The 101289-nt window shown below is 37.9% G+C and carries 99 protein-coding genes; 55 read left to right on the forward strand and 44 right to left on the reverse strand.

What is annotated here, in order from left to right; all coding sequences use genetic code 11:
* The first annotated feature begins 502 nt into the window (after nt 1-502).
* Nucleotides 503-1480: an elongation factor P--(R)-beta-lysine ligase gene (gene epmA / locus AC27H3_RS14235; RefSeq protein ID WP_487107190.1), complete on the forward strand. Its 978-nt coding sequence runs from the start codon at nt 503-505 to the stop codon at nt 1478-1480.
* A 29-nt stretch (nt 1481-1509) separates the two neighbouring features.
* Here epmA and glnG read toward each other — a convergent pair whose 3' ends face one another.
* From glnG to glnA, 4 genes are all read right to left on the reverse strand, one after another.
* On the reverse strand, nt 1510-2916 hold the full coding sequence (glnG, locus tag AC27H3_RS14240; protein ID WP_487107192.1) for a nitrogen regulation protein NR(I): 1407 nt from the start codon (nt 2914-2916) through the stop codon (nt 1510-1512).
* A complete protein-coding gene (glnL, locus tag AC27H3_RS14245) occupies nt 2916-4001 on the reverse strand; it encodes a nitrogen regulation protein NR(II) (protein ID WP_487107194.1) in 1086 nt (361 codons plus the stop codon). The genes glnG and glnL overlap by 1 nt, the downstream gene beginning before the upstream one ends.
* A gap of 76 nt (nt 4002-4077) precedes the next feature.
* A complete protein-coding gene (locus AC27H3_RS14250; RefSeq protein ID WP_487107196.1) occupies nt 4078-4605 on the reverse strand; it encodes a DUF4124 domain-containing protein in 528 nt (175 codons plus the stop codon).
* Between the two features lie 123 nt (nt 4606-4728).
* On the reverse strand, nt 4729-6135 hold the full coding sequence (glnA, locus tag AC27H3_RS14255) for a glutamate--ammonia ligase (protein WP_487107198.1): 1407 nt from the start codon (nt 6133-6135) through the stop codon (nt 4729-4731).
* A gap of 343 nt (nt 6136-6478) precedes the next feature.
* Between glnA and typA the strand changes: the two genes are divergently transcribed.
* From typA to dtd, 6 genes are all read left to right on the forward strand, one after another.
* On the forward strand, nt 6479-8296 hold the full coding sequence (typA, locus tag AC27H3_RS14260; RefSeq protein WP_487107199.1) for a translational GTPase TypA: 1818 nt from the start codon (nt 6479-6481) through the stop codon (nt 8294-8296).
* A 319-nt stretch (nt 8297-8615) separates the two neighbouring features.
* A complete protein-coding gene (locus AC27H3_RS14265; RefSeq protein WP_487107201.1) occupies nt 8616-8798 on the forward strand; it encodes a hypothetical protein in 183 nt (60 codons plus the stop codon).
* Between the two features lie 90 nt (nt 8799-8888).
* Nucleotides 8889-9053, forward strand: coding sequence for a hypothetical protein (locus tag AC27H3_RS14270; RefSeq protein ID WP_487107203.1), 165 nt, complete (start codon nt 8889-8891; stop codon nt 9051-9053).
* 361 nt (nt 9054-9414) lie between these two features.
* Nucleotides 9415-10293, forward strand: a complete 879-nt coding sequence (locus tag AC27H3_RS14275; protein ID WP_487107205.1) for a virulence factor BrkB family protein — start codon at nt 9415-9417, stop codon at nt 10291-10293.
* Between the two features lie 53 nt (nt 10294-10346).
* Nucleotides 10347-11321 carry a prolyl aminopeptidase gene (pip, locus tag AC27H3_RS14280; RefSeq protein ID WP_487107207.1) on the forward strand — a complete coding sequence of 325 codons (975 nt, stop codon included), beginning with the start codon at nt 10347-10349 and terminating at the stop codon, nt 11319-11321.
* Nucleotides 11322-11759, forward strand: coding sequence for a D-aminoacyl-tRNA deacylase (dtd, locus tag AC27H3_RS14285; protein WP_487107209.1), 438 nt, complete (start codon nt 11322-11324; stop codon nt 11757-11759). It begins immediately after the preceding gene.
* Between the two features lie 4 nt (nt 11760-11763).
* Here the strand turns inward: dtd and AC27H3_RS14290 are convergent, their stop codons facing one another.
* The gene (locus tag AC27H3_RS14290) at nt 11764-12534 is read right to left on the reverse strand and encodes a spermidine synthase (protein WP_487107211.1); all 771 of its coding nucleotides are present in this window, start codon (nt 12532-12534) and stop codon (nt 11764-11766) included.
* A 54-nt stretch (nt 12535-12588) separates the two neighbouring features.
* Here AC27H3_RS14290 and AC27H3_RS14295 point away from each other — a divergent pair, with 54 nt between their 5' ends.
* From AC27H3_RS14295 to AC27H3_RS14310, 4 genes are all read left to right on the forward strand, one after another.
* A complete protein-coding gene (locus AC27H3_RS14295; RefSeq protein ID WP_487107212.1) occupies nt 12589-13485 on the forward strand; it encodes a bifunctional GNAT family N-acetyltransferase/hotdog fold thioesterase in 897 nt (298 codons plus the stop codon).
* Nucleotides 13486-13578: 93 nt separating this feature from the next.
* Nucleotides 13579-14073, forward strand: coding sequence for a nuclear transport factor 2 family protein (locus tag AC27H3_RS14300; RefSeq protein WP_487107214.1), 495 nt, complete (start codon nt 13579-13581; stop codon nt 14071-14073).
* 50 nt (nt 14074-14123) lie between these two features.
* The gene (locus tag AC27H3_RS14305; RefSeq protein WP_487107216.1) at nt 14124-14981 is read left to right on the forward strand and encodes a Rossmann-fold NAD(P)-binding domain-containing protein; all 858 of its coding nucleotides are present in this window, start codon (nt 14124-14126) and stop codon (nt 14979-14981) included.
* 77 nt (nt 14982-15058) lie between these two features.
* Nucleotides 15059-15382 carry a hypothetical protein gene (locus tag AC27H3_RS14310; RefSeq protein ID WP_487107218.1) on the forward strand — a complete coding sequence of 108 codons (324 nt, stop codon included), beginning with the start codon at nt 15059-15061 and terminating at the stop codon, nt 15380-15382.
* A gap of 136 nt (nt 15383-15518) precedes the next feature.
* Here AC27H3_RS14310 and AC27H3_RS14315 read toward each other — a convergent pair whose 3' ends face one another.
* The 6 genes from AC27H3_RS14315 to hutC form a co-directional block, all read right to left on the reverse strand.
* Entirely contained in the window at nt 15519-16457 is a 939-nt protein-coding gene (locus tag AC27H3_RS14315; protein WP_085306187.1) for an SPFH domain-containing protein, read from the reverse strand.
* Complete coding sequence (locus AC27H3_RS14320; protein ID WP_487107220.1) at nt 16454-17374, reverse strand: SPFH domain-containing protein; 921 nt, start codon at nt 17372-17374, stop codon at nt 16454-16456. The genes AC27H3_RS14315 and AC27H3_RS14320 overlap by 4 nt, the downstream gene beginning before the upstream one ends.
* Before the next feature lie 66 nt (nt 17375-17440).
* On the reverse strand, nt 17441-17893 hold the full coding sequence (locus AC27H3_RS14325; RefSeq protein WP_487107222.1) for an NfeD family protein: 453 nt from the start codon (nt 17891-17893) through the stop codon (nt 17441-17443).
* A gap of 268 nt (nt 17894-18161) precedes the next feature.
* On the reverse strand, nt 18162-20174 hold the full coding sequence (gene hutU / locus AC27H3_RS14330; RefSeq protein WP_487107224.1) for a urocanate hydratase: 2013 nt from the start codon (nt 20172-20174) through the stop codon (nt 18162-18164).
* An 18-nt stretch (nt 20175-20192) separates the two neighbouring features.
* Complete coding sequence (gene hutH, locus AC27H3_RS14335) at nt 20193-21710, reverse strand: histidine ammonia-lyase (RefSeq protein ID WP_487107226.1); 1518 nt, start codon at nt 21708-21710, stop codon at nt 20193-20195.
* A gap of 15 nt (nt 21711-21725) precedes the next feature.
* A complete protein-coding gene (gene hutC / locus AC27H3_RS14340) occupies nt 21726-22436 on the reverse strand; it encodes a histidine utilization transcriptional repressor HutC (protein WP_487107228.1) in 711 nt (236 codons plus the stop codon).
* Between the two features lie 212 nt (nt 22437-22648).
* Between hutC and hutI the strand changes: the two genes are divergently transcribed.
* Nucleotides 22649-23884, forward strand: a complete 1236-nt coding sequence (gene hutI, locus AC27H3_RS14345; protein WP_487107230.1) for an imidazolonepropionase — start codon at nt 22649-22651, stop codon at nt 23882-23884.
* A gap of 95 nt (nt 23885-23979) precedes the next feature.
* Nucleotides 23980-26067, forward strand: a complete 2088-nt coding sequence (locus AC27H3_RS14350) for an EAL domain-containing protein (RefSeq protein ID WP_487107232.1) — start codon at nt 23980-23982, stop codon at nt 26065-26067.
* A 27-nt stretch (nt 26068-26094) separates the two neighbouring features.
* Here AC27H3_RS14350 and rraA read toward each other — a convergent pair whose 3' ends face one another.
* Nucleotides 26095-26580: a ribonuclease E activity regulator RraA gene (rraA, locus tag AC27H3_RS14355; protein ID WP_085306179.1), complete on the reverse strand. Its 486-nt coding sequence runs from the start codon at nt 26578-26580 to the stop codon at nt 26095-26097.
* A gap of 169 nt (nt 26581-26749) precedes the next feature.
* Here rraA and AC27H3_RS14360 point away from each other — a divergent pair, with 169 nt between their 5' ends.
* The gene (locus tag AC27H3_RS14360) at nt 26750-28750 is read left to right on the forward strand and encodes a putative bifunctional diguanylate cyclase/phosphodiesterase (protein WP_487107234.1); all 2001 of its coding nucleotides are present in this window, start codon (nt 26750-26752) and stop codon (nt 28748-28750) included.
* A 77-nt stretch (nt 28751-28827) separates the two neighbouring features.
* Here the strand turns inward: AC27H3_RS14360 and AC27H3_RS14365 are convergent, their stop codons facing one another.
* The 5 genes from AC27H3_RS14365 to priA all read right to left on the reverse strand — a co-directional run bounded on the left by AC27H3_RS14365 (nt 28828) and on the right by priA (nt 34591).
* Nucleotides 28828-29214, reverse strand: a complete 387-nt coding sequence (locus AC27H3_RS14365; RefSeq protein ID WP_487107236.1) for a gamma-butyrobetaine hydroxylase-like domain-containing protein — start codon at nt 29212-29214, stop codon at nt 28828-28830.
* 26 nt (nt 29215-29240) lie between these two features.
* Entirely contained in the window at nt 29241-30569 is a 1329-nt protein-coding gene (gene hslU / locus AC27H3_RS14370) for an ATP-dependent protease ATPase subunit HslU (protein ID WP_487107238.1), read from the reverse strand.
* 23 nt (nt 30570-30592) lie between these two features.
* On the reverse strand, nt 30593-31111 hold the full coding sequence (hslV, locus tag AC27H3_RS14375) for an ATP-dependent protease subunit HslV (RefSeq protein WP_085306175.1): 519 nt from the start codon (nt 31109-31111) through the stop codon (nt 30593-30595).
* Between the two features lie 200 nt (nt 31112-31311).
* Nucleotides 31312-31872, reverse strand: coding sequence for an SPOR domain-containing protein (locus tag AC27H3_RS14380; RefSeq protein WP_487107240.1), 561 nt, complete (start codon nt 31870-31872; stop codon nt 31312-31314).
* Nucleotides 31873-32362: 490 nt separating this feature from the next.
* Nucleotides 32363-34591 (reverse strand): primosomal protein N', encoded by a 2229-nt coding sequence (gene priA, locus AC27H3_RS14385; protein ID WP_487107242.1) that lies wholly within the window; start codon nt 34589-34591, stop codon nt 32363-32365.
* Nucleotides 34592-34826: 235 nt separating this feature from the next.
* Here priA and rpmE point away from each other — a divergent pair, with 235 nt between their 5' ends.
* The 6 genes from rpmE to alr all read left to right on the forward strand — a co-directional run bounded on the left by rpmE (nt 34827) and on the right by alr (nt 40390).
* Complete coding sequence (gene rpmE, locus AC27H3_RS14390) at nt 34827-35039, forward strand: 50S ribosomal protein L31 (protein ID WP_077286181.1); 213 nt, start codon at nt 34827-34829, stop codon at nt 35037-35039.
* Nucleotides 35040-35296: 257 nt separating this feature from the next.
* Nucleotides 35297-35854 carry an RNA polymerase sigma factor gene (locus AC27H3_RS14395; RefSeq protein WP_487107243.1) on the forward strand — a complete coding sequence of 186 codons (558 nt, stop codon included), beginning with the start codon at nt 35297-35299 and terminating at the stop codon, nt 35852-35854.
* Between the two features lie 3 nt (nt 35855-35857).
* Nucleotides 35858-36379: a hypothetical protein gene (locus AC27H3_RS14400; protein ID WP_085306172.1), complete on the forward strand. Its 522-nt coding sequence runs from the start codon at nt 35858-35860 to the stop codon at nt 36377-36379.
* A gap of 30 nt (nt 36380-36409) precedes the next feature.
* Complete coding sequence (locus tag AC27H3_RS14405) at nt 36410-37351, forward strand: DUF4097 family beta strand repeat-containing protein (RefSeq protein ID WP_487107245.1); 942 nt, start codon at nt 36410-36412, stop codon at nt 37349-37351.
* 534 nt (nt 37352-37885) lie between these two features.
* Nucleotides 37886-39304 (forward strand): replicative DNA helicase, encoded by a 1419-nt coding sequence (gene dnaB / locus AC27H3_RS14410; protein WP_085306170.1) that lies wholly within the window; start codon nt 37886-37888, stop codon nt 39302-39304.
* Nucleotides 39305-39310: 6 nt separating this feature from the next.
* Complete coding sequence (gene alr / locus AC27H3_RS14415; protein ID WP_487107247.1) at nt 39311-40390, forward strand: alanine racemase; 1080 nt, start codon at nt 39311-39313, stop codon at nt 40388-40390.
* 87 nt (nt 40391-40477) lie between these two features.
* On the opposite strand, the gene AC27H3_RS14420 is transcribed toward alr, so the two are convergent.
* From AC27H3_RS14420 to AC27H3_RS14450, 7 genes are all read right to left on the reverse strand, one after another.
* Complete coding sequence (locus tag AC27H3_RS14420; protein WP_487107248.1) at nt 40478-41125, reverse strand: DsbA family oxidoreductase; 648 nt, start codon at nt 41123-41125, stop codon at nt 40478-40480.
* A 190-nt stretch (nt 41126-41315) separates the two neighbouring features.
* Entirely contained in the window at nt 41316-41873 is a 558-nt protein-coding gene (locus AC27H3_RS14425) for a carboxymuconolactone decarboxylase family protein (RefSeq protein WP_085306167.1), read from the reverse strand.
* A 406-nt stretch (nt 41874-42279) separates the two neighbouring features.
* Complete coding sequence (locus AC27H3_RS14430) at nt 42280-42930, reverse strand: TetR/AcrR family transcriptional regulator (protein WP_487107250.1); 651 nt, start codon at nt 42928-42930, stop codon at nt 42280-42282.
* A gap of 146 nt (nt 42931-43076) precedes the next feature.
* Complete coding sequence (locus tag AC27H3_RS14435) at nt 43077-43499, reverse strand: secondary thiamine-phosphate synthase enzyme YjbQ (RefSeq protein WP_487107326.1); 423 nt, start codon at nt 43497-43499, stop codon at nt 43077-43079.
* A gap of 208 nt (nt 43500-43707) precedes the next feature.
* A complete protein-coding gene (locus tag AC27H3_RS14440) occupies nt 43708-44172 on the reverse strand; it encodes a chemotaxis protein CheX (RefSeq protein WP_085306165.1) in 465 nt (154 codons plus the stop codon).
* Nucleotides 44173-44716: 544 nt separating this feature from the next.
* Nucleotides 44717-45235 (reverse strand): DUF6436 domain-containing protein, encoded by a 519-nt coding sequence (locus AC27H3_RS14445; RefSeq protein WP_487107252.1) that lies wholly within the window; start codon nt 45233-45235, stop codon nt 44717-44719.
* Nucleotides 45219-46685: a methyl-accepting chemotaxis protein gene (locus AC27H3_RS14450; RefSeq protein ID WP_085306163.1), complete on the reverse strand. Its 1467-nt coding sequence runs from the start codon at nt 46683-46685 to the stop codon at nt 45219-45221. The genes AC27H3_RS14445 and AC27H3_RS14450 overlap by 17 nt, the downstream gene beginning before the upstream one ends.
* A gap of 317 nt (nt 46686-47002) precedes the next feature.
* Between AC27H3_RS14450 and AC27H3_RS14455 the strand changes: the two genes are divergently transcribed.
* The 10 genes from AC27H3_RS14455 to AC27H3_RS14500 all read left to right on the forward strand — a co-directional run bounded on the left by AC27H3_RS14455 (nt 47003) and on the right by AC27H3_RS14500 (nt 55056).
* Nucleotides 47003-47545: a hypothetical protein gene (locus tag AC27H3_RS14455; protein WP_487107254.1), complete on the forward strand. Its 543-nt coding sequence runs from the start codon at nt 47003-47005 to the stop codon at nt 47543-47545.
* 145 nt (nt 47546-47690) lie between these two features.
* Nucleotides 47691-48677: a tRNA dihydrouridine(20/20a) synthase DusA gene (gene dusA / locus AC27H3_RS14460; protein WP_487107256.1), complete on the forward strand. Its 987-nt coding sequence runs from the start codon at nt 47691-47693 to the stop codon at nt 48675-48677.
* A gap of 1018 nt (nt 48678-49695) precedes the next feature.
* Complete coding sequence (locus AC27H3_RS14465; protein WP_487107258.1) at nt 49696-50559, forward strand: sulfurtransferase; 864 nt, start codon at nt 49696-49698, stop codon at nt 50557-50559.
* 365 nt (nt 50560-50924) lie between these two features.
* Nucleotides 50925-51218, forward strand: coding sequence for a hypothetical protein (locus AC27H3_RS14470; protein WP_487107260.1), 294 nt, complete (start codon nt 50925-50927; stop codon nt 51216-51218).
* Between the two features lie 13 nt (nt 51219-51231).
* Nucleotides 51232-51894 (forward strand): phage shock protein PspA, encoded by a 663-nt coding sequence (gene pspA / locus AC27H3_RS14475; RefSeq protein WP_085306158.1) that lies wholly within the window; start codon nt 51232-51234, stop codon nt 51892-51894.
* Between the two features lie 109 nt (nt 51895-52003).
* Entirely contained in the window at nt 52004-52216 is a 213-nt protein-coding gene (locus tag AC27H3_RS14480) for a PspC domain-containing protein (RefSeq protein WP_273313268.1), read from the forward strand.
* Between the two features lie 29 nt (nt 52217-52245).
* Nucleotides 52246-52584 (forward strand): hypothetical protein, encoded by a 339-nt coding sequence (locus tag AC27H3_RS14485; protein ID WP_273313266.1) that lies wholly within the window; start codon nt 52246-52248, stop codon nt 52582-52584.
* Between the two features lie 238 nt (nt 52585-52822).
* Nucleotides 52823-53293 (forward strand): copper chaperone PCu(A)C, encoded by a 471-nt coding sequence (locus AC27H3_RS14490; protein WP_273313265.1) that lies wholly within the window; start codon nt 52823-52825, stop codon nt 53291-53293.
* 8 nt (nt 53294-53301) lie between these two features.
* Complete coding sequence (locus AC27H3_RS14495) at nt 53302-54294, forward strand: DUF2333 family protein (protein WP_487107263.1); 993 nt, start codon at nt 53302-53304, stop codon at nt 54292-54294.
* A 6-nt stretch (nt 54295-54300) separates the two neighbouring features.
* Nucleotides 54301-55056 (forward strand): TIGR04219 family outer membrane beta-barrel protein, encoded by a 756-nt coding sequence (locus AC27H3_RS14500; protein WP_487107265.1) that lies wholly within the window; start codon nt 54301-54303, stop codon nt 55054-55056.
* A 707-nt stretch (nt 55057-55763) separates the two neighbouring features.
* Here AC27H3_RS14500 and AC27H3_RS14505 read toward each other — a convergent pair.
* From AC27H3_RS14505 to hslR, 3 genes are all read right to left on the reverse strand, one after another.
* Complete coding sequence (locus AC27H3_RS14505; RefSeq protein ID WP_487107267.1) at nt 55764-60413, reverse strand: S8 family peptidase; 4650 nt, start codon at nt 60411-60413, stop codon at nt 55764-55766.
* 760 nt (nt 60414-61173) lie between these two features.
* The gene (hslO, locus tag AC27H3_RS14510) at nt 61174-62031 is read right to left on the reverse strand and encodes an Hsp33 family molecular chaperone HslO (RefSeq protein ID WP_085306204.1); all 858 of its coding nucleotides are present in this window, start codon (nt 62029-62031) and stop codon (nt 61174-61176) included.
* Between the two features lie 9 nt (nt 62032-62040).
* Entirely contained in the window at nt 62041-62454 is a 414-nt protein-coding gene (gene hslR / locus AC27H3_RS14515) for a ribosome-associated heat shock protein Hsp15 (RefSeq protein WP_273313950.1), read from the reverse strand.
* Nucleotides 62455-62656: 202 nt separating this feature from the next.
* Between hslR and gspC the strand changes: the two genes are divergently transcribed.
* From gspC to AC27H3_RS14585, 14 genes are all read left to right on the forward strand, one after another.
* Complete coding sequence (gspC, locus tag AC27H3_RS14520) at nt 62657-63610, forward strand: type II secretion system protein GspC (protein WP_273313952.1); 954 nt, start codon at nt 62657-62659, stop codon at nt 63608-63610.
* 17 nt (nt 63611-63627) lie between these two features.
* Nucleotides 63628-65715, forward strand: coding sequence for a type II secretion system secretin GspD (gene gspD, locus AC27H3_RS14525; protein WP_487107269.1), 2088 nt, complete (start codon nt 63628-63630; stop codon nt 65713-65715).
* A gap of 104 nt (nt 65716-65819) precedes the next feature.
* Nucleotides 65820-67304, forward strand: a complete 1485-nt coding sequence (gene gspE, locus AC27H3_RS14530; protein WP_487107328.1) for a type II secretion system ATPase GspE — start codon at nt 65820-65822, stop codon at nt 67302-67304.
* A gap of 77 nt (nt 67305-67381) precedes the next feature.
* Nucleotides 67382-68605: a type II secretion system inner membrane protein GspF gene (gene gspF / locus AC27H3_RS14535; RefSeq protein WP_487107271.1), complete on the forward strand. Its 1224-nt coding sequence runs from the start codon at nt 67382-67384 to the stop codon at nt 68603-68605.
* A 2-nt stretch (nt 68606-68607) separates the two neighbouring features.
* The gene (gene gspG, locus AC27H3_RS14540; protein WP_085306146.1) at nt 68608-69042 is read left to right on the forward strand and encodes a type II secretion system major pseudopilin GspG; all 435 of its coding nucleotides are present in this window, start codon (nt 68608-68610) and stop codon (nt 69040-69042) included.
* 38 nt (nt 69043-69080) lie between these two features.
* Nucleotides 69081-69704, forward strand: coding sequence for a type II secretion system minor pseudopilin GspH (gene gspH / locus AC27H3_RS14545; RefSeq protein WP_487107273.1), 624 nt, complete (start codon nt 69081-69083; stop codon nt 69702-69704).
* Complete coding sequence (gene gspI / locus AC27H3_RS14550; protein ID WP_487107275.1) at nt 69694-70080, forward strand: type II secretion system minor pseudopilin GspI; 387 nt, start codon at nt 69694-69696, stop codon at nt 70078-70080. The genes gspH and gspI overlap by 11 nt, the downstream gene beginning before the upstream one ends.
* On the forward strand, nt 70080-70760 hold the full coding sequence (gene gspJ, locus AC27H3_RS14555; RefSeq protein WP_273313962.1) for a type II secretion system minor pseudopilin GspJ: 681 nt from the start codon (nt 70080-70082) through the stop codon (nt 70758-70760). Before gspI ends, gspJ begins: the two co-directional genes overlap by 1 nt.
* The gene (gene gspK, locus AC27H3_RS14560) at nt 70753-71784 is read left to right on the forward strand and encodes a type II secretion system minor pseudopilin GspK (protein ID WP_487107277.1); all 1032 of its coding nucleotides are present in this window, start codon (nt 70753-70755) and stop codon (nt 71782-71784) included. The genes gspJ and gspK overlap by 8 nt, the downstream gene beginning before the upstream one ends.
* Entirely contained in the window at nt 71784-73016 is a 1233-nt protein-coding gene (gene gspL, locus AC27H3_RS14565) for a type II secretion system protein GspL (protein WP_487107279.1), read from the forward strand. Before gspK ends, gspL begins: the two co-directional genes overlap by 1 nt.
* A complete protein-coding gene (locus AC27H3_RS14570; protein WP_273313968.1) occupies nt 73013-73480 on the forward strand; it encodes a type II secretion system protein M in 468 nt (155 codons plus the stop codon). Before gspL ends, AC27H3_RS14570 begins: the two co-directional genes overlap by 4 nt.
* Nucleotides 73480-74223 (forward strand): type II secretion system protein N, encoded by a 744-nt coding sequence (locus tag AC27H3_RS14575; RefSeq protein WP_273313970.1) that lies wholly within the window; start codon nt 73480-73482, stop codon nt 74221-74223. Before AC27H3_RS14570 ends, AC27H3_RS14575 begins: the two co-directional genes overlap by 1 nt.
* A 449-nt stretch (nt 74224-74672) precedes the next feature.
* Nucleotides 74673-74879 (forward strand): CsbD family protein, encoded by a 207-nt coding sequence (locus AC27H3_RS14580; RefSeq protein WP_273313972.1) that lies wholly within the window; start codon nt 74673-74675, stop codon nt 74877-74879.
* Between the two features lie 252 nt (nt 74880-75131).
* Nucleotides 75132-76070, forward strand: a complete 939-nt coding sequence (locus AC27H3_RS14585; protein ID WP_487107281.1) for a YihY/virulence factor BrkB family protein — start codon at nt 75132-75134, stop codon at nt 76068-76070.
* A gap of 86 nt (nt 76071-76156) precedes the next feature.
* Here AC27H3_RS14585 and yrfG read toward each other — a convergent pair whose 3' ends face one another.
* Complete coding sequence (gene yrfG, locus AC27H3_RS14590) at nt 76157-76840, reverse strand: GMP/IMP nucleotidase (RefSeq protein WP_487107283.1); 684 nt, start codon at nt 76838-76840, stop codon at nt 76157-76159.
* A gap of 193 nt (nt 76841-77033) precedes the next feature.
* On the opposite strand from yrfG, the gene nudE reads away from it, so the two are divergent.
* The 3 genes from nudE to AC27H3_RS14605 all read left to right on the forward strand — a co-directional run bounded on the left by nudE (nt 77034) and on the right by AC27H3_RS14605 (nt 79119).
* The gene (gene nudE, locus AC27H3_RS14595) at nt 77034-77591 is read left to right on the forward strand and encodes an ADP compounds hydrolase NudE (RefSeq protein WP_085306136.1); all 558 of its coding nucleotides are present in this window, start codon (nt 77034-77036) and stop codon (nt 77589-77591) included.
* The gene (gene cysQ, locus AC27H3_RS14600) at nt 77588-78415 is read left to right on the forward strand and encodes a 3'(2'),5'-bisphosphate nucleotidase CysQ (protein WP_487107285.1); all 828 of its coding nucleotides are present in this window, start codon (nt 77588-77590) and stop codon (nt 78413-78415) included. The genes nudE and cysQ overlap by 4 nt, the downstream gene beginning before the upstream one ends.
* Before the next feature lie 119 nt (nt 78416-78534).
* A complete protein-coding gene (locus AC27H3_RS14605; protein WP_487107287.1) occupies nt 78535-79119 on the forward strand; it encodes a YceI family protein in 585 nt (194 codons plus the stop codon).
* Nucleotides 79120-79236: 117 nt separating this feature from the next.
* Here the strand turns inward: AC27H3_RS14605 and AC27H3_RS14610 are convergent, their stop codons facing one another.
* The gene (locus tag AC27H3_RS14610) at nt 79237-79482 is read right to left on the reverse strand and encodes a YheU family protein (protein ID WP_085306133.1); all 246 of its coding nucleotides are present in this window, start codon (nt 79480-79482) and stop codon (nt 79237-79239) included.
* Nucleotides 79479-80450, reverse strand: coding sequence for a hydrolase (locus AC27H3_RS14615; protein ID WP_487107289.1), 972 nt, complete (start codon nt 80448-80450; stop codon nt 79479-79481). Before AC27H3_RS14615 ends, AC27H3_RS14610 begins: the two co-directional genes overlap by 4 nt.
* Nucleotides 80451-80778: 328 nt before the next feature.
* Here AC27H3_RS14615 and AC27H3_RS14620 point away from each other — a divergent pair, with 328 nt between their 5' ends.
* Nucleotides 80779-81489 carry a PEP-CTERM sorting domain-containing protein gene (locus AC27H3_RS14620; protein ID WP_487107291.1) on the forward strand — a complete coding sequence of 237 codons (711 nt, stop codon included), beginning with the start codon at nt 80779-80781 and terminating at the stop codon, nt 81487-81489.
* A gap of 304 nt (nt 81490-81793) precedes the next feature.
* On the opposite strand, the gene AC27H3_RS14625 is transcribed toward AC27H3_RS14620, so the two are convergent.
* From AC27H3_RS14625 to AC27H3_RS14635, 3 genes are all read right to left on the reverse strand, one after another.
* The gene (locus tag AC27H3_RS14625) at nt 81794-81922 is read right to left on the reverse strand and encodes a DUF3149 domain-containing protein (protein WP_487107293.1); all 129 of its coding nucleotides are present in this window, start codon (nt 81920-81922) and stop codon (nt 81794-81796) included.
* A 350-nt stretch (nt 81923-82272) separates the two neighbouring features.
* Nucleotides 82273-83001, reverse strand: coding sequence for a tetratricopeptide repeat protein (locus AC27H3_RS14630; protein ID WP_273313670.1), 729 nt, complete (start codon nt 82999-83001; stop codon nt 82273-82275).
* 82 nt (nt 83002-83083) lie between these two features.
* The gene (locus AC27H3_RS14635) at nt 83084-84985 is read right to left on the reverse strand and encodes an ATP-binding cassette domain-containing protein (protein ID WP_487107295.1); all 1902 of its coding nucleotides are present in this window, start codon (nt 84983-84985) and stop codon (nt 83084-83086) included.
* Nucleotides 84986-85126: 141 nt separating this feature from the next.
* Between AC27H3_RS14635 and AC27H3_RS14640 the strand changes: the two genes are divergently transcribed.
* A complete protein-coding gene (locus tag AC27H3_RS14640) occupies nt 85127-85321 on the forward strand; it encodes a YheV family putative zinc ribbon protein (RefSeq protein WP_408607679.1) in 195 nt (64 codons plus the stop codon).
* 151 nt (nt 85322-85472) lie between these two features.
* On the opposite strand, the gene AC27H3_RS14645 is transcribed toward AC27H3_RS14640, so the two are convergent.
* The 5 genes from AC27H3_RS14645 to AC27H3_RS14665 form a co-directional block, all read right to left on the reverse strand.
* Entirely contained in the window at nt 85473-86099 is a 627-nt protein-coding gene (locus AC27H3_RS14645) for a methyltransferase family protein (protein ID WP_487107297.1), read from the reverse strand.
* 126 nt (nt 86100-86225) lie between these two features.
* Entirely contained in the window at nt 86226-86402 is a 177-nt protein-coding gene (locus AC27H3_RS14650) for a hypothetical protein (RefSeq protein WP_487107299.1), read from the reverse strand.
* 133 nt (nt 86403-86535) lie between these two features.
* On the reverse strand, nt 86536-86784 hold the full coding sequence (locus tag AC27H3_RS14655; protein ID WP_487107301.1) for a DUF1272 domain-containing protein: 249 nt from the start codon (nt 86782-86784) through the stop codon (nt 86536-86538).
* Nucleotides 86785-86905: 121 nt separating this feature from the next.
* Nucleotides 86906-87127 carry a SlyX family protein gene (locus tag AC27H3_RS14660; protein ID WP_487107303.1) on the reverse strand — a complete coding sequence of 74 codons (222 nt, stop codon included), beginning with the start codon at nt 87125-87127 and terminating at the stop codon, nt 86906-86908.
* Complete coding sequence (locus AC27H3_RS14665; RefSeq protein ID WP_487107304.1) at nt 87127-88122, reverse strand: WD40 repeat domain-containing protein; 996 nt, start codon at nt 88120-88122, stop codon at nt 87127-87129. The genes AC27H3_RS14660 and AC27H3_RS14665 overlap by 1 nt, the downstream gene beginning before the upstream one ends.
* 120 nt (nt 88123-88242) lie before the next feature.
* Here AC27H3_RS14665 and AC27H3_RS14670 point away from each other — a divergent pair, with 120 nt between their 5' ends.
* Complete coding sequence (locus tag AC27H3_RS14670; protein WP_487107306.1) at nt 88243-89001, forward strand: FKBP-type peptidyl-prolyl cis-trans isomerase; 759 nt, start codon at nt 88243-88245, stop codon at nt 88999-89001.
* A gap of 162 nt (nt 89002-89163) precedes the next feature.
* On the opposite strand, the gene AC27H3_RS14675 is transcribed toward AC27H3_RS14670, so the two are convergent.
* The gene (locus AC27H3_RS14675; protein WP_487107307.1) at nt 89164-89490 is read right to left on the reverse strand and encodes a carboxypeptidase-like regulatory domain-containing protein; all 327 of its coding nucleotides are present in this window, start codon (nt 89488-89490) and stop codon (nt 89164-89166) included.
* A complete protein-coding gene (locus tag AC27H3_RS14680; RefSeq protein ID WP_487107309.1) occupies nt 89487-90074 on the reverse strand; it encodes a hypothetical protein in 588 nt (195 codons plus the stop codon). The genes AC27H3_RS14675 and AC27H3_RS14680 overlap by 4 nt, the downstream gene beginning before the upstream one ends.
* 77 nt (nt 90075-90151) lie before the next feature.
* Between AC27H3_RS14680 and AC27H3_RS14685 the strand changes: the two genes are divergently transcribed.
* Nucleotides 90152-90487 (forward strand): hypothetical protein, encoded by a 336-nt coding sequence (locus AC27H3_RS14685; protein WP_487107310.1) that lies wholly within the window; start codon nt 90152-90154, stop codon nt 90485-90487.
* Between the two features lie 300 nt (nt 90488-90787).
* Here the strand turns inward: AC27H3_RS14685 and AC27H3_RS14690 are convergent, their stop codons facing one another.
* On the reverse strand, nt 90788-91393 hold the full coding sequence (locus AC27H3_RS14690) for a short chain dehydrogenase (protein WP_487107312.1): 606 nt from the start codon (nt 91391-91393) through the stop codon (nt 90788-90790).
* 165 nt (nt 91394-91558) lie between these two features.
* Between AC27H3_RS14690 and AC27H3_RS14695 the strand changes: the two genes are divergently transcribed.
* Nucleotides 91559-92443, forward strand: coding sequence for a LysR family transcriptional regulator (locus AC27H3_RS14695; protein WP_487107313.1), 885 nt, complete (start codon nt 91559-91561; stop codon nt 92441-92443).
* 146 nt (nt 92444-92589) lie between these two features.
* On the opposite strand, the gene AC27H3_RS14700 is transcribed toward AC27H3_RS14695, so the two are convergent.
* Nucleotides 92590-93621: a LacI family DNA-binding transcriptional regulator gene (locus tag AC27H3_RS14700; protein WP_487107315.1), complete on the reverse strand. Its 1032-nt coding sequence runs from the start codon at nt 93619-93621 to the stop codon at nt 92590-92592.
* 114 nt (nt 93622-93735) lie between these two features.
* Complete coding sequence (gtfA, locus tag AC27H3_RS14705; RefSeq protein ID WP_487107317.1) at nt 93736-95202, reverse strand: sucrose phosphorylase; 1467 nt, start codon at nt 95200-95202, stop codon at nt 93736-93738.
* A gap of 194 nt (nt 95203-95396) precedes the next feature.
* Here gtfA and AC27H3_RS14710 point away from each other — a divergent pair, with 194 nt between their 5' ends.
* The 3 genes from AC27H3_RS14710 to AC27H3_RS14720 all read left to right on the forward strand — a co-directional run bounded on the left by AC27H3_RS14710 (nt 95397) and on the right by AC27H3_RS14720 (nt 100263).
* Nucleotides 95397-96626, forward strand: coding sequence for an MFS transporter (locus tag AC27H3_RS14710; protein WP_487107319.1), 1230 nt, complete (start codon nt 95397-95399; stop codon nt 96624-96626).
* Nucleotides 96627-96817: 191 nt separating this feature from the next.
* Complete coding sequence (locus tag AC27H3_RS14715) at nt 96818-99244, forward strand: TonB-dependent receptor domain-containing protein (protein WP_487107321.1); 2427 nt, start codon at nt 96818-96820, stop codon at nt 99242-99244.
* Nucleotides 99245-99315: 71 nt separating this feature from the next.
* Nucleotides 99316-100263 (forward strand): carbohydrate kinase family protein, encoded by a 948-nt coding sequence (locus tag AC27H3_RS14720; RefSeq protein WP_487107323.1) that lies wholly within the window; start codon nt 99316-99318, stop codon nt 100261-100263.
* 220 nt (nt 100264-100483) lie between these two features.
* On the opposite strand, the gene AC27H3_RS14725 is transcribed toward AC27H3_RS14720, so the two are convergent.
* A complete protein-coding gene (locus tag AC27H3_RS14725) occupies nt 100484-100840 on the reverse strand; it encodes a DUF4112 domain-containing protein (protein WP_487107324.1) in 357 nt (118 codons plus the stop codon).
* Between the last annotated feature and the right edge of the window lie 449 nt (nt 100841-101289).

Consider the following 101289-nt stretch of genomic DNA (forward strand, 5'->3'; position numbering starts at 1 on the left):
TAAAAGAGCCCGTTACGTAAGTGACGGGCTTTTTGCTATCTGAAACCCAATAAAGATAGCTATCAGTTTTGAGCTGTCAGCTGTCAGCTTAAGACAATTAGTAACATGCAGCTGTTAAAACTAACTACTGATAGATTTCTATTTAGAGAAAGCCGTAGCGAACGCTAAGGGTTTTTTGCTTTCTGTCGTTTGAAAATGAAAAAGGCTGATGGTTGCATCTGAGTCGATTCCAAACTCAGAAGTGACCGCTCTTAGACATCCTGTCTTCGCGGAATTACTGCATCCATGCACGTCAACGTGTTAGCAGCGGTGGTAAAGAGCGTGTGGGTTATAGTGGTGCAGCATTAGTGCATAAATTCACGTCATTATCAGGCACCGATTAAAGAATCGTTTTTTTGCTGTTTTACAACTTTTGTTTAATTTTCTATCCAGTATCCCTACAATGTTTATTAAACTAATACTTTCTCAATATCATTTATCTCTTAACTAAAGGTTAACTTATATGTCATGGCAACCCAGTATGAATTGGCATAATGCTAAGCAACGTGCAAAAGTACTTAGCTTAATTAGAGCATTTTTTTTAGCGCGCAATGTGATTGAGGTAGAAACCCCTTTACTTTCAAGTACTACGATAACTGATCAACATTTAGACCCGTTTATAACACAATTTAATTACTCTGCTGATAGTCACTGTAGTGAGGCTACACTTTTATACGGACAAACTTCACCAGAGTTTGCTATGAAACGTTTGCTTGCAAGTGGTTATGGTAGCTGTTATCAAATTTGTAAAGCCCTACGACATGAACAACAGGGAAGATACCATAATCCCGAATTTACTATGTTGGAATGGTATAGATTAGGCTACAACCATTTTGAACTCATGGACGAAGTTGAAGAGCTGCTGCAGTTAATTCTTACTTGTCCAAAGACTGAGAAAATTAGTTATCAAAATCTTTTTATGAATAAAGTGCATATTGATCCACTAAATACTTCAAGAAGCGACCTTATTAATGTTATTAAGCACTCAGGTAAGTTAAGTGATTGGTTAGAAAGGGAAGAATCTATAGACACTTTATTACAGTTTATTATGGCTGAATTGATCGAGCCAAACATAGGTATAGATGCTCCTTGCTTTGTCTATGATTTTCCTGCAAGCCAGGCTTCATTAGCTAAGATATCAACAAAGGATCCTCGCGTAGCAGAGCGTTTTGAGTGTTACTTCAAGGGCATTGAGTTAGCCAATGGATTTCATGAGCTAACAGATGCAGAGCAACAAAAGCAGCGTTTTATCAATGATAATGAAATTAGACAACAATTAGATATGGAAAAACGTGCAATAGATGAACGTTTTATTTCTGCACTTGAATATGGTTTACCAGCATGTTCAGGTGTTGCTTTAGGGATTGATCGCCTAATTATGTTAGCACTTTCAGTAGAAAAAATAGACGATATTATAACTTTTCCTGTTTCCATCGCCTAACATAATTGACTAGCTGTTAGGTTGTTGATCTAATCTGGCATGTCTAGTTCTTTCAATTTACGCGTTAAGGTATTTCTCCCCCAACCTAATCGTTTTGCTGCTTCTTGTTTGTGTCCTTGTGTATGTTTAAGGGCACTTTCTAATAACACTTTCTCAAACTCCGGTAACGCTTGTTCTATAATATTACTTTTACCTGTCGACAATTCGGTATCAACCCATTTTTTTAAGCCATCTTGCCAGCTACCATTTGTACTTTTTACTGTTGCAGGTTTAACGGTAAGCTCGCTAGGTAAATCTGACATTAGTATTTCTTTGCCGCTGGCCATTACAGTTAAAAATCGACATATATTTTCAAGTTGTCTAACATTTCCAGGCCACTCACAGTGCTCTAAATAAGCTAATGTACTTTTATGTAGGGTTTTAACTTCTACTGCTAACTCGTTTGCGGCTTGTTTGAGAAAATGTTGAGCCAGTTGGCTGATGTCTTCTTTCCTATCACGTAAACTAGGTATTTGTACTCTGATCACGTTTAATCTGTGGAATAGATCATCGCGAAAGTCCCCATTGGTTACTCGCTCTTCCAAATTTTGATGTGTGGCAGCAATAATACGTACGTCAACTTGTATAGGAGAGTGACCACCAACTCGATAAAATTGTCCATCGGCGAGTACGCGTAATAACCTTGTTTGAATATCAAGCGGCATATCACCAATTTCATCTAAAAAGAGTGTACCTTGATGTGCTTGTTCAAAACGGCCATGGCGTACAGAATTCGCTCCCGTAAATGCCCCTTTCTCGTGACCAAATAACTCTGATTCGATTAAATCTTTTGGGATAGCTGCCATGTTAAGTGGTATAAAAGGAGAAGCTGAACGAGGGCTGTGCATATGCAACGCATGAGCGACTAATTCTTTACCGGTGCCAGATTCGCCATTAATTAACACACTGATACTTGAGCGTGATAATCGACCTATTGTCCTAAATACTTCTTGCATAGAAGGAGCAGCACCAATAATACCAACGGTATCGGCAGATGGTATCGTATTTTGTTTCTTAGATTTTTGCTCACGCGCATGCACTAAAGCTCTATTAGCTAAAGCAACGGCATCATCAATATCAAACGGCTTAGGTAGATATTCAAATGCACCACCTTGATATGCATTTACGGCGCTATCAAGATCAGAGTGTGCTGTCATGATGATAACGGGTATATGGGGGTATTCATCGTTTATTTGATTTAACAATGTCATACCATCGATATTTGGCATACGTATGTCAGAAATTATAACTTCAGGTTGTGTATGCTCTAACGCAACCAATAGATCTTCTGGATTATGAAATGTGCCTACACTGATGTTAGCATTTGAAAGCGCTTTCTCTAGCACCCATCTAATTGAACTATCATCATCGACGATCCATACTTGTTCGGTGATCATTATTTTATCTCGCTTTCAAAAGGTATCAAAATAGTAAACTCTGTATGTCCTGGACGACTTTTACATGAGAGCTTACCGTGATGTTGATGAATAATTGTTTGGCAAATTGATAACCCTAAACCCGTCCCTGAAGCTCGGCCTGACACCATAGGGTAAAATAGTGTGCTTTGAATCTGCTCTGGGATGCCTGGTCCATTATCAATAATACTTATTTCAGCGCAGAGCTTGATACGTTTACCGTTAATTGTTTGGTTGGTTGCCGCTCTTGTTCTTAGGGTTATTTTGCTTTCGCTGTCTAATGCTTGTATGGCGTTATGGACTATATTAATAACGGTCTGCTGAATTTTGTCTTGATCAAATGTTAACTCCGGGATCGAAGGGTCATAATCACGTGCTAAAACAATATTTTTTGGGTTATCAAATTTTGTTAGTTGGAATACTTTTTCAATCACAACATGGATATTTTGTAACTTCATTACTGGCAGGTAGTTAGGGCCCAATAGTCTATCAACTAAATTGGTTAATCTATCTGCCTGCTCAATGATCATGGCGGTATATTCTTTTTGCTCTTCATTGAGTTCTAAGTCAAGTAACTGTGCAGCCCCACGTAAACCACCCAGTGGGTTTTTTATTTCATGTGCTAACCCACGGATAAGATCACGCGCTGACTCCCATTGTTGTTGTTGAAAGGCTTCTGCACTAATTTGTTTTTGCTGATCAATTTGTTTGAACTCTAATAAGATATGCGGTGCTTGATCAAAACTGACCGAAGAAGCTGTTATTTCAACGGTAATCCTGCGCTGGTCAAAAAATTCGATGGAAACATCACTATCGCTAAACTCCTGACCGGTAGTAAGTAATTGTTGTAAACGTTTGTTGCTAATAGGTGTGTTGTAGAATACTTGGTCGATTGGATGTAAATAAATCTTACTTAAACTTTTCACGAGCAAAGCTTCAGCTGCAGGGTTTACATAACATATGGACAGATCTTGATCTAATACTACAATCGCCGTTACCATTTGATTAGGTAGCGCTTGCTGATAGTGTTTTTTTATTTCTTTTAAATTTACCGAAGTATTAGTCATTACTTTTCCTTGCACTGAATTGGTGCGCTAAGTAACGAGTGTAATAAAAGTTGGTGCAATATGCACTGAAATCCGGCTAGTTTGCTTTATTAACCGATATTCTATGCATATAAAACGTTACTGGAGATGACGTTGCAATAATCTTGCCTTTATCGTCAAGCAATGACATTTTTATTTGATGCTCACCTCTGTCTATATTTCTCAGTACAAACATTGAGTGAGTTTGGGGATCTTTATAGGGTTTGTCGTCTAAATATAATTGTATTTTCAGGCCACGTTTGAAAATAGGCTTTATACGGGCAGAAACATAGGCAGAGCCTGTATTATCTCTTATTGTAGCGTTGTTTTCAGGTTGGATTATTTCGACTTTGAAATTGTTTTCGATGACTTTAGGTTTAATGTCTAAAATGCTGGTATCGACTGAAGACTTTATCGTATTTGGTTCTTTTATATCTACTTCTTCAGCACCAGGTTTAGGACTATCTGAAAAAACTAATACACCTTGTTCGTTTCGCCACACGTATACTTTAGCCGATCCTGCAAAAGCAGAAAAAGCTTGGGTAAATAATATATAAAATATGCAAAAACGTGCAATGTGAATCAAAAGTGCTATTCCTGTTCCGTAGGTTTTGTCTTTATTAAGTATAATCTATCCAAATTATTACAAATGTGCCACAAAAAAAGCTCACCTAAGTGAGCTTTTTTGATATCTATCTATTTGAAATCCCTACACGCTGTAGTACATATCAAATTCAACAGGATGTGTTGTTGAGTTTAATAACTCTACATCTGAACGTTTAATGTCTATGTAAGCTTGGATCATATCTTTATCCATAACATCACCTACAGTTAAGAAGTCCATGTCATTCTCTAAAGCATCTAACGCTTCTGTTAATGATGATGCAACTTGTGGAATTTCCGCTGCTTCTTCTGCTGGTAGGTCATATAAATCTTTATCCATAGCATCGCCAGGATGGATTTTGTTTTTGATTCCGTCAAGGCCAGCCATTAACATTGCTGAGAAACCTAAGTAAGGGTTCATTGTAGGATCAGGGAAACGCACTTCAATTCGCATAGCTTTTGGTGATGGTACAATTGGAATGCGAATTGACGCTGAGCGGTTACGCGCAGAGTAAGCTAGCATTACTGGAGCCTCAAAACCTGGAACTAAGCGTTTGTAAGAGTTAGTTGATGCATTTGTAAAGGCGTTAAGTGCTTTAGCATGTTTGATAATACCACCAACATAGTAAAGTGCCATTTCAGACAATCCGCCATATTTGTCACCTGAGAATAAGTTAACACCGTCTTTAGCTAAAGATTGATGAACATGCATACCTGTGCCGTTATCACCAACTAATGGCTTAGGCATAAACGTAGCTGTTTTTCCATAAGCGTGAGCAACGTTATGAACAACATATTTGTATATTTGAACTTCATCGGCTTTTAATACCATAGTGTTAAAGCGACAAGCGATTTCGTTTTGTCCTGCTGTAGCAACTTCGTGGTGATGTGCTTCAACGACTAAGCCCATTTCTTCCATCACTAAACACATAGCTGAACGCAAATCTTGCGACGAATCTACTGGCGAAGTTGGGAAGTAACCACCTTTTACGCCAGGACGATGTCCCATATTGCCTTCTTCGTATTCTGTACCAGAATTCCAAACAGCTTCTTTATCATCAATTTTGTAGAAAGAACCACTCATGTCTGTGTGGAAACGTACATCATCAAAAACGAAGAACTCAGGCTCAGGACCAATCAATACAGTGTCTGCAATACCTGTACTACGCATATAGTCTTCAGCGCGTTTTGCTACTGAACGCGGGTCACGACTGTAACCTTGCATAGTTGCAGGCTCAAGAATGTCACAACGAATGTTTAACGTTACTGCTTCAGTAAATGGGTCAAGTACAGCAGATTCAGCAATAGGCATCATCACCATGTCTGACTCATCAATGCCTTTCCATCCTTGAATAGAAGAACCGTCAAACATTTTACCGTCTTCAAAAAAATCTTCTGTTACTTGATGATGAGGAATTGAAACGTGTTGCTCTTTACCTTTTGAATCCGTAAAACGTAAATCAACGAATTTAACATCATGTTCTTTAATTAAATCTAAAACTGCGTTTGACATTGAAAGTCTCCAGTGAAGTTATTGCTTAAATTTTGAAAAACTTAATTTTTAATACTAGTGCTAAAGCGAATACTGTGCCAACACTAAAGTTATTGATATATATGGATTTAATGTTTTTAACTGTTTTTGCTTGCACTGTAACTGTGCATTGCATGCTGCATTGTGGTGCGCCTGCACTGATTTAACTATCTTAGTATATCAGTGGTAATATATTTTGTTGGTTAAATTTTATTATCTGGTGTCTTTGCGAAGACTTCTACTGTATAATACGCGCCCAATTGTAGCCCTATTTCGTTTAACTGCTTGGAATAGCAATAAACGATTGTAACAGCGAGTAACGCCTGTGTTAGATAAATTAAGAAATGTGGCAATTATTGCTCACGTTGACCACGGAAAAACCACTTTAGTTGATAAATTACTTGAGCAATCAGGTACGCTAGATGCGCGTGGCGGTCTAGAAGAACGTACGATGGACTCAAATGATATCGAAAAAGAACGTGGTATCACAATCTTAGCTAAAAACACGGCTATTAACTGGAACGGCTACCGTGTAAACATTGTAGATACTCCTGGCCATGCTGATTTTGGTGGTGAAGTTGAGCGTGTTATGTCAATGGTAGATTCAGTGCTACTTATTGTTGATGCACAAGAAGGCCCTATGCCTCAAACGCGTTTCGTAACAAAGAAAGCGTTTGCACAAGGTTTAAAACCAATTGTTGTTATCAATAAAGTTGATAAACCAGGTTCTCGTCCTGATTGGGTTATGGATCAAGTTTTCGAATTATTTGATAACCTTGGTGCTACTGATGAACAACTTGACTTTAAAGTTGTTTACGCATCAGCAATCAATGGCTGGGCCACGCTTGAAGAAGGCGAAACTGGCACTGACATGACCCCTTTGTTCGACACTATCCTTAATGAAGTTCCTGCACCAACAGCGGATCCTGATGGTCCATTCCAAATGCAAATTTCTCAACTTGATTACAGCTCATATTTAGGTGTAATTGGTGTTGGTCGTATTACTCGCGGTAGTGTTAAGCCTAACCAACAAGTAACCATCAACTTAGCAAACGGTGGTGTACACAACGCTAAAGTAGGTAAAGTATTTGGTTACTTAGGTTTAGAACGTCATGATATCGCTGAAGGCTTTGCTGGTGATATTATTGCGATTACAGGCTTAGGTGAGTTAAAGATCTCTGATACAGTATGTTGTCCTACAGAAGTTGAAGGCTTACCTGCACTGTCTGTTGATGAACCTACTATCAACATGACTTTCCAAGTAAATACTTCACCATTTTGTGGTAAAGAAGGTAAATTTGTTACTTCTCGTAATATCAAAGACCGTTTAGATAAAGAGTTAGTACATAACGTTGCTTTACGTGTTGAACAATTAGAAGACGCAGATAAATTTAAAGTATCAGGCCGTGGTGAACTTCACTTAGGTATCCTAATTGAAAACATGCGTCGTGAAGGTTTTGAAATTGCAGTATCACGCCCAGAAGTTATTATTCGTGAAGTAAATGGTGAATTACAAGAACCATACGAAACAGTAACTATTGATGTTGAAGAACAGCATCAAGGCCCTATCATGGAAAGAATGGGTGTTCGTAAAGCTGAGTTAACTGATATGGCACCAGACGGTACTGGTCGTATCCGTATGGATTTCATCATGCCAAGTCGTGGTTTGATTGGTTTCCAAACTGAGTTTATGACACTAACTTCTGGCTCTGGTTTAATTTACCACACATTCTTTGAATACGGCCCTCACAAAGGTGGTGAAATCGGTCAGCGTAAAAATGGCGTAATGATCGCTAATGCTACAGGTAAAGCGCTAACTAACGCTATTTTCAACTTACAATCTCGTGGACGCATGCTAATTGGTCATGGTGTTGATATTTATGAAGGTCAAGTTATTGGTATTCATAGCAGAGATAACGATTTAACCGTAAACGCACTTAAAGGTAAGCAATTAACAAACGTTCGTTCATCAGGTACTGATGAAGCACAAACGTTAACGCCACCTATCGTTATGTCACTTGAGCAAGCGCTTGAGTTTATTGATAATGATGAGTTAGTTGAAGTTACACCGGACAATATTCGTATTCGTAAAAAGTTCTTGAAAGAGAGCGATCGTAAACGTGAAGGTCGTGCTGCTAAGTAACTAAGTTACAATAACTTATATAAAGCCATCTGAAGTAATTCAGGTGGCTTTTTTGTTTCTGCTCATTTAAAAGGGAAATTAAAGCAGCAACTAATGTAAGACATGTCTCAATTTCTTACTTGCCGTATTAATTTTTATTATCGGTTTACTTAATTAAATTCAATAAAATCATATGAATGCGGTTTATTTTTTGTGGGCGTTGTGAATGAATTTAAAATAATTATTTAATTTTTTTTCTCTACCTTTTAGAAATGATAATAACTGCTATATTTAATAATATGTCGTTAGTTATTGTTTAGATATTAAGGAGGTAATTACCATGGATGCAATTAAATTAACTAGGCTTAATTGCTTATTTGAGAAAGCTTTAGACAATAATGCAAAACTAGTAGAGCAACATGAGTTAAAACAGCTTTATAATGAATATGTTAATGAGGGAAGAAATAAGAATAAAAGTAAAGTAACTACTTTCCCATTAAAAGCAGTAAGAACCGCTATTTAGCATTTAATTTTGCTATGAAAAATAAAAATAAAAATAAAAATAAAAATAAAAATAAAAATAAAAATAAAAATAGAAAAAGGAAAATTTCTAATGTCACCAGAACAACTAAGAAAGTTACAAAAATTAAGCGATTTATTTGAACAAGGTATTGCAAGTCAAAATCATATAAAACAACTATCGAGGTTACTCGCAGAAATTAATCAACTATCTAATTGGCCTGAAGAAGATATAGCGAAACTCTCCCCTTTGTATTAATCATCTTTTTAAAAATGCTGAAACAGTAGTTCAGTTATTGCCCACTCCCTTTTGTAGATATATCAACCAACTAACATCAAATAGCTTAAAATATTAAAGCTATTTTAATGGTCTGAATTAAATAATAAATGCAAAAATTATATCAATCGAGGTGCTATTATTTAGCCTTCACTGATGGGGATTAGCTGTCCTATAGCTTAATCTTATCGGTAGCTTACCTGTAAATATAACAACCAAAAAATTGATAAAAAAGGCTGGTTTAGTTTATTCAGTAGCTGAAAGGGAAAATTATTCGATTATCACTACCGTTATTTTATCCATTGCCTTAATATAAAGTTAATAGTGTTAACTAGTAATATATATGCATTCTAAATTAGAAAAAATAAAACAACATCGTTTCGTAGAGCAAGGGCTTGGTTTTTTACGCTTGTTTGTAGAAAACTTTCAATCAGAGCGTATTCATGTCACCGCAGGGTATTTATCTTATGTTACCTTGATGTCATTAGTGCCTTTAATGGTGGTGATGTTGTCCATGATGACGGCTTTTCCTATATTTTCCGATATTAGAGAGTTAATCGAAAACTTCGTCTATATTAATTTTGTGCCTGCTTCAGGCGATGTTGTTCAAGAGCATATTACAGGCTTCGTAAGTAATGCTTCTAAAATGTCTGCGGTAGCGATTAGTGCATTATTCATTTTGGCCATGATGCTAATTTCAGCTATAGATAAGTGTTTAAATAAATTATGGCGAGTTACTGAAAAAAGAAGAATTATTACTTCGTTTTCCATGTATTGGATGGTGCTAACTTTAGGGCCGGTATTAGTTGGCAGTAGTCTCGTCATTAGTTCCTATATAATTTCACTAGTCTCGATAGGCGATTATGACTTATTGGGTATAACGAATATTTTTGTTCGAGCCTTGCCTTTAATCGCATCTACTACAGCCTTTTTTATTTTATATATGGTTGTGCCGAATAAGATTATTCCGGTTAAGTTTGCTATAGCAGGAGCGGTCTTAGCAGCAATATTATTTGAAATCGCCAAAAAAGCCTTTGCTGAGTATGTAACACAAATACCGTCTTATCAGGCGATATATGGCGCATTATCAAGTATTCCTATTTTATTTTTATGGGTGTATTTGAGTTGGCTAGTGGTATTGATTGGCGCACTATTTACTGTTTCGTTAGAAGACTTTGATGACCAACAAAAAGCTGAATTATCTGAGCAAGAGGTTGATTAATCCCTATAATCGGATAACTACAAACCGAGTAGAGCTAATAAAAGGAACGGTATATGTCGAGAGTGCTTTTTCCAAATATTGCGGTTTATCATCAAGAGTGGCTTGATGTTGGTGACGGACATCAGCTTTATATAGAACAGTCGGGCAACCCAAATGGTATCGCTGTTGTTTACCTTCATGGTGGGCCTGGTGGCGGTTCAAGTAAAAATCATCGGCGTTATTTTGACCCAGAAAAATATCGTATCATTTTATTCGATCAACGTGGCTGTGGCCGCTCTAAACCATCACCGAGCTTAAATGATAATACGCCACATCATTTAGTCGCTGATCTTGAAGTTATTAGAAAGCATTTATCTATATCACGTTGGCTAGTTTCAGGAGGCTCCTTTGGAACTACATTGGCTTTGCTTTATGGGATTAAATATCCTCAGGCAGTATTAGGCTACATTCTACGCGGTATTTTCCTTGGTACAAAAGCAGAGTACAACTGGCTATATAAGTCCGGTGGAGCGGCGAGTTTTTTTCCTGAATTTTATCGAGAGTTCACAGAACAAATTGCTGATACAGGCGATGAAAATATACTACAAAGTTATTACGATGTACTGACGGGGCCAAATGAAATTGCTGCAATAGCGGCGAGTAAAGCCTGGTGTTTGTGGGAGCTAAGACTGTCAACCATAGCACCACATAGCCCTGCTGAAATTCAAGATGATGATTACCCCCATCGCGCATTGTGTATGGCGAAAATATCGAGTCATTACTTCGTCAATCATTGTTTTATTGACGAAGGTGAAATCCTCGCTTCAATTGATAACATTAAAAATATTCCTGCCATCATACTTCATGGTCGTTATGACATGGTTTGCCCTCTGCATAGTGCTGATAAATTGGTACAACATTGGCCAAGCGCACAGTTACAAATTTTGCCGCAAGCTGGGCATAGTGGTTTTGAATTACAAACGATTGATGGATTTTGTAAGGCAGCAGATACTATGGCAAATTTTATTACAGAACAGAGTGTTGAGTAAATGATCGCATTATTGCAAAGAGTTACCGAAGCAAGTGTCAGTGTTAATAATAATATTGTCGGTGAAATTGAACAGGGCTTATTAGTCTTAATAGCTATTGAGCCTGAAGATACTGAGGTAAAAGCTAAGCGTTTAGCTGAACGTGTAGCAGGCTATCGAATTTTCTCTGACGAAAATGGCAAAATGAACTTAAATGTTAAACAAATTGGTGGCGAAATACTGGTGGTTTCACAGTTTACGTTGGCAGCAAATACCACGAAGGGATTAAGGCCAAGTTTTACTAGTGCAGCTCCTGCAGAGTTAAGCGACAAGCTATATCAATGTTTTTGTACACAATTGCGTAGTTTAGGCTTTAAAGTACCAACCGGAGTGTTCGGTGCAGATATGCAAGTTAGGTTGTTAAACGATGGCCCTGTTACCATTAATTTACAGGGGTGAATTTTTAATTTGCACTCATGTGATGACTAAAAAATTTTCTCCATCTAAGATATTGAGTAGGTGTTAAATAAGTTTTTTTTGAGCGCTTTTTTAGGTTATCAATAAGCCAATGTTTTGGTAGCAAATGAATAACTACATTAAGATAACGCGGAATATGAAAGTAAATAATATGATGCGAACTTTGTAGTTGTTTTAAAATCGTTAAACAGAGATTAATTTCATGATCGTCAAGATCAGGTAAATTAATAGTTAAACAGCCATTTTCTTGCAAATTATCTATTAAAGCTGTTAAAAGATTAACACGGCTTTGGAAGCTTTTTGCATGATGCTGATAAACGTCACATATTAGCCAGTCAGCAGCCAGTGTTGTTGAAGAGTGCTCTTGCTGTAGCCACTTTAATGCTTCATTTTTTTCGATTTTAATGGCGTACTTTAGTGGGTTGAAATAATGTTGAAAACAGTCGATAACCGTTTGAGACAACTCTACACTCACTATATCCATACTTGGCTGTAATGCGCTTAAAAATCGACTTAAATTACCTCCGCCGAGCCCTAGCTCTATTACTTTGTTTGGTTTAAAAAACAATAACGGCATTAAAACCGCGTAGTGATGCGGTAAGGTTAATTTAGCTGGGCAGCGTAAATGCATAACACTTTGAATTACGTCATCAAATGCTAACCAACGATAATGCGAATTTTCGTTAATGGTTATTTGGTCTTCTGTGTTACTCAGGTAAACTAGTCGGCCTTGGTTAACATGTTGAGTCAGTTTCACGTGTTATTAAACTCCTTAAATGAATTTTCACTGGCATAAGATTAATCATAGACAATGTACAAATGTAGAGCACCAAAAAATAAAGCTGAGTTAGCACAATATTATCAACTGCGATGGCAAGTTCTACGTAAACCATGGCAGCAACCGCTAGGTAGCGAAAAAGATGAACTGGAATCACAATCATACCATCGTGTGATTGTTGACGATACGGATAACATTGTTGGTGTAGGGCGACTACATAAAACTAGTCAATTTCATGCACAAATTCGCTATATGGCAATATCTGACGAATTACATGGCGAAGGTCTAGGGAAGTTACTTATTGATGAGTTAGAGCTTTTAGCTGCTCAAGTGGGTGTGAAAACCATTGAGTTAAATGCTCGTGAAAAAGCGATTGGTTTTTATCAGAAAAGTAATTACATCAATATGGGCTATTCTCATACGCTTTATGATGCTGTTAGCCACGTTAAAATGATCAAAAACATTGCAGTCCCTAAGCAACATCTAACGAAAATAGCCGATAATTTACAACAGCTTTGGCATGAAACTATTCTACTAAGTAAAGCAATGAATATGAATGTTGCTTTTTTTGACCAAGAAAAACTTCTGACCACGTGCGAGCCTAGCTTTAATAAAAATCTGCATAATACTATGTTTGCTGGCAGTATTTATACTATGGCGACTTTAACTGGCTGGGCATGGGTATATTTTGTTTTACAGGCACAAAGGCAGCATGCCGACATAGTGCTAGCAAAAGGCAATATTAAATACCTTGCACCGCTTGAGGGCGTAGCTCATGCCCAAACCTTGTTACGGTTAGTTGAAGGTAATACTGAGCCACTAGCCGAAGGTAAAAATGCTCGTTTTAATATTGATGTTGAAGTATGTTGTGGTGACAAAGTTGCCGCGGTGTTTACCGGCTCTTATGTTGCAATGGCCAAGCGCAAATAGCTGGCATGTTGCATTCAACCAATATAGATAATTTATTCAAAAATTATAATTAAGTTACGATTACAAAAATACTTAAACAAGAGGCTGATGGTTATGTTTAAAATAATATTCGGGTTTATATTTTTTAGTCTATTCACCCAAGCAGTAAATGCAGCAACATTAACGAACACTGTTCAAGGTGAGATCGAGATGGTACTCGACAATTTTCATCAAGCGGCAAGTGAGGCAAACGTTGAACAGTATTTAGGTCAATTAGCTCAAGGTGCAATTTTTCTTGGCACTGATAGTAGCGAGCGCTGGAATAAAAATGAATTTTCTGAGTTTGTAAAATCTTACTTCAGCAAAGGAAAGGGTTGGTTATACCGACCAACCGAGCGAAACATCACTGGCACACAAGCAAACCATATCGTTTTTTTTGACGAGTTATTAGAGAATGAGAATTACGGTTTGTGCCGAGGCACTGGCGTGTTAATTAACACCCCAAAAGGCTGGAAAATATTGCAATATAATTTAACTATTGTGGTGCCAAATGCTGTTGCCAAGGAAGTGGTTGAATCAATAAAAGAGCACAGAACAATTACGCAATAAATGCAGTTTTTTACAATTGATATTCTGTTTGTTTCGGAGAAATATTAAAAATGAGTGTTAGTATTATTGGTTGCGGCTGGCTAGGGCAAGCGCTAGCAACACGTTTAATGGCAAATAAAATCGATATCATCGCCAGTTATCAATCAAAAAAAACGTCTGATAAACTCGCCGATCTGGCTATACCGGCAACTAAGCTAGTTTTACCATTGAGTGAGGAGGTGATAACGGCTGATAGCCTCGATAATATCACCAACGTCGATGTTAGTTTGTTTCAACAAACTGTGCTGATTATTGCGATACCGCCGCAATTAAAGAAAGGTCGGGTAGATTATCCGCTGAAAATTCAACAATTAATACATTTAGCCGAGCTAGGTGGTACACAACACATAATTTTATTGAATTCGACCGCTATCTATAATGGCTTACAAGGACGGGTTGACGAAAAAAGTAAGTTAGAGTTAAGTGCAGAAAAAGTTGCCAGTTTAGTTGCGGCAGAACAGGCAGCTAAAAAGTTTACTAAACGTTTAACTATTTTAAGGCTCGCCGGGCTGGTTGGGCCTAATCGCCATCCAGGAAAATTTTTACAAGCTAAGCGTGTGTTCGAAAATCCGAATGCGCCAGTTAATTTAGTACACCAAATTGATGTGGTTAACCTTATTGAACAACTCATCGACTCAAGTAATCTTGATATGGAGCATTGCACTTATAATGTTGTTAGTAATACTGATAGTAATCGACAGCAATATTATCAAGTAGCTGCTGCTGCGTTAAATTTACCCGTACCAAATTTTGTTTGTGATCAACAGCCTGCTACAGGTAAAAAAATTATCGGTGAAAAATTAAGAGCAGCTTTAGATTACCGTTATCAGCAAGACGAGCTATTAGTGTGGTTAAAAGAAAGTAGTTAAGCTCATTAAAGCGAATAGGCTAGTAACTTAGGTTAAGGCCAAGATTTAAAGTAAAGTGTAAAGCAAGGTTAAAAGTTATGGCGAAAAACATTATTACAAAAACATTAAAAGCAATTTACCAATATAAAATGGCATTGTTGTTTGTTGTGTTGTGGGCTCATGTTTCGTTGTTAAATTTGTTTTTTGTAAATTACAGCGGGCCAGTTTTTCTTTGGGAGCAAAATGCACAGTTATTGACCATTCAAACGCATGTTTTTATTGCGTTGATAACAACATTTTTTTTCTTAATGGTAAGTAAGTTCAGAGATTTTAACCGTAATAAAAAAGTTAAAATCTCTGATAAAATTTGGCTGCTTTGTTCTATCCTTTTAATCGCATCAATTACCTTTGTGCTTATTTAATTCCTCAAGCACTTAATAATAACCAAGTCATTAAAGTGATAAACGTTGTTCTTTCATTAGATTTTACGTAAAAAAACCGACTAATTAAGTCGGTTTTTACATTTAGCAAAAAGTATTAATCATTAATAAGGCGATGTTAAAGCTTGTTATGAATGCCGGCGGTTGCTAACCATTGTTTAAAGTCGAGCAAGTTGGCTGGCAGAATAACTTTGGTTGATGCCTGGCTTAATCCCTTCATTTGCTGCAAGTATTGTTCACTTAATTGCATATCCAACGCTTGCTGGCCACCGGGTTGCTCTATGGCAGCCGCTAGCTTGCTGATAGAGTCGCCCGTTGCTTGTGCAATGGCTAATATTTCTGCTGCTTTACCTTCAGCGGAGTTAATTCTGCGTTGCTTTTCACCTTCAGACAAATTAATTAACTCGGTCATTTGTCCTTCTGAGCGATTAATACGACTGGCTCTATCTCCTAAACTTTTAGCTAAAATAGCGCGACGTTCTCGCTCTGCATTTACTTGCATTTCCATCGCGTTTCTAACTGTTATTGGTGGGGTAATATTTTTTATTTCATAGCGATGCACTCTTATGCCCCAACTTTCACCCGCTTTATCAAGCACTTCTACCACTTTTGCGCTGATAATGTCTCGCTCTTCAAAGGTGCGGTCTAGCTCTAAAGTACCAATAACTGAACGGGTTGTGGTTTGTGCTAACTGCATGGCTGCAAAGCGATAATCGGTAATGCCGTAACTTGCTTTTATGGCATCGATGACCTGAATATAAATAACACCATCAACTTCAACATTAACTTCATCTTTTGAGAAACACTCTTGTGGTGGTACTTCAATCGTTTCTTCTTTTAAATCTTGGATAAAAGCCACACGGTCAATAAAGGGTAATAATAAGTGAAAGCCCGCTTCTAAGGTGCAACGATATTTACCTAAGCGTTCTACAATATAGGCAGATTTTGTTGGCACTAAACAAATAGCTTGGAAAAATTTATAGGCAAGAAATAAAAAGATAAATGCCCAAACGGCCAGCACCGCTAAATCTAAGGTATTACCATCAACAGCTATCATGATTTTGCTCCTTGAATATTTTCTGTCACTTTCTCCATGCCTTGGAAGAAGCCTTCTAGTTTCGCTACTTCGCTTGGGACAATAGAAACATCGGCGTTTTTCAAAATACTGCTAGTCTGCGAAATAAACTGTTCTAATAAACGCATTTTAATCGCTTGATCGCCACTTGGCATTGCAGCTGCTTTGGCAATTAAATTAATGCCTTCTGCGGAAGCTTGAGTCAGAATGGCAATTTCTTGGGCTCGACCGTGGGCTTCATTGATTTGCTTTTGTTTGTCGCCTTCAGATAAATTAATTGCTTCTTGGCGCTCACCTTCAGACAGGTTAATGGTCGATTCTTTTTCTGCTTCGGCTAAAGTAATTTCAGCACGCTTTTGGCGCTCAGCTTCCATTTGTTTTTCTAGTGTATGAATAACATTGTCAGACGGAGTAATATTACGTACTTCATAACGCATTACTTTTATACCCCAAGGATCAGAAGCTTTATCTATTTCACGAACAATCGTTTCATTTAACGTGTCGCGTTCAGAAAAGGTTTGACTCAGATTTAACTTACCAATTTCAGAGCGCATCGTAGTTTGCGCTAAATTAACGCTGGCGCGACTGTAATCTTCAATACCGTAACTGGCTTTAGCACCATCCATTACTTGAATATAAACTAAACCATCAACATTGATTTGAATGTTATCGCGTGAAATACAGCTTTGCGCTGGTATGTCTAATACTTGCTCGCGGGTTTCGTGACGATAAGCAACTCGGTCAACAAAGGGAATTAAAAAGTGCAAACCTGGCGCTAAAACGGCGCGAAATTTACCGAGTCTTTCGATGACACAAACTTCTTTCATTTGCACTACCAGCACAAGTTTTAAAACAATAAAGAGTAACGCTAGAAATACAAATGTAATTGTAGCTAACATAGGTATTCTCCTATTTTTATAAGTGTTATTAGGTTAATTTAAGCTAAGTTTTTAATGTAATTGGGATTAGTTTATGGGTTCAACCACTAATGAAATGTTTTCTTTGCAGACAATCGCAGCGTGGCTGCCAGCTTCGATAATTGAGCCATCGCTTAATGCTGACCAGGTTGTACCTTGATACTCAACCCTGCCTTGTTGTGTTCCAGGGCCTATTTGCTCTAATACAAGTACAGACTTTCCATAAATATCGACTTCTTCATAAATATTTTCGATGGTCGTTTCTCCGGGGAAAAATCGCTGGGTAACAAAGTAGACAACAACCAGTAGGAAGGTTGCGAGGATAAACCAAGTGGTTAAGGTTATTATCCAAGTATCAAGAATTTCTTGTTGTACGCCAATAGCAACAATTAATGAGGCAATGCCTAGATTAAGTAAAATACCGCCGGGCACGAAAATCTCTAAACAGGCAAATAAAATGGCCAAGATAATCCATGTTTCAAAAAATAGTATGTATTCCATTACCACCTCCAAGATTTAAATACTGTTAATGTAAGGTTAACAGTGATTTATTCAAAGTAGCAAGCATGACATATTATGTCAAGCAGATTACTTTGATTATCTCGGTGCTTTATTGGTTAATATTTTTTTAATCTCACTACAATCGACATCTGCTACAGAAAATACAAACCGGCAGATGCCGGTTTGTATTTTCTAGATATAGACTCAATGCTAAGTAACGAGATTTAGTTTATCAAAATTTAAGTTTTCTATTTTTAATAGGCTAAAATTAAAGCGATAAGTTATCTAAAATATCATCATCAACTAAGTTAGCTAACGTTACTTTAAGTTTAGGCGTACGGGCCATTTCACGTTTAATGGCGAAGTTAGCTTCAGCGTTACGTGCCCAACTTCGACGAGCAATACCGTTGTTAACATCAAACAATAGCATGGATTTTAAACGACGTTCAGCGGCTGCACTGCCGTCAAGCAACATACCAAAACCACCATTAACCACTTCACCCCAGCCTACACCGCCGCCATTATGGATTGACACCCAAGTGGCGCCACGGAAGCTGTCACCAATAACGTTGTGAATCGCCATATCTGCAGTGAAACGACTACCATCATAGATGTTCGAGGTTTCACGAAATGGTGAGTCAGTGCCGCTAACATCGTGATGATCGCGCCCAAGCACTACAGGACCAATCTCACCGCTATTAATGGCATCGTTAAAGGCTTTAGCAATTTCCATACGACCTTGTGCATCAGCGTAAAGAATACGCGCTTGCGAGCCAACTACTAACTTGTTTTGCTTAGCATCTTCAATCCAAGTGATGTTGTCTTGCATTTGCTGCTGAATTTCTTCTGGCGACTCTTGCATGATCTTTTTCAATACACTTGCTGCAATAGCATCGGTTTGATCTAAGTCTTGTGAATCACCCGAAGCACAAACCCAACGAAATGGACCAAAACCATAGTCAAAACACATAGGGCCTAAAATATCTTGTACGTAAGAGGGGTATTTAAAGTCGATGCCATTTTCTGCCATAACATCGCCGCCGGCGCGTGATGCTTCAAGTAAGAAAGCATTACCGTAGTCAAAGAAATATGTACCACGAGCAGTGTGTTTGTTAACGGCATTAGCGTGACGTATTAGCGTTGCTTGTACTTTTTCTTTAAATACTTCTGGCTCTTCTCGAATTAAACGATTTGATTCTTCGTAGCTAATATCTACCGGGTAGTATCCGCCTGACCACGGGTTGTGTAATGACGTTTGGTCTGAGCCTAAGTGAATAAATATCTCTTGCTCATCAAAATTTTCCCATACGTCAACGATATTGCCGATATAAGCAATTGAAACGACTTCTTCATTCGCCTGTGCTATTTTTACACGAGCAACTAGCTCAGCCATATTATCGATTAACTCATCAACCCAACCTTGCTGATGACGCTTAGTCGCGGCTTTTGCATTAACTTCAGCACAAACCGTTACACAGTTAGCAATGTTACCCGCTTTCGGTTGCGCGCCACTCATGCCGCCCAAACCAGCGGTAAGGAAGATTTTACCTCGCGGGCTATCAGCTTTATCAAGCACCTTACGAAAGGCATTCATTACTGTAATGGTTGTACCGTGTACTATGCCTTGTGGGCCAATATACATGAATGAACCGGCGGTCATTTGACCATACTGAGTAACCCCTAAAGCGTTGAATTTTTCCCAGTCATCAGGCTGCGAATAGTTCGGGATCATCATACCGTTGGTTACCACTACGCGTGGAGCATCTTCCGATGATGGAAATAAGCCCATTGGGTGACCAGAGTATAAATGTAGCGTTTGATCGCTTTCCATTTCACTTAAATACTTCATGGCGAGTAAGTATTGTGCCCAGTTTTGGAACACTGCACCGTTACCGCCGTATGTAATTAATTCTTCTGGATGCTGAGCAACGGCAGGATCTAAGTTATTTTCAACCATCAGCATAATCGCAGCAGCTTGCTGGCACTTAGCTGGGTAGTCAGCAATAGAACGCGCTTTTAAATGATAACTTGGCTTAAAGCGGTACATATAAATACGGCCAAAGTCTGTTAACTCTTGCGCGAATTCAGTGGCAAGTTCTTGATGCCACTCTTTTGGAAAATAGCGTAAGGCATTTCTAACGGCTAGCTGTTTCTCTTCAGCAGATAAGATGTCTTTACGTTTTGGTGCACGGTTAGCGTCAGCAGGGTATGGTTTGGCTTTAGGTAGTTCGCTAGGAATACCCTGTTTTATTTCATCTTGAAAATTAATGGCTGTTTCCATTGTTATTAACTCCCTTAATTATGCTGTAAAACTAACGGTAAATGCTTGTGAACGCACTAAAGCGATCATGGCATCAATATCAGGCTTCAGTAATCTGTCTTCTTCAAGTTTTGCAACTTTTTCTCGGATCACTTGAAAGTTCTTTTCTATAACATCTGAGCACTTATTAGGACGTCTAAACTCAATGGCTTGCGCGGCATACATTAATTCAATCGCTAATATTTTCTCTAAATTCCCTAATATTTGATTAAACTGACGACTTGAAATACTGCCCATAGAGACGTGATCTTCTTGTCCCATTGATGTTGGTACACTATCAGCAGAAGGTGGGAAACAAAGTGATTTGTTTTCGGTTACTAACGCTGCTGTGGTGTATTGCGGGATCATCATGCCTGAATTTAGACCGCCACAAGCGGTTAATAGGCGAGGTAAACCATGCAAACCTTCTAGCAGTAAATAACAACGACGGTCTGAAATATTGCCTAATTCAGCAGAGGCGATAGAGGCATAGTCAAGTACCATAGCTAACGGTTGGCCGTGGAAGTTACCACCAGAAATAGCTTCTTCGCTGCTGATAACAATAGGGTTATCAGTGACAGAGTTCATTTCAATCTCTGCTAATTCATTTAAATGCTTAAAAGCGTTTCTTGAGGCGCCATGTACTTGTGGAATACATCTAAGTGAATAGGGGTCTTGTACACGATCACAGTTAGTGTGCGATGACATATTTTCAGAGCCGGTAAAGAATTCACGCATGCGCGAGGCAACTTCGACATTGCCAGGAAACGGACGAGTCGCGTGCAGTTCTGCTCTAAAAGGTGATTGGCTGCCCTGCATACCTTCGATACTCATTGCACCGGTTAAGTCAGCTAAATCTAGCAAGTAACGCATCTTAGTTAAGCCAGTAATAGCATGCGATAAGATAAATTGTGTGCCGTTAATTAATGCCAAGCCTTCTTTTGCGTGTAATTCCATTGGCGTTAAGCCGTGCTCTTTTAATGCTTGTGCTGCAGGAATGATTTTATCCGCTTGGCCGGTTTCACTTTGCCAGAACTCGCCTTCGCCAAGTAAAGGTAAAAACAAATGTGAAAGTGGGGCTAAATCACCCGATGCGCCAACTGAGCCTTGCTCTGGCACTACTGGGATAAGATCTAATTCAATAAACGCTAGCATTCTTTCTACGGTTTCTAGGCGTATACCTGAAAAACCTTTACTTAAGGCATGCACTTTGGTGATCAGCATTAATTTTGAAATTTCTTTCGCTATAGGCTCACCAACACCTACTGCATGCGTGATCAGCAAATTGGTTTGTAGCAAATTAGTTTCTTCAGGGGTAATTTGTGTATCGCATAATGGACCAAAGCCTGTATTAATGCCGTAAACCGCTTTATCTGAAGCTGCCATTTTTTCTACTCTTTGGCGGCTAACATTAATGTTATCTAATGCTTCTTGGCAAAGCTCTGCTTGGATACTGCCGTTGGCAATACCGTTAACAATGTCAAGATTTAAATGGTCGATACCGTATTTAAATTTCATCTAAACGCTCCTAAACTAAAAGACTAAATGGCTACCTAAGCGGTACTTATTACCGGGTGCCGTTAATATAGCTAAGCTAACAACACCTTGACTCGACCAAGTTCGACGTTTAACTTGTAAACAAGGGGTAGTGTTATTAATTGCTAGTAATTGGTTGATATCATCTTTAGCGATAACGGCTTCAACTTCATGGGTTGCTTCAGTTAATGGCGCTTCAGATGATAAGTATTCATGGGGGGTTATTTGAGTAAAGTTTTGCTCAAGGTAATGCGGGATCAACTTCGGATTAACGAAACGTTGCTCTAATTGTATCGGGGCATTATTCTCAAAATGAAGTACGCTTGAATAAAAAGCGGTTTCGCCTTTTTTTAGCGCTAAAAGTATCGCGACTTCATCATTCACTTGCACTCTTTCTAAGCTGAGTTGTTCAGCATGATACTGATGACCACGGTCGTGTATTTCATCGGCAATATTACGAATTTCTAATAGTGAAGATTGCGACTTAAAAGTAGCTACGAAGGTACCAGAGCCTTGAGAACGTACTAATAAACCTTGCTCGGTGAGTTCTTGCAAAGCGCGACGTGCTGTCATACGACTGACTGAAAACTGCTCAGCTAGTTCATTTTCTGAAGGTACTTTACTGTGCTCAAGCCATTCGCCAGATTCAATATTTTCACAAATATGTTGTTTAATAATATTATATTTTGCTGTTTTTACTTGTGTCATTGTCATGCCTAATACTAGATAATATGCAGAGTAAATCTTTACTTGTATATACAATCTCATTTTTTAACGCCTAGGTCAACACTTGTATATACAAGCTTGCTTGTTAAAATACTATCAGTTAAAGTATTCTTAGAAGTATCAGCCATTAAGCCCTGCGGCCGAACTCACTCATCAAATATACATTTGCTTTAAACAGGTAATTTGGAATTCTTATGTCAATAAATACAACTGCATGGCAGACCCTTTGGATTAACGTCAATCTAGCGACTATGACCGAAGAAGCAAAGGGCTATGGCACTATTGAAAATGGCGCTATAGCTATTGCTGATGGAAAAATTGCTTGGCTAGGTTCACAAGCTCATTTACCAAATTTTAATGTAGATACTGTCGAGGTCATTGACGGTGGTGGTAAATGGTTAACGCCAGGCTTAGTCGACTGTCATACACATATTGTTTATGGTGGGAATCGAGCGAATGAATTTGAAATGCGCCTTGAAGGTAAGAGCTATGAAGAAATAGCGAATGCTGGCGGTGGCATTGTTTCAACGGTTAAAGCTACACGATCAGCAAGTGAGCAAAGCTTATTCCAAAGTGCTTTAAAACGTTTAACGGCATTACATCATCAAGGTGTTACTAGTATTGAGATTAAATCGGGCTATGGTTTAGATACTGACAACGAAATCAAAATGTTAAAGGTCGCCAAAAGTTTAGGGCAAGCGCTGCCTGTAACGGTATTAAAAACCTTTCTTGGCGCGCACGCATTACCTGTTGAGTATAAAGACCGTGCAGATGAGTACATTGATCTCGTTTGCAATGACATGATACCGAACATATCGGCTAAAAGCCTTGCGGATGCGGTTGACGTTTTTTGTGAAGGCATTGGTTTTAATTTAAGCCAAACCGAAAAAGTGTTTGCTGCTGCCAAGGCACATAACTTACCAATTAAAGTACATGCTGAACAGTTATCAAACCTTGGTGGTACTGAATTAGCTGCGCAATATCAGGCCTTGTCTTCTGATCATATCGAGTTTTTAGATGAAACGGGTATTAAAGCCATGAAAGCGGCAGATATGACTGCAGTTTTATTACCGGGGGCTTTTTATTTTCTTCGTGAAACCCAATTGCCACCAATGGACTTATTACGAAAACATGGGGTAAGTATGGCAATAGCAACTGATGCCAATCCAGGTTCATCACCCATTTGTTCAATTCAACTTATGTTAAATATGGCGTGTACATTATTTAGATTAACCCCTGTAGAGGCGCTAGCAGGTGTTACTTGTAATGGTGCGAAAGCTTTAGGGTTGTCAGGCACTAAAGGGCAGTTAGCTCTTGGCTATGACGCTGATATTGTTTGTTGGGATATTGAACAACCAGCAGAGCTATGTTATCAGTTTGGTGTTAACCCGCTAGTTAATTTAATGCAGGCAGGAAAAATAGTTATTTAAGGTATAACAAAAGCTTAGCATAAAGAAACCATGTAACTGTACAAAAGCATACAGATTGATTAGTCTTAGTTAATGTTGTCGTTTTAGGTTTTTATATGGCTAGTTACAGTGCTGCGCGTCTTATAATACTTTCATTAATTAGTGCTTTATTCGGTTGTAGTTTTATATCTTTTGAGGCGAATGCTGCAAGTGAATCTTTCTCATTTGTTGAGTTTAATATTGCTTTCGTTTTAGGGCTTAGCCTACCAGTATTGCTGATTGTTTTTATTATTAAACCTAGACCCGCCATTCAAAAAAGACTTCCTGTATTATTAACCGTTACCTTATTGGGGCTACTTTATTGTCTTAATTTCAATCCTGAAAACTATTTATATCTCAGCTTGATTTTTAGCGGTTTGATGTTTCAAACCATCAGTTATTGGTCGTGCAATTATCAATTCAATGACAGTACATCAACCATTAACCTAGTGTTGAAGCATAGCTTTTTTGTCGCGACTTTTCTGCTATTTGTATTGTTACTATGGTCGAAAATAGTGAGTACTCCTATTGCATGGGGGATTTTGGCTAGCGTACAAGTTGTTATTACTGCAAGTTATGTCTGGTTATCTCGCCACAAAAGTAATGAAGTAAATCTGCGCTCGGTATCCTTATTGCTTATTAACCTTGCTTTCGCCATGAGTATTTATTGTTGGCTAACCGGGCGCTTATCATTTAATTTAATTGTCGGGATCAGTGTCGTTACTTACTTATTAGCTATGGCGAACGGTTGTTGGCATATTGTTACTACATTAATTACTCGCGAAAATGAACAAGCCGTTTTAGCCTCTCAACCTCAGGTTAAAATTTCATATGATCCAACGACAAACCTGCCTAATTATCAATTCGCGTTATCTGTATTTGAACACAATATTGCAACGAATGAGTCTGCACGTTATGCCGTAATAATATGTAAGCCAACAGATTTTCAACAAATAAATGCGATACTAGGCCACCATAACTCTGACATTTTACTGTCGCAGTTGGTGTACAGCTTGCAGAAGTCGATTACTCATAACGCCACATTACTTAACTTTTCCTCTATAGATTCACCCATTAGAATTGCACGTTTGCAAGGGCTGCAATTTTTTATGGTGATGGATGTTTCTCAAACTACATATAATGAAGAGATTGTTATTGAGCAACTTTGTAAAGAACTTGCTCTTGCGGTACCTGGCCCTATGAGCTTTAAAAGCTTTTCGTCATATTTTAAATTAGCATTTGGTGTTGCCTTTGTAGGGAAAAATAGTCAAAGCGTTACTGAGGTAATAGCGTGCGCTGAAGATGCGTTATTACAAGCTGAAAAACAACAAACACTTGTGTGCTTTTTTAATCAAGAGATCGCGGTTTTTAATCAACAGCAGTTACTTAAAATGGAACAGCTAAAAGCAGCGATTGCACAAGATAACTTACAATGGCATCTACATCCGCAAGTGAATGTTCAGAGTAAGCAACTCACAGGCTTCGAATTGCAGGTGAGTTGGCAACAACAAGGCAGTGAACTACTTAATTTAGAGGAAATACTGCTGATTGCGGAACAAAGTGGCGATACTTATGCCTTAAGCTTACAAATAGTGAACCATGCATTTAAAGCGATTATAGCGCTTCAAAACTTAAACATAAAAACGCCGATAGCAATTAAATTGTCAGATAATAGTTTACTCGAACCCGATCTAGTTGATTACATTGAGCAACAATCTAATACATATGGCGTTGATTGCGAACTCCTTACTGTTGAGGTGCAAGAAGCTATTCTCTTAATGTCTTCACCACAAGCTAAGGCTAGTATCGATCAGCTAAAATCATTGGATGTAAGCATTGTTATAGATCAATTTTCAGGAAGTTATGAAGCACTGCGCTATATTCGCCGTATGGCAGTCAGTGGTATAAAAATAGACTGTTATTCGTTGGCTAAAGCTACACCTGGTTCATCAGATAAAGCTATTATTAACACGTTAATAACGCTGACACGTAAAATGGGTTTACCTTTGATTGGCACGAACATTAATGTTATTGCCATTGAAGAAATGTTTATCGCAATGGGCGGAGAGTTTGCTCAAGGTCAGCGATATAGCCTAGGTATAACGCAAGAAGAGTTGCCACACTGGCTTGTAGCGTGGCGCAAGCAATACCCTGAACAGAGTTAACTAACAAAGGGGCGGTTAAGGAAACTATTACTCTAAATCTAAGGGCTCAGGTGAAAGAATAATCCCAGTGTTGTCGGCATAAATGTGATCGTCAGGTAAAAAAGTAACGCCGGCAAAGTTTATCGCGAGGTCACTTTCTCCGATATTATTCGCACTAGCGCCAACAGGAATTGAGAGTAAGCCTTGAATGCCAATATCAATATCTTCTAAGGCATCAACATCCCTAACACTGCCATAGCAAACTATGCCTTCCCAGTTATTCTTTGCAGCTTGCTCAGCTATGTTAATATCAATAAGTGCTCTACGAGTAGAGCCACCGCCATCAATAACCAGTACTTTACCTGTACCGTCAGTGTTAACTACTTCGGCAATTAGGCCATTATCTTCGAAACACTTTATTGTCACAACCTTACCGCCAAATGAACTTCTACCACCGTAATTGCTAAATACGGGCTCAAGAACATCGATTAAATCAGTGTAAATATCACATAACTCTGAAGTGTTGTATTCCATTGTAAGTATTTCCTCATAATGTCTATTGTTAACTAGTATAACTGCTCAATACCAAGGCACAACTACTAAGCTGTTATAGCGACTAAAATAATGAAATTTATACAAACTTGTAATTCATTAAAAAACATTATTTAATAGCTAATACTATTTTTTATTAAGAGTTTTTTTTATGGCTGTTCGGGAATTCACCCATAGCTTAATTTATTCTACAGAAACTCTAATTTTCAGTATTCTTGCTTTACTTCTTCTTGCTTACTATCGTGGCCTGGGTCGCACGTATGTGAAGTACTGGATGTTAAGTTTAGTGGCGTTATCTGCCCACCACTTTTCATTAACGCTTGAAAGCATTTTTAACCAACAAGCTGTTGGTAGTTTTATTGATATATCGTTAGCGCTATTGCGGCAAGTTAGCCACTATCTCTATTTTATGTTTTTAATGTTGGGTATATTTAGCGCAACAAAGCAAAAAACAATTCCTCCTAGCGTTATTACTGTAGGTTTGCTCATTACTATCGTAATAAGTGCTACTGCAGTGCTGCCTTATGGGTTTGATAGTAGTAGTGTTTTTAATCGCTTTTATTTACGCGAAAGTATGGCTGCTTTTATTTTTGGTTGTGGTTTTATTATTGCCGCTTGTTATTTCTATTCCGCTAATATTGAACATTTTTCAGGTAAAATTTTATTGTATTTTTGCATGTTTGCAGGAGTGCGTTTTTTAGCTTTTTCATTTGCTTCTATTATTTCATTAACAGAAAGTTGGTTTAGAGAGTTAACTGAGTGGTTGATCTATGTTGATCTTGGTATTCATACTGTTTTAGGTTTTATTATACTTATATGGATGCAAGGTGCAGAAAGGCATATTGCTGATAAAGCGATTAATCGAGTAAAATATTTAGATGAACATGATGCGTTAACAGGTGCTTTAAATCGCGAACAGGTTATTGAAAAACTAACATACGAAATGAAAATTGCTGGCGACAGTGAACAAAAACTTTGTATTTATTTACTCGACATAAAACGCTTCAAATTTGTGAATGATACTTATGGTTTAAAAGTTGGAGATTTAATTTTAGGTGAAACGGCTCGCCGATTAACCGAGAGTATTTTGCAACCCAAAGTAGTTGGACGTTTGAGTGGCGACTCATTTGTGTATGTTATTGATTATACAAGTGAGCAACAACAATTGACCGCAGCTGAACATTTACATGCAATAATTGCAGACCCTTATCAAATTGATCAACATGAAGTACATCTACAATGCAGTGTAGGGTATTGTGATTACCCTAGCGATGCAGATAATGCTGACGAACTATTACAAAAATCTAATCTAGCGCTTTTTCAAGCTGAAAGTACCAATATTCATAGTGTTAAATATGAAACAGGTATGCAGGCTCACGGCCGACATTTAGTAACGGTGGAAAAAGAAATTCGTCATGCTATTGCAAATGAAGAGTTTATTTTACATTTTCAGCCGCAGTTAAATTTGAAGAGAAACCGTTTAGAGGCTGCTGAAGTATTAGTGCGTTGGCAGCATCCTGAAAAGGGGTTGTTAGCACCTGGTCAGTTTTTTGATGACATTCAAGCTTTAAATTTATTTAGTGAACTAGATAATTATGTATTAGAAAAAACATGTCAGACTATCGATAGCTGGTATAAAACTTATAAAAGGCGTATTCCTTTAGCGATTAATATTACCGCAGATGAGTTTCAGAGCCCTAACTTTATCCAAACTATACAAAACCTACTTAAAAAATATAATATTCCTCCGATTTATCTCGAATTGGAAGTTACAGAGAATGTGGTTATAACGGATATTGAATTAGTCATGAAAATTATTGTTGAGTTGCAAAGCATGGGAATTAAAGTATCGATAGATGACTTTGGTACCGGTTACTCTTCATTAGCCTACTTAAGAAGGTTGCCTATTGATAAAATAAAGATAGATCGCAGCTTTATTCAAGAAGTCACCACTAACGACTCAGACTTAACCATAGTAAAAACCATGGTTGAATTATCTCATGGTTTAGGTAAGCGTGTTTTAGCGGAAGGTGTTGAGACAAAAGAACAGCTGCAGTTATTGCGTAATATTGGCTGTGATGCCGTTCAAGGTTTTTTTGTTAGTAAGCCAATTAGTGAAGAAGCGTTTGCTAAATACTTAACCAGAAAATAGCGGTAGCTAAACTTAATGATTCTTTAAGGGAATAATGATTAGACCCTGTAACAATAGCGTTTCGTCTATCGCTGAAATTACTTAACTTCTTTAATTTCTATCATTGCCTCACGGCTATTGCTTACTGCGCTAGTACTCGATAAGTAACGCTGCCAGCGTTGTTGGTATTCAGTCGCTAAGGTGAGTAAATAATCTTCGTTATAAATATTGCTATGGCCATCATCAAAAATGAAGCGGTAGCCATGCTTGCCTACCGATTCAATGTTTAATAGCTGTACTTGTTTCTTATGATAGACCTTAGGTATTTCGCCTATTGCTTTACCTTTGTCGTCAGTTGGAGCGTACACACGTAAATATTCAATACTTAACTCAATAGCTGTAGGACTGCCTTGTTTATCATTTTCAAAAGAAATGGATAAAACTGAAGCAGTTTTATTGATAATAAAGCGGCTAATATTACGCATGTATAACTCCTCGTGCTAATAGTTAATTAGAGAATAAAGCGGCTTAAGTCTTCATCTTTAACTAGATCAGATAAAATATTAGCAACAAAGTCAGCATCAATGAGAATGGTTTCTCCTGTGCGATCGTTTGCGGTAAATGAAAGCTCTTCAATTAAACGCTCCATCATAGTATGTAAACGACGAGCACCAATGTTTTCAGTACTTTCGTTTACTTGCCACGCTGCATTCGCAATTGCTTGAATACCGTCTTCACTAAATGAAATATGTACGCCTTCAGTTTCTAATAAGGCGATATATTGCTCGGTTAATGAAGCATTAGGCTCGGTTAATATTCTAACAAAGTCGTTAGTGGTTAATGCTTGTAACTCAACGCGAATTGGCAAACGCCCTTGTAATTCAGGGATCAAGTCAGATGGTTTTGACATTTGAAATGCGCCAGAAGCAATGAAAAGAATATGATCCGTTTTTACCATACCGTGTTTAGTGCTAACCGTTGAGCCTTCAACTAATGGTAGTAAATCGCGTTGCACACCTTCTCTTGAAACGTCAGGACCAGAGCTGTCTCCGCGTTTACAAATTTTGTCAATTTCATCAATAAATACGATACCGTTTTGTTCAACGGCATAAATCGCTTTTTCTTTGATGTCGTCTTGATTGACAATTTTTGCGGCCTCTTCTTCTTGCAAGGCTTTGAAAGCATCTTTGATTTTTAATTTACGCTTTTTAGTTTTGTCACTCGACATGCTTTGAAACATGTTTTGTAATTGCGATGTCATGTCTTCCATGCCTGGAGGAGCCATGATCTCAACGCCCATTTGTGGTGCAGCTAAATCAAGTTCAATTTCTTTATCGTCAAGCTGACCTTCGCGTAATTTTTTACGGAAAACTTGTCGTGTTGAAGAGTTTTCAGGTTTTTCATCATTGCCAAAGCCATCGCGAGCTGGCGGTAATAAAACATCTAAAATACGCTCTTCAGCTGCTTCTTCAGCTAAATGCTTAACACGTGCCATTTCTTGCTCTTTGGTCATTTTAATGGCCATATCTGCAAGATCACGAATAATAGTTTCTACTTCTTTACCAACATAGCCCACCTCAGTGAACTTAGTTGCTTCTACTTTAATAAAAGGTGCATTGGCTAACTTGGCTAAACGTCGAGCAATTTCTGTTTTACCAACACCTGTTGGGCCAATCATCAAAATATTTTTAGGGGTAACTTCAGCACGCAACTCTTCGTTAAGTTGCATTCTACGCCAGCGATTTCTTAGTGCAATGGCAACGGCACGTTTAGCATCGGCTTGCCCAACAATGTGGCTATCAAGTTCGTGAACAATTTCACGTGGTGTCATATTCGACATATTAATTCCTTACAAATTGGCCGTTATAGTTCGTCAATTACGTGTTGCTGATTGGTAAACACACAAATGTCACCGGCAATTTTTAATGATTTTTCAACAATTTCTTTCGCAGAAAGTTCGGTGTTTTCTAATAATGCAGTAGCGGCAGATTGAGCAAAGTTACCACCACTGCCAATAGCAATAAGATCATGCTCTGGTTGCACAACATCGCCATTACCCGTAATGATCAGTGATGCGGTTTCATCAGCAACGGCTAATAATGCTTCTAGCTTGCGTAAAGCTCGGTCACTGCGCCAATCTTTGGCTAATTCAACCGCTGCTTTCGTTAAATGGCCTTGATGCATTTCTAACTTGCTTTCAAAACGCTCAAATAGGGTGAAGGCATCAGCTGTACCGCCAGCAAAACCGGCTAATACTTTGCCATTATATAAACGGCGCACTTTACGTGCATTACCTTTCATTACAGTGTTGCCAAGGGAAACTTGACCATCACCACCAATGGCAACTTTGCCATTACGTCTGACAGAAACAATAGTAGTCACAATTAACCTCTTACATATTGCCAACTGAGATAGTCGGCTTGTCTAATGTAGAATAGATAAGGGAGGAGGAAGGCTTTTTCAAGGGAGCGGTGTTTATTAATAGCAAGCAGGAATTAATAAATGTGGGTATAGCTGTCAGTTTTTAGCTGTCAGCTATCAGTTTACTTTCATTTTTGCTATAGATTGTGATGACAGGTTACTTAATCCCAGCCCCATATTTTACAGCCATGAACTGAATTATTTTTTAATTTGTGCTTATCTTTTTCTGCTTCACGTTTTTTCGGGTAAGGGCCTAAGTACACTTTATACCAAACTGATGAAGTGCCTGTGGCTTTACTTACTTGTGCTTCTAAACCCGTGAAAGCAATTTTGGCTTTTAAAGATTCGGCTTGTTTACGGGTTCTAAATGAGCCACATTGCATTTTATACGGGCCTTTTTGAGTAACTTTATATTCGCCCACTTCAACTTCTTTGCTTTTTAGGTCGTCTACATAAGTCCATTTTTCTTCAGGTAACTCAGGTAACTCAGGTAGCTCGGTTGTTTTTTTAGGTTTAATTATTTTAGCTTCTACTATAGGTTCAGGCTGTTTATCTTTAATACTCCACAACATATAACCAAAACTAGGTATTGCGATGATCAGAAAGGCTGCAATTAGTTTAACTTTTGTTGGCTTACCTTGAGCTGGTTGCTCATTTTTTTTGTAGGGACTTTGCTTTTTATTTTTCGCTCTTGAGCGGGAAACGTAATCTTGATGTGCCATGGAAAATTTATACCTGAAGACTTTCGCCAATTCTAACCAACTGATAAAGAAAGATCACCCATTGAGTGCATTAATTGTATAAAACACATTCTACGCTATCTCATTTTTCTCTGTTATTAGATTTTTGTTTTTACAGGGAGGAAACAATGAGAAAAGAATGAGTAGGAATAAGGAGGGTTAAAGGTAAGTTTTTAGCCGTCAGCTGTCAGTAAGTTAAAATAAGTTTTAGTATTGGTTTTGCGGTGCTTTTCCTCTTGCAGTTCTCCTGTTTTTCTCCCTGTTATATGGATTTTTATTTTTACAGGGAGGAAACAATGAGAAAAGAATGAGTAGGAATAAGGAAGGTTAAAGATAAGTTTTAGCTGTCAGCTGTCAGCTGTCCTGTCAGTAAGTTAAAATAAGTTTTAGTATTGGTTTTGCGGTGCTTTCCTCTTGCAGTTCTCCTGTTTTTCTCCCAGTGAAATAGGGTTTTAGGGTGCTGTACCCTCAACTACCAGCTTAAGTCGACAGGGTCGATATCAATTGACCATCTCACTTTAGCTTGCCACTCATTTGTTGCACTTTGATGAATAAGTTTAAACACGGCTTGGTGCAGGTGCTTGCGTGATTTAGCCTGTAAAATTAAATGAAAACGAAATTTACCGGCTTTTTTCTCCATTGCTGCAGGCACCGGGCCCGCAAACTGACAACCTTCGAAAGGTATTTCTGTCATCGCGCGTAAAAATTTTTCTGGATAAGAAGGATAATTCGCTTCGGCTCTAAATAAAGCTTGAAAACTAAAAGGTGGCAATAAAGCTTGTTGACGCTCTATAAGCGCTTGTTTAGCAAAATGTTGATAACCATTGTGCACTAAATCTTGCAGCAAGGGATGATCAGGAAAATTACTTTGTACCATTACTTTGCCTGGCTTACTTGCGCGACCTGCACGTCCTGATACCTGTACCAGCAATTGCGCCATATGTTCAGCCGCGCGAAAGTCATAACTAAAAAGTGCACCGTCAACATCAAGCACCGCCACTAAAGTAACGTCAGGAAAATGATGACCTTTTGCCAGCATTTGCGTGCCAATTAATAGTTGATGTTCCTTATTACTTACCTCGGTTAATAATTTGGCTAAAGCGCCTTTTTTACGAGTGCTGTCGCGATCAATTCGCACGGTTGAATACTCAGGAAACAGCGCACTAATTTTTTCTTCTAATTGTTCAGTACCTTGGCCGATAGGTTTAATACGTACGCTACCACAGCTTGGGCATTGCGGAGGAATACGCTTTTGGCTACCGCAATGATGACAGATAAGTAACCCTTGACCTTGATGAAGCGTATAAGGCTTATTACAGCGTTGGCAATCAGCCACCCAGTGGCATTCTTGGCAGTTAATAGCCGGAGCGTAACCACGGCGATTAAGAAATATTAAGGCTTGCTCGCCGCGGGCAAGGGTGTTTTTAATCGCTTGTTTTAACGTACCAGAAAGGCCATGTTCCATTTGTTGTTGTGCAACATCAATTAAGGTGATTTTAGCTGTGGAGGCATTGCCAGCACGTTTACGTAATCTATGGTAATGGTACTTGCCTGTTAAGGCGTTTTGTAATGACTCGAAGCTCGGTGTGGCTGTGCCCAATATAATGGGAATATTAAGCTGTCTGGCTCTGAGTATGGCAATATCGCGTGCATGATAACGAAAACTGTCTTGTTGCTTAAATGAAGCATCGTGTTCTTCATCAACAATAATTAAGCCTAAGTCATGCAAAGGCGAAAATATTGCAGAACGGGTACCGATAACAATTGCTGCGCTGCCACGTTGGGCTTCTAACCAAGTTTGTAAGCGCTCTTTATCGTTCAATCCTGAATGATGCAGGCTAATTGGCACATTAAAACGCTGCTCAAAACGGCTAAGCGTTTGAGGCGTTAAGCCAATTTCAGGTACTAATACTAAAACTTGCTGACTTTTAGCTAATACCTGCTCAATGGCTTGTAAATAAACTTCAGTTTTACCACTGCCGGTTATGCCGTCGACCAAATGACAAGAAAACTGTGACTGCATTTCTTTGACGGTAGCTACAATCATGGCTTGCTCGGCTGATAAGTTCAGTCTGTTTTCTTGCTGAAGTGCGTCTGGCTGCCAGGTAAACTTTGAGACTGGACGAGTTTTGCTATAAATAAGTTGTTTTTTTTCTAAAGCATTAAGCTGTGCTTTATTAAAACCAAGCGTTAATAGTTCAGACCATGTCATGCCTTGGTGTTGCTTGAGCATAGCTAATAACTCAGCCTGCTTCGGCGAGCGCTTAGCGGTATTGGCTTGTTCTTCTTCGGTTAAACTTGCTTTTGTTAACCAAATTTGTGGCAGTTCAACATCGGGCTGTTTAATTTGTCGTAAAAGCACAGGAAGCGCTTGTTGGAAAACATCGCCAATAGGGTGATGGTAATAATCACTGCAGCGCTGGATAAAACTAAGTAATGTTGGTGAAAAATTAAAGTTGTCGGTAACTCTACTTAATATCGACTTTATTTTTGCTGGCGAATATTCTGTGCTTTCATCTAGCGACAATACAATGGCAACAACTTGTCGAGAGCCAAAAGGTACAATGACACGCTCACCTAGGCTAATGGGTTTACTATTCAATTCGGCAGGTACTTTATAAGTAAACAATTGGCGCATCGGCACCGGTATTGCAACTTGTACGTATATTTCTGTAGAAGGGGTTGCCAAAAATGTTGTCATATTAAAACCAAATGTTGTGCTTATTCTACTGCTAAATTACGCAATGCCAAGCCAGAAAATCGCGCTATCGGTATTTTTATGAAATAAAGTTAAGGGTTGCTTAAATTTTTAGCGATTTTTATTGCTATAGCGATAATGATCCTATAACATTCGCCTCCATTATTTTTAACTCGTATGGTGCTTGGCAGCAATAATGACTGATCAAGTGGCGATACGGCCTTAACAGAGGTTTCCCATGAAAGACGGTATTCATCCAAATTATGTAGAGTTCAAGGCAACTTGTTCTTGTGGTAACGTTATTACAACTCGTTCAACTGTAGGTAAAGACTTACATTTAGACGTATGTTCAGAATGTCACCCATTCTACACTGGTAAGCAAAAAGCTGCTGAGACTGGTGGTCGTGTTGATAAATTCAACAAGCGTTTTGGTGCTCTTAGCAAGAAGTAATTCTGCTAATATACCAGATGAAAAAAGCACCTTTGGTGCTTTTTTTTTACCTAAAATTAAGTTTATTTAATTTTAGGTAAAAAAACATAACGACATCTTGATGAATAGACTTGTTATTACATTGTTATCCCTTAGTTTTTTACACCGTAATTATCTGCTCCTCAGAAAATAATTATTTTATTTTTACTTCTCTTTAAACCCTTTTACGGCATACTGCATCTAACTTAATAATTAAGAAATTGTCGAGAATTTACTTTTTGGATAAGTTAAAAGTTATTGATGCCAATAAATGTTTTAGCCCAGATCTTGAGCCGCAATGGATAGCACAAGCTCAGCAGGGTGATCAGCAGGCGTTTCATCACCTTTATCAAAGTTATCACCGTCGTATATACGCACTGTGCTGGCGCATGATGGCCGATAAAGACAGTGCTGAAGATGTTTGCCAAGAAGTTTTTGTTCAGCTTTGGCAAAAAATAAGTAATTTTCGCGGCGAAAGTAAGTTTTCAACTTGGCTGCACAGTGTCGCAACCAATATTGTTTTAGGACATATTCGTAAAAATAAAACTTGGATACAACGAATTTTTAGTATTGAAGATCAACCGGTAAAAGACACTATGGTAGAAATGCCAGAATGTTCAAACTTAGATCAAAAAATTCAAACCTTGCCTGAAAGGGCACGCCTGGTGTTTGTTTTATTTGCCATCGAAGGCTATCGCCATGAAGAAATCGCTAATATGTTAGGTATGGCAGTAGGCACAAGTAAAGCTCAGTATCATAGAGCTAGAACTTTATTACGCGAGTCGTTAAGTGAGTAAAAAATGAAAGAAACGATGAATGCTGATAAGAATGCTGAAATGAGTTTACAAGCGGCAATTGCACAGCTTCCCAAAGAAATAGTGCCAGAGCGAGATTTATGGTCGGGTATAGACAAAGCCATTAATCAAAGTGCTACATTGGCAGACAATAATGACAAGAAAAAAGCCTTTACACCTGTTGCATGGGCAGCTTCAATAGTTGCTGCAGTATTATTAACTTGGGTAACTCTAGGGCCTGAACAGCTTACTAGCAAACCTCAGATAAACTTAGTAGCAGCAATGCAGCAAGACTTTGAACAACAAAAACAAACAATGTTAGTGAATTTTGGCGCGCCAGACATTAAGCAATTACCAGTAGCAATGCAAACTGAATTAGTTAAGCTAAGTTCTGCACAAAACACGATTAGCAAGGCCTTAGCGGATGATCCTAATAATAGTGATTTATTAAATTTATTACGTTGGACGCAGCAGCAAGAGTTAGACTTGCTTAATCAATTATATAGCCCTCAGTGGCAAACAATTTAATCGTGATGATAGTCGAGATAAGAGGTTAACATGAGAAGCTTACGTAATTATTTATCCCTGTTGCTGTTAATAGCTGCCTTGCCAAGTAAGGCCGGTGAGCGAGTCGACGAGTCAATGCTATTGGGGAATATTACCAATGTAACTATTGAAAATTTACGCGGTGAAGTAAGTGTTATAGGGAACAGCGGTGATACGGTAACCGTATCGGGCGAGTTAGACGATAAAGCACAAGGGTTAACGTTTGAACGTTCAGGATCACGAATTATTATTAAAGTTGAAGTACCCAACAATAGTCATAATAGTTGGGGCGAAGACGGCTCAGATTTGACTATTGTAATGCCTAAACATGTGCGGGTTAGTTTTAAAGGAGTATCTTCAAATATCAATATTAGCAACTTTACGCATGGCAGTGAAATTCAAACAGTTAGCGGTGATATTAACGCTAAAAACCTTATGCAACAGGTAGAGCTTGCAACGGTTAGCGGTAATATTGAAAGTAATAATCTCTCAGGGAAATTGCGTTTGTCAGCAGTGAGTGGCGATATTGATGACCGAAACTCTTCAGGCAGAGCATTGTTTAAAACCGTCAGCGGTAATTTAAACGCTAACTCTAGTGCGAATGAGATATCAGCTAATACCGTATCGGGTGACATAGAATTAAAACTTGCAAAAGTTGATGAGTTAATTGTTTCAACGGTGAGTGGAGAATTTTTCAGTCAGTTATCATTAAATGACAATGGCTTGGTGAAAATGTCGAGTGTCAGTGGAGATTTAACTCTCGACTTTAAAAATGAAGTGCAAGCCAGTTTTAATTTAAAAACCAATGCTGGAGGCAATATTGTCAATGAACTAACCTCAGCAAAAGCGAAGCGCGCAAAGTATGGCCCAAGTGCTAAGTTATCTTTTGAAACGGGCAACGCCAGTGGTTCAGTTCGAGCAAGCACCGTCAGTGGGCGTATAGAAGTAAAATAACCATAGTAGCGCCTCTTTTATAGAGGCGTTAACCTTTGCGAGCGCATATTAATGCTGCGAACATATCGTGATCAACCCCGCGATTTTATTGTTAAATACCTAGCTAACCTGAACGCTGAATAATGAGTGCTTGATACTCAAGTGATTCAAAAACTTAGGTAGTAAAGTAAATGCTATAGTAAGGTGAATATTTCGAATAGACACCGCCAATGTTTCATTTTATGCCATTTCCAAGGCAAAATGTTTATGACTAGCGAGCTATTTATCGACGTTTTAACGCAGATAATGGGGTAAAAGGGAGCATTGAGTAAGTGCTGCTTATCCAGAATTAAGATTATCTATAAGCTTATCGAAATCACCTTTATTTAAAATGTGTTCAGTGAAATATATTGAAATAAATCTTTTCGTTTTTCATTTTGCTTAAGGTGAATTTCTGCTACATTAGCTCTCTTTATTTTCGAATAATTTTATAACGTTATTGAGGCATAATTTTTCTCAATAACAAAGATTATCGCCAAGCATTTAGGGTGTGATATGGCCGATCGCAAGCCAGCCAAGTTCAGTAAAAACAACCAATTTCCTCGTGACAAACAAATTGATGAGTTAAAAGTTCCGCCGCATTCATTAGAGGCAGAGCAATCGGTGCTGGGTGGTTTATTATTAGATAATGAAACTTGGGACCGAGTCAGTGAACGTGTAGTAGCACAAGACTTTTACAGTCGCTCTCATCGAATTACTTTTGAAACAGTTGGTCGCTTAATTGAACTAGGCAATCCGGTTGATTTGATCACCTTATCTGAAGCACTAGATAACGATCAAATGCTTGATGATGCGGGTGGTTTTGTCTATCTCGCTGAAATGATGAAAAACACGCCAAGTGCTGCCAATATTACTGCTTATGCTGATATTGTAAGAGAGCGCGCGGTTACCCGTGAAATGATCAGCGTAGCGAATGAAGTTGCTGAAGCCGGTTATGATACTCAAGGCCGTACCAGTGCTGATTTACTCGATTTTGCTGAAACCAAAATTTTCGCGATTGCAGAACAACGAGCAAATAAGTCTGAAGGCCCTGAAAACATCAGCTCAGTATTAGAAAAAACCGTTGATCGTATTGAAAAACTTTGTGCATCTCCAACTAACGGTGTTACCGGTGTTTCAAGTGGCTTTACTGATCTTGATAAAATGACGGCTGGCTTTCAAAAATCAGATTTAATTATTGTTGCTGGTCGTCCATCAATGGGTAAAACGACCTTCGCGATGAACTTGGCAGAAAATGCCGCCATGACAGAAGATAAACCTGCACTAATTTTCAGTTTAGAGATGCCTTCTGAACAGCTGATGATGAGAATGCTGGCCTCGCTTGGCCGCATAGATCAAACTAAAATTCGTACCGGCCAATTGGAAGATGAAGACTGGGCGCGCTTATCGTCAACCATGGGGTTATTAATCGAAAAAGGCAAAATGTATATCGATGATGCTGCAGGTTTAACGCCAACCGATGTGCGTTCAAGAGCAAGACGAATTGCGCGTGATCATGGTGGCATTAGCTTAATTATGATCGATTACCTTCAATTGATGCGTGCACCACAGTTTTCCGATAACCGAACCTTAGAAATCGCTGAAATATCTCGCTCATTAAAAGCTTTAGCCAAAGAATTACAAGTGCCTGTTGTTGCGCTTTCGCAGCTTAACCGTGGCTTGGAGCAACGAGCAGATAAACGCCCAATTAACTCCGATTTACGTGAGTCAGGCTCGATTGAGCAAGATGCGGATTTAATCATGTTTATTTATCGTGACGAGGTATATCACGATGATTCTGAATACAAAGGTATGGCTGAAATTATTATCGGTAAACAACGTAACGGCCCAATTGGTCGTGTGCCGTTAACCTTCCAAGGGCAATTTTCTCGTTTTGATAATTACGCCGGCCCGCATGTTTTGGATGAAGACTAAACAATTATGGCGTTACACACAGCAACCGCGGTTATTGATTTACATGCTTTAAGTAATAATTATCAGTTAATTAAATCGCTTTCGCCTGATGCTAAAATTTTAGCGGTACTTAAAGCAAATGGTTATGGTCATGGTTTAGAGCGTATTGCTAATGCGCTTCCTGATGCTGATGCTTTTGGTGTGGCGCGTATTGATGAAGCGCTTGCCCTCAGAGCGGCAGGCATAGAAAAACCGATAGTATTACTTGAAGGTTTTTTTGCTAAAGAAGATATAGAAACTTTATCTGCTAACAATTTACAAACGATAGTACATAACGAGCAACAGCTTTCTGCTATTGTTAACGCTAATGTAGATTCGCCATTAAAGGTTTGGTTGAAAATAGATACTGGCATGCACCGATTAGGTATTAACCCTGAGCAATTAGCAAGGTTTTATCAAGCGTTAATACAATCGAAAAATGTGCAGCAGCCAATAATATTAATGAGTCATTTAGGTTGCGCAGATGATAAAAACAATCCAAAAACTTCTCAACAAATAAGCTTATTTAACGAGTTAACCTCAGCATTACCTTCAGAAAAAAGTATGGCTAACTCTGCTGGTGTTTTACAGTGGCCAGAAAGTCACTATCAATGGATCAGACCCGGCTTATTAATGTATGGCGTTTCACCACTAACTGCTGGTAATAACATTAAAGGTATTGAACCTGTCATGACTTTACAGTCTAGTTTAATATCGGTACGCGAAATAGCGGCAGGAGAATCTGTAGGGTATAGCGGCACTTGGACGAGTGAGAAAAATACTAGGATAGGTGTTGTTGCCATAGGGTATGGAGATGGTTATCCTCGCCATGCAGCTAATGGTACTCCCGTACTTATAAATGGCCGTCGTGTGCCGTTAATAGGCCGTGTTTCTATGGATATGATCTCGGTAGATTTAGGGCAAAACAGTCTAGATCAAGTAGGTGATATTGCCACTCTATGGGGTAAAGGTTTACCTGTTGAAGAAGTTGCTGTCTTTGCAACAACCATTCCATACGAGCTTTTGTGTAATATTACGCGTCGGGTACATGTTCAATTAGCAGAGTAATTATTGTTAATTAAATTCAAGCCATTGTTCAGTCTTAAGTTTCCTCAATGCAATGGCTTATTTTTAGTTTTCATTTAATTTGATTTTTTATGAATCTTTAAGTTGTTCAGCTAAAACTTGTATGAAAGTTTCAACAGGTTGTGCACCTGCTAGCGCACTTTTACCATTAAAAACAACGGTAGGTACCGAGGAAACACCAAGCTTTTGCCAATAAGACTCTTGCTCTACTAACGTTTCTATTGCCTGATTACTTTGCAACTTAGCCATTGCTTCTTCAACATTAAGTCCAACAGCAGCTAGTTCTTGCGCTAAAACTTCCCGATCAGAAACATCTTTTTTCTCGGTAAAAAATGCTGAGAATAAGCGTAATTTTAACGCGGTTTGCTTGCCTCGTGATTTTGCGTATTCCAATAAAATATGTGCGTCACGCGTATTAACTATTTTCATTCCTTCAAAGAAGTTAAAGTCAAAATCAACAGTTTTACCATGCGCGGTCATTTCTGTTCTAAATTTTGCACTACTTTCGGGGGTAGAGCCGTATTTACGTGCTGAATGTGCACTTAATTCTTCGCCTTCTAAAGGCATATTAGGATTTAGCTCAAAGGGTTGCCATTCTATCTCTACTTTGTTTTCAAGTGCTAATTCAGTTATAGCTTTTTTTAAGTTACCGTAACCGATAATGCACCACGGACATACCACATCTGAAATGATATCTATTTTGATTTTGTTACTCATTTTATTTCTCTTCAAAACGTTGTCGATATTAAAAACCAGCAATAATTAAGTGCTAAGTCATTGCCTACTTTCTTCATGTAATTAACTAACCCGATAGTGGAAATACTAGATATTTAGATTTAACGTTAAGTAGTGAAGCTAAAAAAGCCAATGCCTAATATTAAGCATTGGCGTGTTAGCTTATTTAACATTATTTAGCTTTTTTTTCCCAAGCAAATTTATTAAAAGGTGCGTCTACTTCAGTTGAAGCAATGTGATTAGTATAGTTGCTGATTACTTTTTGAGATAAGCCTAAAAGAATTTCTAAAACTTGTTGCTCGGCGTAACCTGCGGCATAAAAGTTTGCTAATTCTTCAGCTGATATATGGCCACGATTACGAACAAGAATTAATGTTGTATCAAGTAAAGCTTGTAATTTTGCTGTTGGCATAGGCTTTTCATCGCGTAATGCTTCAATTAAATCAGCATCTACTTTCATAGAGTGTGCAATGGCAGTATGGGCAGGTACACAATAGTTACAGCCATGCTCAACATTAATGCCTTGCCATACTACGGTTAATTCTTCTGCGTTGAATGATGTATTAAGGAAAAGTTCATGCAAAATTTGATAAGCATCTAATACATTTGGCGCGCTAGCTAACACGCCATGTAAATTAGGTAACATGCCATATGCGCTAACAGATTTTTCTAAAAGTGCTTTACTTGCTTCAGGTGCTGATTCAATTGTGTGTGTAGTTAATGTAGTCATATCAAAGTGCCTTAATAAATTATGTTAAAAAGTTTCTATCTCAAAATTTTTTATACCATTTGGTAATTAATCGGTATTGTACCGATCGGTATTTATAAGTCAACAGCTATTCGAACAATAATTTTTTATCAGTATTAACTGTGTTTTATTCACAGGTGTTGAATGCGTAAAACAACGTTTCAAATATTGTTGTTATTTATTTAAATTATGAAGAATTAAGCGTTAATACATTAGCTTGGTAAATAGCGTTGAGCTTGTACTCGCTAGGTTCGAAGTAAAAAGTAAGTGAAAAAAGTGAAAAGAGGTAAATAAAATTAATATATTAACTGTAAGTTAAGTTTGAGGGGGCAGCTTACAGTTAATTATAGAGTGGGGACAGCGTTGTGAAAATATAAAATAATAAACACTACTGAATTGTATTAGTTGTAATGATTCCGACTTTTGTTTGTTCATTGTTACCAGCGAATACACCAGCCAAAATAGTATCAATAACAAATGCTAATTCGGTTGATGACACTTTAGAGCGGGCCATTGCAGCACAACCTTTTAAAGCAGTATATAAGCTTAATGAGTTTCCTTGTGCATGATGATGTAAGCCCAATGATATTGCTTCTTTATCGGTAGTAAATAAGTCTACAAATAACGTTTTTGGCAAAGCTTCTATATCGATAAGTAACTTTGATGCTTCTTCCGGTATATCTCCACCGGCAATTTCAGATTGGCATAATACAAGGTAGCAACCTTTAGGCTGCTCTGTACTACATTGCATACCAACGATCGACATCATATAGTTTTTTAGGCGAGTTTTTAACGGCGTATCAGGAGTAAATAAAGCATCTAGATGCACCTTCATTTTATTTTCAATGTAATATCGAGTGGCCTTAATAAATAAAGCTTCTTTATTACCGAACGTGCTATACATGCTAGGTTTATTAATGTTCATGCTTTTTGTTAAGTCTGCTAAAGAAGCGCCAACAAAGCCTTTAGCCCAAAAAACTTCCATTGCGGCATGCAATGCTGTTTGTTCATCAAATTTTCGTTTGCGTCCGCTAACCACAATAATCACCATTTATTTTACTGAATATTAATATTGTACCTAATGGTATGATTAACTTCAATCTACAAGAAAATTTAACAAGTTATCTTGTGAAAGACAATTTATTACCACAGCATATGCAAAGTAAATGAGCTATTTAATATGGCTTATTCACCGTTTATAGTAATTACTATGGTTCTTGAACCACCATAATCTCTATGTTCGCCAAGATAAATGCCTTGCCAAATACCTAAATTAATTTTGCCATTTTTTAATGGAATCGTAACGCTAGTTCCTAGCGTACTCGCTTTAATATGAGCAGGCATATCGTCTGGCCCTTCATATGTATGACGATAATAAGGTGCATTTTCAGGGACAAACTGGTTAAAGTGGCGCTCCATATCATCTCGAACTGTTGGATCTGCATTTTCATTAATCGTAAGCGATGCAGATGAATGCTTAATGAAAACATGTAACAAGCCACACCGAACACGTGGAAAATTAATAATCGCTTGTTCAATTTCTTCAGTGATTAAATGAAAGCCTCGAGAGTAAGGCTTGAGTTCTATCTCTACTTGTTGCCACATAATTTTAGTTACTCTTATATTATAAATATAATTGCAGTGTTTTTAAGAAGGCACACCACTATGTAATTTAGGAATAAAGTCTAGTTAAGGTTGGTGAATATGTTGAGTATGCGCCCATGAAAATGTTGAAGCAATTAACGCACTAATCAGTATTGTTTTGTGCATAAAAAAGCCCCGTATTAACGAGGCTAACTTTCAATATTGAACTGAATTATTTATCAAAACTAAATTCAATATACGCATTACCAAATTCTGACGTAAGTGCAATAATAACAATGGGACCGTCAGCCATATGATGAATTGAATGGGCAGGGCCTGAAACTACCATAGGTGTTGCCATATCAAACTCTATGCCTTTTTCACTCAACATACGTTTCGCACCGCCGGTGACCATATTGGTAATTTCACCAACGAGATCCGTAATTTCTTCATTGATTTCATCTGGTCCTTCGCCAACCATTTTTTTCATTGTGGCGAGTGCTAACTTACCTTCAAAGGTTATAGATAATGAACCTTTGGTTTGTTCACTAACCATACCAATTAATCCTGAAACATCGCCTTTAGCAATTTCATTTTTTTTCAAACGAGGTTTTTCAGGTGTAAGTTCCATTTGTGCCATGGTAGACATTACGTTAAGCATCGAAGAAAGAAAGGGGTTAATAAACTCTACATTCATGAATTTTTCCAAAGGCTCAGTTTAATAAAATGACGTTATTTTGCTTATTGTAGAGCAAAATTAATATCGAGCAGCATTAATTATTATTTTGTATTTCATTAATAATAACTGATCTATTGAAAGTTAGGCTACCTTTTATCTGTTTATCGTTAAAATTAACCGTAATCATCTGTTTTGGATAATGTTCCGTTAATACACTATTGATTATGTTATGACCTGTTAAAGTATGAGGAATCTAAGCTTCTGATTAATAAATTATTCATTATAAGGATAAGTAACGAAGGAATGTATCTGTTTGGTTTCAGCTATAGCCTTGTCAAAATTATTTACGATAAGATGAACTCTCGAATGAATGGTTTTAGTTAAGAAAAAGAAATACTCTCGTTAAACAACATCGTATGAATAACATCATTTGCACAAATTTAAATGGGCCGGCTGTATTTATCTAATAGTTGAAATTAATGTTTACGAGGTACACAGGTTAGAAAGGGGAGAACCAATAGCGCTGAAAAAGTAGAGTTTAAAGTAAATAGCATTACTCATTTTATATTTTACAGTAACAGCCTTTCGCCTCTTTAATAATAAGGTCAGCTGAATACCCTTTAATAAAATTAGATAACATGGTTTGTGCAAACCCAGAGGTTTGTGAGCAAGCTAGCCCTTCACCATAAGGACCATAATACACCACTTCTCCAAGACTGTTTAGAATGGCGACCGAGGGGGTTGCAGGTAAAATTGTATGGTCTTCAAGACTAATATGTTTAACGTTGAAGTTATTTGCTGAAGCGATATCGTTGATATCTTTAATATGTGCCTCACTATATTGTTGGCACTGACAATTAGCTTGATTAAAATGCAAAATCGAACTGCGACTGCTTGGTTCAATATATTGTGTTAGTGAATCTGACAATTTTTGAGGATCGAGGTAAGTTATTTTCGTGCCATCATTAAAATTAACCAGCTTGTTATCAATAAAATAAGCAAAAGCTACAAGGGTTAGCACTATCCAAATAACAAATACCGCTATTTGGATAGGCGTAATACTTTTATTTAAAGCGGGCAATATTACCTTCCATATCAATTGCGCTGTTTGATAATTTTAGTGACTCTTGATCTAATATTTTTATTTTTTCAATATCCGTTTGAACTGTGCTTTTTAGTATTTCTACACTTTTTGCAATTGCGCTTGTTGTGTTTGCCTGTTGTTCTACCGCGGCAGCAACATTGATTGAAACATTGCTTGCTAGCGCAACTAAATCAGACGCTTTAACTATTTTACCTTCAGCGTTACTAGCGCTATCGATAACAGATTGCACTATTTTTAAGCTACTTCCCATAGAGTCAGTGGTAGATTTTGAGTATGTTTGAAGAATATCTAAAGTTGCGCCAATTTTATCGGTACTTTCTTTTGTTCTGTTTGCCAGTGCTCTAACTTCGTCAGCTACTACAGCAAAGCCTCGGCCCTGTTCACCAGCTCTGGCTGCTTCAATAGCGGCGTTTAATGCTAATAAATTCGTTTGATCAGCAATGCTGGTAATTTCAGATAATACATTTGAAATTGCTTCAGTAGAGTTCGCTAATTCTGTTACTTGTTCGCTCGTTTTTTCAAGCGCGATAGTTAAGTGTTTATTGTGATTGTTAATTTCAACGATATCTTCGTTTGTTGCTTGAGTGTAATTATTAGCCTCTTGCATTTGATTACTTAGCAAGTGTGTTTCTTCAGAAATCGAGGTAACTGTGTAAGATAGTTCTTCTGCAGATGTGGCAATAGCCTCTGTTTCAAGTTGCCTCTGTTGTGACAAACCCTCCAACTCTTCTTTTGTTTGAATGAGTTTTTGTGAATTACTGTTTAGTTCAACAATTTGCACTTTTACACTGCCAATAACACGCGATAATAGCGCAAGTAAATCGTTAAATGAAAGCAAAGTGCTGTCTTCTCTTGCATCAGTTTTAATATTTAAATCAATAGCATGAGTGTCTCGAGTTAATTGTTTAGTAACAAGTGCTAACTCTTGACCTATTCTATTTACTTTCGCCATCATATTTGCAATGTAGCCGGCTATAAGTGCTTCTGTTGCTGCATAAACAGCATGAATAATAACCGTTGTTGAGGCCAATCTATCTTGAGTGAAAACAAATACACCAAGATTATTCGTTTGCAGGATATAAAAAGAAATGTGATGTATACATACAACAAGTAGAGCAGTTATAAACACTCGCCAATCTTGATAAATAATTAAAAAGGCCATTAAAATGAACACTTCAAAGTGCGTTTCGATTAACCCGTTTGTTTGATGAATATGCAAAGCTGAAAAAATCATTAAAGCTATAGCAGAAACATGACGGGTAATAGCTAAATTTGGGGCCGTTTTGTTGAAAAAAATTGGCACAATTAAAGCGGGTAATCCGATGATAAAAGTAGGTAAATAAGAATCGTAGAAGAAGGAGAGAAATAAACTCTCAATAAACAAAGCACTGAGTAAATAGATAAATATTTTATTAGTTTTATTCATTTTGACCTTAAAAGTATAGGGTTGTATGTATATTAATGAACCTAACTTTATTGTCAGGAATTGTTGAATATTTGGCGTATAACAGCGTTAGCGGCCACGTTTATAACGAACTTAAAAGACTGAGAATAATAAATCACTTCAATAACGATGACAATTTAAATTGTTATCGACAATAGCTTCACTGCATTATAGAGTAACAAGCCACTAAGTCTTAACGATTTTTCGGTATTTTAATAATAAAAACTAGACCGTGTTTATTGCTCAATGTTTAATGCTAAAAACTACCTTGGTAGTTATATTTTTAAAAAAGGATTTTTATGTTTTCAAGCTTTCTCAAATCTGTTCTGGTTTTTAATCGCTCACAAAACCAAGCACCTAATTTTATTTTGGTTTATGCATTAATTGCACTGGCCTGGCATAATCAATTTTTTATTACGCTTGTAGTTTTTAGCGGTAGCTTTAGTGAAAAGTTAACGGAAGCTTTAACTGAGCACTCATTTCAATACGGCTCAGTGCTATGCCTCACGATTTTGTTTTTTATTTTAAGGTTAGCATTTTTATATTTAGTGAATAAAACCGATAACTTTATTGAAGCTGATGAACCCATTGAAGCCAAAATAGGCAGTGATCAAGTATTTACAGAGAATAAAGATGTGGTGCGTTTATTGGCATTGCTTGAAGATACTAAAGCTGAATTAGCGAAAGTAAAAGCACGTGAAACGGCTGCTCAAGCAGATAAAAATGCAACAATAAACAAAATGTTGGCAGTACAAGCTGAATTAGAAATAGCGCTGGCCGATATTGCCATTTTGAGTCAATCTAACGAAGAGTTAAGAGCAAAGCTTACAGAACATGCATAAGCTAGTAACAAGATAAAATCGCCAAGATAAACGGAGAATTTTTTCTTTTGTTTAGCATCCCCAAAGCCTTTATAATTAGCAAATATTCTCGTTGTACTAATTTACAGCTATATTCGCATTAAACTTAAAGGTTTTTTATCACTTTATGATTTCTCACAAACTTTCCATTGCACCTATGCTCGACTGGACAGATCGTCATTGTCGTTATTTTTATCGCGTAATGTCGAAACAAACCGTGTTGTATACTGAAATGGTAACAACAGGTGCAATATTGCATGGTAAAGGTAATTATTTAGCTTATAACGAAGCAGAGCATCCTTTGGTATTGCAGCTTGGTGGTAGTGATGTTGCTGCGATGACAGAATGTGCAAAAATTGCTGAACAGCAGGGCTATGATGAAATCAACATTAATGTTGGTTGTCCGTCAGATCGTGTGCAAAATGGTAAGTTTGGCGCTTGTTTAATGGCTGAACCGCAACTTGTGGCTGATTGTGTTGCCAGCATGCAAAATGCAACGAACATTCCTACAACTGTAAAATCTCGTATTGGTATTGACGATCTTGACAGTTACGAATTTCTGCATCAGTTTTTAACAACCGTTAGCGCAGCAGGGTGTCAGCATTTTATTATTCATGCGCGTAAAGCTTGGTTAAGTGGTTTAAGCCCTAAACAAAACAGAGATATTCCGCCCTTAGATTACCAACGTGTTCATCAAATTAAACAAGATTTTCCTAACATTGAAATTTCTATTAATGGCGGTATTACAACTTTTGCACAAGCAAATGATCATATGCAACATTTAGATGGGGTAATGATTGGTCGTGAGGTTTATCAAAACCCTTATATGCTAACCCAAGCCGACAATGAAATTTGGCAGGCAAATACTGAGATAAAATCGCGCCAAGTTGTTCTAAACGAAATGATTGAATATGTTGACCGCCATGTTGCTAGCGGTGGCAGAGCGTGGCATGTTGCCAGACATATGCTTGGTTTATGTAATGGTTTGGCAGGTGCGAAGCAATTTCGACGTTATTTAAGTGAAAATGCCAATGGTGAAAATGTTGGTGGTGAGGTATTGCAGCAAGCATTCGAGAAAGTATTGCAGCTTAACCCAAATTTAGACCAAATTTAGTTGTTTCTGACGAATAATTAACTAACCTGAACTCTGGATAATGAGTGCTTGAAACTCAAGTGAACCAAAAGCTTAGGTAATAAAGTAAATGCTATAGCCAGGTGAACATCACGAATAGATATTATCAATGCTTCATTTTATGCCATTTCCAAGGCAAAACGTTTATGAATAGCGGGCTATTTATCGACGTTTTAACGCAGAAAATGGCTTAAAAGGGAGCATTGAGCAAGTGCTGCTTATCCAGAGTTCAGGTTAACTACCAACGTATAAGAGCTGCTAGCTCTGCAAGTTTTAAAACTCCATTATCGACAAACGGTTATTCGGTAATGGAGGAGAATGCTTTTTTCAATTTTACATTTTGACTTTATTCCTTCGCTTTATTCCTTCGCTTTATTCTCGGTTTCTATAATTTAGCATTACGCTTAAATATCGAAATTTTTACGGTATGAACGTCTTTTTTCTTTATAAGTTTTTTGGCACAAATCTCACTATAAATTAGTAAATTTAACCACTTCAGCGTTTTTTTAATATTTTTATACTTGTTGATTTATTTGCGACTAAAATAAATTAGTCTTTAAATCAAAAGCTTAATTGTTTTTTCAATCTTTGGCACAACCTTTGTAACAGTTTACGCTACTTAACTAATAGCACATCTAAAGTGCGGCGTTAAAAATAGCTTAAAAGGATTGATGCAATGCCAAGTTTAACCATTTTATTTACTCTATTTATGTTACCTAGTATTTGTTTGCTAGCCACTTCATTTATTGTTGCTCATTTAGAACAAGGAAAATAACCGTTATTGCTATTACATCTCAATAGCAGTAGCGGTTTTATTATTACGCTATTAATGTGAGCTATTCATGAAAGTTAAGCGTTAAATGTTCTTGTAATTTTATTTCTTGTTTACATTTCTATTTACCCCATAACACTTAATTCCCTGTTGTTAACTACTGTACTTTGCTACAGAACTCAGCTAATTTTGCATATATTTACCGAACATTTCCGTTAGGTTTAATTTATGATGAATTTTCAACAATTAATCTCCTGTGTAGATTTACACGCAATACTTGGTAGCAAAGACTTAGTGGTACTCGATGCCAGTATTCCCCCTATAGGTAATATGGCTGCACCACAATATAGCTGGCCAGATCATAGAATACCAAACGCTCGTTGCTTCGACTTAAATAAAGATTTTTCTGATCCTGATAGCAAACTGCCACACACTATGCCGAGCATTGAACATTTCGAACAAGCAGCCAAAGTGCTTGGCATTAGTCAGCAAAGTCAGATTGTGGTTTATGATGACTTAGGGGTGTTTTCTGCCGCACGAGCTTGGTATATGTTTAAAGCTATGGGACATAAAAAAGTTGCTGTTTTAGATGGTGGCTTGCCTATGTGGATAAAGCTGAAAAAGCCTATAGAGGAACCTATAACATCAAATATGACTAAAGATATTGCTGAAGGAGACTTTACTGCTAACCAACGGGATAGTTTCTTTTGTGATTGGCAATATGTTGAAACTCAAACACAATCTCAAGAGGAGCTTATACTTGATGCAAGGGGAAGCCGAAGATTTAAAGGCTTAGATGCAGAGCCTCGTGCAGGTGTTCGAAGTGAACATATGCCAAATGCGAAAAACTTACCTTACAGCGACCTATTAAAAGAAGGCTTGTTCAAGTCACCAGAAGAACTTAAAAAAATATTTACGCAAATTAATCGTGAAGATAAAGCTATGATCATGACGTGCGGTTCAGGTGTTACGGCCTGTATATTAGCCCTAGCTGCAGACATTACTGGGTCAAAAGCAGTGCGAGTATATGATGGCTCTTGGAGTGAGTGGGGAGCTTTACCAAATACAAAAGTTGATCGCGCCTCAAAGTAAATAATTAATATCTTCCAGCTTCTAGATGCTATAAGTAAAGCATAGCTAATACTTGTCGTTTTAATGATTAAAAATAGATCCGAAAACGGCTAAATAGAGCTTAGCCACTCATGCTAATTTCCCTCCCGAAAGTTAAAAAATATAATTGGTCATTTTCACTATTTAAGGTGCGTAAATTGACCAATTATTAGTCCGACATAATATGTCTTGTTTTTTTCATTCAAACACTGTTTTATTAAATCATTAATTAACAGTTGTTTACAGTTTATTCACTTCTTGGCACAGCACTTGTAATACCTATATCAGTTACCAACATGATGAGTTGAATAATCACATTTCATGTTACTTACACAAGGATATAAATAATGAAACTATTACAAACTAAACACATATTAAGCACCGTTTTATTATCTTGTACGTTGCTACTTACAGCTACTACTTCTGCACAAGAAGTGTCACTAGAAAAAAGCTTAGCAGCAACAGTACAAGCACAAGGACAAAAAGTGCTTCATGATTTATCTGCAGAGTTATCGCATTCAATCAAAGCTGAGCTAAATCGATTTTCAATGAAGTTCAGCACTGAAGAAACTCAAGAGTTAGCTGCTGTTATTGAGCCAAAAAAATCAAATTTATCAAAACCACAAACGACGAAGTATTAATAGGAGAAACACCATGGGCATGTTTTCAAGATTTACCGATATTATTAACGCTAACATCAATGCAATGTTAGATAAGGCTGAAGAGCCAGAAAAAATGATCAAGTTGATCATTAATGAAATGGAAGAAACACTGGTCGAAGTTCGTTCATCAGCGGCAAAATATATTGCTGAAAAGAAAACAATTATGCGCAATATTCGTGACATGGAAAATCGTGTTACTAATTGGCATACAAAAGCGGAACTGGCTTTAACCAAAGGCCGTGAAGATCTTGCTAAGTCAGCATTAGTAGAAAAGCAAACGTGCACACAAAAACTCGCTGAATTTAATGAAGAACTAGTTCAAATTGATGAGCATTTAATTGCGGTTCAACAAGATAGCCAACGTTTACAAGATAAGCTATCAGAGGCAAAACGTAAGCAAGAAGCATTTGCTCTTCGCCAACAATCTGCTGAAGTTCGTTTAAAAGTACGTGAAAAAGCAGTAATTCATAATATTGATGAAGCGATTAATAAATTTGAACGATATCAGCAAAAAATTGACCGTGTTGAAGCTGAGGTTGAGGCTTACGATATGACCTCATCAAATGATCTCGATAGTCAGTTTCGTGCTTTAGAAAGTGATGAAAATGTTGAGCAAGAGCTTGAGCAATTAAAGCAAAAAGTTGCTAATGGTTAATCCTATTAACGGGTGTTATATAAAGGCACCCGTGATGAGTTCTAATCTGAACACGATAAATTTTTAGCTAAATTATAAATGCTCACCCGCTGAGCTACAGGAATAAATTATGAGTTACCAACGAGAATATTCAGTGCATAAAACGTTAACTAAAGACCGAGTACATAAAAAGTTGTCAGGTGTTTGTGGCGGTATTGCAAGACATTACGAACTGCCGCGTCTGGCGGTAAGGCTTGGAGCTATATTTGCTTTATTAATGTTTCCGGTAGCCACTGGGGTTGCTTATATTGTTGCTTCATTATTAATACCTAATAAAGCTTAAAATTAATCTGATATACAAAGGAGCAAGTAATGTCATTTTTTAAATCACTATGTTTAGCTATTTTTGCGACCCTGTTTTTAACCTATGCTTTAGGTGTTAGCTTTATGGAGTTACTTAATGTAGATATTTACATGGATGCAGAAGTTATCGAGCCTTTAAAAGCGATAAGTTTTTCAGCTTTAGTGGTTGTCTTGCTTGTTTTAGTGGCTTTAGCGATAGCAATGAGTGTATTCGGAACCTTAATTTTTATTGCTATGTTGGTATTAGGTGGTGGCGCTATGCTATTGCTTGGCGTTTTTTGGCCAATATTTTTAATCGCTTTTGTTATTTGGTTACTTGCTCGAGATAAGCGCCCAGTGCAATGTTAAGTTCTAGATTATTAGACGTATTGTTAAGCACAGCGATAAATTTATAACTGTGCTAATAAAAAGAGAAGGTAAAAGTTATTGAAAAATCTGGTAAGTCCTGCGTAATCAACTATGGCAAACAAAGCAATAAATCCAGCAATATGCTCTTTTAAAACAATTAAGTTATCCATTTCCCTTCAGCTTAGTTACAATGGTAATTAAGAATCATAATATGAATAAAAAGGATGTATAGCAGCTTATGAGGAATGTATTCATACCTGTAATGTCACTGTTAGTTTTATTGAATATCTCGTTATTTAATAATGTGTCTGCCAGTGAAAATCATAATATTGTAGTAGAAGATGGTTATGCTAGAGAAAGTATTCCTGGTACGACTATCTCTTCAGCTTACATGACAATAAAAAACGCTTCAGCAACCGATATTCGTCTTGTTTCAGCAACAAGCACGGTGAGCGATCGTATTGAACTTCATCAACATACTATGGTTGATGGTTTAATGCGTATGCGTCAGCTCAATAATGTAGACATTTTAGCTAACGATAGTACTGTTTTTCAGCCGTCGGGTTTTCATTTAATGATTTTTAATTTGAAACAGCCATTAAAAGCCAAAGAAAACCTTATTATTACGCTACATTTTGACAATGAATCGAGCATAGACGTTAGCTATACAGTTAAAGGCCTTAAGCAGAAAAAACACCATCACCACTAGGAGTCGTTATGAAAGTTAATATTTCAACCAAAGCTGTTGTTTCAGCATTTTTAGCACTATTTTTTGTGCTGTACCTACTGGGTGTTTATTGGAGTTTTGAGCCAGAACAATTTGATATTCGTACTGAGGTGACTAAAGCGGCAACAGCCGAAGGCGTTAGTCCTGTAGTAGGCTATACTACAACTACAACGCTTATTTTAGTTACGGAAACCTTGTTAAACAAACCCGGTGGCTACTTATCTAACGATGCTTTACCGCCGTCAGTATTTTTAGATAATATTCCTGCGTGGGAGTTTGGTGCATTAGAGATGATCAGAGACATGGCCTTGGTGATGCGCCAAGAATTTAGTCGCTCACAGTCTCAATCAGCAGAAAATAAAAATTTAAAAGTGGCACAACCACAGCTTAATATTGATCATACAAGTTGGGCTATTCCAAGTGCTGAAGGTGAATATCAAAAAGCGATTAATGAGCTTTACGCATACCGAACTGCATTATCTCAAGTTAATAATCAGTCGGCGCAGTTTTATGCACGATCTGACAACCTTCGTGGTTGGATACAGGAGGCTACTAAACGTTTAGGGAGCTATTCTCAGCGCTTAAGTGCCAGTGTTGGGCGTGAACAAATTAATGTTGATTTAGCTGGTGATAGTGTTGCTAAACAGTCAACGTTGGGTTCAACAAGTATGCAACTTAATACAAGTTGGTGGGATATTGATAATGAATTTTACGAAGCCCGAGGAGCTACTTGGGCTTTATTACACTTTTTAAAAGCTATTGAAATAGATTTTAAAGATGTACTTGAACAGAAAAATGCGAAAGTTAGCGTACAGCAGATTATTCGTGAATTAGAAGCAAGCCAAGAACCCATGTGGAGCCCAATGGTACTAAATGGCGATGGTTTTGGCATGCTTGCTAATCATTCTTTAGTAATGGCAAATTACATATCACGTGCTAATGCTGCACTGATCGATTTAAACGACTTATTGAGTCAAGGGTAGTTAAACATGAAAAAAATAGCACTAGCAGTAACACTTGCAACAATTTTATCAACTAATGTTCAGGCTGATGCTTTGGGGATATATCTAGGCGGACAAATTTGGGATAATCAAGCCTCAGGTACACTCGGTGACGGCAGCTCTCTAGTTGATTTTAATCTAGAGGATCAGAAACAAAATAGTTTCTTTATTGCTTTTGAACACCCAATTCCGCTAATTCCAAATGTACGTATTGCCTCTACTTCATTAGAAACTGAAGGCAATACAACACTAACAACAGAATTCGAATTTGAAGGTGAAACATTTAGTGAAGATGCTAATGTTAATGCAGACTTCAACATAACTTATGTTGATTACACACTCTATTATGAGTTATTTGATAACGATTTACTTTCATTTGATTTAGGTTTAACTGGTCGCGATTTTGACGGCGATGTTACTGTTTCAGCGCAAGCAAGCCAAGGGTCTACATCTGGTCGTATTTCAGTAACTGAAATTGTACCTATGCTATATGCTCGTGCAAATGTTGGCTTACCTTTAACAGGCTTTAACTTGTATGCTCAAGGTAACTTTTTATCAATTGATGATCACACGTTATACGACTATGAAGTTGGCGTTAGTTATGAGCTTATTGATAACCTTGCTGTAGATGTAAATCTTAATGCAGGTTATCGAGCGGTTAAGTTAGAGTTAGACGACTTAAACGATCTATATACTAATATTGAATTTGATGGCGTATTTCTGGGCACAACAATTCATTTTTAAAACAATAAAATAGCGTAATACAAAAAGCAGAGCTGAGAGATCAGGTCTGCTTTTTTATTGTCTACATGTCAGTGTGTTTAGTCAATGGAATGTCTTTGAGAACAATTTATTCTGAGGTTAATCTTCAAAAAGTATTATAAATGTTCAATGGCGAAATCAGCATAGTTAACTTTGCATTAATAGCGTGTTTTATTCAGCGGTCACTTAAATTAAGTAAGCCCTATTAGGATTCCAGCCAATGGTACAGTTAACCCGCTTATGTTTTGCACTTCACAAAGTTAATTTCACACCATTTTGTTTACTTATTCGAGCGCTGCTAATGTTAATAATACTTGCTTGTATTTAACCTGAACTCTGGATAATGAGTGCTTGATACTCAAGTGTATCTAAAGCTTAGTAAAGTGGCGTAGATGATCATTACCCTTTTGAGACATAGAGTTTTTATTAATTCATCGCTAGAGCTGTGTGGCTAGTTTTACTAGCTAACTTAAGGTGTGAAAACCGTAATCACGGGCTATTGAGATAGAACACAATGCAATAATAGCCTAGGTACTTCGCAGCTTAATGCTGCACTGAATAAAAATGTATTCAGTAAAGGGGTGGCTTAAATGTATGACATTAAAGTATAGGTAATAAAAAAGCCATCAACATAGTGTTGATGGCTTTTGTTTTTATAAGCTTTCTAAAAGAAAGCTTAAGTTGTTAAATTACGCTTTTTTACGACGTGTAAATAACAACGGTGTAAGTAATAACATTAACCAGCCGAATGAACCACTTGATTTCTTATTAACAATTGATACTGAAGCAGTAGTAGCATCTGTATTGCCATTACCATCATCAACTGTTAGTTGGAAAGCGATAGTTTCATCTCTATCTACAGTTGGAGCTGTAAAGCTAATTGAAGCAGCGTTAGCTGTAAAGCTTACAGGAGAACCAGATAATTGTACCCAAGTGTAAGAAAGGGTATCACCATTTGGATCAGATGAGCTTGAACCTGAAAGTTGAACACTTTCTTTTTCAACAACAGCTGTGCTACCAGTAATCATCGCTGTAGGTGCGCCTTCAACTTGAATCTCAACACTTGTATCATTAACAACTTCAGCAGTGTTTTCATCATCTGTGCTATGAGTTAACACAACTGTTGTTGGACCACCTTTGAAAGTATCGTTAATTTCTGTAGAGAAACTAAACGTTGTTGGATCAGATGCTACGTCTGTTAGTCTGTAACACATAACTAAACCAGATTCGATTGACTCAACTGTACCAATTGAACCTTCTGCACCGCCCCAAACTGACTCAGCGTAAATAGAAGTTAAACCATTTTCGCCCGTTGCATCTTCATAGCCAACTGTAGCACCAAGATCAGAGCCCCAATCGTGTGTTACGTCGCTATAGCCGAACATGAAATTACCTGTAGCTCTTTCAATTACAACTTCAAAGTCCATGCTATCAGTGATATCACCTGGTGCTATGCCATTAGATGCAGAGCCATTAACACCTAACCAATGCATCGCGTCATCAAACTCGATAATTGCCCAAGCAGAACTACTAGCTACAGATACGCCACTCTCAGCACCAATCACTATATGTCCGTCTCTCCACATTGGAGCTACTAGATCATTCGCTACTGTACTATCAGGTAATAATTGGTTTCTCCATGGTGCAGAACCTGCAGTACCACTAAAGTAAACAAAACCATCGTCAGTTACGGTGAATGAGTCAAATGACTTACCAAGGAAGTTAGTACTAATATTGTAAGTACCTTCAGTGTCGTTACCTTCGATAGTACCAATACCTACACCTAAATCAGCTAGGTTAATGTAACCATTACCTTGACCGAAGTTTGGCATGCCACAAGTAGCATCGTTAGCATTAGTTGTCATCGTATAAAATGGTGCTGAACCATGTAATGATTCTTGCACTACAGTCCAAGTAATTTCATTACCTGAAATGGTTGCATCGCCAGTAACAGACTCTTCGTCAAGCGTCATGCTTGATGGAACAGTAGCTTTAACAGTGTAAGTACGGTCACCAGGAGTAGTTTTTGCAAGTACAGAAACTTCATAATCAACACGATCTTGACGTTCCATATATGCATCAGCATTGCTAGAGATAGTTACATCATCGATAGCGCGAACTAGGTCTACAGAAACTAGGCCTAAGTTACCCGCATCTTCCATGCTTGTACCTAAGTCAAGAGCACCATAGTACACATCACCTTGTTGAGCATCTTCAAGAGACCACTTAACACGTAAGTCAAACTCAGTTAATGCAGGAATAGCAGAGTCAGCTTCAACAGTTAAGTTATCACCTGCTTCACCGTCTACAATAGCTGTTGCTAGAGTATAAGCATCTTGAGTGCCTTCTTCACTATCAGAAGCCGCCCAGTTTTGTACTGAAACCCAGTAGCTACCAGCTTCAGGTAGAACTAAATCAACTTTTTCAAGCGCTGTACCAGTAGCACTTATACCTAACTCTTCATCTTCTTGCGGAAGACCATCACCGTTAGTATCTAGACCTACGCGTAAATCTAAATCAGGAGATGCAGAAGCAAGAATTTCAGCAACGAAACGCTTAGCATCAGCCGGAACTGTATGAAGTGTAACGTTAATGCCGTCAGTTAAATCATCGTAAGCATCACTATTATCGCTATCAACTGCTAATGTAGCTTCAGTTTGAGTTGCTTTAGTTAAGCCATATGAACGACTAGTAAACTCTGTAATTTCAACTGCCATAACATCTTCAATTAAGAAGCTGTCTTGGTTACGGTTAGCATTAAAAAATAGTTCATCTGGAATATTACCATTTGAAGCTTGAACACTTACCGGGATTCTAGCTGTTGGGTGTGAGGCAGATGTCATAACAACTTGACCAAAAGACCAAACGTCACTTTCAGCACGAATCGCATCAACATTGATTGCTATTGTTTGGCTTTCACCTGCAGCTAGCGTAAATGTTGCTGGCGTTGCTGTAATAACTAAACCATCAGATATTGCAGTGCCTTCAACAGTCCAAGTACCAGCAGCTGTAGCAGTTACTGTACGAGTCCAATCACAAAGACCAACACAGTTAGCGTTTGATACTGAAGGAATGTTTAAGGTTTTAGGATCGCCACCTTCACTAGGGTTTGCAGCAGTATAGTTTGCTGCTGTTTCATTCATGATAAGACCAGTAGTGTGTGCTAAATTCACACGAATACTACCTGAACCCATATCAAATACGTCTGCAGGAGTTACACCATCTTCTTTACGAACATCAGTAACCGCTGTTAGCATTAATGCTGAACGAATGTTATCTGCTGTCCATGTTGGGTGTGCAGATTTTAATACGGCACCAGCACCAGCAACATGTGGAGCTGACATTGACGTACCTTGTAAGAAAGCGAAATCAGCAGGGGCTGTTCCTGTTTCATCATGGCCGTATTGTTCATCAGAGTATGCAGCATAAATTGAAACACCTGGTGCAGTAACAGAAGGTGTCATAATATCAGGAACTGTGTTGTTTGAACCACGTGAAGAGAAGTCAGCCATATCGTCAGCTTGACCAATTTTTAGTTCACCATCAGCAGCAGTAATTGTTGCTGTGTGTCCTTCACCTGTAGCTAACCAAGTACGTAAAGCATTACCATCTTCGGCGGTAATATGAATACCTGGCACAACGTAAACGTCGTTTGCAACTGTGTTAGAACCGCCGTCGATATTACCAAGTACAAAACCACCAGCGCCACCCGCTTCAGCGTTTATTGCTTTAGATACACGTGCGATAGCACCGCGATCACAAACAACGATCTCGCCGTCAAAAGTACCTTCAGGGAAAGGTTGTAAACATTGTGCAGGGTCGCCATCAGGATCGTTGCTGTTAGGGTAGTCACCAGCCCAAACGATACTAGCAGTAATGCCGCCAGATGCACTTTTACCTTCAATGGCTTCTAGCTCAGTGTCGCCACCAGTAAAACCACCAATTTCTTTTTCAAATGCAACTTCACGGCCATGAGTAGATGCACCTACAACAGTATACCAAGGAGCATTTTTTGAGGTTGTGTTAGCATCAGGACCATCGTTACCAGCAGATACTGATGAGAATATACCTGCTTCTTGAGCTGCTAAGAAACCTAGTTCTGTAGAACTTGCCCAAGGATTACCACCGCCACTAATAGAGTAGTTAATAATATCTACACCATCGCGAACAGCATCATCTAAAGCAGCAATAATTGCAGCGCCAGGACAACCTGAATATGTGTCACCTTGATCTCCAGGATTACAAATTTGGTAAGCAACGATGTTTGCATGTGGTGCAACACCCGAAATTTGACCAAATTCAAATCCCGTTGTATTAATACCATCGCCTTGAGCTTCACCAGTTTCTTGATCAACTAATGGTACATCATGCAAGATATTACCACCTGCAGTACTGGCAGTATGCGAACCGTGTCCGCCGTAATCTTCACCATTTTTAGCTGGTGGAGTAGCTCCAAATACATCAGCATCGTCATAATTATCTGTAACAGATGCGTATGAACGAACACCGATTAATTTATCGTTACACATTGATGCGAAATCACCAGCACAGTCACCAACGTAAACGCCAGCACCCCATGGGTTAGTATGATCATAACCATCATCACCAACATCAGCGAAAGATCTATGGTCAGAGTTAATACCACTATCGATTACACCGATAATAACGCCTTCACCCATGTTGATAGCGCTTTGTCCTTCGCCATCCCATACTACAGGAGCACCAACATGAATTGGGCCAGTATCTGTTTCCATGCGTTCCATTTGCTCACGTTCAACGTAAGCTACATCGGCAAGGTTTGATAAAGCTTCAGCTTCTTGTTGTGTTAGGCGAAGCGCCATACCGTTAAAAGCATTTTTATATTTATAAGTAACTTTCGGGCTGTTACCTAGTTTACTTGAAGCTTTATTTAAAAATGTTTGTTGTTTGCTTTCCAAGTAGTTGCTGTAAGCTACTGTATCTGCAGCTTCTAAATCTATACGCAACTCTTTTCGAATTTGTTGTGAAGACTTATTGCTACTTGCCAATGATGTGAATAATGATTTTTTGGCAATTTGCGGGTTAGTCGCTGCTAAACCTTCAATTGAACCGTCATAGGTTGCAATTGGTTGGTCTTTTAGGCGAACGATATAAGTATAAGTACCGTCTGCTAAATTCTTTTCAGCACGGAATTTCTTCGCTTGTTTTTTATTATATGTGCCACCTTTGTTAATAGAAATTGGTGCGACTGATTGTAATGATTCAGCCGAATATTGCGTAGGCATAGTACTAGCAGATGTCTGCATAGTGGCCATTGATAATAGCGCTGTTGAAACAGCAATTGTTACTTTGTTATTCACAAAGAACCTCCCTAAATGCACATTTGTTGTGCTTGTTTATACTTTTTAGTGAGCAAAGCCGTTATATCAACGGTTTGCCAATCATATATTACGAGATACGCAAGAATGCGACGATTAAACATACCACATGTAAAGATAATGTAAATAACTTGTCACCAAAGGTTTGCTTAAATAATTAATTCTCCGTTTAAATTGGAAAATAGTGTTTACAAAGTAGCCTCTTTAATTAATTAGGGTATGTAGAATTAAAGTATAGGAAGGTGAAATTTTCCAAGTTTATAGACAAATAATTCAATATTATTTGTCAAAATAGCAAGCGAGGTCATTTTGTTATTATTTAACCAGAACTCTGGATAAGCAGTACTTGCTCAATCCTCCCTTTTAAGCCATTACCTGCGTTAAAACGTCGATAAATAGCGCGCTATTCATAAACCTTTTGCTTTGGAAATGGCATAAAATGAAGCATTGATGGTGTAAATTAGTGATGTTCACCTTGCTATAGCCTTTACTTTACCACCTACCTAAGCTTTTGATTCACTTGTGTATCAAGCACTCATTATCCAGAGTTCAGGTTATTTAAACAGAAGTATTAAGCAACAAGGAGAAAAAATATTAGGATATTAGAGAGGGAAATGTTGAGATCTGTGAAACTACATTTATTTTTATAAAGTATCCGTAAACGCAACTTCATGTTAAATGCGTTAGCCAAAGGTTAATTCTTCAGCTAACGTACTAACAAGTAAATTAATTTAAGGCTAAATTAATGCGGTTTACCCTCTATGAATTGCGCTAATTCAGGACGTTCAAATTTATATGTTGTCATACAATAATCACAAGTCATTGATACCGCCCCTTGCTCTGCAATAATGCTTTCAATCTCGCTAGGCTCTATTTGAGAAATAGTACTTAAGCACTTATCTTCAGAACAACTGCATTTATAGCTGACAGCCTGTGGCTCAAAAATTCTCACTTCTTCTTGGTGATATAAACGATAAAGTAAATCTTCACTCGCTAGGGAGAATATTTCTTCTGGTTTAATGGTATTGGTTAATTGGCATAGGTGATCAAAATCTGCCTGTTGCTGTTCTTTATCACCGCTGTCAGGTAAAAGTTGAATCAAAGTCCCTGCTATTTGAGATGTTTGCTCGTCAGCAAACAACCAAATTTTTGTTGGTATCTGTTCAGACACTTCAAAGTAATGTGCTAAACAATCAGCTAACGTATCTTGTTCAAGTGCAACAACACCTTGATAAGGTTCGCCATCAGTTGGGCGAATAGTAATAATCATATTACCTTTGCCAATAAGGTCTTTTAAGGCGGTAGCATCGGTTTCGCTTGCCATACGGGCTATACCGCGCATTTCTTGAAGGTTATTACCATTTACGGCCAAGTAACCTATTGGGCCGTCACCTTGCAATTGTACAGCAATTTCACCTTCAAATTTTAATGTTGCTGTTAATAAACAAGTGGCGGCAACTAATTCGCCTAATAATTGTTTTACGCCTTGAGAATAATTGTGTGGAGCAACAATATCCTGATAAGTTTGACTTAAATTAACTAACTCGCCTCGCGCGTGTAGGTTGTCAAATAAATAGCGATTTAAAGTATCTTTTTGCATGGCCACTGTTTATATCCTTTCTTTTAAATGTCGAATTTGTCGACGTTGTTTCTTATCTGGCTTGGTGTCACTGGCTGGGCTAAGTAAAATACCTTGCTTTCGAGCCAAACTGTTTTTTTCACGAGTTTCAATGCTCTCGGTGGTTTCTTGATAAAGCGTTTGGGCAAAAGTAGCATCGCGACGTCTATCTGCTAAAGCGACAACAATGACATGCTTTTCTTCAAAACCTTGCCTAATAGTAATGCGATCACCTAAAACTACCGCTTTGCCTGATTTACTGCGTTGGCCGTTATAAAATACTTTACCACCGTCAATCATTTGCTTTGCAATGGCGCGCGTTTTATAAAAACGAGCAGCCCATAACCACTTATCTAAACGGGTTGATACATTGCCTTGCGCATCATTTTCGTGATTTTTAGTCATGACGTAAACTGGACTCTATGGCGGTATTTTAAATTTGCCGAAAGTTAACACAATGGTGGTGTTTTCGCTAGTTCGAATGCATTTCTTTACAATTTGTTAACTAATTATAGTTAAAAACGGATATGACGTCTTGTTGCTAAGCGATTGGTCAAGTATCATCAAAGCGAATCAAAATTTGCAGATAATAAAAAAACGATAAAAAATGACATTATTGAATAACCTATCAAGCGCGCCTGAACAGCTTTCCAAGCTTCCCCAGCAAAAAATTACTCAAGTAATTATTTTGCTATTGCTTTGTTACATCGCTTATTTATTTGCACAAATAACTTGGCTAGGTGTGTCTGAGTCTCCTCAAAATACTCATTTAACATTACAAGGCTCAGTGTCTGCCTCATCAACACCGCAAAAACAAATTGAAGTAAAAAGTATTCAGGCATTAAATCTTTTTGGTGCTTTTACCCAACAAAAAGAAGAGCGCGTTGAAGAGGTAATTGAAGATGCACCTGAAACACGTTTAAAATTAACGTTAACAGGAGTGGTTGCTAGCAGCGATAAAGCAACCGCCGCTGCAGTAATTGAAAGCTCAGGCAGACAAGAAACATACAGCATTGGTGAAAACATTACTGGCACACGTGCAACCTTAGAAAATGTTTTTAACGACCGAGTTATTATAAAACTTTCAGGTGGTTTTGAAACTTTAATGTTTGAAGGCTTAGTATTTGATAAAAATGTAAAGCCAGTTCAGCCAAACTATAAAAAACAGGCGGCACCTGGGCGCACTAAAAATTCATTAAAATTGTCATCAACTCAGGTTGTTGACCAACGTGATAATAAATCATTGACCAAAATTGCTAAGTCATTAACCAGCGACTTAGAGAATGATCCCGGTAAAATTACCGACTATTTAAAAATTTCACGTAAATTAAAAGATGGCAAAACTATAGGTTATCAATTAATGCCGGCAAAAGATCCAACTTTTTTTGAAAGTGCAGGTCTGAAGTCTGGAGATTTAGCAGTACAAATGAATGGTTTTGATTTGACCGAACCTCGAGAAGCAGCACAAGCACTAAAGTCTTTAAGAGAACAACGCGAAGTTTCACTATTACTAGATCGTAATGGTGACATGACAGAAATACTTTTCAGTATCGATAATTAGAATAAAAGGAATAATAAATGCGCAAATTATTAAGCGCACCTTGGTATAAGCGTAGCCTTACCGGGGTTGTTACCGCAGTTTTACTCAATAGTGTTTTGCTCTCTGCAAATGTACATGCCGCTGAATATTCTCCAAATTTCAAAGGCACAGAAATAGCTGAATTTATTAATATTGTTGGTAAAAATTTGAAAAAAACCATGATCGTTGATCCCAACGTACGTGGCAAAGTTAATGTGCGCAGTTACGACCTGTTGACTGAAAAGCAATACTATCAATTCTTTCTAAACGTATTAGAAGTTTATGGTTTTTCTGCAGTTGAAATGGACAACAATGTTGTCAAAATTATTCGTAATAAGGATGCTAAAACCTCATCTATACCAGTGGTAGGTAACGAAAACCCTGGTGTGGGTGATGAAATGGTTACTCGTGTTGTAGAAGTTAAAAACGTTACCGTGCGTGAATTAACCCCTTTACTTCGCCAGTTATCAGACCAAGCCGGTGGTGGTAACGTTGTTAACTATGATCCTGCCAACGTAATTATGCTTACGGGCACTGCAGCAGTAGTAAATCGTTTAGTACAAATTATTGAGCGTGTAGATAAAGCAGGCGACCAAGATGTACAAATTATTAATTTACAATATGCATCAGCTGGCGAAATGGTTCGCATAGTTGAAGCTATGAACAAATCTACTCAGGGTAAAAGCGCCGGAACACCGACCTTCTTAATTCCTACAATTGTCGCTGACGAACGTACTAACAGTGTTATTGTCAGTGGTGAAGTTAAAGCCCGCGAGCGTGTAGCAAGATTAGTTTCACGTTTAGATAGTGAGCTTGAATCAAACGGCAACACGCGGGTTTATCATTTAAAATACGCTAAATCTGAAGACATGGTGAAAGTACTTCAGGGCGTTAGTGAATCTATTGAAGCTGAAGCTGCTTCAGGTAGTACATCTTCGCGTAAAAATAAAACCCGTAATGTAAGTATTGATGCTCATGAAGATACCAATACACTAGTTATTACCGCTCAACCAGATATGTTGCGCTCGTTAGAAGCGGTTATTCGCCAATTAGACATTCGTCGTGCTCAAGTACTTATTGAAGCCATTATTGTTGAAGTGTTTGAAGGTGACGGGGTTAATCTTGGTGTGCAGTGGTATCACGAATCAGGTGCTATGTCGCAATTTACCAATGGTGTTACACCAATAAGCTCTATTGCAGCGGCAGCTGAAGCTGCTCAACCTACGCAGGGTACATTAGGTTCTACCGTTACCTCAGAAAGCGGTGCGGTTACAGTGAATCCTGATCAGCCTGATACCGAGGGTGACTACAGTTTAGCGGCTCAAGTGCTAGGATCAGTTAGTGGCACATTATTCGGTATTGTGAAAAACGATTGGGGCGCAATTATTCAAGCAGTAAGTTCAGACACTAATTCGAACTTACTTTCAACGCCAAGTATTACCACACTTGATAATGAAGAAGCTTACTTTATTGTTGGTCAAGAAGTGCCAATTATTACCGGCGCACAAACCGGCAGTAATAACAGTAACCCTTTCCAAACGGTTGAACGTCAAGAAATCGGTATTAAATTAAAAGTTACACCACAAATAAACGAAGGCAGTGGCGTGCAATTAACGATTGAGCAAGAAGTCTCATCTGTAAGTGGTGCAACGGGCGTTGATATTTCAATTAACAAACGTGAAATTAAAACCACGGTAATGGCTGATGACGGCGCAACGGTTATTTTAGGGGGATTAATTGATGAAGACGTGCAAGAAAGCGTACAAAAAGTCCCATTACTCGGCGATATTCCACTTCTTGGGCATTTATTTAAGTCAACCAGTAACACTAAGCGTAAACGTAATTTAATGGTGTTTTTACGTCCAACTATTGTACGTGATGGCAAGTTAATGAATGATCTGAGTAAAGAAAAATATAACTTTATTCGTGCACTAGAGCTTCAAAAGAAAGAAGATGGTCTTGAATTATTATCAGACGAAAAGCTACCAATTTTACCTGAGTGGAATGATCAACTGTCATTGCCGCCGTCGTTTGACGAATACATGAAAAAGCGTGATGAAGATAAAACATCGGGTGAAAAAGAATAGCCATGAGTAATATCGACCCACAAACACAAGCTTTCGTTGTTGCTAGCGAAGAAGTACAGCGTGAAACAGCGCTTGACGAATCTTCAGAATTAACAGCAAGCGATATCATAACTGATGAGGGTATTCGTTTTCGTTTACCCTTTGGTTTCGCCAAACGTAACAGTGTATTAGTTACCAATGACGACGGTGAATTACGCCTAGTTTGTACCGAGCTGCTAAACGCCGATGTTTTACTTGAAGTTCGTCGAGTATTAAAGGCTCCGTTTACGCTTGATTATAAAAGTGCCGCTGAATTTGAACAATTATTAACAATTGCATATCAACGCGATTCTTCTGAAGCTCAGCAAATGATGGAAGATATAGGTAACGAAGTTGACCTATATTCACTTGCTGATGAAATGACAGAAACCGAAGACTTATTAGAAAACGAAGACGATGCGCCGATCATCAAGTTAATAAATGCCATGTTGAGTGAAGCAATTAAAGAGAATGCTTCTGATATTCACATTGAAACTTTTGAACAAGCACTGCAAATTCGTTTTCGTGTTGATGGTGTCTTGCGTGAAGTTTTAAAACCTAATCGTAAATTAGCCTCTTTACTGGTTTCACGTATCAAGGTTATGGCTAAACTTGATATCGCCGAAAAACGTATTCCTCAAGATGGTCGTATTTCATTAAGAATAGCGGGTCGTGCTGTTGACGTGCGGGTTTCAACTATGCCAACAGGGCATGGTGAACGCGTAGTGTTACGTTTACTTGATAAAAACTCGACTCGATTAGACTTACAAGATTTAGGTATGACCGATGGCAACCGTGCTCGTTTTTCTGAACTTATCGACAAACCTCACGGTATTATTTTAGTTACCGGTCCAACAGGCTCTGGTAAAAGTACCACGCTCTACGCTGGCTTAAGTCAAATAGACAGTAAAGAACGTAATATTTTAACCGTTGAAGACCCGATTGAATACGCGATTGAAGGTATAGGCCAAACGCAAGTAAACACTAAAGTTGATATGACCTTTGCCCGCGGCCTACGTGCCATACTTCGTCAAGATCCCGATGTAGTGATGGTGGGTGAAATTCGAGATTTAGAAACCGCACAAATTGGTGTACAAGCCAGTTTAACCGGGCATTTAGTTTTATCTACACTGCATACAAATACAGCCGCAGGCGCCATAACTCGTATGGAAGACATGGGCGTTGAACCTTTCTTACTTTCATCGAGTCTATTAGGTGTATTAGCACAACGATTAGTAAGAACATTATGTCCACATTGTCGTGAATGTTGCGCTACTTCTGCAGAAGAACGAAAATTATTACAACTACAACCTGATGATAACTCGCCTATCTATAAAGCGGTGGGTTGTGAAGAGTGTAACTTTAAAGGTTACCGAGGCCGAACCGGTATTCATGAATTAATCGTCGTTGACGAGCAAGTGCGCGAATTAATCCATAACGGTAAAGGCGAACAAGCAATTGAAAAATTCATTCGTACAACAACACCAAGTATTCGTCGAGACGGTTTTGATAAAGTCATGTTAGGCGAAACCACTATAGAAGAAGTATTACGGGTAACACGCGAAGACTAATAATCGAACTTTTGGTAACAATAGTCACCCAATGAAAACACACTTGGTAATGAACTGGATAAAGATAAACCTTAATTATGGCAGCATTTGATTATCAGGCAGTAGACGGCCGAGGAAAAAATAAAAAAGGGGTAATCGAAGGCGACACCCCTAGACATGTGCGTAATTTACTTCGCGAACAAGGCTTAATGCCTATTGAAGTAACGCCAAGTTTGCAAAAAAATAAGCAAAGCAATAAGAAGTCATTCTTTAGCGGCGGAACAAAAATATCGTCGGCTGAACTAGCGCTTATCACTAGGCAACTTTCAACCTTAGTTGAGTCGGGTTTACCGATAGAAGAGTCGTTAATGGCGGTTGGTGAGCAGTGCGATAAAAATAGCTTAAAAAGTATGGTAATGGCTGTTCGTACTAAAGTAACCGAAGGCTATGGTTTGGCTGAGAGCATGGCGGAATTTCCACAGGTGTTTAATCGCTTGTTCCGCGCTATGGTCGCAGCAGGCGAAAAGTCGGGTCACCTTGATAAAGTATTAGACCGTTTGGCCGATTACACCGAAAAGCGCCAACAATTACGCTCGCAATTAATTCAAGCCTTGGTTTACCCGGTAATTATGACCGTAGTCGCCACCGGTGTTATCGCGATATTACTAACGGCTGTGGTACCTAAAATTGTTGGTCAATTCGAACACATGGGCGCTAACTTGCCAGCAACCACTAAATTCTTAATTGCCAGTAGTGACTTCTTGCGTGATTATGGTTTGTTTATTGTCATTATTGTCGCCGCGTTAATGTTGTTGTGGTCACAATTGTTGAAAAAAGACAGCTTTAAGTTTGCTTATCACAAACGCTTTTTAACTATTCCAGGTATAGGTAAAGTCGCTAAAAGCGTTAATACCGCAAGATTTGCACGTACCTTGAGCATTTTAACCGCTAGTGCCGTTCCTCTATTAGAGAGTATGAAAATATCAGGTGAAGTACTCGACAACTTATACATTAAACAAAGCGTTAAGGAGTCAACCGACAAAGTTAGAGAAGGCACCAGCTTACGGGTGTCGTTAGAGCAAACTAAGCTGTTTCCGCCAATGATGTTACACATGATCGCCAGTGGCGAGAAAAGTGGCCAGCTAGAGCATATGCTAGGGCGCGCCGCCGATAACCAAGATCGTGAATTCGAGGCTGTAATGAATATTTCATTGAAAGCCTTTGAACCAGCATTAATGGTAGTAATGGCAGGTGTTGTATTATTTATCGTTATGGCTATTTTACAGCCAATTCTTCAGTTAAATACGTTAATAGGAAGTTAGAAATGAAAGCAGTAAAAAATGTTCGAGGTTTTACCTTATTAGAAGTGATGGTCGTTATCGTAATTTTAGGTATTTTAGCCAGTATGGTCGTGCCTAACCTTATGGGCAGCCAAGAGCGCGCGAATATGCAAAAGGCGGTTTCTGATATTAATGCTTTAGAAACGTCTTTAAGCATGTACAAAATGGACAACTATAAATACCCAAGCACAGAGCAGGGCTTAGAGGCACTTGTTACTCAAACTGATATCGAGCCTATGCCACGTCGTTTCCCTGAAGGTGGGTATGTTAAACGCTTACCGAACGACCCTTGGGGTAGCGAATACCAATTATTAAACCCAGGTGAGAACAGTGCAATGGATGTTTTCTCTATGGGACCTGACGGCGAACCAGGTACAGATGACGATATTGGTAACTGGAATTTAGGCGATTATCAGTAATCAATACATATTATTGATTAACTGATTATTAACTAGCTATGAAGCTTAACACGAGTCGCCGTTTAGCATTACAACATCGCCCACAGCAAGGTTTTACCTTAATCGAAGTGATGTTGGTCATTGTGCTTATTGGCGTTATGGTTTCTGCCATACAGTTTAGTTTTTCAGGTAACAAGCCTGAGCAGTTATTAGAACAAAACAGTGCTCGCTTTGCGGGCATTTTTGACGTTGCTGCAGAATACGGGTTACTCAATAATGTTGAGCTAGGTTTATTCATTGAAGAAAATAGCTATCAGTTTCTGGGCTACGACGGCACTAGTTGGGCCCCGATTGCTAATAATCCATTATTTGAAGTTTATACCTTACCTGAAGGCATTGAAATAAGCTTACAGCTTGATGACTTACCGATCGAGGAGACTTTATTGTTTGACTCGTCAGTTTTAATTAACGAAGACGAAGAAGACGACTTTACTGAAGAAGAAGAAAAGAAAAAAACAATTCCACAAGTCTATATGCTGTCTGGCGGAGATATTACGCCCTTCAGTTTAACCTTTTCATTGGCTGAATTCGCTTTTGACGGTGATGAAAACATCAGCTTTAAAGTGTCTGGCATTTATACCACACCACTTACGATAGAAGGGCCAATAGTTAATGCTCGCTAATTATTATCGCAAGTTAGAGAAAGGTTTTACCCTTATTGAGGTTATGCTAGCTATGGCGGTATTTTCAATTGCCGGGATAGCCATTTTAGGAACCGCAGATACTAACGCACGTAATTTAGGTTATTTAGAAAGTAAAATTCTTGCAAGTTGGGTAGCATCGAACCAGTTAGTAGAAATTACACTCGACGATACTTGGCCACCTAAGAATAATAAAAAAGGTAAGGTCGAGTTAGCCGGGCTAGAATGGTTTTGGCAACAGAAAGTGATTAAAACCACCGATAAAGACATGCGTGCGATTGTGCTAGAAGTGCGATTAGATGAAAAAGATCCCTCAGCATTAACCAGTTTAATGACCTATGTGTCGAAGCAAAACTAATGAATACTGCTGCTAAATATTATCAAAGGTTAAATCGTACTTCGAAGCCTATAACTAAACTAAGCCAGGGCTTTACTTTACTAGAGGTTTTAATCGCCATTGCCATTTTTTCGGTGATCAGTATGGCAAGCTTTAGCATTTTTGAAACGGTATTAAATAGTGACACAGTGACCAAAGAACGCACTGAGCGTATTAACGAATTACAACGCGGCTTTTTAATTATTGAACGTGATGTGTTGCAAATAGCAAGGCGTAGCGTGCGCTTTTATGGCGAAGCACCACAAAGCGGCTTTTTACACACAGATATTGAAAGTTATAGCGGTAGCGAGCAAGCCATTGCTTTTGTTCGCCATGGTTGGACTAATCCTGGTTTATTATTGCCACGAAGTGATATGCAATCAGTGGCTTATCAACTCAATGAAAATACCGTTGAACGAATGCACTTTAACTTTGTTGATGCCGTGTTAGGTGAAGAACCAAAAGTTAGACCATTAATCTCAAAAGTTGAAAGCTTAACTTTCGAGTTTTATGATGGTAAAAAATGGCAGAAAACACTGCAAGAAGGCACCTTGCCGCAAGCTATTGCGATTGAAATAGATACCACAGATTTCGGCATTATTCGTCGACAATTCCTCGTTGCAGGGGATGATTTGCAAAATAAGGACGATAGCCGTGAGTAAAGTGTTCGCTGTTAAGCAAACACCCAAAGGGGTGGCGTTAATTACGGTTATGCTTATTATTGCGTTAATTGCCATATTAGCAACGCAAATGACCGCAAGATTGCAATTACAAATGCAACGCACAACCAATATAGGCTCGAATCAGCAAGCTTATTGGTACGCTATGGGCGCTGAAGCATTTGCTAAAAGAATATTAATACAATCGTTTGAAGACGATGCCGAAGTTACACATTTGAGCCAACTATGGGCACAAGGTGAAAATACTTTCCCGGTTGATTTCGGCGAAATTACCGGTGAAATAACCGACTTAAATAGTTGCTTTAATTTAAATGCACTAAAGACTGATAGCGAAGAAGCTAGCAATAACAATAACAATAACAATAACAGTACAACAGTAAAAAAATCGCCGGTAAGAACTGCTTTTGAAGAGTTACTTATTGCAATTAATATCGAAGGTGTAGGAAGCTTTGAAGCTGAATACATGGCTGATGCTTTAACCGATTGGCTAGACGCTGATGGTAGTATTTCAAGTTCAGGCGGCGCAGAAGATAACGATTATGCGGCGAAAGAGTTCCCTTACTTGGCTGCTAATAATTATTTGGCTAGCATAGGAGAGTTAAGGGTTGTTGAACACTTTACTGTTGATGTTATTGAAAAGCTAAAAGATTACGCTTGTATATTGCCTGACACCAACTCGAATAAAATAAACATTAACACCATTGCACAAGATCAACCTGAAATACTTGTAGCCATGTTAGGGATAAGTCAAAATGAAGCATCACAAGCTTTATCTTCCCGTGGTGAAGAAGGCTTTAAAAACATTGATGAATTTTTTGCTTTAGCTGAATTAACCAAAGCCAAAATTTCGCCAGATAAAAAACAATTTTTTGCCGTTAAGAGCGAGTACTTTAAGCTCAAAACAACCGCAAGTTTTAATAACAGTTACTTTGCTTTGAACACCATTATGAAAGTAGACGATAAAAATAATATAAATGTGATCAGTCGCATCATAGGACGAGAGTAATGGGTGAAACCTTATTTATCCGTTTAGGCAGCCAAGCTGAAAATAGAATTCACTGGCTGATTAAAATCAACGGACAAGAAGACATAATAGCAAGTGGTGAGTTACCTAACGCAGGTGAATTAACGCAACTTACCGAAAAATCTGCAGCAAGAGAAGTCGTTGTTTTTGTTCCTACCAGCGATATTGCGATTAAGCGCATAAAAGTGCCAGGTTCATCGCAACGCGCTATTCGTTTAGCTGCGCCATATATGCTTGAAGAAACGCTAGCACAAGACGTTGAGCAATTGTGTTTTGCTTTTAATGATCTTAAACAAGACGAGCAAGGGCATAACTGCTTTGTTGCTGCGCTTGAACGTAAACAACTCGAAATATGGTTGCAATGGTTGGCAGACGCAAATATTTTCTGCAAGTTAATGATACCTGACGCCTTAGCATTACCTGTTGTGCCGCAAAGTAGCAGCGCGGTAATGTTAGGCGAACAAGTGTTGATTAGGCTTGGCGAATGGCAAGTTATGTCATTTGAAGCTAATGCTTGGCCAGTAATTTCGCAATTCTTTAAGGGGTTGGATGAAAACGAACAAACCATTCATGCTTATTCTGCTTTGTCAGAAGTACCCGATGAATTAACCATTGAGTACTTGCCTGAAGAATTACCTTTAGCTATTTTAGCGAATAACCATGCGCGTAAGTTTAACTTGCTGCAAGGTGAGTTTCAGGTAAAAGAAAAACGCTCGGCTGATACGATGAATTGGCTTTGGGTCGCAGGTGTTGCCTGTTTTGCCTTAATACTTAACTTTGGACTAAAGGGCGCAGAACTTTATCAGTTATCGAATCAACAAGATGCTCTTGAAACTGAAATTATTGAAAAATATAAAACGGTTTTTCCTGAAACTAAGCGAGTGAGAATTTCAACCGTCCGTTCACAGCTTCGACAGAAGTTAGCCGAAGTGGGTAACAGTGAAGATTCTGCAGGTTTCTTAGCGCTATTGGTTAAGCTTGAGCCTGCATTAGCCAGTGTACCAGAGATAAAGCCTCAAACATTAAAGTTTGACGGCAAACGTCAAGAAGTACGTATGCAAACTGTCGCCAAAGATTATCAGTATTTTGAAAAACTTAAAGTCGCTTTCGAAAAAGCAGGCCTAACGGTTAATTTAGGTGCACAAAATAATCAAGGTGATCAAATTTCTGGTTCGTTTAGCATTACAGACACTTCAATGAAGGGGCGCTCATGAAAGCATGGTGGCAACAGTTAAATATTCGTGAGCAACGTTTAGTACTCGTTATGTCGGTGCTAGTGTCGATATTTATTTTATATGGGCTTATTTGGCAACCGCTGAATGAAAGCATAAACAAACAGAAATCAACGCTAGAGCGCCAGCAAGATTTGTTAATTTGGGTTGAAGAAAATACTCAACGTTATCAAGCAGCGAAGCGCAGTGGTCGAGCGGGTTCTGGGGCGAGTTTATCGAGCATTGTAAACAGAACGTCAAGGCTGAATAATATTATTATTACGCGCATGCAGCCTCAAGGTGATGATCTACAAGTTTGGATAGACGAAATTTCGTTTAATCAGTTGTTAACTTGGTTAGAGCAACTCGCTAGCAGAGATGGTCTTCAAGTAAAAAATATAGATCTAAGTTTAGCTGACCAACAAGGCGTGGTTCGTGTTCGTCGATTACAGTTAGGAAAGAGTTAATGAAGAAGACGTTTGCCTATGTAGCAATTTTTTTCACCGCATATTGTATTTTTGCAATCGCGCTAATGCCAGCTAGTTGGTTAATCTCGCAAATTCAATTACCTAAAAATGTGGCTATTTCGTCAGTTGAAGGCACGGTGTGGCATAGCGAAATTAAGCAAGTAATGGTTGACGATATAGTTATTAACCAAGTGCAAAGCTCGTTGTCATTTATGTCAGTGTTAATGCTTAATCCTGAACTTGATATTACTTTTGGTAATGCCTTAGTTAACGGCCCAGAAGGGCAATTAACCATTAGTGGTTTATTATCAGAGATGGTTGTTGAAGATGCACAAATAAATGTAGCAGCCAATACCGTAGCAGCACGCTTAAATTTACCTATCGATATTATTGCTCACGAACAACTTCAGCTTAATATTACGCGCTTTATTGTTGGTGCACCAATATGTAGTGAACTAGAAGGCGACTTGCAATGGCGTAATGCTGCTGCAACAGCGTTTGAAGAAAAAGTTGAATTAGGTGGGCTAGCGGCCAAACTTAGCTGCGATAAAGGTGAGCTAATTGCTGATATTGACCCAGAAAATAATCTAGGACTGAGTTACCGCGCAACGCTAGCACAAGGTGGGCGATTGTCTGGTAGTGGCTATTTAACACCTGCTGAGAAGTTCCCAGAGCCATTAACAGCAGTATTAAGCTTTTTAGGTAAACCCGATAGAAAAGGCCGTTACCGTTTGAAAATATAAGTACTCTGAACTCTGGATAAGTACCTTATTGAATATAAAAGGTAATATAAAATTACCTTTTATATTACCAATCTTTGACCCCCTGAAAACATATACCTAAACACATTTCCTAAATGTAACCCCTAAACAACAGAGTAATCTCAACCATTTGGTTTGAGCAATTATGTATAAATTTTAAAATCATCAGATACAAAAAATTTAGCTTGTTGTGGCTAAATCAATTGGTATAACGAGAGCTTTCTAAATTTTGTAACTAATACATAGTCCTTTGTAATACTTTCATTCTAAATATTTTACAGGGAAGTGTTAAGTCCATTTTTCCTTTTTTTACAGTTGCTTATGTTCTGGTGTGAGTTTTGCAAATAAAATAGGGATTTAAATCAGTGCTTAAATGAGTACTTTAGTTTGAGTGCTATTTACCACCAATCTGAAATTATAGGAGAGCAACTATGAACAAAGATACTTTTGAAGGAAAATGGAAACAAGTAAAAGGTGAAGCCCAAAAACAATGGGGTGATTTAACTAATGACGACATGGATATTATCAATGGCCAAAAAGAAAAATTGGCGGGTAAGATCCAAGAACGATACGGTAAATCTAAGGAAGAAGCGGAAGCTGAAGTTGCTCGTTTTTGTAAAAACCACGATTGCCATTAGCGTCAACAATTTGCCTGCAATATTTTAGGCCTTAGCACAAAGTTATAACTTAATTTATAGCTTAGATCTGGGCTAGCAGTTTTATAAGTTGCTAGCCCTATTTACAACATAAATGAAAACACTCAAATATTTGTTGAGTTCATTTCTGCATCGCTTATATCCAAACCCTGTAAAAACTAAAACAGCTGAGCCTAACTACAAAAATACAGCAGTAGCATTTAGCGTTAGATGTAATAAAGAGGCCTATTCTACATGAATTCAAATAATCAAATTAAGCACCCACAAGAGTTTTCGCTAACAAGCTGGTGGCAAATAGTTAAACGTGTTCTACACAAAGTTGAGCAAGATAATATGTCGCTTATTGCTGCGGGTGTGGCGTTTTATTTTTTGTTAGCTATGTTTCCCTTATTGGCCGCATTGGTTTCTATGTATGGGCTTTTTACAGATCAGCAAACTCTGTTGCAACATATGAATCTTTTGGTGGGCGTAATTCCTGAGCAAAGTAGGGAAATTTTAGAAGCACAAATTGAAAGCTTATTAACCACAGACAATAGTGCTTTAAGCGTAGGTTTTGCTTTTAGTTTTTTATTGGCTATTTGGAGTGGCGGTAAAGGCTCTGTAGCATTAATTACGGCCTGTAATATTAGTTATAAAGAGGGGCGTACTCGTTCATTTTTTAAAATGATTCTCGTGCGTACAATGTTAACTTTGGCGACGATATTAACTATGCTGCTGATGTTACTTATGATTGTTATTATTCCATTTGCATTAAGTATGTTAGATGAAACAAGCCAGTCTTTATTGGGGTGGGTAACCTGGCCAGTTTTATTAATAATATTTAATTTATCACTAGCAAGTTTATATAAATATGCGCCACATAGAGTATCAGCGAAATGGCGTTGGACAACACCGGGTGCATTATTGGCGACTTTGTTTTGGCTAGTGGGATCATACTTTTTCAACTTGTATATTACCGAGTATGCCAGTTATAACGAAACCTATGGTTCAATGGGAGGCGTAGTTATTTTATTGATGTGGTTTTATGTCACCGCTTTTACGATTTTACTAGGCGCTGCAATCAATGCTGCAACCGAGCTACAAACGGAAGAAGATACTACGGCGGGTAAGGCAAAGCCCAAAGGAGAAAGAGGAGCATATGTGGCTAATCATGGGCCTAGCGATTTAAAGTAATTAGTTTTCTGTATTTTTATTCGTGACTAACATTAACTGTTGCTAAGTGAAGTTATGTTACTTAGCAGCAGTTAATAACTATCAATCTATGATTCATTGTTTGGTTTATTGTTATTTATTTCAGCTAATAAAACACGGTAGTCGGTAATTGATGGGTAATCTTCAAATACATTGTTTGCTTTTTTACTGTCAGGGTTCGCAACAGCTAATATTTGGCCAATACCGTATTTTTTCGCGGAGTCGAGTATAACTAAGCTGTCATCTACAAAAAGCGTACTTTCTAACTCAAAGCCATGCTTTTCTTGCAAGCGCTGCCAAAGCAATTGCGACTCTTTGGTCACGCCAAACTCGTGCGTTGAGTAAAGCGTATTAAAATATTTATCTAAAGATGTACGCTCAATTTTTAACGAAAGGCTGTCAGGGTGCGCATTAGTCACTAATACAATATCTCGACCCGATGATTTTAAGGCAACAAGAAAGTCATGTGCGTCATCGCGTAATCGAATTAAGTGCTGTATCTCACGCTTTAAATCGGTAATAGATAATTGAGTTTGTTCTGCCCAGTAATCTAAGCAATACCAATCTATAGTGCCCGCTACTTTTTCATAATGCGACATTAACGACTGTTTTGCCTCTAGCAAACTCATACCCTGTAATTCACTTAAGCGTTGGGGTAAATGATGTAGCCAAAAATGGTTGTCGTAATGTAAATCGAGAATTGTGCCATCCATATCCAGTAAAACAGTTGAAATTTTTGACCAATCAAGCATAGATTTTTCCCTTGAAACACGTTTATTATAGAATGTCTCAAAGAGACTAATATTTGCCAAACAGATAAATATTTAAAGCAAATACTATTATACCCAAGCCTTATGGTTATGTATTCAATGTTATCGTGCTATGGTTAAACTTTAGCGTTTATATACAAAACATTTCACTTAAGTTGTTACAATTAAGGGCGTTATGACAACAAAAAAAATACTACCTGAAATCACCTCACGTAAGCAGGTTGCCAAAAGTCATTTATTTACGATTGAACAAGTTGACTTAACTTTTAGCAACGGCGAAAAACGAGAGTATGAACGTATGTATGGCAAAGGTCGTGGAGCAGTAATGATTGTTCCTATGCTGGATAAAAACACCATGCTACTCGTGAGAGAATACTGCGGTGGCACCCATACCTATGAACTTGGCTTTCCTAAAGGTTTAATCGATGCTGGCGAAAGTGCAGCACAAGCCGCTAATCGTGAATTAAAAGAAGAAGTTGGCTATGGTGCTAAAAAATTAACCTCAATTCATACTGTTGCTATGGCACCTGCATTTTTTGATGCTCAAATGACGATATTTTTTGCAGAAGATCTTTATGCTGAGAAGCTAGTCGGAGATGAGCCTGAAGACTTAGAAATAGTGCCTTGGCCATTGGCGAATTATCATGAATTACTACAACAGAAAGACTTTAATGAGTCGCGTAGTATCGCGGCTTTATTACTGGTAAAAGATCACTTAGGAGCTATTGAATGAGTCAAGAAAAACTACTATCAATTGCGCTTGAAAGTGCCAAAAAAGCAGGGCAAGAAGTCGCACGCTATTATAAAAACGGTAACTTTACCGCCGAAATTAAAGAAGATAATAGCCCTGTTACCAGTGCCGACATCGCCGCAAACGATATTTTAATGGATGAATTAAAACGCTTAACGCCTGAGATTCCGATTATTTCAGAGGAAGTAGGAGCGTTAGCATTAGCACAGCGCAGTAAATGGTCTCGTTATTGGTTACTAGATCCTATTGATGGTACCGGAGAGTTTATTGCTGGCAGCGGTGACTTTGCCGTAAATGTGGCATTGGTTGAAAACGGCTGGCCCAGTATAGGTGTTATTCATGCGCCTGATCACCAACTTACTTATTATGCTCAAAATAACTTAGGGGCTTTTAAAGAAAACGATGCCGGTAGTCGCCAAATATATGTGGCAAAATATGATGGCCAACGTCGTATTAAAGTCGCAATAAGCCGTCGCCAGGATATTAATCTAATGGGGCAGTATCTAAATAGTAAATACGACTTCGACCATGTTGCTTTAGGTAGTTGCTCGTTGAAAAACTGTTTAATTGCTGAAGGCGGTGCAGACTGTTATTTACGTGTTGGTCCAACAGGTGAGTGGGATACTGGCGCAAGTCATTGTATCATCGAACAAGCAGGGGGCAGTATTATTGACAGTGAATTTAAGCCCCTAACCTATAATCAACGTGAGACTTTGATGCAGCCCGATTTTGTCTCGTTAGGGAACAAAGAAATTCCTTGGCAAGATATTATTAAACCTCATAAAGCGACTCGCCTTATAACTTAATATAGACACAGGCATAATGTAATAAGACAGTAACACTTATACCAATACGTATAGTTCAATATTGTGCATTGCTTTGAGTCAATACAGTAGCTAATCATTTAGCTTACATGGAGAAAATTTTGCGTAACATATCCTCAATATTAATTTCCCTACTGTTGACAACAACAGTGAGTTTACCTGCATTAGCAGCGTGGAAGCTCGATAATGAAAACTCTCAACTTAGCTTTATGTCAGTGAAAAAAGGCAATATTGCTGAGAACCATAGTTTTTCAAAACTTGCCGGTAATATTACTGAGCAAGCCCAAGTTAATATCAGTGTCGACTTGAGCAGTGTTAATACGAATATTGCCATTCGTGATGAACGAATGAAAGCGTTTCTATTTGACACCGATACATACAGCACTGCAAACTTTACTGCAACGCTTGAAACTTCATTACTAAAGAGTTTAGTTATTGGTGAAGATAAAAAGTTAACGATTAGCGGTGTGTTAGATTTTCACGGCGAGCAACAAACTATAATGCTTGATGTTAGTGTGATTAAATTAAGTGAGGATAAAATTTTGGTGAATACAATAAAGCCATTTTTTATTCAAGCTGATGCATACGGCGTAGTAGCAGGTATCAATAAGCTTAAAGAGTTAGCTTCTCTGCCGAGTATTAATTATGTAGTACCGGTAAGTTTTTCAGTAACATTTACTCGTTAACTTTTTATTTAATGATCATTTAATTACCATCTAAATATCACTTAAGCATCACCTGGAAAACTAAAGGCACTTAATCAGTGCCTTTTTTATTGCTAAAATCCGAACACTTAACGGGTATTAACTGTTTTCTTCATGCTCTTCACTACCTTCAATAAATTGGTCTTTTGGCAAAATATTTACGGTTTCATGTAGCTCTGAATATACCAAAAGCGCGGTGCCTTGCTTTAATTGCTGGCGAACTTGGGTAATTTTTTCATCTAGCGACACGTCTGTACTGCCGTACTCTGTACCTTCACGAAGAACAAAGTTTTCGATAATGGCGCTTAATGTGTCGTCTGACAATTGTTCTAATGGAATAATCATAAATATCTCGTAAAAAACTCAGGTATACGTTGCTCTAACCAATACTTTGGTTTCAGTGGGTTGTTACCACTAATAAAGCCAACATGACCACCTTTAGCGCTCACTTCAAAAGTTATTTGTTTAGGTAAAGTTGTAATGGCCGTTGTATTCACATGACATAAGAAAGGATCGTCGGTGGCATGAATAATTAAACACGGCGTGGTGATTTGTTGTAACACATCGCGACCGCTGGCTTGCTGATAATAGTCATTTACATCAGCAAAGCCATTAATCGGTGCGGTAACCATTTGATCAAAATCGCGAATAGAGCGTACGTTATTCAGCAAGTTTCTATCGATATTTTTTAATAAATTAGCTTTAATCTTTATCACTGTACTCGCTCTAAGCATATCGACTAAATACTTTTGATAGACACGAGAAAAGCCACGGTTAATTCTGTTACTACAGCTTGAAAGATCAAGTGGAGCGCATATAACACAGGCCGCTTGATAGATATTTTGTTTTTGTTCTGCTAAATATTTTGTCAGGACATTACCGCCTAACGAAAAGCCTACAATGGCTTTTTTTGCTTGTGGGTAACTGCTAGCAAGGTATTGACTAAAATAGTCAACATCACAGGTTTGTCCGCTGTGATACGATTGAGCCATGCGATTTGGGCGACCGCTACATCCTCGAAAGTGCATTAACACACCCACCCAGCCTTGTGCTTTTATAGCGCTTAACATCCCTTTAGCATAATGACTGTTCTTAGAGCCTTCAAGGCCATGCAATATCGCAATAATAGGACGTGAACAGTTCGAGTTTACCTTTTCGGTCCAAGCTAAATCAACAAAGTCTCCATCAGGCAACTCTAAAGTTTCATCAGTGGTATTTATGGTGTGGCTACGCCTAAAAAACTTAGCGGCAATGGTTTGTAAATGGGCGTTTTTAAGCCACCAAGCGGGGCTGAAAGAGCTTTTGGTAAACATAATACGGTAATAGCGTGTAATACAAAAAATTTATTGTACGTTAAAACTATGTCCATGCCCACCGTTTGACTACAGTGAGTGATAGGTTTAACTCGTAACATTTTTAATAAAATTTTACCAAATAAGCTTAATGTCTTTTGCGATTATCCCTAAAGTAATGCAGAAGACATGAATGAAAACTCTATAAGGTGGATACACTGTCAGTTCTTTTTACAGTCTTAGGTGATAAACAGTGAGCTATCCATAAAAACCATTAAAATACAGCGACTTGTGCTTTTGGTTCGATACTTGCTTGTTCTGCTTTACTTTAAGCTGTAAGAGAATCGAAATGCGTAGAATTATTTTAGCTATATTATTAACAGTTACATCACAAGCAAATGCTGGACTTATTATTGCGGTTGGGGATAGTAATATTAATAACTCAAGTAATAGTGTTTTTTTTAACAATGTATTTGGTAATCAAAATGTTATAGGTCTGAACTCAGCGACTGATCCTTGGTCACTTGATAACTGGGATTCTGTTGCTACTCAAACAGCTGCAAGCTATTCACAATCAATGACCTTATCAAGCTCTAGCTTAATTGGTGCTGACTGGCTTATTGCTTCTAGTGGCTCTTTGTATAGCCAATCTACCTTGCAATTAATAAGTGGTTTTTTAAGTGCCGGTGGTAATCTTTGGGTTGGTGGTGAAGCTGACGTATTTAGCGCATTTGCACCGGCAAATCAGTTACTTACTCATTTGGGATCTTCTATATCTTTGGATGCTGTAAGTACGTCTCAATATAGTAGTGCATCTAATACTAATTCAGATGCATACACTGTCGGTACAACAACATTTTCAGCGAATTATCTTTCTACTATAACTGGTGGTGTTGCTTTATATTCAAGTAATGGAAATGTAACTGCTGCAATAGATAGAACAACATTTCAAGAAAATGCAACTTCCGTTCCTGAACCGTCAACTTTAGCTATCTTTGCTTTAGGGATAATGGGATTAGCTTCTAGACGATTTAAAAACAATAAGCCCTTCATGTGTTAACACATTTCAGGACAGACAAGAAAAGCACCTCTAATTAGGTGCTTTTTTATTGGAGTATTTTGTCACTATCTTTAAACTTAATAATTATCTAATAGACTTAAGTAATTGATAGCTTACAACTCAGTAGTATACGTAACCCAAATGGATAGAGCCTACAAAGAATCGCACTTGCTAGTTGTTAAGATATTGCTAGGGCATCAATTAGTAACGTGACAAACCTAAAACTTCAGCCATACATAACCGGTAAAGTTTGTAGCGCTTATCGGGGATTTTCGCCCTTCCACTTAATGGCTATTTTCTCTAATTAACTATCTTCACTTATATGCTTTATAAAGTAATAAACATAAAAGCTACAAATGCCTAATACAGTTGCTAAACCAAGAAATGACATAATGACAACAGGATCGTTTAAAAGCATATCTAAAAAGTTCATAGCTAACTCCAAAAGTAAGTAAATAGGTACGAAAAAGATTATAAAGAACCTTCAATACATACTTATTGATATAGATCATGTTCAGGGTTAATCGATATGTTATTCGGTATGTTAATCGCTATGTTATTAATAGTATTTTCAGGGATTAGTGAAGTTGATTGATGCGCTGAGGCATAACACCTTGAATTTTTTTAATGGCATAAAGTTCAAGAACAATACCGGTTTATTTTTTAGCTCCGATAATCGGCATTTTTTACATGTTTATAAAAATAAACCCGCTAAAGGTGAGCGGGTTTTGGTTTACTTAATATTGTTGTATAGATGCTTTACAAAGCACTATAGGTTAGGCTCTAGCGGTTAGAGGCTTGTCTTAACTTTAATTCTCTTTGTTCGATTATTTTACGATAAATAGCATCGGCTTTTTCACGACTCTCTTTAATCTCGTCAACTGATAATTTATGTTCGTCCATATCACGGCTTTTTTCAGCCATGCGATAAGCATTTTTAGCCGCAATAATATTCCAGATATAAGACATCTTTGTGCTCTTAGCAACGCCTTTGCCCTCAAAGTACATTAAGGCAAGATTAAATTGTGCAAGTGCATAGTTTTGATCTGCCGCCTTTTGATACCAGCGAGATGCCTGAAGGTAATCGCGTTGTACGCCATTACCGTTAAACAGCATAACACCTAAATTAAACTGTGCTCTTGGTAAGTCTTTATTCGCGGCTTTTTCCATTAATGCATAAGCCGTTTTCAAATCTTTTTTCACCACTTCTCCCTCACTATAAAGTAAAGAAAGATCGAATAGTGCTTCAGAGTAATTTTGTGAAGCAGCTTGATGTAGAAGTTCTAACGCCTTCGTTGGGTTTTTAACTACGCCGTAACCGTTTAAATAAACTAATGCCATTTGATATTGTGCAGGAGCATATTCCTCGGCAACTAAAGGTTCGAATTCTGCAATTGCGGCTTTAAATTCGCCACGGTTTAGCTCGTATATGCCTAAATCTAAATCAGCACTATAAGCTGGGCTTTGGGTAAAAAGAGCAAAACTGAGTGCTAGTAAGGTCAATTTTTTCATAATAATGTCCTATGTTCGGTGTTGTCGCCACTTCTCGCAGTGACAAAGTTTTTGCTGCGATACGTTAAGTGTAGCAATAAATTTATAAAGCTTGCGACATTATCTCTTCAATTTGTTCTTCAAGGTCAAGCCATTGCATTTCATTTGTTTCCAAGTTTTGTTTAAGTGACGCTTGTCGTTTGAGTAAGTCAGTTAGCTTTACTTTGTGCTCTGTTTGATAAATATCACTGTCAGCAAGTTGTGCTTCTACTGTCGTTAGCTCATCTTGATTTTGCTGTACGAGCTTTTCAAATTTATCGGCTTGTTTACGCAAAGGTGATGCCTTTTTACGAAGCTCAGCTTGCTCTTTACGTTGTTGCTTTTTGTCGACTTGTGGCTCAGAAACAACTTTGTTGGCTTTAACTGATTGTTTTTTATCATCGTTTAACCATTGCTGATAATCATCAATATCGCCGTCAAAATCGGTTACTCGACCATTAGCAACAATATAAAACTCATCAACACATGACTCTAATAAATACCTGTCATGAGCAATGAGAATAATTGCGCCGTCAAAGTCTTGCAACGCTAGTACTAGTGCTTGACGCATTTCTAAATCAAGATGGTTGGTGGGCTCATCTAATAACAATAACTGGGGTTTTTCTAAGACAATAAGGGCCAAAACTAAACGCGCTTTTTCACCACCAGACATGGTGCCCACTTTATCTAACGCCTGATCGCCACTAAAGCCAAAACGCCCTAAAAATGATCTGGCTTGTAACTCGGTTAAATCAGGTTTTGCTCGCGTTATATGTTCTATAGCACTGCTTGGCAAATGCAATTGCTCAAGTTGATGCTGAGAAAAATAGCCCACACGCAAATCTTGCGCACAATAACGTTCGCCTTTTAATAAGGTTAAATCACCGGCGAGAGATTTTATTAGTGTTGATTTACCCGCACCATTGCGACCTAGCAGGCCGATTCGGCTACCTGGGACCAAGGTCATGCCAACATCTTCTAAAATAATGGCTTCATCACTGTAACCACATTGGCTTTCAGCTAAGGACAATAATGGGTAAGGTAAAGTGTCAGGCTGTTCAAAGCTAAAGGTAAATTGGCTATCGACATGCGCTGGCGCTAAATCAGGTAATTTTTGCAGGCGCTTTAAACGGCTCTGTGCTTGCTTCGCTTTACTGGCTTTCGCGCGAAAGCGGTCAACAAAAGAAGTTAAATGAGCAACTTCTTTTTGCTGCTTTTGATACTGTGCGTCTTGTTGCGCTAAGTGCTCTGCACGTTGGCGTTCAAAAGCACTGTAATTACCAGAATATAGTTTCGCAGTTTGATGTTCAATATGCAGTATTTGGCCGATTACATCATCAAGAAAATCGCGGTCATGCGAGATAAGCACTAAGGTGCCGGTAAATCTTTTCAGCCAACGCTGTAGCCAAATAACGGCATCTAAATCTAAATGGTTAGTCGGTTCATCAAGTAGCAATAAATCAGCGCGGCTGATCAAGGCCTGAGCTAAGTTTAAGCGCATTCGCCAACCACCTGAGAACGATTTTACCGGATTAACTAGCTGCTCTTGTAAAAAACCTAAGCCATGCAATAACTCGCCGGCGCGTGCAGGTAAACTATAACCATTTACCGTATCAATTTGATTAATAATAGTGGCTTCAAGTGTGCCATTGTCGTCGGCGCGTGCTTGCGCTAACTTTGCCTCTAATTGGCGAAACTCAACATCACCATCCATAACGTAATCTAGCGCTGATTGCTCTAATGCTGGTGTTTCTTGCTTTACAGTTGCGATTTTCCAGCTTGTTGGCATAGATAGATTGCCCAAGTCTGCAGGTAATGCACCTAATAAACTGGCGAATAAAGAAGATTTACCACAGCCGTTCGCCCCAACAAGCCCAACCTTATGATTTGGATGTATAGTAAAACTTGATGATTTTATGAGGTATTTTGCGCCTCGGGCTAAACTTAAATCTGTAGCTATGATCATTTATCTTGTCTCATTTTAATGCAGGTTGCTATTGTCGCTTTTCCTTAGGGGGTTGTTCAAGGTAAAATAGAAGCACTGAGCAGATATCTTGCTAAAATTAATTAAAAACTAATTAAATATTTAATAAAATTGAGTAAAAAAGTGAAAAAACGATTTATAGCTGGAGCAGTTTGTCCAAAATGTAAAGCAATGGACACGATGGGGTTATTTAAAGAGCACGGCGTTGAAACCGTAACTTGCGTAAGTTGTGGACACCAAATGTCGCAACCAGAAGAGCACGTAGTGCAAGAAGTAAGACCGAACGAGCAAGTTATTGGTATTTTTAAACAAGAATAAACAGGTAAGCACAGACCTATGTTCACTACTTTAAACTGATCTTATTTGCGGAAAATTTGCGGAAAAAGATGTTGTAACTAGATAATTCATACAAGGTATTGTTACTTATAGCTTTTAGGTAACTCAGTTTATTTCCAATGCTTCATCGGCCTTATATCCACCGACGAACGTTGCTTTGATATATTTTATAATTATCCTGAAAAATAGTGACTAAATGCTGTTCTTCAACAATGGTTTGTTTGTATAAAGTATATAAACCAATGATAAGGCAAACGAAAGTAAATATTGAAGGTAATGCGAGAAAAAAACCTAATTGTGATAAGCCCACGCTAGCAAAAATTGGGTTACGAGAATATTTAAAAAATCCATCAGTGATTAATGCGTTTGGCCCTTGTGGGTCAACCCCAGAACGCCACTTTTGCTTCATGCTAAAGTGGATAATAATGGTCATTAAAAAACCAACAGTTAATAACACATTACCGAGTATTAGCATTAGATAATGTTCGAAATTCTCAATCATACCTAGATATTCATCTAACGGCGGGAAAAAAAGCCTGATCACACAAATCAGCCAAATTAATACTCTGAACAAACGAAATGTCATATGGTTCCACCAATGAGAACAAAAAGGTTGTCCGAGAAACACAAGTTCACTATGGGTGTTTTTCTTGGCGGTGATAATTCTCACGGTATAAAACAGTGCAACAGCAGTATAAAAAACAGCTAGATATATACGGGTAAATTCTATTATTGCTGATGTATTTTCAAAAGGAATCATTTATTAATATATCGTTTAGTAAAGTGGAGTTACTTAAATATAGCGGCTTAAAATATAGACGTACTAAATATTGCGAAATATGAATCGACTGACTATAAATTTTGCTTAATAAAGTATACTTTTATCTCAAATGTTTTTTGTTGCAGGTATAACTTCAGGCTTTGAAAAGAAAACAAAAGGGATAGCCAGTGGCCCTAAAATAGCGCCAACAATTGCCCAAAAAATAGTTTTAGCGCCTCTGTGTTTAGCAACGGCATAACAAATAAAAATGCTTAGAATATTTAAAATAAATAAAACAGTCATATAGAACTCCTTGTAACACTATAAACTTAAAAATTATACGTTATCAGCACACGATGCAATTAAGTTATTTGCAAGTTTGCTGTACGCCACACTTAATGATTTAACTTTGATGTTTGTTTCTTGCTGCTTGATATTAACCTTTAATATAACTATCACAGCCATGTGGCTTTAATACTCGCTGTGTAGAAGCAGGATGTTTTTTTAATGCTTCAATAGGGCGAACAGGGCGACTGACTAAATTACCCGAGCAATTAGGACAAACAAAGTGTAATACGTTTGCTGTACATTCGGCACAAAAGGTACATTCATAAGTACAAATAAAGGCATCTTTAGCTGCAGGCGGTAAGTCTTTGTCACAACATTCACAATTGGGCTTTAACATTAACATAGGCTGGCCTTTAAAATAAAACGGCCTCAGTATTAGGTTGTTTAGGCCGTGTAATTTCTCTAAAAATGTTTAAATATTGCTATATAACGTTAACTCATCAGGTTAACTAACCACTTTAATAGTGCGGTGGTGGTGGTTCTATTTCTTCTTTACCATCTTGCTCTGGAGCATTTTCTTTAATGCGATTTGCCAGTAAAGAAACTTGATGCTTAAGCTCGGCAAGTTGGTTTTGATGAACGGTAATTTCATGGTTAAGTTGGTCGATAATATCATCTTGAAAGGCATTGCGAGTTTCAAGAGCTTCAATTGCGTGGTTTAATTCTGTAACTGATTTCACTATTTATTTACCTGCCATAATTCGGCGTATCCAGAAGAGCTTTCGGTGATTACCTGGTTATTATCTCTAAATGCGACGCTGTACACAACAGCGCCTGCGGGTCTAATATCTTCGCGTGGCAAAACTCGCCAACTGGTAAGGCGTTCTCCGGTTGCAACATCCCATATACTGACTTTTCGAGAAGGCGCACCCGTTAACAATTGGCTACCATCGGGTGAAAATTGCACGGCACTAAAAACCTCTTGTCGATTAAAGTACTTCAGCTTAGAAATTAACTCGCCGGTTTTTAAATCCCAAATATTGGCTGATTTTTTACTATCGGCGGTAAAAGCAAAACGTCCTTTAGAATCAAGCGCCACCATAGTGACTCTACTCGGGTGATTAAAGCGATATATTACTTGTCCTGACTTTGTATCCCAAACATAAGCGACAAAGTCGTTCGAGCCAGAAATTGCAATGCGGCCATTTGGCAGCATATCTACGGCATTAATTTTTTCTTGATGGCCCAAAAACTCTAAACGCCGGCCATTAGCAATCGTAATATGCACAACCTTACCGTTACTTTGCCCTATTAATAAGTAATCGCCATTATTAGATACCGCTACATCGCGAATGGTCGATTCTGTAATGGACCAAAAGCCTTCAGAGGCACCATTTTCTATATTCCAAAGTGAAAAGTCATTACGGTTGGCTGTAATCGCATGGCTGTTATTATCGGCAATATCAGCCACCAATACTAAATTGTCGGCATTGTTTTGTTGTTGTGACCAACTATATTTCAGCGCATTGTTTTCTAAATCCCATAAGCTAATGCCGTGATGTATTGACGAAACAACACTAAATTTAGCGTCATTCGATATATTAGCCGCATATGCTCCCTCTACAGCGTGCTGCCATCTTTGCGTTGGCTCTTGGCCTACAGGTTGACACGCAGAAAGCAAAGCTAATAAAAACAGAAGTTTGGCTTTTAGAATTGTTAAGTTACAGTTCAGCAAAATATTAATACTTTTTTCTTAGGGCATTTATCGTTAGTATAAGCCGCATTGTTTAACAATTCACACATATTTAAATGACTTAGCCCGAATTTCTGGCTAGGTAGTAAAACGGAGATGTAAATGAAATTTTTCAAACCGACTTTAGTCGCTATTGCCTTATTATCAGTAATGGGTTGTCAAGAATCTGCTAAGCAAGAAGAACAAGCCGTTGCGCTTGATACAGAAATACAAAAACAAGCTTATGGTTTAGGTGCATCAATTGGTATGTACATGGAACGTAATCTTGAAGAGCACGACAAGTTGGGTTTAACGTTAGACAAGTCACTTATTATTCGTGGCTTTACTGACAGCATGGATGGCAAGTCTCAAATCGAAAAAGAAGACATTCAAGCGTTGTTGATGAACTTAGACCAAGCAATGAAAGCTAAGCAACAAGAACAAGCTACGGTTAGCTCTGAAGCTAGCTTAGCTGAAGGTCAGGCTTTCTTAGCAGAAAACGCAACTAAAGAAGGCGTTCAAATTACTGAATCTGGCATTCAATACGAAGTTATAACGGCTGGCGACGGTGAAAAGCCAACAGCTACTGATACAGTTAAAGTTCACTACGTAGGTACTTTCCTTAATGGTGAAACTTTTGATAGCTCTATAGAGCGTGGAGAGCCAGCAGTATTCCCACTTAATCGTGTAATTTCAGGTTGGACTGAAGGTGTTCAGTTAATGTCTGTAGGTTCTAAATTCAAATTTACTATTCCTTCAGACCTAGCTTATGGCCCTAACGGTAACCCACCTCGCATTCCGGGTAACTCTGTATTGCAATTTGAAATTGAATTATTAGAAATTCAAAAACCAGAAGCCGCAGCACAAGTTGGCGACCAGTAAGTAAATTTTCTATCTCATAGAAAGCAAAAACCAACCTTCGAGGTTGGTTTTTTTTATTTTACATTATACTGGTTAGCATCTGGCTGATCACTTCGCAACAAAGTTAACATTCTTCACTTTATCAATTTTAAAGCTAAGACAGTGGCTTAAGCTATTCTAAACTTAAATACAAAACCTTCCCAAGTTAACCCCCCCATGGACATAGATTTGATTTCGATATACTAATTGTTGTCCCCAATATACTTCAATCAGATATGGCTCTGGTCGTGCAGGTATATTGAACAACTGAAAATTCCCGTATTGGTCTGTATAAGTTGGAGAGCTTCTTCCTAAATACTGATGAACAAGTGAGACCAATAAACCAGGTGCGGGTCCATTATTTTGTAAGCTGCACAAAGAACCTTGAACAAAGCCCATTGGGCCTGAACCCAATGCTTGTGAAGCCATAGTTAAGGTTAATATGAATACTATAGATTGTATTTTTTTCATTGGCTTACACCAAACTTAGCAGGAGAGTTTACTGATGCGTAAGCATCTTCATCTGGGACATCTATAATTTGAGTACCAACGACTCCAGTAACGAGTTGTTCCATTTGTATAGGTTGTTCGAAGTGAATAGTGCGATCTTTAAGTTCATCTAAAATATGAACAATATTGATAGGTTTGTACCCAGGAGCTGAAATTTCCAAGGTAATTGCCTCAACATAGGGTCTAATTTTACCTTTTACTACGCCATCACTACCACCAACTAAAATCCATTTTGAAGATCTTGCTGCTATTGTTATTGGTTCGCTAATTTCGGCAACTTTACCAATGATGTTAATTGGCTCTATTTCAGTAGGCTTTGATGCAAATATAGATGTTAAGGTAAATAATAGACCAATAATGAAGAAGGCGATTCCCGGTGCTTGTGTATTGAGACGAAATTCTTTTTTCCATTCAATTGTTAAGGCGCTAGAAGGATCGGTAGATGCTAAAACTAAAGCGCCTTTGTAAATTAAAATTATCCCTCCGATAACCATTATCAACCCTGCAATAGCAGCACAAAAAATTGCGATATCAAACATATTCATTTTTATTCCTTAAAGCACTTGTGCATATCGGAACTTATTCCATAATTAAATAGACAACTTTTTAAATTGGATACATCATGCCCTTTAAAATGACTTTTTATTTAATTGTTATATTAAGCTTAGCTTCAATACCGGAAGAAGCAATGAGTAGAGAGTTTATTTTTGAAGTTTCGAATAACTCTGAGTTAACGATGATAAACCTGCAAATTACAGAAGACGGTGTTCATTGGTTTGACTTTAAAAATGTTAATTTAAAGCCAAATTCAAGTGCAGATTTTTCTTGGTCTGCTTCGCCTAAAAATTATTGCCAGCAGTATATTCGTGGAAATTTTCAAGCGTTGGAATGGAGTGAGCCCGTAGCAATAAATTTTTGTGAAGCGAAAAAATTAATTGTCGTTTTTGGGAAGAAGTAACCTTTTTTATTGAATATCAAGTAACATAATACCAACGTCAGCATATATCAATAATGTTGCTTATATGATTAAGAGTTGCAGGTTCGACCTAAGCAGCACAAGTTGGCGACCAGTAAGTAAATTCTCTATCTTATAGAAAACAAAAACCAACCTTTGAGGTTGGTTTTTTTTGCTTGCGATATTGAGTAAGTGCTTAAGGTTAACTAGGCTGTTCTACTTTATTCATCAGCGCTAGGCCGCTAGGCTATGATACTTAATCAATAATAATTGCAAGCGTTGATAACCTGAATCCTTGATACATTAAGCGTCTACGATAATCACTTCGCCGTTAATAAAACCATCTACTGAACGTTCAAAAGCTTTACCGACTAATGTTCCAGGTACCGGTTGGAAACCAGGCATCATCTCACCGTATACATCCCATGCTTCAGTTAACACTGTTGGATTTACCACATTAATACGCGTGTTTCTTGGCATTTCTAACGATACTACTTTAACAAAAGTATCAATAGCGCCACTGGTTGTTGCATCTGCAATGGCAAATGGAATTGGTTTTTTATTTAAAATACCACTAATTAAAGTAAACGACCCACTATCAGCGATATACTCTTGGCCAATACTAACTAAGTTAATTTGCCCCATCATTTTGCTCATTACGGTTGTCATCCACTGTGCTTGAGTCATCTCACTAAAAGTAGCGTATTCACAAAAGCCAACGGTATTAACTACCGCGTCGAATTTGCCAACAGTTTCATACAAAGCTCTAATAGATTGCTCATTTGTAATATCAACAATATGGTCAACGTTGCCAGAACGACCCGCTGTAATCACTTTATGTTTACCTAAGCCTGTTAACGCCGCTTGACCCATTTTTCCTAACGCACCGATTAAAATAACTGTTTTCATTTGATTCTCGCTTTTAATTACTATCAATTTGGTTAAATTGATTTGATGGCGAGATATTAAAGATATTCCAGTACAATTAAAAATAATGATTTTTTGTTAGTGATACAAAATAATATGGTTATGTGTTAATTTGTTTTAGGGTAAAGCTAATAAAGGTAAATACACATGAGTAAGTTAGACAGATTAGATCTTAAGCAGTTAAGGGTATTTCAAGCCTTAATACAGGAAAAGAACGCGTCAAAAGCGGCTAGCCAACTAGGGCTCACTCAACAAGCGGTAAGCGAACATTTAAAAAAATTACGAGATGTTTTTAACGATAGGCTATTTCTGAGAAAAACCAATGGTTTTGTACCAACGCCTTTTGCTGAAAACCTAGCTATTGGTGTCGACAAGCTATTGCTTGAATTTAGCGCGCTACTATCACCAACAACTTTTAGTCCTGAAACAATCGAGGGCACTTTTGTAATTGCTGCAACCGATTATGCTCAACAGGTGGTATTACCTGAGTTAATCGCTCAATTAAGAAAGCAATCGCCTAAGCTAAAGATCATTGTGCGTGATTTTGAATTAGATAAAGTGCATGAGCTAATGGAAAGTGGCAAAGTTAATTTAGCCATCGCATTTCCTGACTATATTCCCGACAGCTACCCGATTTTAAAGCTTTTTGAAGAATATCACGTATGCGTTACTTCACCAAAGGCATCAATAGCAAATAAAACGCCAACCCTTGCTGAAATTGCAAGTTACCCGAGTATTATTGCATCACCTTCGCGGCCTAACTTTAAAGGCTCAATAGACGATTGGTTTAAGAAGTTCGGTTTAAAACGAAATGTTGTTGTATCTGCGCCATGCTTTTCAATTGTGCCTATGTATTTAGAAACTACAGACTCAATCGCTTTTTTACCATCTCGTGCGATAACAAGTTTAGACCTAGTTGAAATAACGCTTGAAGAATCACCGGATAGTTTTGATGTGATCGCTGCTTGGCATCCTCGTTATAATGACGATGCACTGCAAAAGTGGGTTATATCATTGTTAAAGGCGGAGTGAGTAATAGGTCAAGCGGGCGTTAAATATTTTGTTGAAAATAAGTTTTAGCTCACCTTCAAACACCTATGGTTAATTTTTTTTATTTTTAATGAAGTTATTGATATTTCTTTATCAAAATATAGTTTTAACTTAAAAATAGAATGGCTTTAACAGCTTTTTCTATACTCTATGTGATAAGGAATTAAAACCGAGTCGTTAGCTCTATCGATGAATAATTCAGCAGCTTTACTGCCTTTTTCTTCACTATTTTGATGCACGGTAGTTAGCGGCGGATGCGAGCGGTTTGTTTCGTCAATACCATCAAACCCAACTACGCGAATATCTTCTGGTATGTTAAGGCCCATAGCATTAATTTCCTTTAAAGCCGCTAAAGCGATTAGATCACTCATACAAAGTAGTACATTGGGTCGCGGGGTAGACGTTAATGCCTCTCTTACGGCGTTAAGTGCCACTGCATGGCTACTTTTAGGTATATTCCATATTCTGTCATCTCTTAAAGTAGCACCTAATTCTTTGATGGCTTTTATGTAACCCATTAAACGGCGGTGAGTAATAGCAGGTAGAACGTCAAAGTCAGGTAACTCATAAACTCGACAGGTTAAGTTTGAATCTAATATGCGTAATCCCAGAATTGCAATATTATCATCTTTTGATTGAATGGCGAGCTTGGCTATTTCATAAGCCGCTTGTTCATTATCAATGCCAACAGAGGCATTACGATCAATATCAAAATCTGCGGTAACAACTTTTTTTGTAGTGGCCCTTAATTGATCAACCAACTTTGCATTACGAGGGCTACCATAACAAATAAAACCATCAACAAAATCTGCAACGGTATTAATGTTTTCAGAAGCCCCTGAAAACAACAACAAATTAACCTGATTTTTTTCTAAAACCGATGAAACACCCTTAACAAAGTTACTTGCCACGGGATCGGAAATCATATATTCAACACTGTCGGGTAACACCAATGCTACAATGTTAGAATGGCCTTTCTTCAAAGATTGTGCTGCTTTGTTGGGCCCCGAATACCCCAATCTTTGGCAAGATTCAAGAATGTCATCTCTGCGTTTCTTAGACAGTTGATCGGGGCGGCTAAAAGCATTAGAAACCGTGGCATTTGAAACACCAAGCTCTTTAGCAATGCTTTTAAGTGTCCATATTTTCTTCTCTGGCATGATGACCTTATTATAATTATTGTTCTAAAAGCACTAGGGTATGTATCCAATTGCAATAGTATACTTTTATTTGACGAACATATAACTTACTTTCACGGGTTATTTTAAAGACTTCTACAACAGGCTTTCTAGTAAAATTACCTGCTTACTGCCATTTTCATCAACCTCAATAGAGGCACTTTTGGCGACTAAGTTGACTAATAAAGTGGCCGTACTATTCTCCGCAGACCAAGACATTTTTAAAGTCGATTTATTACCTTCAACCGTGAAATTTCCATTAAAAGCTTCGCTACTATTGCGTAACTTTATTAATTTCACTAACGCTTGAGTGATAGGCTTTTCAAGCGACTTTTCGACATGCTCTGTATTGAGGTAAGGGCGGTTTATATCTCTACCTACATTAGTATTAGAGAGTAATGTCATATCATTTTTTTCAGCTAAAAGACCAGCATAATAAACTTGCGGCGTGCCTGGAGCAAAAAACTGAATAGCTCGGGCTAGTAAATAATCATAATCATTTTTAGCCAGAGCGTCATAGTAAGTACAGTTAACTTGATATAAGTCGACATTACTTGCCGCAGCACCTGTAGCTTTTTGGCTTTCTCCTGCACTATTAAGATGAATTTTTTTAACTAAATTATCTATCTCAACGTTATCAAGCAGGCCTTTTTTATCATTCATGGGACCTACATCAATAATGCCAATGCCGTCGTGAGTATCTAAAACGGTTATGCAGTTTCTAGGTGAAATATTCAGCCATTTAACCAATGCAGTAGAGTCTTGGCTAAAAATACTGTGTAAAATTAATGGCGGCAAGGCAAAGTCATATACCTGATCAACACGCTTAGCGATCTCAATTTGAGTTTGATAATAAGAATGAATTTCTACTAAAGTTTCAATGCCTCGAGCATTGGCTTTTTGGGTAAGTTCATCAATAAATTCAAAGGTTTCTTCAAGCATGAAGCAGCTCGTATCAGCCTTTTTAATGGCGTAACCTGCAGCGTCAAGACGAATGATGGTAATATTATTTTCAGAAAATGTTTCTAGGATCCGAGTTAAGTATGCTTGCCCAGCACTTGAGGTTACGTCGATATCGATTTGGTTATCGGTAAAGGTTGTCCAAAAATCAGCTGATTGATTATTGGGTAATGAAAATGTTGTAAAGCAACTACCTGGTCTTGGACGATATATTTTAGCTTTTTGTTCGTCGTTTAAGCCAAGCGGAAAAACTTTTTCTTTTGTTAAGAAGAGCTCCCAAAATGGTGAGTCACTGCCTTTTTCTAGTACGTCTATAAATTCTTTTGACTGCGCAGACATGTGATTAACAATGAGATCTGCCATCAATTCATGGCTTTCACCTAGTTTTTTTACATCTTGCCATTTGCCAAGTCGACTATCTACTTGTGTATGGTCAATAGGATCAAAACCTGCATCACTACCATCTATTGGGTAATAAAAAGGTAATAAATGTACACCTGAAAATAAACCAGACAGCTGGTTATGCAGAATATTATCAAGGCTTTGAACACCAGAGCCGGTTAACCTATCAATATAAGTTATTAGCTGAACATTATTTTTCATATATACACCATTAAAAGTACAAGTTGAATCTTAATCGATTAAGGTATATGTTTATATACAACTGAAATTTAATCAAGAATAATTTTATTTTTTCTTAAGGTTATTAAGTTTGATTAGAGATTATGTGATTAAATATTAGTGAAATCACGTCAAAGATAAATAGAATAAATATAACATGATGATTGGGGAAAATAATGAATAAAATTAGTGATTTAACCATAGGTGGGACGTCTAATGCAGACGCATCTGTAACCCGTATTAAGCTATTAACTTATATGATGTTTTTTGTTTTTGCGATGACTTCAGATGCTGTCGGCGTCATCATCCCAGAATTAATTAGCACCTATAACTTAAACTTAACACAAGCAAGTGCATTCCATTATATACCCATGATTTTTATCGCATTTAGTGGTTTGTTTTTAGGATATCTTGCTGATAAGTGGGGGAGGAAAACAACAATTGTGATCGGATTGTTAATTTTTTCTGTCGCGTGTTTTTTGTTTTCTGTCGGCCAGTCGTTTTTTTACTTTCTCTTTCTTCTTGGGCTAATTGGTATTGCTATTGGTTTATTTAAAACGGGTGCATTAGCACTTATTGGTGATATATCGTCGTCATCCAAAGAACATACCGCAACAATGAATAAGGTCGAAGGTTTTTTTGGTGTTGGTGCTATCGTTGGTCCTGCGATTGTAAGTTACTTATTGGTAACAGGTGTTTCTTGGAAATATTTATACATTGCCGCCGGTGTTATTTGTATTTTGCTATGTTTAGTTGCCATGAATACAAAGTATCCAGTTACTAAGAAACATACAGAAGAGAAAATTAACTTAAAAAGTTCTTTTAAATTAATGAAAGACCCTTATGCTTTAGGGTTTTCATTGGCCATTGCGCTCTATGTAGCTACTGAAGTAGCCATATACGTTTGGATGCCTACTTTGCTTGGAGACTATACGGGTTCGATGGTTTGGCTTGCTACTTATGCGTTAACTATCTTCTTTGTTTTACGTGCAGGCGGACGATTTTTGGGTGTTTGGATGCTAAAACACTTTAGTTGGCAAAAAGTTATGTTTTGGTTTTCATTAGCAGTATTTCTTTGTTATTTAGGCACTGCTTTAATGGGGGTAGACGCTGCTGTTGTGTTATTGCCTCTATCTGGCTTATTCATGTCAATGATTTACCCGACCTTAAACTCTAAGGGCATTAGTTGTTTTCCTAAGTCCAAGCATGGTGCAGTTGCAGGTGTTATATTATTCTTCACCGCGGTATCAGCTGCGATATCTCCTCTACTTATGGGAATTGTTAGTGACCTGTTTGGCCATGTCTCGTATGGCTTTTACTTGGCAACATTTTTTTCTGCTTTACTGTTTTTTGCGGCAATTTATAACCTCAGAGCTGACCCAACTAAACATATAAAAACTAATTAATTAATGATAATTATCAATCGATTAATTTAAGAAAACAAATTGTACAAAAAAAAGACTTGCAAATATTGGCATTTCTGCAAATAATTAACTTAATCGATTAAGTTAATTATTTAAACAATAACTAACTTTGATTAATAAAATTAACTATAAATATATTAATACAATAAACTTTAAAAACATGGGGTGAGAAAATGAAACAAGCTACTCATAATAAATTTTTACTAAGCGCATTAGCCATGGCTATTTGTACTGGCTTAAATGCCGCAGAAATAGACGACACTAAAACTGCAGAAGCTGAAAGAAAAGGTCTTGATTTTGAACGCATCGTTGTAACTGGCTCCGCTGGTAAAGGTACAACAGTGATGGCATCAAGTGTTTCTGTAAGTAGCTTGTCATCTGATCAAATTGAAGTAACTACGCCAAGAAGTTCAGCAGAAGCTTTTAGATCTATCCCTGGAATTCGTTCTGAATCTTCTGGTGGTGAAGGTAATGCTAATATCGCTGTACGTGGACTTCCGGTTGCGGCAGGTGGTGCAAAATTTTTACAAATTCAAGAAGACGGTTTACCAATTGTACAATTTGGTGACATTGCTTTTGGTAATGCGGATATTTTCCTTAGATTAGATAGCACAATGGCGTCAATTGAGTCTATTCGTGGCGGGTCTGCATCAACATTAGCAACCAACTCACCCGGTGGTATTATCAATATTATCAGTAAAACCGGTGAGTCTGAATCAGGTAGTGTAGCCACGACTATTGGTTTAGATTACGACCATACACGAACAGATTTCGAATTTGGTAGTGAAATTAACGATAGCATGTATTTTCATGTTGGAGGATTTTATCGCCAAGGTGAAGGCCCAAGAGAAGCAGGTTACACCGGTAATCAAGGCGGACAAATAAAGGCTAACATCACCAAAGAATTTGACAAAGGTTACGTAAGACTTTACTACAAGCATTTAGACGATAAAACAATTGCTTACCTACCTATGCCGGCAACTTCTAACGGCAAATCAGTGGGCAGTTTCGACCCATCATCTGATACACCTCATTCGGCATATTTCACATCAATATTGTCAACCGATGGCGATGGTAACTTACGTCGTGCAGATATGCGCGATGGTATGAATCCTAAAGTTGATTCGGTGGGTGTAGAAGCTGTATTTGACTTAGGTAACGATTGGTCAATTGAAAACAGATTTAGAACATCAAGTACTAAAGGTAGCTTTACTTCACCATTTCCAGAAAGTATCCAAGCTAGCCAAACTCTGGCTGATAGTTTAGCTGGACCAGCAGCCACTTTAACTTATGCTAATGGGCCATCACAAGGTGAAACGTATACGGGTGCCAACTTAATGCGCATTCACACCTTTGATGTTGAAATGAGCAACTTGGATTTTATGGTTAATGATTTAAAGATATTAAAAACCTTTGGTGATACTAATATTACATTTGGTTATTACAAATCAATACAGAATATTGAACAGTCATGGCTTTGGAATTCTTACTTGTCAGAAGTTAAAGGCGATAATGCTGCACTTATCAATGTTTCAGCGGCTGATGGTACAAGTTTTTCTGACAGCGGTTTAATTGCTTATGGCGTTCCTGCTTGGGGTAATTGTTGTACGCGTAATTACGATCTTCAGTACGATATTACAGCCCCTTATATTGCTGTTAATTCAGTTTTTGGTGACTTAACGCTTGATGCAAGTGTTCGTCACGACAGTGGTGAAGCAACAGGTACATATGCTGGTGCGGTGCAATCGGAAATCGATATGAATCGCGATGGTAATATTTCAGAGCCTGAAAAGAGTGTTTCGTCGGTCAATAATAGTTCGCCTTCTATCGTTAATTACGATTGGAGCTACACATCTTATTCTGTCGGCGCTAACTACATTCTAAATGATGATCTTGCCATTTTTGGTCGAATTAGCCATGGTGGTAGTGCAAATGCTGACCGTTTAGCTTTTGGTAAAATTGCTGCTGATGGCTCTGTTGCAGAGCAAGATGCCGTTGATGAAGTTGACCAATTTGAAGCTGGTGTTAAATATCGCCAAGATAATTTATCTGTATTTGCAACGGCCTTCTTTGCTGAAACGCAAGAGCAAAACTTTGAGGCAACTAGTCAGCGATTTACTGACCGTGTTTATGAGTCATACGGAATCGAATTAGAAAGCGCTTATTACATTGGAGATTTCGATATTCGAGGTAACTTTACTTGGACTGACGCAGAAATTACCAAAGATGAGATTAACCCAACTACCGTTGGCAATACTCCTAGACGTCAAGCTGATTTTGTTTATTCACTAACCACTCGCTATAACTTTGATAAAGGCTCTGCGGGCCTAAGTCTAATTGGTACAACAGAAGCTTACGCACAAGATGGTCTTGATCAAGGTGTAGATAATATCCTTAAATTTGATGGTTACACGCAAGTAAATGCTTTCGCTCAATATTACTTATCTGACGGGTTTAGTATTGCTCTGAATATTAATAATCTATTTGACGTTTCAGGTATCACAGAAGCTGAAGAAGGCACTATTCCTGCTAATGATATTATCAGAGCAAGAACCATTAACGGTAGAACATCAAGCGTAACGCTTAAGTATGATTTTTAACTGTTAATAACTTTTCATATTAAATCAACAATAAAAGCCCATGAAAATGGGCTTTTTTAAAAGGTAAATTTATGTTTTCATTACTCAGTTATGGAGAGGTCCTTGTTGATTTCTTACCAAACACCACAGATGGAGCTTATCAACCCTTAGCTGGCGGCGCACCTGCAAATGTTGCGGTAGCCTTTGCCAAGTTAGGAGGTAATAGTTATTTCGCAGGTGGTATTAGCAACGATAATTTTGGCAGCATGTTAATACAGCAATTGCAGCATGAAGGTGTAAATACGACATACGTAAATACTGTTAAAAATGCCAATACAGCTATAGTTTTGGTAAGTCTAGACCACACTGGAGAACGCTCTTTTACTTTCTATCGTCATGATACGGCTGATATGTATTACGAAAAAAGCCAGATTGATTTAATTAAATGGCAAGATATTAACGTTTTTCACTATTGCTCAAACACGCTTACAAATGAACAAAACCATAATAATACGCTCTATGCGTTAGGTCGCGCTAAGGCGAATAACGTATTGATAAGCTTTGACGTAAATTTGCGTCAACAACTTTGGGCTGATTTAAGCTTGCTCCCAACAAGAGTTGAAAGATGTATTACTGAAAGCCATATCGTCAAACTGAGTAAAGATGAAGCCTATGATTTAGCTTTAATTAAAGGTGTAGATATACCAAGCTATGTCAATTTTATAATGTCGTTAGGGGTTAAGCTTGTCGTAATTACTGATGGTGCTAATGAGGTTCAAGCCATTAGTTCTGACTACTCTTTAAACATTGAAGTGCCAAAAATAAATGCTTTAGATACAACCGCTGCAGGGGATAGTTTTATTGCAAGCTTCTTGTTTTCTCTCACTCAGCATGTAAATACAAATCAAAAAGACTTATTCGACGTATTACAAGATCAGGCTATTGTTAAGTCCGCAGTGCTATTTGCGAGTAAATGTGGATCGTTAACTTGCCAAAAAATGGGCGCATTCTCGGCTTTACCCTCAATTAACGAGTTATAGCTCAAGTTGTTATTTTATTCGACTTTGCAATTAATAGTATTTTAAGTAATAGAGCCACTCTCGGAAGAGTCACTTGACATAACCAAGAAGTATTATAATTTCGCGTTCAAGTTCTTTGTATTTTTTAGGTTTTCAGGGGCTAGGTCATTATTTCAACGAACCTGACCCCGCAGGTACCACAGGTAATAACTAGGGCGGGCAATAGGTCTGTTTAAACTTTTTACGGCTTTTGATCTAACCACCACGCTTCCATAATGCGTACATTTTTCAAATTAGATTTAAAAAACAAGTCGGCAATGTCGCCAACAAAAGGAATAACACCTAACAAAAAATCTAGCGCAATATTCCATAACATTTTCATTCTAAGCACTCTTGGTACTTGCATAGATTTTGCCAAACCAACAATGCTGAGCGATAAGCCGGTCATTATAAGATCGCCCACGACAGGAATAAGGCCAACAATAAAGTCTAAACCTAATCGAATACCCAAGATGGGGACACGTATTTTAGCGTCAGCTAAATTAGCTAATTTTTGTGCTTTTAATAATGCCTTAGGTGCTTGCTCTAAGTCGTTCATACATTCCTTAATGTTAAATATTACAAATAAATTATCACAGCTGTGCCGGGGTTTTCAAATTTCAGGCAATAAAAAAGCCTTACCGAAGTAAGGCTTGAAATGCTCGCTGTGTGGTCTAGTAAACTAGCTTCTTTTTATTTATTTCTTTATTTTTATTATTGTTTTTCTTTAGCGCGGAACATTTATAGCAAAGGCCTTTTATGGGTGCAACAACTTTAATAGAGCATATATTCCACGAAAATATTCGTATAAGTTAAACTTAATTACTTACTGCTTGGTCAAGTTTTTAGTCTTTAAAAATACATAATCAGATTTTTTCAATTTATAGTTAGCTTTTATGTTTTATTGAAAAGGTGGTGAATGATAAAAAAATATTAAATATCAAAAGGTAATAGGCTTGTTTTTAAATCTATATTTTACTAGTTAAATGTACTAGTCTGGTTAACCAC

It is taken from the genome of Colwellia sp. NW0002-52-1, from assembly GCF_057550865.1.

Coding starts and splice junctions, on each gene's coding strand:
- epmA (WP_487107190.1), top strand. CDS start 503: ATGTCATGGCAACCCAGTATGAATTGGCATAATGCTAAGCAACGTGCA.
- glnG (WP_487107192.1), bottom strand. CDS start 2,916: ATGATCACCGAACAAGTATGGATCGTCGATGATGATAGTTCAATTAGA.
- glnL (WP_487107194.1), bottom strand. CDS start 4,001: ATGACTAATACTTCGGTAAATTTAAAAGAAATAAAAAAACACTATCAG.
- glnA (WP_487107198.1), bottom strand. CDS start 6,135: ATGTCAAACGCAGTTTTAGATTTAATTAAAGAACATGATGTTAAATTC.
- AC27H3_RS14265 (WP_487107201.1), top strand. CDS start 8,616: ATGGATGCAATTAAATTAACTAGGCTTAATTGCTTATTTGAGAAAGCT.
- AC27H3_RS14270 (WP_487107203.1), top strand. CDS start 8,889: ATGTCACCAGAACAACTAAGAAAGTTACAAAAATTAAGCGATTTATTT.
- AC27H3_RS14275 (WP_487107205.1), top strand. CDS start 9,415: ATGCATTCTAAATTAGAAAAAATAAAACAACATCGTTTCGTAGAGCAA.
- pip (WP_487107207.1), top strand. CDS start 10,347: ATGTCGAGAGTGCTTTTTCCAAATATTGCGGTTTATCATCAAGAGTGG.
- dtd (WP_487107209.1), top strand. CDS start 11,322: ATGATCGCATTATTGCAAAGAGTTACCGAAGCAAGTGTCAGTGTTAAT.
- AC27H3_RS14295 (WP_487107212.1), top strand. CDS start 12,589: ATGTACAAATGTAGAGCACCAAAAAATAAAGCTGAGTTAGCACAATAT.
- AC27H3_RS14300 (WP_487107214.1), top strand. CDS start 13,579: ATGTTTAAAATAATATTCGGGTTTATATTTTTTAGTCTATTCACCCAA.
- AC27H3_RS14305 (WP_487107216.1), top strand. CDS start 14,124: ATGAGTGTTAGTATTATTGGTTGCGGCTGGCTAGGGCAAGCGCTAGCA.
- AC27H3_RS14310 (WP_487107218.1), top strand. CDS start 15,059: ATGGCGAAAAACATTATTACAAAAACATTAAAAGCAATTTACCAATAT.
- AC27H3_RS14315 (WP_085306187.1), bottom strand. CDS start 16,457: ATGATAGCTGTTGATGGTAATACCTTAGATTTAGCGGTGCTGGCCGTT.
- AC27H3_RS14320 (WP_487107220.1), bottom strand. CDS start 17,374: ATGTTAGCTACAATTACATTTGTATTTCTAGCGTTACTCTTTATTGTT.
- AC27H3_RS14325 (WP_487107222.1), bottom strand. CDS start 17,893: ATGGAATACATACTATTTTTTGAAACATGGATTATCTTGGCCATTTTA.
- hutU (WP_487107224.1), bottom strand. CDS start 20,174: ATGGAAACAGCCATTAATTTTCAAGATGAAATAAAACAGGGTATTCCT.
- hutH (WP_487107226.1), bottom strand. CDS start 21,710: ATGAAATTTAAATACGGTATCGACCATTTAAATCTTGACATTGTTAAC.
- hutC (WP_487107228.1), bottom strand. CDS start 22,436: ATGACACAAGTAAAAACAGCAAAATATAATATTATTAAACAACATATT.
- hutI (WP_487107230.1), top strand. CDS start 22,649: ATGTCAATAAATACAACTGCATGGCAGACCCTTTGGATTAACGTCAAT.
- AC27H3_RS14350 (WP_487107232.1), top strand. CDS start 23,980: ATGGCTAGTTACAGTGCTGCGCGTCTTATAATACTTTCATTAATTAGT.
- rraA (WP_085306179.1), bottom strand. CDS start 26,580: ATGGAATACAACACTTCAGAGTTATGTGATATTTACACTGATTTAATC.
- AC27H3_RS14360 (WP_487107234.1), top strand. CDS start 26,750: ATGGCTGTTCGGGAATTCACCCATAGCTTAATTTATTCTACAGAAACT.
- AC27H3_RS14365 (WP_487107236.1), bottom strand. CDS start 29,214: ATGCGTAATATTAGCCGCTTTATTATCAATAAAACTGCTTCAGTTTTA.
- hslU (WP_487107238.1), bottom strand. CDS start 30,569: ATGTCGAATATGACACCACGTGAAATTGTTCACGAACTTGATAGCCAC.
- AC27H3_RS14380 (WP_487107240.1), bottom strand. CDS start 31,872: ATGGCACATCAAGATTACGTTTCCCGCTCAAGAGCGAAAAATAAAAAG.
- priA (WP_487107242.1), bottom strand. CDS start 34,591: ATGACAACATTTTTGGCAACCCCTTCTACAGAAATATACGTACAAGTT.
- rpmE (WP_077286181.1), top strand. CDS start 34,827: ATGAAAGACGGTATTCATCCAAATTATGTAGAGTTCAAGGCAACTTGT.
- AC27H3_RS14400 (WP_085306172.1), top strand. CDS start 35,858: ATGAAAGAAACGATGAATGCTGATAAGAATGCTGAAATGAGTTTACAA.
- AC27H3_RS14405 (WP_487107245.1), top strand. CDS start 36,410: ATGAGAAGCTTACGTAATTATTTATCCCTGTTGCTGTTAATAGCTGCC.
- dnaB (WP_085306170.1), top strand. CDS start 37,886: ATGGCCGATCGCAAGCCAGCCAAGTTCAGTAAAAACAACCAATTTCCT.
- alr (WP_487107247.1), top strand. CDS start 39,311: ATGGCGTTACACACAGCAACCGCGGTTATTGATTTACATGCTTTAAGT.
- AC27H3_RS14420 (WP_487107248.1), bottom strand. CDS start 41,125: ATGAGTAACAAAATCAAAATAGATATCATTTCAGATGTGGTATGTCCG.
- AC27H3_RS14425 (WP_085306167.1), bottom strand. CDS start 41,873: ATGACTACATTAACTACACACACAATTGAATCAGCACCTGAAGCAAGT.
- AC27H3_RS14440 (WP_085306165.1), bottom strand. CDS start 44,172: ATGAATGTAGAGTTTATTAACCCCTTTCTTTCTTCGATGCTTAACGTA.
- AC27H3_RS14450 (WP_085306163.1), bottom strand. CDS start 46,685: ATGAATAAAACTAATAAAATATTTATCTATTTACTCAGTGCTTTGTTT.
- AC27H3_RS14455 (WP_487107254.1), top strand. CDS start 47,003: ATGTTTTCAAGCTTTCTCAAATCTGTTCTGGTTTTTAATCGCTCACAA.
- dusA (WP_487107256.1), top strand. CDS start 47,691: ATGATTTCTCACAAACTTTCCATTGCACCTATGCTCGACTGGACAGAT.
- AC27H3_RS14465 (WP_487107258.1), top strand. CDS start 49,696: ATGATGAATTTTCAACAATTAATCTCCTGTGTAGATTTACACGCAATA.
- AC27H3_RS14470 (WP_487107260.1), top strand. CDS start 50,925: ATGAAACTATTACAAACTAAACACATATTAAGCACCGTTTTATTATCT.
- pspA (WP_085306158.1), top strand. CDS start 51,232: ATGGGCATGTTTTCAAGATTTACCGATATTATTAACGCTAACATCAAT.
- AC27H3_RS14480 (WP_273313268.1), top strand. CDS start 52,004: ATGAGTTACCAACGAGAATATTCAGTGCATAAAACGTTAACTAAAGAC.
- AC27H3_RS14485 (WP_273313266.1), top strand. CDS start 52,246: ATGTCATTTTTTAAATCACTATGTTTAGCTATTTTTGCGACCCTGTTT.
- AC27H3_RS14490 (WP_273313265.1), top strand. CDS start 52,823: ATGAGGAATGTATTCATACCTGTAATGTCACTGTTAGTTTTATTGAAT.
- AC27H3_RS14495 (WP_487107263.1), top strand. CDS start 53,302: ATGAAAGTTAATATTTCAACCAAAGCTGTTGTTTCAGCATTTTTAGCA.
- AC27H3_RS14500 (WP_487107265.1), top strand. CDS start 54,301: ATGAAAAAAATAGCACTAGCAGTAACACTTGCAACAATTTTATCAACT.
- hslO (WP_085306204.1), bottom strand. CDS start 62,031: ATGCAAAAAGATACTTTAAATCGCTATTTATTTGACAACCTACACGCG.
- hslR (WP_273313950.1), bottom strand. CDS start 62,454: ATGACTAAAAATCACGAAAATGATGCGCAAGGCAATGTATCAACCCGT.
- gspC (WP_273313952.1), top strand. CDS start 62,657: ATGACATTATTGAATAACCTATCAAGCGCGCCTGAACAGCTTTCCAAG.
- gspD (WP_487107269.1), top strand. CDS start 63,628: ATGCGCAAATTATTAAGCGCACCTTGGTATAAGCGTAGCCTTACCGGG.
- gspF (WP_487107271.1), top strand. CDS start 67,382: ATGGCAGCATTTGATTATCAGGCAGTAGACGGCCGAGGAAAAAATAAA.
- gspG (WP_085306146.1), top strand. CDS start 68,608: ATGAAAGCAGTAAAAAATGTTCGAGGTTTTACCTTATTAGAAGTGATG.
- gspH (WP_487107273.1), top strand. CDS start 69,081: ATGAAGCTTAACACGAGTCGCCGTTTAGCATTACAACATCGCCCACAG.
- gspI (WP_487107275.1), top strand. CDS start 69,694: ATGCTCGCTAATTATTATCGCAAGTTAGAGAAAGGTTTTACCCTTATT.
- gspJ (WP_273313962.1), top strand. CDS start 70,080: ATGAATACTGCTGCTAAATATTATCAAAGGTTAAATCGTACTTCGAAG.
- gspL (WP_487107279.1), top strand. CDS start 71,784: ATGGGTGAAACCTTATTTATCCGTTTAGGCAGCCAAGCTGAAAATAGA.
- AC27H3_RS14570 (WP_273313968.1), top strand. CDS start 73,013: ATGAAAGCATGGTGGCAACAGTTAAATATTCGTGAGCAACGTTTAGTA.
- AC27H3_RS14575 (WP_273313970.1), top strand. CDS start 73,480: ATGAAGAAGACGTTTGCCTATGTAGCAATTTTTTTCACCGCATATTGT.
- AC27H3_RS14580 (WP_273313972.1), top strand. CDS start 74,673: ATGAACAAAGATACTTTTGAAGGAAAATGGAAACAAGTAAAAGGTGAA.
- AC27H3_RS14585 (WP_487107281.1), top strand. CDS start 75,132: ATGAATTCAAATAATCAAATTAAGCACCCACAAGAGTTTTCGCTAACA.
- yrfG (WP_487107283.1), bottom strand. CDS start 76,840: ATGCTTGATTGGTCAAAAATTTCAACTGTTTTACTGGATATGGATGGC.
- nudE (WP_085306136.1), top strand. CDS start 77,034: ATGACAACAAAAAAAATACTACCTGAAATCACCTCACGTAAGCAGGTT.
- cysQ (WP_487107285.1), top strand. CDS start 77,588: ATGAGTCAAGAAAAACTACTATCAATTGCGCTTGAAAGTGCCAAAAAA.
- AC27H3_RS14610 (WP_085306133.1), bottom strand. CDS start 79,482: ATGATTATTCCATTAGAACAATTGTCAGACGACACATTAAGCGCCATT.
- AC27H3_RS14615 (WP_487107289.1), bottom strand. CDS start 80,450: ATGTTTACCAAAAGCTCTTTCAGCCCCGCTTGGTGGCTTAAAAACGCC.
- AC27H3_RS14620 (WP_487107291.1), top strand. CDS start 80,779: ATGCGTAGAATTATTTTAGCTATATTATTAACAGTTACATCACAAGCA.
- AC27H3_RS14625 (WP_487107293.1), bottom strand. CDS start 81,922: ATGAACTTTTTAGATATGCTTTTAAACGATCCTGTTGTCATTATGTCA.
- AC27H3_RS14630 (WP_273313670.1), bottom strand. CDS start 83,001: ATGAAAAAATTGACCTTACTAGCACTCAGTTTTGCTCTTTTTACCCAA.
- AC27H3_RS14635 (WP_487107295.1), bottom strand. CDS start 84,985: ATGATCATAGCTACAGATTTAAGTTTAGCCCGAGGCGCAAAATACCTC.
- AC27H3_RS14645 (WP_487107297.1), bottom strand. CDS start 86,099: ATGATTCCTTTTGAAAATACATCAGCAATAATAGAATTTACCCGTATA.
- AC27H3_RS14650 (WP_487107299.1), bottom strand. CDS start 86,402: ATGACTGTTTTATTTATTTTAAATATTCTAAGCATTTTTATTTGTTAT.
- AC27H3_RS14655 (WP_487107301.1), bottom strand. CDS start 86,784: ATGTTAAAGCCCAATTGTGAATGTTGTGACAAAGACTTACCGCCTGCA.
- AC27H3_RS14670 (WP_487107306.1), top strand. CDS start 88,243: ATGAAATTTTTCAAACCGACTTTAGTCGCTATTGCCTTATTATCAGTA.
- AC27H3_RS14675 (WP_487107307.1), bottom strand. CDS start 89,490: ATGAAAAAAATACAATCTATAGTATTCATATTAACCTTAACTATGGCT.
- AC27H3_RS14680 (WP_487107309.1), bottom strand. CDS start 90,074: ATGAATATGTTTGATATCGCAATTTTTTGTGCTGCTATTGCAGGGTTG.
- AC27H3_RS14685 (WP_487107310.1), top strand. CDS start 90,152: ATGCCCTTTAAAATGACTTTTTATTTAATTGTTATATTAAGCTTAGCT.
- AC27H3_RS14690 (WP_487107312.1), bottom strand. CDS start 91,393: ATGAAAACAGTTATTTTAATCGGTGCGTTAGGAAAAATGGGTCAAGCG.
- AC27H3_RS14695 (WP_487107313.1), top strand. CDS start 91,559: ATGAGTAAGTTAGACAGATTAGATCTTAAGCAGTTAAGGGTATTTCAA.
- AC27H3_RS14700 (WP_487107315.1), bottom strand. CDS start 93,621: ATGCCAGAGAAGAAAATATGGACACTTAAAAGCATTGCTAAAGAGCTT.
- gtfA (WP_487107317.1), bottom strand. CDS start 95,202: ATGAAAAATAATGTTCAGCTAATAACTTATATTGATAGGTTAACCGGC.
- AC27H3_RS14710 (WP_487107319.1), top strand. CDS start 95,397: ATGAATAAAATTAGTGATTTAACCATAGGTGGGACGTCTAATGCAGAC.
- AC27H3_RS14715 (WP_487107321.1), top strand. CDS start 96,818: ATGAAACAAGCTACTCATAATAAATTTTTACTAAGCGCATTAGCCATG.
- AC27H3_RS14720 (WP_487107323.1), top strand. CDS start 99,316: ATGTTTTCATTACTCAGTTATGGAGAGGTCCTTGTTGATTTCTTACCA.
- AC27H3_RS14725 (WP_487107324.1), bottom strand. CDS start 100,840: ATGAACGACTTAGAGCAAGCACCTAAGGCATTATTAAAAGCACAAAAA.